Source organism: Acinetobacter sp. 226-1 (assembly GCF_030329325.1).
Lineage (GTDB): Bacteria > Pseudomonadota > Gammaproteobacteria > Pseudomonadales > Moraxellaceae > Acinetobacter > Acinetobacter sichuanensis.
This window is the reverse complement of the sequence record NZ_JACANU010000007.1, coordinates 1-115,343: the sequence shown is the minus strand read 5'-3', so window position 1 is coordinate 115,343 and position 115,343 is coordinate 1. Positions and strand designations below refer to the sequence as shown.

Below are 115,343 nucleotides of genomic sequence, written 5' to 3'. Positions count from 1 at the left end.
CCACCAACGATTGTGATTCATGGTAATAAAGTGGATAAAACCCCTGCGGATTATCGTCGTTATTTAGAAAATGTTTTCCGTAAAGTTTACAAATTAGAAGGTACGCCTGTGCGTATTGATTTTAAAACTTCAGAAAACCCATTTGAAGGACGTAAATCACAAATAGATGAACGTACTGCTGCACGTAAGCGTCGTTATATTCAGAAGTTTAAGAAAGCGGAAAAGAAATTTAAACGTTAATATTTTAATTGATCATTGAACCATAAAACCCAAAGTATACTTTGGGTTTTGATCATTAGAATGATAGAAAATACAAATAATCGTCCTCGATTTTCTATGCGTTTTTTTTTATAGCAGTGATATAATCTGCAAAGTAATTTTAGATTTTTCAAAAAAAATATAATATTGATTGATAGACAGGGTATATGATTTTCACATGATTCAATTTAATGTCTCACAACTTAAACTCAGTTGTGCAGGAGAGACATATCCTGCACTTGAGCATATCCCTGCTATGCAACGTCGACGCTTATCAGCGATTGCCAAGTTGGCACTGAATAGTGCAATTGAGTGCTTAGCAGAGCAGCAAGTTGATTATATTGTGTGGGCATCTCAATATGGTGATGAACATAAAACCTATAAAATTTTAGAAGATGTTTTACAAGATATAACGCCATCACCAACACAATTTTCAACCTCTGTTCATAATGCAGTTGCAGGCTTATATTCAATTTTATGTCAGGACGCGACACCTTCAACAAGCTTATGTGCAGATTGGTCTGAAGCATTGATTGAGGCTTATGTATATTTAAAAACAATGGCACCTACTGGGCGTGCTTTAGTGATTTATTATGATGAACCATTGCCGCAAGTTTATGTAGAACATCAAAATTTTAATGGCTTTGCATTGGCTACTTTAGTGGATTTAACTTCACCCAATATGGCATTAGATGAAACTCAATTGCTACAAGTGGAACCTAAATATTTAGATGCACTGAGTTTTTATAATTTTTGTGGACAATCTACGCAACAAAGTTGCGGTATATGGTCAAAGATCTAAAAGATGAAAACATTTCGTAAAAAATTAAATTATGCTTGGCGTGTTGGCGCGACAGGTTTTAGCTTTGCAAGTTTTGGTTTAGGTGGTGTGGCAATCGGTAGCATCATTGCACCTTTGGTAAATTTATCCAGTTCAGATGCCAAAATCAGGCAAGATCGTGCGCAGCAAGTGATTCGACACAGCTTTAAGGGTTTTGTTGAAATGATGGTCAAATTGGGCATCATGACCTATGAAATTGAGGGGCTAGAAAAATTACAACAAAGCCGTCAGGAATTGGTGATTGCCAATCATCCGACATTGGTTGATGTTGTGGTCTTAATTGGTTTAATGGAAAAAGCCAACTGCGTGGTGAAAGAGGCTTTATGGTCAAATCCCTTCACTCAAGGACCTGTACGCTCAGCAGGTTATATTTTAAATGCTGGGTCTGAACAGTTTATCCATGATTGTGTAGAACGCTTACAAGAAGATCAGGCAGCTTCATTGTTGATTTTCCCTGAAGGCACACGGACTGCCAAAGGGCAGACTTTAAATGACTTTCAACGGGGCGCTGCTAATATTGCTTTACGTGCAAATGTGCCGATTCGCCCAATCATCATTCGCTGCACACCATCAACGCTGACCAAAAATGAAAAATGGTATCACATTCCATCCGAACCATTTCATATTGAAATTAAAGTCCTCGATGCGATTTATATTGATGAAATCTTAGCAGAAACCCAAGTTTCACCTAAGCATGTTCGTCAATTAAATCAAAAACTTCAACAATTTTTTAATCAAGAGTTATCGAATCATGAGTAATCTTGCTGATGAGCTAAAAAAAATGATCATTGATGTACTTGCCCTAGAGGACATCAGCATAGAAGATATCGACACCGAAGCCCCTTTATTCGGTGATGGCTTAGGACTGGATTCCATTGATGCATTGGAATTGGGTTTGGCTTTGAAAAAGCGCTATAACATTCATCTCAATGCCGAATCTGCTGAAACCAAACAGCACTTTAAATCGATTCAAAGTCTGGTGGCTTTGGTTGAAAACCAACAAAAAGCATAAGAGGTTCAAATGTTAACGCAACAACAAATTTTAGAAAAACTCCGTGAGTGGATGGAAGAATTATTTGAAATTGAAGCAGGCGATATTCAGCTTGATTCAAATTTATATTCTGATCTGGATGTAGACAGCATTGATGCCATTGATCTGGTGGTTAAAATTAAGGAATTGACAGGCAAACAAGTACAGCCTGAAGATTTTAAAAATGTAAAAACCGTACAGGACGTGGTCACTGTCATTCATAACATGTTGGCTGAATGAAACAAGTCATTAAAGGGATTATTCTCCTTTGCATGATTTTGTACCCCTTTCTGGTTGGATGGGGACTGTCACAGGGACATTTTCTCTGGGTGAGTGTTTTGCTGATCACTTTGGGGGTGGTCAGATTATTCAGTCAGGGCAATGCATTGCTGTTGCCACTGACATGGTTTGCGATACTTTGCGGTACATTGAGTGTGTTGTTAAAAGATCACGCATGGCTGAAAATGTACCCTGTGTTTATGAGTGTGGGTGCGGGGATCATTTTTGCCTCGACCCTGATTCGACCACCCTCCATGATTGAACGTTTTGCCCGTTTGGTGGAACCTGATTTACCTGAGTCAGGCATCCTTTGGACGCGTAAGGTGACCATGGTGTGGTGTGGTTTTTTTGTGGTAAATGCCGCCATTGCGCTGTATACCGTTGTGTTTGCACCCATGAAAATATGGGTGATTTATAATGGTTTTATTTCCTATGTGTTGATGGGCATTTTATTTTTAGGTGAATTTGTGTTGCGTAAACGTCATCAACGTTTAAATCAGTCATGAATACAGCCCCATTTACCTGACGATTAGTAAGAGTGATCTCCATCATGTCCTGTCATTTTCAGACACATATTTTTTCTTCACATGTTTTGTCCATTCGAGATGACCTGAGTGGCATTGCTTTTCGTGAGTTTTGGCAGGATGTCGGACAGCAAAGCCTTGCCATTGCACAGTTACAGGCTGAACAGTACGCCTTGTGGGAAAATGATAGCCATGAATTTCTGGTTTTATTTTTCGCAGCACTACTGGCAAATAAGCAAGTGCTGATTGCACCGCATCGAGTGAAAGCGTTGGAAGAGGAACTGGCACAGCAGGGCATTCATTTCTTGAGTCGTCAGTCTGAGTCGTTATTGGAAAATGGAACATTTGAGTTACAACATCTTGATCTGAGTGAGCAGTTTCTACAACAGGCACAGGTTTATTTTTATACCTCAGGCTCTACAGGACAACCTAAAAAAATTCCGAGAACATTGCGTCAACTGCTGAATGAAGTACAAGGTCTGGACCAAAGTTTTGATTTGTTGCAAGATAGCATTGCCATTGCAACGGTCAGCCATCAACATATTTATGGCTTATTGTTTAAATTATTATTGCCTTTGGCAAGTGGACGCAGTTTTTATATTCCACAGTTGGCATTTCCCGAAGATGTTGTGGCAGTACAACAAAAATTAAACGCATTGCAGCGCAAAAACTATGTCATTTCAAGCCCTGCATTGCTTAAACGTTGGACTATAGATGTGCTGTTGCAAGATTGCCAATACATTTATTCTTCAGGGGGGAAATTGGAATCAGGCATCCGTCCCCATCTGAATCGTCCTGTTGTTGAGGTTTTAGGCAGCTCTGAAACAGGTGGCATTGCCAATCGTCAGCAGGATGATGCCTTGTGGACACCCTTTGCCAATGTCAACATTCGTATGGCTGAACATGAAGAACTGGCAGTGCAAACAAATCACGCATTTACCGAAGACTGGATTTTAACGGGCGACCGTGTCAGTGTGCGTGATGCGACGTGTTTAAAAACCCCATTTCAATTGTCAGGGCGTTTGGATCGTTTAATTAAACTGGAAGAAAAACGCCTAAGTCTGGATGCGATTGAACATAAAATTTTGACTTTGGATGAGATCGCAGAATGTCATGTCCTTGTCACCCAAAAGGATCATCGGCAAATTTTAGCTTGTGTGGCTGTGTTGACGGCATCTGCTCAGCACGTTCTTATGCAGCAAAATAAAGCCCAATTTGTGGCAAAGCTTAAACAACAATTGACTGAACAACTGGAAACGATTGCCATTCCAAGGCAGTGGCGTTTTTTATCACAGTTGCCACGTAACAGCCAATCCAAACTGAATAAACAGATGATGCAATCTTTGTTTCAGCCTTTATTGACCCCCGTTGTACTGAGTCAGACTTACACCGCAGAATCTGCACAATATGTATTGGAATTTCCACCTGAGTTGGCGTGTTTTAAAGGGCATTTTCCAAACTTGCCAATTTATGCAGGCGTGGGGCAAATTGGCTTTATTCAGCATTTTGCCAAACAACTTTGGACAGCGCTGGATTGGTGTAATGGCTATGAACAATTGAAGTTTCAGGACTTAATCAAGCCCTATGCTGTTGTGCAATTAAAATTGCAACGTCAGTTGCATAAAGTACATTTTGAACTCTATGCACAGGATAAAACGCTGGCTTCAGGGCGATTATTATTTATGCTTCAACAGCAAACAGATACGGTCTAGGGGATGGATATGGCGCAGTATGGATTTGTCATTCCTGTATATAATCATCCGCATTATATTCAGGCATTGCTTGAGCATCTGAAGGTTTTTGCTTTGCCCATCATTGTGGTCAATGATGGCAGTGATGAAAAGTGTACGCAGTTGCTTCAAGATTTAAAACATCAGTTTGCACAGATGATTTTGCTTGAACATGAAGTAAATCAAGGCAAGGGACAGGCAGTGATCACAGGGCTGAATCATGCATTTGAGCTGGGTTTAAGTCATGCTTTACAAATTGATTCAGATGGTCAGCATGACTGGCAGGATATCGCTAAGTTTTTACAGATCTCACAGCAGCACCCAAAAGCGATGGTGATCGGTCAGCCCATTTTTGATGAATCTGTACCCAAAGGTCGTCTGTATGGGCGTTATGCGACGCATATCTGGGTGTGGATCAATAGTCTGTCTTTTGAAATTAAAGACAGTATGTGTGGCTTTCGGGTTTATCCATTGGCAGCGACCATTCAAATATTAAATACTGCAAAATTTCAACCGCGTATGGGTTTTGACAGTGAAATTTTAGTCCGTTTAAAATGGGAAAATGTACCTTTTATCAATGTTCCAACCCATGTGATTTATCCTGAGCAGGGCATTTCACATTTTAATGTCTGGCGTGACAATGTCGGTATGAGTACAGCCCATTCGAGACTGTTTGCAGGAATGTTGCTGCGATTGCCTAAGCTGTTAAAACAGAAATATACAGGTTCAACGGATGTCTGAGTCAACCCGTCCACAATGGAGTGAACTCAGAGAAAAAGGGGGAATGTTCCCCCTGATGCTGATGCTTTGGTTCTACCGTTTGGGTGGGCGTTTTTTATGCCGTATCGTCTTGTACTTTGTGATTATGTGGTATTGGTTATTTTCCAAAACAGCCAAACAGGCTTCTTTGCAATATCTCAGGAAATTGCATCAGTTTGCAGGCGAACAGTCACCTTTTACCCATGCACCCACGCTTGCAAATAGTTATAGCCATCTCATGCAATTTGGGGAATGTCTGCTCGATAAAATTGAAGGATGGCTTGGGCATATTCCTGAACAAAAGTTGAACTTGCATGGACATGAACACTTTCGGGCACATTATCAAAAAGGTGCAATTATCATGGTATCGCACTTTGGTAATATTGAATTGTTACGTGCCATTAAGTCGGAACATGCCCAAAAAATTAATGTCTTGGTCTATCAGAAGCATGCCACCAAATTTAATGATTTTTTAAAAAAAATGAACGACAAGGCAGATGTTCATTTGATTTCTGTCGATGAACTGGGCATTGAAACAGCGATGTTATTACAAGACAAACTTGATCAAGGTGAGTGGGTGATTTTAGCCGCAGACCGAGTGCCTGTGCAGTCAGAACGAATACAGCAAGTTTGCTTTTTGGGAGAAGATGCGCCATGGCCACAAGGTGCATGGATTTTGGCAAGTTTACTGAAAGTCCCTTTATTGGCAGTGTTTTGTTACCGACAACACGATCATTTTGATGTGCACATCCATTTGCTGGCAGAAAAGTTACATCTGCCACGTGCCGATCGTTTGGCAGCCATGCAGGTCGTGACCCGAAAATATGTCGCCATTTTGGAGCAACATTGTCTGCGTGCCCCTTATCAATGGTTTAATTTTTATCAATTTTGGAACAAATAATTGGAAAATAATAAGATGCAAGTTTTAGTGATTGGGGAGCAGGCATTAACAATCGAACAGATTGTGGCTGTGGCGCAGTATCGTTGCCATGTGGCATTGCCTGCAACGGCAGAATGGCGGCAGTTGATTCAACGTGGTGCTGATTTTCTGGATCAGTTGCTTGAAGATGAAGGCGTGATTTATGGCGTGACCACAGGTTATGGCGACTCGTGTCTGGTAGAAATTCCAAAGTATCAGGTACACGAACTCCCCCTGCATTTGTCACGCTTTCATGGCTGTGGTTTGGGGCAAAATCTTGATTTAATCACTGCACGTGCTGTGGTGGTGACACGTTTATGTTCTTTGGCACGCGGTTATTCAGGTGTGTCTTTGGCATTGTTGGAACGTCTGGTTTGGATGTTAAATGAAAATATTATTCCTGTGATTCCATCTGAAGGTTCTGTCGGGGCAAGTGGTGATTTGACGCCATTGTCTTATATTGCAGGTGCTTTGGTTGGTGAGCGTGATGTGTATTTGCAGTCACAGCAAAAAATCGTTCCCATTGCAGAAGTCTATGCTGAACAGAAAATTGAGGCTTTGGTACTGCGTCCAAAAGAAGGTTTGGCATTGATGAATGGCACTGCGGTCATGACTGCCATCGCATGCCTGAACTATAAAAAAGCGGAACAGATTTCACTCAGCAGCACCTTGGTTACAGCCATGAATGTCTTGGCTTTAGAGGGCAATCCAAGCCATTTTGATGAAGTTTTATTTGCACAAAAACCGCATCAGGGGCAACAACAGATTGCGGCGCAATTACGTCATTGGTTAAATAGCGAAGTACAGACAGCGCACCAAAGCCCACGTTTACAAGACCGTTATTCACTACGTTGTGCACCGCATGTGATTGGGGTGTTTGAAGACTCTAAAGTATGGCTGCGTCAGTTTATTGAAAATGAATTAAATTCAAGCAATGACAATCCTTTGATTGATCCTGTCAATTTACGGGTATTACATGGTGGGCATTTTTATGGTGGACACATTGCCCAAGCCATGGACAGTTTAAAAATCATGATCGCCAATATTGCCGATTTAATGGATCGACAGCTTGCACAATTGGTCGATCACAAAATGAATCATGGTTTACCACGTAATTTAACAGGTTCAAGTCTTGAGCGTTTGCCACTCAATCATGGCTTTAAAGCTGTGCAAATTGGGGTATCTGCATGGACGGCAGAAGCCTTAAAGCAAACCGTTGCCGCTTCAATTTTTTCACGTTCGACCGAATGTCACAATCAAGACAAAGTCAGTATGGGCACTATTGCTGCACGTGATGCAAGCCGAGTGATTCTATTGACCGAGCAAGTGATGGCAGCACTCAGTTGTGCCGCAGTGCAAGCGATTCAACTTAAAGGGCTGAATACACAATTGGGGCAGGTGTTAACGCAGTTCCAACAGTGGGTGCTTGAAAGCTTCACCTTTGTAGAGGAAGATCGCCCTTTACAACAGGATTTACAGCGTTTGGTTGACCGTTTTGAGCAGTTTGATTTGCTCAATGATCATGATCAACAGTTGAAATGGAGCTAAGTTATGCATGCTGATGTAATCATTGAAATTCCATTTCATGATGTCGACACCATGAACATTGTGTGGCATGGGCATTACATTAAATATTTTGAAATTGCACGTTGTAAATTACTCGATGCATTTGAATATAACTATGTGCAAATGAAACAATCGGGTTATGCATGGCCGGTCATTGAAAGCTATGTCCGTTATGTGCAAGGCATCGAATTTCAACAAAAAATACGTGTGCGTGCCATTTTAAAAGAATGGGAAAACCGTTTGAAAATTGAATATCAGATTTTTGATGCAGACTCAGGCAAACGTTTGACCAAAGGCTTTACCTCGCAGGTTGCCGTTCATATTGAAACGCGTGAAATGTGTTTTCAATCGCCACCTGTCCTGTTTGAACGTTTAAATGCATGGTCGGCTTTTCAGCCTGCTTAGTGTGAATTTAGAGGAAATTGTCATGCAAAATATGAAAGTCATATCGCAAGCATTGGCGCTACAGCAGAATAAATTTACATCTGCGATGCTATTGAAGTTGTCGTGGATGTGCTTGTGTGCGGTGGTGTTGAGTATGACATTTTCCACGACAAGTTTTGCGCAAAATACTCAGGTCACACAGATTTTTAAACAATTGTCAGCCACACCAACAGTACGTGCGAATTTTCAACAGCAAAAGAAATTGGCATCTTTGAATAAAACCTTTGTGTCCAATGGTGAGGTGCTATTTTCCAAACAAAATGGTGTGTTGTGGCAAATTCAACGTCCTGTACAAGCCAACTTGATTGTGACCCCCAAAAAACTGGTACAAAAAACTCAGCGAACCTATAGTCAGATTGAAATTGATAAATCACCCTATGGTTCTGTAGCCACCATGTTTTTGCAGTTGATGTCAGGCAATGAAACAGCACTCAGTAAAAACTTTAATATTGTGTCTGCAAACTATTCGGCAACGCAGTGGAATATCAGCCTGACACCAAAAAGTGGCTTATTTAAAAAGCTGTTTGATCGTGTCGATGCACAGGGTCAACGCTATGTCGATCGGATTGTGATTACCGAAAAGGGCAATAACACGACGACTATTCAGTTCAGCCAACACACCACTCAACCCGTCCAATTAACGGCAACTGAAGATGCACTTTTCAAACTGGCAAAATAAACTGACCGCACTGTGGTTAACCGTTTTACTGATGGTTGCAGCAAGTCTTGTCACGGCATGGCTGAAACAGGATATTCATGTTCAGACCAATATTTTTGCGCTGCTACCCAAAGAACATCAGGATCCACGACTGGAAAAGACACAGGACTATGTCAGTCAGCAACTGAACAATCAAGTCTTTTTGGTGGTGGATGCAGACAGCAATCAGCGTTTGACACAAGCCACTCAATTGCTTCGGCAGCACATGGCTGCATCGACCTTGTGGCAACCGTTAAAACCGCAGTTGGATACAGAAAAATTTGCTCAGGTGCTCTATCAGCATCATGCTGGGCTATTAAGTCAGGATGATATTCAATTACTGAAAAATCAGGATTATATGGGATTGACAGAGCAGTCACTGTTACAGGTGATGAGTCCAGGCATGCCCTTAAATGCTGAATTATTCCAAAAAGATCCCTTATTGTTATTTCCACGTTTTGCTGTCGGTTTATCCAGTCAAAATAATCATCAAAATATTGAAATGGAACAGGGCTTTGCCACCATTCATGATGAAAAAGGCAGTTCACGATTTTTTAGCCTGAATTTGACAGAAAGTCCTTATAATATTGACTATCAACAGCGTACAGCCGAATGGATGCAACAGCTGGATGCTGACCTGAAAAAAATAGGTGTGCAAAGCCATTGGACAGGTACCTTATTATTCACCGCTTTTGGAACTCAGTCTGCGGAAAAGGAAATCTCAACCATTGGGCTTGGCTCAAGTCTAGGCGTTTTGTTATTGGTGTGGTTTGGTTTTCGCTCATTGCGTCCTATGCTGACTGAATTTATTGCGGTCAGCAGTGGGAGTTTGGTGGCATTTGCAGTCACACATTGGTTATTTGGTGAAATCCATCTGATGACCTTGGTATTTGGTGCCAGTCTGGTTGGTGTATGTGTCGATTTTTCGTTTTATTTTATGGCATTGCAATCACAGCATCGACAGGTGGATGGTTTTAAGGTTCTAAAACCTGTGCTACCAAGCTTATTTATGGGTTTAATGACCACCTTGGTGGCTTATGTTTTTTTGACCTTTACACCCTTTCCGGGCTTTAAGCAGATTGCGGTTTTCTCCATTGTGGGGTTAAGTGCTGCATGGATCACCAGTATTTTGCTATTGCCCCGTTTAAAGGCACTCAATGCACAGCCTGCAATTGATACCTTGCGCTTTATTGGGCGTGCACGAGACTTTATGCTTAGTCACAATACCTTGCGTTTTGGCATGGTTGCGGTGATTGCGCTTGTATCGGTGAGTAGTCTTTATTTTCTAAAAAGTAATGATGATATTCGTAATCTGCAAAGTATGGATCAACGGCTGAAACAAGAAGATCAATATGTACGGCAACGCTTTGGACAGCAGCAAAGCAGTGATTATTTTGTGGTGCATGGACAAAATCAGCAGCAATTGGAGCAACAGGAACAGCAACTCCTTGCCCAGCTACAGACATTACAAGTACAGGGAAAATTGCAAAGTATTCAAGCCATTGGACAGTCGATTCCTTCCATGCAGACACAGCAGGAAAATATTCAGTTGCTACAGCAGATTCCTGTCAGTGCGCTTACAGATTATGCAGCAGCCATGCAGTTAAATCTTCAGGATGTATTGAAATGGCAACAACAACTTGCCATGCAAAAACCATTAACACTAGCCGATTTTCAGCAACACCCATTGGCATTTTTACAGCCAAATGCCCATGAACGTTTGATAATGGTTCAAGGCACAATTCCAGCGCAACAACTGAAATTATTGGAAAATAGTCAGATTCAGTTTGTGCAGCCTGTTCAGCGTTTATCACAACTGTTTCAGCAACATCGGATTCAGGCGCAGTATTTATTGCTGTATGCCTTGATTGCGCTGAGTATTGGTTTAGCCTTGGTTTATGGTCTGAAGTCAGTTTTTGCCTTGGTTTTACCTGTCAGTCTGGCATTGCTCAGTACCTTTGCAGTACAAGCATGGCTTGGTGTAGAAATCAATTTGTTCAGTATTATGGGCACATTCTTGATTATTGGGATCGGGGTGGATTATGCGATTTTTTATCGACATGGGCATGATCATCCGCATGTAGTAGGTATGGCATTATTTCTATGTATGATGTCGACTTTATTGGGGTTTGGATTATTGTCCTTTAGTCAAACCTATGCCATTCACTGTTTTGGTCTCACGGTTTTATTGGGTGTTATTTTTTCATTCATTTATGCAACGCTTTTAACTAAAGCAGATCATCAATATAATATTATTTTAAAAAATCAGCAAGATAGCTGAAAAATTAGGGGAAATTCAATGCAATATACAGATATATTAATTATTGGTGCTGGACCATCAGGAAGCTCAGCCGCTGCATTATTACGTCAAAAAGGCTATGCTGTTACGATTATTGAAAAACAATATTTTCCTCGTTTTACGATAGGAGAATCTTTACTCCCCCAATCTATGGTTTTTTTAGAGGAAGCAGGATTACTCGATTGTATTAAAAATCATGTAGATGAATATGCATTTCAATTTAAAAATGGCGCAGCTTTTTTAAAAGGTCAACAGCGTAGTTTTTATGATTTTACTGAAAAATTTAGTGATGGACCGGGCACAACTTGGCAAGTAAGACGTGCGCATTTTGACCACTTGTTGGCGAAACAAGCTGAGCAATATGGTGCAGAAGTCCGTTTTGGGCATGAGGTGATTGCAGTTGATGTCGAGTCAAAACATCCGATTTTAACAGTTAAAAATGAACACGCTGAACAGTATCAGATTCAAGCCAAATTTTTACTCGATGCCAGTGGTTTTGGTCGTATTTTACCTAAATTTTTAGATCTTGAAAGTCCATCAAATTTTCCAGTACGCCGTGCCGTGTTCACTCATATTGAAGATGGTATTTTGGATGATCCAGATTTTGATCGTGAAAAGATTTTAATCACCGTACATGAAAAAGACCCACGTGCTTGGTATTGGTTGATACCATTTGCTGATGGTCGCAGTTCCTTTGGTGTTGTAGCGGAACAGGATTTCTTTGATCATTATCAAATTGATGATACAAGCCCTGAAACTTTACAAGCAACTTTTGCACGTATTTTAGCGGATGATCCTGCTTTGTCACATGTATTAAGAAATAAAAAGTTTGATACACCTGTACGAACTTTGGTTGGCTATTCTGCTAACGTAAAGCATTTGGCGGGTCAAAATTATGCGTTATTGGGCAATGCTGGTGAGTTTTTAGATCCTGTATTTTCTTCAGGAGTGACGATTGCTTTAAAATCATCGAGTTTGGCTGTACCTTTGGTTGAGCGTGTCATTCAAGGAGCATCAGTAGATTGGATGAAAGAGTATGAACAGCCTTTACGTAAAGGGATTAAAGTCTTTCGTGCTTATGTTGAGTCTTGGTATGAAGGTGAATTTCAGGATGTGGTATTTTCTAAAAACCAAAATGATAAAATTCGTCGTATGATCGCATCGCTTTTAGCAGGCTATGCATGGGATGATCAGAATCCGATTCATAAAAATGCGAAGCAACGTTTAAGCACTTTAGCCGAATACTGTCGTGAAGGTCAGTCACAAACGGTTGTAGTTGGAATTGAATAATGCTAAATCAATGGACAAAATATGCTTTTATGCTCTTGTTAATGTTGAATTTAAGTGCATGTCAGCAGATGTTACCTAAAGCACAGGGCTTAGTCAGTTCACAATGGTCTGCACAGCAGTATCAACGTCAAGATCAGGTTGAAGTGCAATGGAAAGAGCATAGCTTTAGCTTCTTGTTATATCAACAACAGCAAGACCAAAACTTAGATGTGCTAGCATTAAGCCTTACAGGACAGCAATTATTTAAGTTGCATTTTGATGGGCAAAAAGTGATTGTAGAGCAACGTATTGAGCAAATGAAATTATTGCCTTTTGATTTTTTAATGCGAGATATTTTATTTGCGACTTATCCTGATTTTATTCAGCATCCTCCTGAAAAAGTAAGTATCAAGTCAGTACAACAAGATGAAATTCAGACACAAGACGTTGAAATTAATCAACAAAAAGTATTAACCATACAGCGAAGTACTGCTTGTATTGAACTGAATAATTTGCAAGTTCCTTACCAAATGGTATTTAGCACTGTACCCAATACGCTGGAAAATAATGAGTAAAAATCAAAATGCCTGAAATGATTGATTTAAAAAATCCTGCGGTTGGTATTCAGTTCAGTGCGGCTTTATCTGCTTTAGGTGAAAATGCAGAACAACTACAGCATGCATTGACTCACACAGAAAATACGCTCAGTTTAAGTTCAGATTTTATTGCTGAAAAAAAAGTGTGGGTTGGGGCTTGTTCAGTACCTTTACTGGCGCATGTACCTGAAATTTTAAAAACAGTTGAAACTCGAAATTTACGTTTTGCTTTAACTGCTCTGCAACAGATTGAAGCTGAACTTAAAGCTTATGTTGCACAGATCCCCGTAAAACGTTTAGCAATAATTATCGGTACATCAACTTCAGGAATTGCAGATAATGAAGACCAGCTTCAGGGCTATATGCAAGGGCATACAACTGCTCAAGTGATACAGAAAAAACAAGAAATGGACTGTTTAGCCAAAGCATTGCAAATTTATTTAGGTTGGGAAGGTATTGCTTATACGATTTCTACAGCTTGTTCATCCAGTGCAAAAGCTTTAGCGGCAGGACAACGTTTACTCAATGCTGGATTAGCAGATGTGGTTTTAGTTGGTGGTGTCGATACATTATGTAAGCTTACATTAAATGGTTTTAATAGCCTTGAAAGTTTATCTCAAGGTATTTGTCAGCCTTGTGGGCAACAACGAGATGGTATCAATATTGGTGAGGCAGCCGCTTTATTTTTATTATCAAAACAAACAGCGCCAACCTTGTTAATATCAGCTGGAGAGTCTATGGATGCATGGCATATTTCAGCACCACATCCTGAAGGGCAAGGTGCAGCCAAAGCCATGCAAACCGCTTTAGATCTGGCGCAGTTAAATGCAACAGAGATTGGTTATTTAAATTTACATGGAACAGCAACCCCACAGAATGATGCTATGGAAATTAAAGCTGTACAGCAGGTATTTCAAAACTATCTTGTGCCTTTGAGTAGCACCAAACATAAAACAGGACATTGTTTAGGTGCAGCAGGTGCCATTGAAGCATTTATTTGTCAGCAAATATTAAAAGCACAAACATGGTTGCCTTTACATCAAGCGAGTCTTTTAGATGCAGAATTAGACACACAAAACTATGTAGAGCATGCTGAATTATCTCATAAAATTCGCTATGTAATGTCCAATTCATTTGCCTTTGGCGGCAGTAATATCAGTCTGATTTTTGGAACATCATCAACATGACCGTTATGCAAGCAATACCTGCCATTCATGTCATTCCACATGAAAAACCTATGGTTTTTATTGATCATGTCGTAACGATCGGTGAGCAATTTGTTGTTGCAGAACTTAAAATATCGCCTGAACTGATGTTTTGCGAAGCTCAAGGGCTACCCACATGGACCAGTATTGAGTTGATGGCACAAACCATCAGTGCTTATGCAGGTATGCAAGGCAAGCACTTAGGACTTGCGCCTAAAATTGGCTTTTTATTGGGAACACGCAAATTACAGTTGCCGATTGCTTATTTTGAAATGGGTCAAATCGTCACAATTCGTGCAGAACGACAGTATCTACATGAAGGATTGGGACAATTTGCCTGTGAAATTCTTTATCAGCAGCATACAATTTCAGCTATGCTGAGTGTCTATGAGCCTGAATAACAACAGCAAATTTAAAAATTAGGATGTAAATGTGACAAAAAGAATTTTGGTAACGGGGTCAAGTCGAGGCATTGGAAAAGCTATTGCTTTACAATTGGCGGCAGCGGGTTTTGATGTGACTGTACATGCACGTTCCAAGCGGGCAGAAGCAGAACAGGTGGCAGCACAAATTCAGGCATTGGGTCAACGCAGTCATATATTGCTCTTTGATGTGACCGAACGTGAAAATGTACAACAACAACTCGAACAGGATGTTGCTGAACATGGTGCATTTTATGGTGTAGTCCTCAATGCAGGTTTAACCCATGACGCTGCATTTCCAGCCTTGACGGACAATGATTGGGATGAAGTGATCTCCACCTCACTTGATGGTTTTTATAATGTTTTAAAACCGTTAATTATGCCTATGATTCGCCTGAAAAAAGGCGGGCGCATTGTGACAATGTCTTCTGTTTCTGGCGTGATGGGCAACCGTGGGCAGGTAAACTACAGTGCTGCCAAAGCGGGACTCATTGGTGCAACCAAAGCATTGGCATTGGAATTGGCAAAACGTAAAATTACCGTCAACTGTGTTGCACCCGGCTTGATTGAAACAGAAATGGTCAGCGAAGAGGTGCAGGAACATGCACTGAAAATGATTCCTATGCAGCGCATGGGTCAAGTCGATGAGGTGGCAAAAGTGGTGAAGTTTCTGTGCAGTGATGATGCCAGTTATATCACCCGACAAGTCATTTCAGTCAATGGAGGCTTGATCTGATGAAACGTGTCGTAGTGACAGGAATGGCAGGTATTACCTCATTAGGTGAGACAGCAGACTCTATTTTTGAACAATTTGCGGCAGCAAAAAGTGGCATTCGCTACATGCCTGAATGGGAAATATTTACCGATTTACGCTGCAAGATTGCAGGACCTGTGGAGTCTTTTGAAACTCCCAAACACTTTAACCGCAAAGTGACACGTGGCATGGGGCGTGTCGCTCTAATGTCCGTGATCTGTGCAGAAAAAGCCTTAATGGATGCCAATTTGCTACACGATCCGATTTTACAAAGCGGTGATACAGGTGTGGCATTTGGCTCATCTGCGGGCAGTGTAGATGCGGTCGCTGAGTTTGGTTCTATGTTATTGGAAAATAACATGAACAAAATGAATGCAACCACCTATATACGCATGATGTCACATACCAGCGCAGTCAATATGACTGTGTATTTCGGTTTAAAAGGGCTGACATTGCCAACATCAAGTGCTTGTACTTCAGGCTCTATGGCCATAGGGCAAGCCTATGAAGCCATTAAATATGGCAAGCAAAAGGTCATGCTGGCAGGCGGAGCAGAAGAGTTGAGTGCAGCAGGCTGTGCAGTTTTTGATGTATTGCTTGCCACCAGTGGTATGAATGATCAAGCTGAAAAATCACCACGTCCCTTTGACCAAAACCGAGATGGTTTAGTCGTGGGTGAGGGTGCGAGCTGTTTAATTTTAGAAGAATATGAACATGCCAAAGCACGTGGCGCCACCATATATGCGGAAATTATCGGTTATGGCAGCAATACCGATGGTCAGCATGTGACCCGTCCTGACTCAGAGATGATGGGGCGTTGTATGCAATTGGCATTGAAGGATGCCAATATTGATGCTGATCAGATTGATTATGTTAACGCGCATGGAACTTCAACAGATCAGGGGGATATTGCTGAAACACAGGCAACTGCACGTGTGTTGGGGCGTAAACCAATCAGTTCGCTGAAAAGTTATTTTGGGCATACATTAGGGGCTTGTGGTGCAATTGAAGCATGGCTAAGCTTAGAAATGATGCAAAGAAAGCAATTTATTCCAACATTAAATTTAGAAAATATTGATCCACTTTGTGGAGATTTAGATTATATTGTGGGGAAAGCTCGAACAATAAATGCCGAAATATTGATGAGTAATAATTTCGCTTTTGGAGGTATTAATACTTCCATTATTTTCAAAAAAATAGATCACAAATAAGGGTAACCACATGTCTATTAAAAATATCTGTATCGCTTTAGCATTAGGTGTGAGTGGCATTGCTTCTGTACAAGCAGCTGATGCAATACATCAATTTAATTTTAAAGAGGCTGTTGATCGTGCAGTTGCTGATGGTGTCTTAGATGGCACTGTAAAATTTTATTTGGCAGGCACTCAAGCAGGAGGGCAGGTCTTACAAAAAGGTTTAGTGACCAATAAAAAGACCAATGGATTTGGTAAAACAGCAGAAAATGCCTGCGATCATGTTTTGCGTTCAGCATTGATTCAATTTGAAAAAACTGCAAAATCTCGTGGTGCAAATGCGGTGACAAATATTACAAGTTTCTATAAATCGAATGAAACACGTAGCACAACAACGTATGATTGTGCGAAAGGAACTGCAGTAGCAGGTGTTGCGCTGAAAGGTGACATCACTAAATTCTAATTTTTATTTGATATGAGTATGATTGAGCCAGTGAAAAACAGAACAATTCAAATCCACGTTCAGCCATTGGCTCAATTTATTGAAGGTACTCAAACAGACTTTACTTCTTTGCCAGAGTTTAATTACTATAAAAAAAATAAGATTTATCAACAACGTAATCAATATCTTTCCGATTTTATAAAACAGCCGATTCAAGATACAGATATTGTAAAAACAGAATTTGGTAAACCCCATTTAGTGCACTTTAAGCATGTCGCTTTTAATCATTCCCATAGTCAAAATCATTATGCTCTAGCAATTTCTCAGCAAATACAAGATATTGGTGTAGATATTGAAGATTTAAAGCGGAAAGTACGTTTTGATGCATTGGCAAAGCATGCTTTTCATCAAGATGAATATCAGAAATGGCAAGATTTAGACGGTGATATCGAATATTGGTTTAAGGTATGGACAACCAAAGAGGCGGTATTAAAAGCATCAGGTTTAGGCATTCGTTTAAGTTTAAATGAGTTAAATACTCATGCTCATCCTTTAGAAAATGGTGGAATGTGTTCACATCCATTGATTGGTGTTTTTGCCTATCAAAACTTTCAGTTAGCACAGAGTATGTTAAGTATCGCTTGGCGTTCAGAATACTCTTGTAAAGGTTTTGCATTTCCAATGATTGATATTATTCAGCATTAATTTTTTTCTTTTTTTTCAATTGAGCAATAAAAAAGCCCATCCGAAGATGAGCCATTTTCAAAACTTTGTATTAGTGGGGAATTTGTTCTTCATCTTCAAATTCAGGTTTAACTTGAACAACAAAGTCCTGACGGCTCAGACCGCGCCATAAAGCGAAGGCTGTACCAATATAGATAGAAGAATATGTACCTACAAATACACCAATGAACATTGCAACAGAGAACCAATGTAAACCATCACCGCCTAAGAACATCATTGCCATAACAACAAGCAAAAGTGTCATAGAGGTATGGATGGTACGACGTAGTGTTTCAGTTAATGCAGAGTTCACAACTTCAAGTGGTGTTGCACCACGAATCTTACGGAAGTTTTCACGAATACGGTCTGAAACAACAATGTTATCGTTGAGTGAGAAACCAATTAACGCAAGAATTGCCGCGAGAACTGTTAAGTCAAACGGCCACTGCATCATGGCAAAAATACCCACAGTCACAATAACGTCATGGAGTAAAGATAAAACTGCACCCAGTGCGAGTTTAAACTCAAAACGAATAGTGACATAAACGAGCATGAGCAGCATTGCGAGCGCAACAGCACCCGCAGAGCGGATATAAAGCTCATTACCGACTTGACCACCAACAGAGTCAACTTTATGTACTTTAGCTGGGTTATCTGGTAACTGTACTGCTTTAGTTAATGCATTATTAAGATCTTCAACATTAATGTCTTGTACTGGCATACGTACAATTAAATCTTTGTTAGAACCTAAAGTTTGCACAACTGCATCTTTAAAGCCTGCTTTATCTAATGTGTTGATTACATCAGTAGTTTTTGCCTCATGTTGATAGTTAAGTTCAGCAGAAACCCCACCCGTAAAGTCCAAACCTAAATTTAGACCTTTGGTGGCAATAAAGAAAATACTGGCAATGGTGAGAATGATCGAAAGGATTGCTGCAGGTTTTGCAATCTTCATAAAGTTGATGATTTTTTCATCATCAGGGCGACCATACTTTTTGGCTTTTTGCTCTTGAGGTTGAGTCACATCAGTCATCATAGATCTCCTATATGCTCAACTTTTTCAAGTTGCGTTTTTTACCATAAATGATCTGTACGATAGCGCGAGTCACTGTAATCGCAGTAAACATTGAGCAAACAATACCAATCATCAATGTCACAGCGAAGCCTTTAATCGGACCTGTACCAATCGCAAATAAGATAAATGCAACCAAAAAGGTGGTTAAGTTGGAGTCAAAGATCGTGTTATAAGCACGATCATAACCTGCCACAATCGCCTGTTTAGGGGAGGCGCCCCATCGCATTTCTTCTCGTATTCGTTCACAAATCAGAACGTTCGCATCGACTGCCATCCCGATGGTGATGACGATACCCGCAATACCAGGTAAAGTGAGCGAAGCACCAATCCAAGACATCACTGTTAAGAGCATTGCAAGGTTAATCACCAGTGCTAAATCTGCAATAACACCAAAGACACGGAAGAATACAACCATCCAAATTGCGACAAGAATGAAACCAACTTGAGTTGAAAGTACACCTTTATCAATGTTTTCTTGACCAAGGCTTGGACCCACAACACGTTCTTCAACAAAGTACATTGGAGCAGCTAAAGCACCTGCACGTAACATCAATGCAAGTTCAGCCGCTTCTTGTGGTGAATCTAGACCTGTAATACGGAACTGAGCACCTAGCACAGCTTGAATCGTTGCTGCGTTGATGACGACAGATTCGGTAAATGGCGTACGAACTTCTGTTTGAACACCTGTAGTTGGGTCGGTTATATATTCAATTTTTTGTTTATTTTCAATAAACAATACCGCCATACGTTTACCAACAGCATTACGTGTCGCATCTGCCATGAGCTTACCACCAGCGTTGTCTAAAGTAATATTTACTTCAGCTCCGCCAGTATCTTGGCTAAAACCACTCGATGCATTTTGAACACGTTCACCTGTTAAAATACGGTTACGGTTTAATAATAACTGTTTGCCACTGTCTAAAGTTTCATAAGCAAATAGCTCTGTTCCTGGTGGAACAGGTTGACCATTAGACTGACCATAAGGTGTTACATATTGATCATTCAAATCAGAAACTAAGCGGAATTCTAAGTTAGCAGTACGCCCCAAAACACGTTTTGCTTCGGCTGTATCTTGTACACCAGGCAATTCCACAACAATACGATTACTACCTTGGCTTTGTACTAAAGCTTCAGCTACACCTAACTCATTGATACGGTTGCGTAAAGTAGTTAAGTTTTGATTTAAAGCATAAGACTGAATCTCTTGCTTTGTTGTATCATTATAGGTGAGTTTTAAAGTAGAACCTGTATCGGTTGCAAGTGCTTGCTGAGTATATTTATTGCCATCACGACGTAGAAAATCCATAGCAGCAGCACGATCATCATTATTTGCAAATAACAAAGTAATCGTGTTGTTGTTTAGCGTTAAGCTATTGAATTTAATTTTTTGCTCACGTAAATCACGACGTAAATCTGTTGCTGATGTTTCCATACGTTGTGCAATTGCTTTGTCCATATCTACTTCAAGTAGAAAATGAACACCACCACGTAAGTCCAGACCAAGTTTCATTGGCTTAGCACCAATTTTTTGTAACCATTCTGGTGTGGTTGGCGCAAGGTTTAATGCAACAACATAATTATCACCTAAACCTTTGCGTAAAGCTTCTTGTGCTTTAAGTTGGGCATCAGATGAACTTACACGCAACAATGCAGCATTGTTGGTAAAAGTATTATCATGAGTGGCAATATTGTCACTTTTTAATATTTGCTCTGCTTTTTGTATGACAGACTGATCAATCTGAGTACCAGCCTTGGCACCAGAAATTTGAACAGCAGGCTCATCAGGATACAAACTTGGCAGTGCGTATAATGTACTGACCACGAGAACAACGAGGATCAGTAGATATTTCCATGCAGGGTAACGCATTCGCTTTCTTCTTAAAATGAAAAAGTCGTGCGAGGAGCACGACTGCTTTATGATTAAAGGTTATTTAATGTGCCTTCAGGAAGTACTGAAATGACACTAGCACGTTGTATTTTTACTTCATTACCGCGATTTAGCTCAATAACAGCAAAGTCACCTTCAAGTTTGATGACACGTCCCATTAGACCGCCAGCAAAAACAACTTCACTACCAACGCCTAAACTGTCAATCAGTGTACGGTGTTCTTTGGCACGTTTAGCTTGAGGACGCCAGATGAGAAAATAGAAGATTGCAACAAAAACAGCAATCATCAATAAGTTAGCCATCATGCTTGGACCTTGTGCAGGTGCCTCAGCTGCATGAGCAGCAGAAATAAATAAACTCATTTTAGTTTCCTAAAGTTAAATAACTGGTGTCAAAAACATGACATTTAAATTGACTTGTTCTGCAATTTACCTTGTCTTGTGGTTCAGCGCAAATCCTGTTGAATGAAAAAACATTCCTATTTTAGTGATTAATCTTCTGGACAAGGTGGAACGTCTAAACCACGGCGTTGATAGAAATCTGTTACGAATTCATCAAAAGTGCCATTGTCTAAAGCATTACGAATATCTTGAGTAAAACGTTGGTAATAACGTAAATTGTGAATCGTACCTAACATTGAACCGAGCATTTCACCACATTTTTCTAAATGGAATAAATAAGCACGAGTAAAATTGCTACATGTGTAACAATCACAATGTGGGTCGAGTGGACTTTGGTCATGGCGATATTTTGCATTACGAATACGCACCAAACCATCAGTCACAAAATAATGCCCATTACGTGCATTACGGGTTGGCATAACGCAGTCAAACATATCAACACCACGACGAATGGCTTCAACGATATCTTCAGGTTTACCAACGCCCATCAAGTAACGTGGTTTGTCTTCTGGCATTTTTGCAGGTAAATAATCCAAGACTTTAATCATTTCTTCTTTTGGTTCACCAACAGATAAACCGCCAATGGCAAAACCATCAAAATCAATTTCTTTCAAACCATTGAGTGATTCTTCACGCAGGTCTTCGTACATTCCGCCTTGAATAATGCCAAATAATGCATTTTTATTTTTTAATACGTCATGGTGCTGAGTTTTACAACGTTTCGCCCAACGTAATGAAAGCTGTAATGATTTTTGTGCTTCTTCATGTGTTGCAGGGTAGGGTGTACATTCGTCAAAAATCATCACGATATCTGAGTTCAATGTATGTTGAATATCCATTGAAATTTCAGGTGATAAAAAGACTTTTGAACCATCAATAGGCGAGCGGAAAGTAACACCTTCTTCTTTAATTTTACGCATTGCGCCTAAACTAAAGACTTGGAAACCGCCTGAGTCAGTGAGAATAGGTTTTCCCCATTTCATAAACTCATGCAAGCCACCATGCTCACGAATGACATCTAAGCCCGGACGTAAGTAAAGATGAAAAGTATTGCCCAAAATAATCTGAGCTTGAATATCTTCAATATCACGCGGTAACATGCCTTTCACTGTACCGTATGTACCTACAGGCATAAATACAGGCGTTTCAACCACACCGTGTTCTAAAGTTAAACGACCACGACGAGCACGTCCCGACTGACCTAATCTTTCAAATTTCATAAATGACCTAAATCTGGCGAAAAAACAGTTCGCTGATTGATTGTTGCAAAAGGTGACTATTTTCCCATGTTTTTATGGTGAATTGCTAGTCATCATAAAGACTAAATATGAATTGAAAATGAAGGCAAGCAACTGCCTTGATCAAAGCTGAATGACAGCAAGCGCACTTGCTGTATTTTAGAGGATGAGCTTAGCAAGTTGATGAGTTTAAAAAATTATGGATTAAATTCAAATGTCTCTGGGTTTATATGCTGAATAGAATCATGATTTAAGTTGTATTCTTTGAGTACATTGCTGATATTGCTGCTGATATAGACCAAATCATCGGTGTCAGCCGAATAATAACGAAGACCATTTTCATCAGGTTCAATGTCTTGATAGGGAAATTTTACAACTAAAGCTTGTAATTTTTTCAAAATAGCACGTGTTTTTAAACCTTGCATGGCTTGTAAAACTTGAATGAGTAGAGGCGGTTCATTACTGTTTAAACCATGTAAAAACTCAGTCTCATAGGGTTTTTTATCATTTAAAAAAGAAAAGGTGTAAAAAGTACTTTTTCTTATTTTAAGATCAGGATGCTGTACAAATGGTTTTAGTTGCTGAAATTGCTGTTGTTCATCTTTTTGTAAAATGTAGCATGCAAAGCGAAAAGTTTCCTCATCCTGAATATGAGGCAGATATTCATAAATGCGTGAAATCCAATGTGGTAAGTCTTCTTCGATATACCAATGAATCAGTTTAACCGCAGTATTGAGTTGGGTTTTGAATAACTCTTCCAAATAAGGCACAGCACGTTGAGCATCATGCTTTGAAACTAAAGACAAAATCATGATTTGATTTTCATTATTTTCATCAGGACAATACGCTAAAAGCTGTTGCAATGTATCTTGAGTTAAACTTTTTTTGAAATTTAAACCTTCTAAAATTTGATACTTCAACTGATGGTCTTGTGTATTTTTATATCTTTGCATTAAATCGGATTCTGTTCCTCCCATTTGATAGCCAAACCACGCATGCGTATTTTGTAAATTGCCATCAATGACTTCATCTAACCAACGCTCATACCAGTCTAAAAAATGAGCTTCATAGCTAAATTTTGGTTTGTCATGATCAATGCTTATATTGACCACTTTGCCTGTATATATCCCATTGAGAATAAGCGCATGAGAATAACCACAGCCTTGAGAACCAATCACAAATAAACCACCAAAAATTTTGGCTTCTTGCTGCTCATACTCATGATCACTTAAATTTTCTGCATATAATTCTTGGATTTGAGCTTGCCATATTTCATGGGGGGTATCGGGTGTGAGCAAGGTTGGATTGGTCAGTAACGCTTGGTCAAAATCATTAGAAAATAATTGATATTGTTCCCCAAAAGGGTAGATCCCATAAAAAGGACCTGCCGCAGAATTTGAAAAAGATTCACCTGCATGACCAATTTCAGTTAAAAAAAGTTTATATTCAAGTGGAAGTTGAATGCCATGTTGTTGTTCAAAATCAACAATTTTTTGCATGGGAATGGGTGCATTCAATTGATAGTGATGTGCATCAGCACCAAAGACTTCTAAATCTGGGTCGGCATGTTGAGCAGCGATTAATTTTGTTTTTATACGTTGAATTTGTGTTTGATAAGGCATCATTGTTATAAATAGGTGTGATTGAAAAAATCACACCCATTCTAAAGTTAAAATTTAAAAGTACACAAGCATGAGCTGCAAAATTTAACCAATTAAACGGCAGCTTTTTCAATCAACATCGCATCACCATAACTAAAGAAACGATATCTACTTGCAACAGCATGCTGATAAGCATTGAGAATATTTTCTTTATTTGAAAGTGCAGAAACTAACATCAGCAAAGTCGATTCTGGTAAATGGAAATTTGTAATTAAACGATCAACTGCACAAAACTGATAACCTGGATAAATGAAAATTTGTGTATCACCTGTCCAAGCGCCAATTTTTCCGCCACACGCTTGTGCAGCACTTTCAATTGCCCGTGTTGCAGTTGTACCAATCGCAATCACTTTATTGCCACGCGCTCGTGTTTCTTGAATCATTTGAGCGGCATGTTCTGATACTTCACACCATTCACTGTGCATAATGTGATTTTCAATATCTGTGGTACGCACAGGTAAAAACGTTCCTGCGCCGACATGTAAAGTCACAAAGGTTTTTTGAATGCCTTTTTGTGCTAACTTTTGTAATAAATTTTGATCAAAATGCAAACTTGCTGTTGGCGCAGCGACACTTGCCAGTTTTGTTGGATCATTAAATACAGTTTGATAACGCTCAGTATCAATTGCTTCAGCCTCACGATTAAAATAAGGTGGAATAGGTAACTGACCATATAAATCTAAAACTTGTAAAATTGGTTGAGAAAATTCAACAACAAATAAGTTTTCATGTCGACCTGTGACAGTCACTTTGACTTCATCTTTTCCAATAAATAGTTCTGCACCTGCTTTTGGTGAATTACTGGCTTTGATATGACAATGCGCTGTCGTTTGATCAAAGATACGTTCAACCAAAATTTCAACAGCACCTCCAGTTGCACGTTTACCTTTTAATCGTGCTTTCATCACTTTGGTGTCATTTAACACCATTAAGTCACCTTCTTCAAAGAGATCAAGAATGTCTGTGAAATGGTGATCTTGATATGTGCCATCAGCATTTAAATGAAGTAAGCGAGATGCGCTACGAGTTTCTAATGGATAGCGTGCAATAAGTTCATCAGGGAGATCAAATTTAAAGTCAGAGAGTTGCATAAGTACAATAAAATATAGGCAGTAAAACTGGATGTAGTATAGTCTTTTTTAAAATAAATCGTTCGGATTGAGTTTTTTTTAATCTAAAAAAATAAAAATGAATTAAAAATATACAAATAAAAAGCTTGTCGATTGACAACATTCAGAAAAACGCTATTATAGCCACACAACCTTTCCCGAGGTGGTGAAATTGGTAGACGCGGTGGATTCAAAATCCACTATCAGAGATGATGTGTCGGTTCGAGTCCGACCCTCGGGACCAAAATTCAAAAAACCCCAAGCATATTAAGTCTTGGGGTTTTTTATTGTCTAAAAAATTAAATTATATAATTTTTAATCCATATGCTTGAACTACTTTAGTTACATCATCCTCAGATGAAACGTATCTTTTATGGCTAAATAAAGTTCCATATTGATGAAGATAGACATTATTTTAAGGCTAAAAAAGATTTTAATCATAAGGAAAATAGAATGAAAAATATCACAATATTGGGTGTATGGACGCTAGCGTTGATATTTGCTGTGATTCGTCCCGCACAGGCTTAAAACATCAGCAAAATTTGATCATTCAGATATTTATTCAAAAATTTGGTTATAAGGTGCAAGAAGATTGAAAAAGCGTATAGCGTAAATAAAAAACCGATGCCTTAGCATCGGTTTTTATATCTCTGTATATTGAGATAAGTTTTTTACTTAAGCAGAAGCAAGTGCTGCATTAAGCGTTGCGCTTGGGCGCATTACCGCATCAACTTTTGCTGTATCTACTGCGTAGTAACCACCGATATCAGCAGCTTTACCTTGCACTGCAGCAAGTTCAGCAACGATTTTATCTTCGTTGTCAGTAAGTGTTTTAGCAAGTGGTGCAAACTTCGCTTTAAGCTCAGCATCTTCATCTTGTGCAGCCAAAGCTTCAGCCCAGAATTTAGCAAGATAGAAATGGCTACCACGGTTATCAAGTTCACCCGTACGACGTGATGGAGATTTATCGTTGTCGAGAAGTTTACCTGTTGCTTGGTCTAATGTTTTAGCAAGAAGTTTCGCTTTCGCGTTGTCTTCTTTAATGCCCATTTCTTCAAGAGAAACAGCAAGTGCTAAGAACTCACCTAAAGAATCCCAACGTAAGTGGTTTTCTTCTACCAATTGTTGTACGTGTTTAGGCGCAGAACCACCAGCACCAGTTTCGTACATACCACCGCCCGCCATTAACGGAACGATAGACAACATTTTCGCAGAAGTACCCAACTCCATGATTGGGAACAAATCTGTTAAGTAGTCACGTAAAATGTTACCCGTTACAGAGATTGTATCTAGACCACGCGCGACACGTTCAAGTGTATAACGCATTGCACGTACTTGAGACATGATTTGAATGTCTAAACCAGCAGTGTCGTGATCTTTCAAGTAAGTTTGAACTTTCTTGATCAATTCATTTTCGTGTGGACGGTACGGGTCTAACCAGAAGATTGCAGGCATGCCAGAGTTACGCGCACGCGTTACAGCAAGTTTTACCCAGTCACGGATCGGTGCATCTTTCACCTGACACATACGCCAGATATCGCCTTCCTCAACGTTTTGAGACATCAATACTTCACCAGTTTCGATGTCAGTGATGTTTGCAACACCAGCAGCAGAAACTTCGAAAGTTTTGTCGTGTGAACCGTATTCTTCAGCTTTTTGTGCCATCAAACCAACGTTAGGTACAGTACCCATGGTGCGTGGATCGAAGTTACCATTCCATTTACAGAAGTTGATCATTTCTTGGTAAATACGTGCAAATGTAGACTCAGGCATGACTGCTTTACAGTCGTAAGGTTTGCCATCAGCACCCCACATTTTACCACCACCACGGATCATTGCAGGCATAGAAGCATCAACAATCACGTCATTTGGTGAATGGAAGTTTGTGATGCCTTTTGCAGAATCTACCATTGCCAAAGCAGGGCGGTGTTCTTGACAAGCATGTAAATCTTCGATGATTTCTTCACGTAAAGATGTTGGTAAAGTTGCGATCTTTTCATAAAGACCCGCCATACCGTTGTTTACGTTAATGCCTAATTCAGCGAATAATTTAGCGTGTTTTTCAAACGCTTCTTTATAATAAATTTTCACACAGTGACCGAATACGATCGGGTGTGAAACTTTCATCATGGTTGCTTTAACGTGTAAAGAGAACAAAATGCCTGCTTCTTTACAATCATCTAATTCTTTTTCATAGAAGTCGCAAAGTGCTTTTTTGCTCATGAACATTGAGTCGATGATTTCGCCGTCTTGAAGCGCAACTTTTGGCTTAAGAACGATAGTTTCACCCGACTTAGTGATCAATTCCATTTTGACATTACGCGCACGATCCAAAGTCATGGACTTTTCGCCGTGATAGAAGTCACCTTCATCCATGTGTGAAACGTGGGTTTGTGACCATTGTTTCCATTCACTCATAGAATGTGGATGTTTTTTCGCGTAATTTTTTACAGCAGTTGGCGCACGGCGGTCAGAGTTACCTTCACGTAAAACTGGGTTTACAGCAGAGCCTAAGCATTTGCCATAACGTGCTTTGATTTCTTTCTCTTCATCAGTGGTTGGATTTTCTGGATAATCAGGAATCGCAAAACCTTTAGATTGAAGCTCTTTGATACATGCTGTTAATTGGGCAACAGATGCACTAATATTTGGAAGTTTGATGATATTTGTATCAGGATCTTGAGTAAGACGACCTAATTCTGCAAGGTTGTTCGGTAACTTTTGCTCATCTGTTAGGTAATCTGTAAATTCTGCAAGCACACGAGCAGCGACAGAGATATCTGTTTTTACAATCTCTACGCCAGCGGGCTTAGTAAAGGTCTCAATGATCGGTAGCAGCGAATAGGTCGCTAACAGTGGCGCCTCGTCGGTCAATGTGTAAATGATTGTTGACTTTCCACCAGCCATATATAGCCCCTTGCTTTAGATTATGTTTTTGAGGACCAAACTTTTGGTTCAGTCCCTACGAACCGATTTGCTTAAATAAAAACACTGAAAGTATCAAGGTTCATTGCATTGCAGTCAATGTACGATCGAGTGATAACGACATTTCGCTAGGAAATGATGCTAAAGCGATGTGATGAACCTTTTATTAAAGATAATTTCTATCTTGGGTTTCACATATTCATTTCTTTCAGTGACTGTCATCACGTTTTATTTCAGTGTTCTAGAGGGTTCAAATGAACAATCACTGTACTGTTTCGAAGCATGCGATGATCTACTAAAGTTACTGTATGGGCTTTTAAAAACTTAAAAGAGAATTTCGCAGACTTGCACATGCGTTATAACATTACAAGCATTGGTTGTTTCAAACCTAGAACTCAAATCAAAACCTGTTAAACAACAAATTGTTAAGTTGTTTGTTAAGGTCGTGGTGATGTGGGTAGCGTTCTCATTTTATTTAAACAAAACGATGCACGGGGTATTTTAATGAAAAATGTGTTTTTAATCTACTGGTGAGCGGTGGTTATGAGCTTAAATAAGAATTATTGCTTTTTAAAAAAGATATGCGTTTAGTAAATTGAAAATAAATCATGATCGAAATAATAAGATAAATATAGAATATGAATAGATAATATGAATGGAAGTTTTTAAAATATACCGCTGTTTAACTTTAAAAAAAGTTCAGAGGAAAATAAATTTGAATAAATGAAAAATTAAAATGTAATAAAATATATTTTATCTTCATTGAGTTATTTTTATTTTATCTTTTGGTTTTATTTAGGTGATTCAAAATTGTTGTTTTAATTAGTATTTATAGGAATTTTATTCTATTATTTTTTATTTAAAACTTACAAAATACCTAAGGTCATATAAGTAAATATTATTGACCAGTGACTATATAATTCGCTAAATATTGTTGTTATATTATAAAAGCGTAAAATCATGTAAAACATTGTAGGTCGTTATCTTTTTGTCATCTAAAAACGAGGCAGCCATGAGATTAAAGCTCTTAGAGATGGGTCAGGCTGACAAGCTGAGCGCATGTAAATTATCATTACTACTCGGCGTATTAAGTCAAGAAAACTCTGTTGAGCGGTTTTTAAAAATAGCAAGAAAATTACTAAATGTAGAAAATGCCATTATCTCATTTGCCAATGAACCTTATGTTTGGTATTCAAATCAATCTGAATTTAAAGCTTTTTTAGCAAGTCCAGATGCCAATTTGCATTTTTATTTTGCGGGTCATCAGAAAATAGACCCTACACATCCAAATTATGCATCATTTTCACAGCATCTTATTGATATTGGTGTAGATCATCGTCGTGTTATTTGTTTTGATATTCAAAAAAATGAGCAAGAATCACTGGGTAAAGTGACTTTTTTTGATGATAAAACGGAAAATTTTGATCAAGAAAATGATGTATTTGTGCAGGATTTTATTCAAGGGCTGATTAAAGTCATTGAAATGAACAGAGAGCACGAAGAATTAAAAGACTTATATGAACAACAACTTGCATTAAATTTTAGTAAAACTAAATTTTTTCAGATTATTGCTCATGATTTAAGAGCACCATTTCACGGTTTGTTGGGTTTTTCAGAAGTATTAGCACAAGAGCGCGCAAGTTTAGATGAAGAAAGTGTACATAATATTTCAGAATATTTATATGACACAGCTCAGTCTACATATAATTTATTAGAAAACTTATTAAATTGGGCAATGGCAGAAGGTGGACGTTTTGTTTATCATCCTATTAATTTTAAATTAAAACAAAGTTCTAAAATTGTTTTTGATGTTTTAAATAGTTTGGCTGTAAATAAAAATATTTTGTTAATTGATGATATTCCTGAAGAATTAAAAGTATGTGGCGATATTAATATGATTACGTCATTATTACAAAACTTGGTTTCTAATGCGCTTAAGTTTACTCATGTAGATGGTTCAGGAAAGGTGCGTATGTCTGCAAGAGAAATTTCAAACGGTATCGAAATTCTGATCCAAGATACAGGATTAGGTATGACAGATGCGCAAATAAAAAAGATTTTTGAGCCAGAAATTAATGCAAGTTTTAAAGGGACAGCAGGAGAAAAAGGGACAGGTTTGGGGTTGGTCTTATGTAAAAGATTTGTAGACTTAAACCATGGCGAAATTTCTGCGACCTCCCAACAAGGTAAAGGCACAACATTTAAAGTTGTATTACCTATCGCTAAAAACTCACATCAATCATTGATGAATGAACACGATAGTCCTAAAGAACGAGTGAAAGTTTAAAGCTCAATTTTACTTTGATTTCAAGCGAAAAATATTGACCACAAGAAGGCTGTAACTGATATAAAGATAAAAATAGATTAAGAAATATAGGCTTTTTCGATGAACGCTGAGCAATTGCAAAAAACTTTAGGTGCAAGTCAGTATGCAGAACAGGTTTTAAGTTTACATCAAGCAATTTTACAACAAGATTATGCCTTTGATGAATTTAAACAATCGTTATCAACGGCGCAATTACAGCATCTCGTTCAAGACACGTTAAAAAATTTACAAGAAGAAGCCGAGTGGATGAAAGCCATTCGTATTTTACGTGCTCGCTTGATGTTTCGTTGGATTTGGCAAGATGCTAATCAACTCACAGATGTGGTTACATTGACACGTGAACTTTCCGATTTTGCTGATGCAAGTATTAATGCAGCCAAAGATTTTGCAAGAATTCCATTAATTGCCAAGTATGGAGAGCCGATTGGTTACAATGGCAAAGAGCAAGATCTGATTGTGATTGCGATGGGTAAACTGGGTGCGCAAGAGCTGAATTTATCCAGTGATATTGACCTGATTTTTGCTTTTGATGAACAGGGAGAAACCAACGGTCGCAAATGCGTTGAAGTTCAGCAGTTTTGTATTCATTGGGGACAAAAGCTGATTTATTTGTTGGAGCATATTACCGCAGATGGTTTTGTATTTCGTGTCGATATGCGTTTACGCCCTTGGGGTGATGGTTCAGCACTGGCGATTAGTCACGTCGCATTAGAGAAATATCTCAGTCAGCATGGGCGTGAATGGGAGCGTTATGCATGGATTAAGGCGCGTATCGTGTCTGGCGGAAAAGAAGGCGATGAGCTGTTAGAAATGACACGACCTTTTGTTTTTCGCAAATATGTAGATTACACCGCTTTTGAAGCCATGCGTGAAATGAAAGCCATGATCGAGCGTGAAGTTGCGCGTCGTAATATTGCAGATGATATTAAGCTAGGTGCAGGTGGAATCCGTGAAGTTGAATTTATTGTCCAAGTATTTCAACTCATTTATGGTGGTTCAAAATTAGAGTTGCAAGATCGTCAATGTTTAGTCAGCCTAAAACATTTGGGTGAAGTTGGTTTATTAGATGAGCAGTCTGTTTTAGACCTTGAGGATGCTTATCTTTTCCTTCGTCGTGTTGAACATGCGATCCAAGCTTTAAATGATCAACAAACCCAATCTTTACCTACAGAACCTGAACTACGCAAACGAATTTATCAGACTTTAGGTTTTGCAACATGGGAAGCATTTTTAGATTTTCTCAATCAAAAACGTAATAAAGTAATTTATCAATTTGAGCATTTGATTAAAGAAAAAGGTTATGACTCACCTGCTGAAAGTTTTAGTCAGCTCGAAAAAAAATTGGATGAAGTATTAGATGCTGATGCTAAAAATCTGGTACATGAGTTTTGGTTTGGGCATGCGATTAAAAAATTACCAGCAAAAGCAGTACAACGTTTAAAAGAGTTTTGGCCACATTTGATTGAAGCGATTTTACAGTCAAATAAACCACAAGTGGCTTTGATGCGTCTCATGCCCTTGGTCGAATCGGTTATGCGCCGTACCGTGTATTTGGTGATGTTGATTGAAAGTAAAGGTGCATTGCAACGTCTTGTGAAAATGGCAACAGTAAGCCCTTGGATCTGTGAGGAATTGACGCATTATCCAGTGCTGTTAGATGAATTTTTGTCTATGGATTTTGAATTACCAAAACGCAAAGATCTGGAAGATTCATTACGTCAACAGTTACTCCGCATTGAAATTGATCAAGTTGAAGATCAAATGCGTGTCTTGCGTTTATTTAAAAAATCTAATGTTCTTACCGTTGCAGCAAGTGATGTTTTAGCTGAAAGCCCTTTGATGAAAGTATCGGATGCCTTGACTGATATTGCCGAAGTATCGGTGATCGCGACCTTGAATCTTGCTTATCAAACTGTGGCGAAACGGCATGGTTATCCATTAGACGCAGAAGGGCAGCGTTGTTCACTTGATCACATGGCTTTTGTTGTTGCAGGCTACGGTAAATTGGGTGGAATTGAGTTGGGCTATGGTTCGGACTTGGATTTGGTCTTTATTCATTATATGGATGAACAAGCCGATACCGATGGCATGAAAGTCATTAGTGGTTTTGAATTTGCTATGCGCGTTGCGCAGAAATTTATGTCTTTAATGACCACGCAAACCCTTGATGGTCGAGTGTATGAGGTGGATACGCGTTTACGTCCATCAGGTGAAGCAGGGCTTTTGGTGACCAGTCTAAAAGCATTTGAACAATATCAATTAAAAAATGCATGGTTATGGGAGCATCAGGCGATTGTACGAGCGCGTTCTATCGCAGGTGAAGTCATCTTAAGAACCAAGTTTGAACAACTACGTTGTCGGATTTTGACTTTGCCCCGAGAAGAGGAAACTGTCCGCAGAGAAGTCTTGAACATGCGGCAAAAAATGAAAGATCATCTGGGTTCATCTAAAGAACAGAAAAAAGATGGAATTTTTCATTTAAAACAGGATGCAGGTGGTATCGTTGACATTGAATTTATGGCACAGTATGTTGTATTAGCCTGGAGTGGGACGAATCCTGATCTCGCCCATTATTCCGACAATGTTAGAATTCTTGAGGATGCCGCAAAGGCAGGTTGCTTATCCAGCGACGATGTATCCGCACTGATTCAAGCTTATCTTAGTGAACGCGCCGAGAGCCATCGCTTAGCACTTGCAAATCATAATATGCAAGTTAGCGCAGCTGATTGGCACGATACCCGAGAGGTCGTTTGTAAGTTATGGCAAAGATTAATTGATCCAACAGCGACTTTCGCTTTGGAAAGTGAATAATAGTGTAAAAATTTGGAGTGTGTGCCATGAATTTGGCTGATCGTGATGGTTTTATTTGGCAAGATGGACAAATGGTTGATTGGCGTGAAGCGAAAGTTCACGTTTTAACCCATACTTTACATTATAGTATGGGTGTGTTTGAAGGCGTCCGAGCTTATGAAACACCAAATGGTACCGCGATTTTCCGTCTCCAAGACCATACAAAACGTTTGTTAAATTCTGCAAAAATTTATCAAATGAAAGTTCCATTTGATCAAGCAACTTTAGAACAAGCTCAAATTGATGTTGTACGTGAAAATAAATTAGCTTCTTGCTATTTACGTCCAATCATTTTCATTGGTTCGGAAAAACTCGGGATTGCTGCAACAGACAATACGATTCATGCAACTGTAGCAGCGTGGAGCTGGGGTGCTTACCTTGGTGATGACGCAATGGCGAAAGGCATTCGTGTTAAAACTTCATCATTTACGCATCATCACCCGAACGTGACGATGTGTAAGGCAAAAGCTGCGGGTAACTACACGCTTTCTATTCTTGCGCACCAAGAAGTTGCTCAAGCAGGTTATGACGAAGCAATGTTGATGGACCCGCAAGGTTATGTATGTCAAGGTTCAGGCGAAAACGTATTCTTAGTTAAAGATGGCGCATTGCATACACCTGATATCGCAGGCGGTGCATTGGATGGTATTACTCGTCAAACCATCATTACCATTGCGAAAGACCTTGGTATTGAAGTATTTGAACGTCGTATTACGCGTGATGAATTCTACATTGGTGATGAAGCATTCTTCACAGGTACTGCTGCTGAAGTAACGCCAATCCGTGAATATGATGATCGTGAAATTGGCTCTGGTGCGCGTGGTCCGATCACTGAGAAAATTCAAAAAGCATTCTTTGATGCAGTTCAGGGTAAAGATCCTAAATATGCACATTGGTTGACTTACGTAAAATAAGTTGATCGGTTAAGATAAAAAGGCGGAACTTGGTTTCGCCTTTTTTTATGATTTTTAGAGCGGTTAAATAAGGGTTTTCATGCATATTGTCTACGTCAGTGATGGAAAAGCAGGACATCGTTCACAGGCAATGGGCTTGTTTAAAGCGATGCAAAGACAATCTCAGCAAGCTGTCACTTTTGAAGAAATCTCAATTGCGGAGCTTTCGATTTTTCCTTTAATGATGGGAATGATGCAACATAAAATTCCTCAGCTTCAACAAACACCTGATTATATCTTTGGGGTGGGAAGCCATACTCAATTCAGGGTTTTGTTGTTGGGGAAAATCTATAAACAGGCAAAAACTGTCATTTTGATGAAGCCAAATTTTCCATGCTCATGGTTTGATTATGCTGTGATTCCTGAACATGATGGTGTGGCAGAACAGGGCAATGTGATTGTGAGTAAAGGTGCGCTGAATCCCATTGTCGATGAGCAACGGCATATTTCAGGTCGCATTTTGATTGCACTGGGTGGTTCATCAAAACGTCATACATGGAATGATCAAAAAGTTTTAACTGCAATTGAAAATATTGTTCAGCAAAATCCGCATGGCGATATCATTTTAACCACATCAAGACGTACACCCGCAGATTTTTTGAGTCAATTAAAGCAAAAAAAATATGCAGAAAAATTACAAATTTTTCCTGTAGAGCAAACACCACAAGGCTGGATTTTTGAACAAATGCAATTAGCAGAAGCAGTTTGGGTGACAGAGGACAGTGTTTCAATGATTTTTGAGGCATTGACGGCAGGATGTAAAGTTGGGACGATTTTAATTGATCGCAGCAAGCAAGATCGAATCACGCAATCTATCGATCAGATTTTGACAGCACATTTGATTTCCACTGCTGAAAACATTGCTGATTTACCACAAGCACAGACTTTTAAAGAAGCAGATCGTGTGGCAACATATCTTTTAGCAAAATAACTGGTCATGACCGTGATTTATATTCTCATTTTACTGTTGGTTTTAATGATTGCATTTAGCATGAAATATGCATGGTGGAAACCTGCTGTAGATTGGAAACGTCCGCGTGTTCTGATGTATCACATGGTGCGCGAGCATATAGAGGGTGCGAAGTTCAATAAATTACGAGTCAAACCTGCTGAGTTTGAAAAGCAAATCGCATGGATGAAAGCACAAGGTTTTCACTTTGTGACCATGCAGGAATTACAGCAGAATTGGGGCAAACACCCTGAAAAAACGGTTGCCATTACTTTTGATGATGGCTATCTGGACAATCTGGAAAATGCTTATCCTATTTTAGAAAAATATCAAGCCAAAGCCACGATTTATGTGGTGGTTGATCGTCATGATCGTGATTGGTCTACTTATAAAAAAGCCCATCATAATAGTGGTGAATTGGCACGTGAGCTTAAACTTAATGATGAACAAGTCCGTTTTTTGGCACAAGGTGCTGTGGTTGAAATTGGTTCACATACCCTGACTCATGCCAATCTGGATAAACTGACGGATGAGCAGTGTTTACATGAGTTACAGGACTCTAAAATACAACTGGAGCAACTGACTCAGCAAGCGGTGACAAGTTTTGCTTATCCCTTTGGAATCTATTCACAACGTGATGTCGATTTGGCAAAACAGGCAGGTTATCACAATGCAGTTACCACCAAAGAAGGCATTGATGGTCTAAGCCCTGACTTTATGCAGCTACAACGGATTAAAATCAGCGGTAAGGATTCAATGTTTGCAGTAAAACTACGTTTGAAGTTGGGTAAACGAGCTTAATCTTACAAAGCAATTATTTATGCTGTTTAAAGGCTTTTCTTGGGTGCAGTAAGTAAAGCCATAATTTATAAAGTATTTGGTTAAATGCGTTGAGCTTAACCACAGGGTTAATTTGTAGGCGGTAGTGATTTTTATTCACCACGGTTGTATCTGCATTGATATAAATCAGCCCAAACTGACCAGCAAAACGCTCATAACGATATTTATATTGTTGTGTTTGAATTATTTTTTCAATGGCAATGGAGTAGGGCACAGGTCCTGTAGTGTTCAGTACACCTTTACGCCCCACATGATATTTCATTGGGGTATAGTCATGGATCCGAAAACTGACTTCATCTATGACTGCTTTTAAAAATGGTGAATGTGGCTTTGTAATAATATTCCACTGTTGGTATTCGCCATATTTTAAAAATTTTAGATGTTTGTTAATTCCATAACCTTGATATTGTTGTCCTTCTTCATTTTCCCAACCGCAAATAATAAACTCATCGTCTGCACGTAAAATGTCATTAAAAGGCACAGCACATGAGCTTTTTAAATCGAGATAAACCCCGCCTTCTTGATACATGAGTAAATAACGAAAAAAATCAGAACGAGCAGCAGCATAATTCTCTTGGATCAATAAATAAGTATCTAATGTTTTTTGATCATAATATTTTTGAATATAGTCTAAAATTTGTGTTTCATCATAAAGGCGATATTCCCAATCAGGATTACGTTCACGCAATTCAATCACTGATTTTTTGATATTATCAGGAATATTATCTTCACCTTGTAAATAAATCTGGTGAATCACTTTAGGAATGGACATGGAATATATTCTCGAACAGCTCTTCAAATAAAAGCAGAAAAATGTATTAATCAGTTATGCACGTGGTTTGCGAACATGATCCAATTGAGAGAAGTAAGATTTAAGCTGCTCAGCACGAGAACTCCACCATTTTTGTGGATTTCTTTTGGCTAAAGCATAATAAAAAAACTCTTTTAAACTTTTTTGATCACGAGATTTTAGGCTTTTCCAATAGGTGGAAAGCGCTTTTTTCTTCAGTAAGTTTTGCTGTGTTTGATTTAAATCATGCGTATTTAAAAAATCATAAATAGTAAAAAACATATCATAATGTTGTTGATTTAAATTTTGAGATAAACGGTTATCACCTCGTTTGGTTTTGGTTTCTTCAGCATCTAAAATTACAAAAACGGTGGCAGTTTCGGTAAATAATAATTTCTGCGCAACTACACCTAATTCTAAAGCCAGAGATTCATCTTGAATAAATAAGCCTGAGTTACAACCTTGAGATTTTTGCCAGACCTCTTTTGAACACATAACACACATTTCCATGATGTTGTGCTGAATCATGTAGGTCAGTGGTTGTTCAATGCTAGAAGTATCCATAGTTGGATACTGTTGAATTTCTGCTAAATCACGAATTTTAACTTTATTACCATAAAATAAATCGCAGTTTTGAGCTTGCATCAATTCGACAATTTGTTTCAGGCGGTTAGGTGCGAGTACATCATCTGCATCCATAAAAAACAGATAATCACCTTGTGCTGCATTGGCTCCTTGATTGAGACGGTTGGCAGGACCTTTATTATCAATATTGTGAATAATTTTAACTTTAGGGTATTGTTGTTCTAATTGTTGGGAAAAATTTCTCCAATTTGGATCAGTCGAAGCATCATCTGCCACAATAATTTCTAAAAGTTCAGGCAAGTCTGGTTGCAAGGACTCTATTGTTCGTTGTAAGAGTGGACCTTTATTAAAATGGGTTAAAACAACCGAGATAGAAACTGTTGCCATATCTAGTTCACTTGCTTGTATTTAAGGGTTTTATTTAACCATAAAAAGAAGGTTTTTAAATGCCCTGAAAAACTATTGGTTGCTAAAAATTGTACTTGTACATAAGGAATATTGTATTTTCGGCAAAAAAACATCCGATGATGTCCCTGATGTAATTTATCTTTTACACCTAAACCACGGCATAACATAATTGCCATGGGATGATTTTTATCATAACCATGTTCTTTAAATGAAATATCAATATCGTGGAAGCGGCTTTGGCGTTGATCTTTTGGCACACCCCATTTATTTCGATCGCTATAATTATAAGCGGTTTCTTCAGTTTTTAAATTACGTTCAAGGTGATTATCAATAATATCGCTAAGTGCAATTTCATAGCTTTGTGTTGAAAAGTCTAGATATTTTTTACGAATGGGTTTAAGTAGCCCTAGCACGCCTAAATGTGGTGCTCGTTGTTCAAACATGATCCATGTAGGGAAATGGGTTAAACCTTGTTGTTGGGCTTTTATTAAGGTTTCACGCCCTTGAAATAGACTGTCGGCAATATTTTTAGATTCTTGACCGATAAATAAGATCACAGCATCTGCTTGGAAATGTGGAAATTGATTTTTTAGTTGCAGATCAAGCTTTGAATCACTGAGTTGAAGCAGTTCTTCAATCTTTATATGGTAATACTCAGAAGAAAAACCAAGTGCAGTCATATCAAGCGATCATATCAATAAAAACGACCATCATAATCGTGTTGTTGTAAAAAATCTATTGATCGATGACATGGGAAATACTATTTAAATGGCGAATGAAATATAATGGCTCTTTTCCAAATCAATGTTTCAGGTTCGTGCAGTGAAAAAATATTTAATTAGTATTGAAAAGGAAGGCAGCGCAAGATTGGCAAGCTTCTTCGCACAACCAACGTTTGGAAAATACCAAAATGAATTTAAAAAAATAGGTGTGATTGGTGCGCAATTGCCGACTGCTGAATATTTTAAACTTGCAGTGGCGGGACGTAAAAAAGCACTTAGTCCTGCTGAACTGGGTTGTACTTTGTCGCACGTGAATGCATTTAAAGATTTCTTAGCATCTGATGAACAATATGCATGTATTTTTGAAGATGATGCGATTTGTTTACATGATTTAGATTTAAATGATTTAGAAACTCAGGTTAAAAGTTTGAATTTAAATCCATGCTTTTTTTTAAGTATGGGGGGAATACAATTAAAAAGTAGTGCTAAAGTTCGTGGAAATTTTTTAATAGAAAAAGTAAATCATACGCCTGTATTAAAGTTACATCCTATTTATTTCGGACGTTTATTTTACACTTATGCTTATATTATTGATCGAAAAATGGCAGAGTTATTAATACGTTATCACGAAGTTCCAAAAGGATGTGATCATTGGTCACAAATCCGTGATTATGATCCAACATGTCAATTTTATGCGACTTTTTTATTTGATCATCCAGAGCTAGATGAAATTTCAACAGGGCAAAGCTATATTGAGCAAGAAAGAAAATTATTAAATAAAGAGGAAAAAGTACAAAAAACGATACTTTATAAATGGAAGGTTTCGATTTTAAAAAGAATTTTTAAAATAATGTTAAGTAAGTACCCAAAATAGGTCAACTCAATGTCAATTACAATTATCACTGCTTTTTTTGATATTGGACGAGGAAGCTGGAGCGTAGAAAATGGGCATCCTTGTTATTTAGAGCGTTCTACAGAAAAATATTTTAAGTATTTTTCTAATTTAGCTCATCTTGAAAACCATATGGTTATTTTTACCAGTACAGATTATGTTGCTAAAATCAAAGCGATTCGAAAAGACAAGCCTACAACGATTATTGATATCTGTTTAGATAAAAAGTTTTATGCATGTAAACAAGCTATTGAAGATATTCAAAAAAGTGAAGATTTTAAAAAAAATATTGGTGCTGAACAATTAAAAAATCCTGAATATTGGTCGGCTGAATATGTTTTAGTGACGAATTTAAAATCATATTTTGTCAAAAAAGCCATTAAGGAAGGGTTTGTGAATTCATCTTTAGCTGCATGGGTGGATTTTGGGTATTGTCGAAATTTAAAAACTTTAAATAAAATTAAAGCATGGAATTTTTCTTTTTCCTTAGAAAAAGTTCACTTTTTTTCGATTAAAAAAGTTTTTGATATTAATCAAGAAAATGTAAATTATGCAATTTTTAATAACCAAGCATTTATTATTGGTGGTGTAATTGTTGCAGCTCCTGAAAAGTGGCTAGCATTTTCAAATTTAGTATATCAATGTCAAATCGATATGCTAAATCAACATATTGTTGATGATGATCAAGGCGTTTATTTAACAACACTATTAAAAGAGCCAGAACTTTTTGAAATACATTATTTAGGTGAGGATCAATGGTTTGATGTATTTAAACTTTTTGCAGATCAGCAACTAGATATAATAGATCGTATAAAAAAATGGATGGGTTTTTAATGTCACAGAATAAAATAAATAATCTAGCCAATCAAAGCCTTGATCTAAATATGATTAATTTATTTTCTCAAGATGAAGTTCAGACTGTGCGTTTAAAACGTCTCAAAAAACAGCCTTGGCGAACATTTTATTCAATATTTGTACCTAAAAAAAAGCGAAAATTGCAACAAAAACAAGCAAATATTTTACAGAAGCAACATGTAGCAAAACTTTGGAATATTTTTTTAGACCAATATTTCGATGGAAAGTTAGATCATTTCCAATTAAAAGCTAAAAAGCAATTTACTGATCAAAAAATCATTTGGCAATACTGGGGGCAAGGCTTGGCTGCCGCACAGCAAAATGATACGGTAAAACTATGTTTTGCTTCTGTTGATCGTTTCAAAGGTGATTATCATGTCATTCGACTGGATGAAAAAAGTGTTCAGGAATATTTAGATTTACCTGACTTTATTTGGGAAAAGAAAAAAAATGCCCAATTTAAACCTGCCTTTTTTGCAGATTTAATTCGTCTGGCATTATTAGATCTTTACGGAGGAATTTGGATTGATGCAACAATTTTATTAACAGCACCAATTGATCCTGTGATTTTAAAACAAGATTTTTTTATGTTTCAGCGTGTTAGTTCTGCAGAAAATCAAGATTTTTGGACAGCTTTTAACACTGATTATTTTGGTTGGGGTGAAGAACATGTTGTAAATGTTCTAAATAGTTTTATTGTTGCTAAAAAAGAGAATAAAGGAGTACATATTTGTTTTGAGATAATGATGAATTTTTGGAAAACTCAACAAGATATTCCACATTATTTTATCTTTCAAATTATGTTTAATGAATTATTAAAGCGTCCTTCGTTTGAACAATCATTTTTACTGATTGATGACACTTTTCCTCATTTATTACAAATTCAACTTAAAGAAGAATATAATGAAAATAATTTTGAGCGTATTTTATTAAAAACTAACATTCATAAAATAAACTATATGAATGGATTAAATGACTCTAGTTATTTTGAGCAATTGAAAAAGAAATATTTAAAATGACTCAATCATTAAAGTAACGTATGAGTAAATAAAACTATTTATTCATACGTTTAAAAATTTTATTTTTGATCTGCATTACCTTTGATCACTAAATAAATCAGCGATCCCATAATAAGGAAACCACCGCCAAAACAGCTTAAGCAGAATAATAAAATACGTTCATATTTATCTAAATCAAATAATTGATGATTTAAAATATATAAGACAAAGCCCCACTGAATTAGTGCAAATGCAATAAGAACAATCGTATGACGACGAACATCGGGACGCATAGCCATTGGAGAATTACCTGTAAAATGAACAGTTGTAGTATGCCATTTTTGAGAACTTATCTCAATTGAATATCAGGTAAAGCATCTTCAATCATTTTTTTAATGTTTATGTTCTAAAATGCAAACTTAATGTGATTTTTGATAAATATTGCATTGGTTAGATAAGCGACGGAAACGTTTATATGACCAAATATATTGTTCAGGTGCTTGGTTAATCATCCTTTCCATTTCTGTATTAAGTGTATCTACAGAAAGTTGAAGATCTTTTGATAGAATTTCATTTGCAATTGGTTGACAATGAACAGAATATTTTTGTGGTTGCTGCTCGTTACGAATGCAGCTTAAGCCTAAAACATTACACTGAGTTTTACTTGCTAATTTAGATACTAAGGTGCTACTGAGTGCATGTTGCCCATAAAAATCTGAGAAAATTCCTCCAGATGGTTTTGGTACATGATCAGGTAATATAACGGTTAATCCACCTTGTTTGAGGTGTTTAAAAATGGCACGAATTCCACTTTCATCAGTAGGAGCTAAAGTGGCGTTGGCTTTTTGACGGGCTTCGATCAAATAACGATTAATACCTTTGTTTTTATTAGGCTTATACATAATCACTGGGGCTGTGTATAAATTGAGCCAAGCATTGAGTAATTCCCAACAACCAAAATGTGGAACAACAATAATGATCCCTTTTTTATTGTTCAATGCATCGAGATAATGCTGTTCACCATAAATTTCACTTAATAAATTTAGGCTATAGGTTGGTGTAGACCCCCAACATTTAATAAATTCTAAGTAAGTCATACACTGACTTTTTAAACTTCTTTTGACTAAGTCATTGTGCTGTTTTTGTGTTAAATCTGGATATGCAATTTTTAGATTGATTGCAGTGATTCGTTTCATGGAACTATTGATGAGGTTGAGCCACCAAGCCACCCAGCTTGCAAGAAGTTGTAGGAAAGACAACGGAAGTAGGGCGATAATTTTTAAAATAAAATACATAAGTGACTCATCAAGCCTGCTAAAAGTTTATGCAGGAAAAAGGGAAAAAAGAGTCATAAATGAAACTTTGTTCAATATTTTGCATCATATCTGAAAAAGTATATAAAGTGACTGTTTAAAAGTTTCAAATCGAAAATAAAAATTAAAGAGAGTTAGTTATTTATTAAATTTAAGATTTATATCAGACAGTTGAGATCAGGTCATTTATCATTAAAAAAAAACCCTGCACCAAGGCAGGGTTTTATTACGCAAATAAAGAATTAAGCTTCTTTATTTTCAGCTTTTGGTTTTTCACGTAAGCGAATACCTAAATCACGCAATTGATTTGGTTCAACTGGTGCAGGTGCTTGAGTCAATGGACATTCAGCAGTTTTGGTTTTCGGGAATGCAATCACGTCACGGATCGAAGATGAACCAGTCATCAACATCACCAAACGGTCAAGACCAAATGCCAAACCACCATGCGGAGGTGCACCGAATTTCAATGCATTTAACAAGAAGCTGAATTTTTCTTCTGCTTCTTCTTCACCAATGCCAAGCGCTTCAAAGATTGCTTTTTGCATTTCAAGGTTGAAGATACGCAGAGAACCACCGCCAACTTCAGTACCGTTTAGAACCATGTCATATGCTACTGAAAGAGCAGCACCAGGGTTGTTCTTCACTTCTTCAACACTTGATTTTGGTAGTGTGAATGGGTGATGTACAGATGTCCATTTACCATCATCAGTTTCTTCAAACATTGGGAAATCAACAACCCAAAGTGGTGCCCACTCACAAGTTGCAAGTTTCATATCGTGACCGACTTTGATACGTAAAGCACCCATTGCATCATTTACAATTTTCGCTTTATCTGCACCAAAGAACACGATGTCGCCATTTTCAGCACCAACACGTTTCAACAAATCAAGCACAATTGGCTCAATGAATTTAACGATTGGAGATTGAAGACCTTCGATACCTTTCTCAAGTTCGTTGACTTTGATATAAGCCAAGCCTTTCGCACCGTAAATACCCACGAATTTAGTATATTCGTCGATTTGGCTACGTGGTAATGCACCAGCACCTGGTACACGAAGTGCAACAATACGACCTTTAGGATCTTTTGCAGGACCAGCGAATACTTTGAATTCAACGTCTTGCATCATGTCTGCAACGTCAACCAGTTTCAAAGGAATACGCATATCTGGTTTGTCAGATGCATAGTCACGCATTGCGTCTGCATAAGTCATACGTGGGAATTTGTCGAATTCAACATTTAAAAGTTCTTTGAACATTTTAACAGTTAATTTTTCCATCAAATCCATGATGTCATCGTCACTCATGAACGATGTTTCAACGTCGATCTGGGTGAATTCTGGCTGACGGTCTGCACGTAAATCTTCGTCACGGAAACATTTAGCAATTTGGTAATAACGGTCAATACCACCCACCATCAACAATTGTTTGAATAATTGTGGTGATTGTGGAAGCGCATAGAAGCTACCGTTAGAAACACGACTTGGCACTAAATAGTCACGTGCACCTTCAGGGGTTGCACGTGTTAAAACAGGAGTTTCAACGTCTAAGAAACCATTTTCTTCGAAATAGTTACGAATCAGGTTGGTCAGTTTCGAACGGAAACGTAAACGATCAATCATTTCTGGACGACGAATGTCAAGGAAACGATATTTCAAACGAATTTCTTCAGAAATATTTGAGTTTTCATCATTTAATGGGAATGGCGGTGTTTCAGATGCAGCAAGAACTTCAATTTCTTTACCTAAAACTTCGATTTGACCGCTGACCATATTGGCATTTTCTGTGCCTTCATAGCGACGACGTACACGACCTACAATCTTTAATACGAATTCAGAGCGTGCTTTGTCTGCTGTTGCAAATGCTTCAGGTGTATCTGGATCGATTACAACCTGAACAAGACCGTCACGGTCACGCATATCTAGGAAAATGACACCACCGTGGTCACGACGACGATGTACCCAACCGCATAGTGTAACGGTTTGGTCAATTTGAGCTTCGGTTAAAGAACCGCAGTAATGAGTTCGCATCATAGCGTTAGAAATCCAACTATATGGGTTAAGTTCAGCGAATACGTAAACAGCGCACCGCTTTTATTCGAATGTAGGATTATGCCTCTTTGGGCATTGAGTCACAAGGACTTACAGTAAAAACTACCACATTGCCTGATCAATTTAAGCGGATACAAGTGAATTTTTAATGACTAAATAGATTATTCATGCACTGAATCAAAAGATTTTCGATATTTAAAATAGTGAAATAAAATACAACCTAAGGTAAAACAAACCATTGCACCTTGAGTAAATGCTTTCATAAAAAAGCCAATAAATATATAAAGATCTGTTTGTTGTGGTACAAAACCCATCTTTTTTGCAAAATAAATGTAATAGGCACAGCCACTAAAGAACGAAATAAAAGCCAAAAGAAAGCAAAATGTTTGGAGCTTAGCATTTGGTTCTTTATTTATACGGTATTTTGAAAAGTAATGCAGACCCATCCACAATAAAAATGGTAAAGCGACAATTGAACAGCCGATTTGTAAGACGCGATGCATTGGATAAGTCTGATGGAAAATATGAATGGGTTGAGCAAGAAAATTTTGAAAAGCAAAGGTTCTAAAATCTAAATGTGTCAGTCCATCCCAAATAATATGGGTTGAAGTACCGATTAAAATCGCGATGACCATCCAAATGAAAAATTTTGTAAATGATGAAAATGAATGAATGTTAAGCGGTTTATCAATCGCTAAATATTGAAAAATCATTGAGCGATAAAGGCAATACCATAAGAAACAAAATAATAAACCAACAAACAAATCTGGATAGATTAAGCCTTTAAATTGATGATTAAGATGAATTTCAGTTTTGACTAAAACACGATACAGGTCAGGCGTCATCGTTCCGATTGCGAGAGCAGCAATGGGTAAACGATTGCCCGATAATTTTGCCAGTGGAGGTGCTAAAACTGCATGAGAAAGTGTAAAAGGCATATCAAAACAATGAAATATACAATCCTGTGAGTCTAACGATTTTTTATAAAAGTAATGTTTTTTATTGCAAATTAAATGAAATGTTATAATATAACAATTATTTTGAAAGTATAATGCTTTGCGAGCAATCACATGTCTTTTTCTAAACATATTTTAGCACTTTCTATTTTAACTACATTTTCATCTATGAGTTGGGCTGAAGATCAACAGGTAGATTCAAAGCCAACGGATAAGATCAATGAAGACGGAGTTCAACTATTAGATGCCGTAACTTGGACAGCACATCCTTTAGAACAAAGTACACAAGATTTTGGTGTTGCCGATCAAACGATTTCACGTGAAAAATTACAGCAGGGAGGAACAACTTTAGGAGAAGCACTCAAATCTGAGTTAGGTGTATATTCTAGTAGTTTTGGTGCAGGTTCGAGTCGACCTGTGATTCGTGGACAAGAGGGCGCACGAGTAAAAGTCACACAAAATGCAACTGAAAACATGGATGTATCCAGTTTATCACCAGACCATACAGTCACTGTAGACCCACAACTGGCTGAAAAAATAGAAGTGATTCGTGGACCATCAACTTTACTTTATGGTGCAGGCTCTGTCGGTGGTTTAGTCAATGTTGTTGACTCTAAAATTGCGACAAAAATGCCCAAAGAGGGTTATGCAGGGGATGTTGGAGTACGTTATAACTCAGGTAATGATGAAAAATTAGCACATGCAGGGGTGACAGTTGGCTTAGGCTCAAATGTCGCTTTACGTGTTGAAGGTTTAAAGCGTGAAGCCAATGATTATATTACACCCAATTATATCGTCACCGAAGATCATGATGATCATACACACAGCACGAAAGAGCGTCGTGTTGGCAATACATTCTCTGAATCAGAGAATATCAATGTAGGTTTATCTTGGATTGGTGAGCGAGGTTTTGCAGGCGTGTCTTATAGCAATCGCCAAGATCAATATGGTTTACCAGGTCATAGTCACGAGTATGAATCATGCCATCCACATGGTGATCATTTACATTGTGGTGGACATGATGATCATGACCATGAAGATGAATCTGCACATGAACATGAAGGACATGATCATGATCACTCAGGTGCGGGTCCATGGATTGATTTAAAAACAGAACGTTATGATTTTCGTTCAGAGTTAAAAGACCCATTTGCAGGCTTTAAAAAATTACGTGCTCAAGCGAGTTATACAGATTATCAACATGATGAAATTGAAGGTGATGAAGCAATGACCACTTTCAAAAGTAAAGGTTACGAAGGGCGTGTTGAGTTAGTCCATAACCCAATTGCACAGTGGGAAGGTGTATGGGGAGTACAAGCCAGTCAGCAAAAACTGGATATTTCAGGTGAAGAAGCGATTTTTGCACCCAATAAAACTCAAAAATATAGTCTATTTGGTTTAGAACATCGTCAGTTTGGTGATGTGCATTTAGAGTTGGGTACACGTTTGGATCATCAAAAAATAGAGATTGATTCAACTCAAAAAGACTTTGATGGCAATGCTTTTTCTGTTTCAGGTGCAGCAAATTGGGAATTTAAGCCAGATTACACATTATCTTTATCGGCATCACATCAACAGCGTTTGCCTTCTGCGCAAGAGTTATATTCAAATGGTGGGCATTTTGCGACCAATACGTATGAATTGGGCAATGAAAATTTAGATAAAGAAAAGTCAAATAATGTCGAACTTGGGCTGCATTATGAGGGTGATCAGCTGAGTTATCATGTTCATCTGTATCATAACTGGTTCGATAATTACATTTATGCACGTACACTTGATCGTTATGAAAATTTCCGTCTTATTCAATATAGCCAAGATGAAGCGAAGTTTTATGGCACTGAAGCAGAAGTGGCTTATCAGTGGAATGATGTCTATAAAACAACGATTTTTGGCGATTATGTACGTGGCAAAATTGACAATGAAAATGCGCCTCGTGTGCCTGCAGGTCGTTTAGGAACACGTGTAAATGCAACTTTTGACGAAAACTGGTCAGGCTCTGCTGAATATTCACATGTGTTTAATCAAGATAAGTTTGCCGCTTATGAGCAAGAAAGCAGTGGATACAATATGGTTAATGTTGGTATTGCTTATCAGCATCCATTTGCCAATAAACAAGTTGCCAAAGTGTACTTCAATGCCAATAATTTGCTAGATGAAGAAATTTATGAACATAGTTCATTCTTGGCGAATATTCCACAAATTGGGCGTAATTTTGTGATTGGTGTAGATTATAAGTTTTAGTTGAATTGCTTTTATTCACCAAACCCTTATTGAAAAATAAAGAGATTAGACCTAGGCTGAATACATTAGTCTAGGTTTTTTCTTATGCGTATTTTCAATAAAATTCACAGTAAGCTGAATTGGTCAAAGCGTCGTTATTTCAGCATTATTTTAGGTGTATTGGCTTTAGGATATTTATCTTCAGCGATTTATCATACCTATAAACCTGTCATAAAAGGTTTAGATTTTACTGGAACACTGCGTCATGCCAATGTGAAATTTATTGCAGATGAAACCTATATTGATGCACAGGGTAAACAACAGCTTGATCAACATATTTTTGATCAAGTTTTGGCTTTGATTAAGCAAGCAAAAACGACCATTGTGGTTGATATGTTTTTGTTTAATCAAGAATTAGGTGATTCAAAAGCTCAACATCGTCAATTAACTGAACAATTAACTCAAGCATTAATTAACCAGAAAGTCGTTAATCCAACCTTAGAGATTAAATTTATCACAGATCCGATTAATTCTGTTTACGGCGGTATAGTACCTGAGCAGTATCGAAAATTACGTCAGGGCGGAATTGAGGTGATTGAAACGAATCTTACGCCACTACGGGCTTCAAATCCGACATGGTCTGGTTTTTGGTATTTATGCTGTCAAGATATAGGCAATAACCCAGAAAAAGGTTGGCTCAATAATCCATTTGGTCAAGAAAAAATTACGCTTCGTAGCTATCTAAACTTATTTAACTTTAAAGCAAATCATCGTAAAACCATCGTAGTTGATACTGATGAGGGCTGGAAAACCATTGTCACTTCAGCAAATCCGCATGATGGTAGCTCGCGTCATTCAAATGTTGCACTTATGGTTGATGGTGCGACAGCAACCGATATTTTAAAAACTGAACAAGTTGTTGCACATTTATCAGGTGGTGATGCTCCTTTTGTGATTGTAGGTAAACTGCCTGAAAGCCCAGTCAATCCACAAGTACAAGTGCTGACTGAAAAAGCAATTTATGATGCAGTTTTAAAGATGCTAGAAACAGCAAAAGCCAATGACCAGATTGATTTGGCGATGTTTTACTTATCTGAACGTCAAATTATTACAGAACTTATTGCAGCAAAAGATCGTGGCGTAAAGTTACGCATTTTACTTGATCCGAACAAAGACGCGTTTGGTCGTCAGAAAAATGGTATTCCAAATCGTCAAGTGGCTTCTGAGCTCAATGATGCTGGCGTAGAAGTACGTTGGTGTAATACGCAAGGCGAGCAGTGTCATAGCAAAATGATCATCAAACGTAATGCGCAATCTGCTGAATTGATATTAGGTTCTGCCAATTTTACTGCACGGAATCTGAAAAACTATAATCTGGAAACCGATCTACGTGTTGTTGGTCATCCGCAACAGCAAGTTTTTCTTGATGCAACACAGTATTTTAATACAGCTTGGTCGAACTTGAATGGTCGCAATATGAGTGTGGATTATTCTAAATATGCTGATGAATCTAAACTGAAATATGGCGTATATCGTTTTATGGAATGGAGTGGTTTATCGACGTTTTAATCATTTTTTCTTTGCAAATTCAAAAGATTTGCTCAGGATTTTGATTTTCTATAAGCAGTGAAAACAATCGTCACCTTAACCTTCTCCTTTTGGGAGAAGGTTGCAGTTTAGATCATTAAGGTTGCGGATTTGGCGGTACGATTTTATCCAAATCTTTATCCGTCATTTTGTCTAATTCTTTAATATCTGTTTTGATTTTCCACTGACTTTCATCTTCGATAGGTTGTGGCAAACGCGCTTCTAACCAGTCACAGATGACATCAGGTGGAAAGTCAGCATGATTACACTGAATCACCCAAGCTAGAAATTGTTTTGCTTCACCATTCATATAAGGTGGAGGAGAGACAGGTAAAAACTGAGTTGGGAGACGCTCATTTTTAGAAATATAATTTAAAACGTGCCCAAGTTCTTGTACAGTTTGCCAAGCAAGTGGGTGATCAATATTAATCTGAAACTTAAACCACCATGCAGATTTTCCATCTGTACCATAACTGTCTATAAATGCTTCTTGTACACTTGGTACTTTACAAAAAAATTGATGTAAACGGTCAAAACTCAGTTCAGCCACAACATAGCATCCATCAGATTTAAAAATAATATCTTAGCAGATTGTGTGATCAATAGACCTTATGATGTATTGAAAAGCCATCAATAGCGTTTAAAATTGATTATAAAATATCCATTATTTATCTTTAATTTGGCTTTAAAATATAAAAAACTTTTGAACGTATCCATGAGGTCATGATGAATAGATTAGGTTTAGTACTCTCTCTGATGGTGACCACATTATCAACAGTGACGTGGGCAGGAGCACAAGATTGGTCAAACTATCGTATGAAAGAGCGTCATCAACATCAGATTCCAACGCAAACGTATCAATACACTGACCAAAATGGTTTAACTCAAAGCAAACAGATTCCCATTCGACCACCACAAAATTATGGGCAATGGGGAAATTCTTATCCAAATTATCCGCATTACCCACATCAAAGCTATCCAAATCAGCCTTATCCTGTTTACCCACAACAAAATGGTGTAACGATTATTTATCAACAGCAATTTCCAACCCAGACGCAGTATTCAGGCAGTAGTTATGGTTATGTCAATGGTGAGGGTGGGCGAATAGAAAGTTCACAATATATGCTGATCAGTGATTGGCGACGTTATGGTTTGCCTGATCCTCAGGTTGGTATGCATTGGATCTATGAAAATGGGCGTTATATTCAAATCCCAAATGATCGCTAGATGAATGGATAGCGATCATCAATATAATTTCCTCTCCTTGATTTAAGGAGAGGGTGAGGTGGTTTTAGGTAACATGATGGATTTCTAAAGCGGTTTTTTAAGCCAATTCATCATCCTCTGGGCGTGGCGTTTTGCCATGCGGTACAGGATGATCGTGCTGTTTTTCCCGAATCACCGAAGGAAATTTCCATGAAGCAAAACGCACAATTAAAATGGAAATCGCTAAAATTAAAATAGAACCTGTGATAATAATTTGATCTATATCCGCTTTATGATCATGTTGAATGTCTGAGATCAGTAGCCGAGTCAGTGCTGTAATGGCAATATAAATCAGAAAGCGTACAGGCATATGATTGGTTTTAAAGTAAATTCCAACCATTGCACCGAGTTCTAGATAAATGAATAATAATAAAATATCATCAATACTGGCATATTGTTTGACAGTTAAAATTTCTGCAATGGTATGTACCGCAGACCATGCAATCATACAGCCAATAATAAAAAGTGCTAAATAATGAAAGGCTTCAACAGCAAGATTGCCAAATTTGTCGAGGATTTTTTCAATTTTCTCTATACGCGGGTCTTTGTTCATGTCGTCCTCCAATTTTCAATTTAAAGTATTGTTTCTCTAGATCATTTTCAAAAGTTAAAAAAGTGATCTCTAATTGATAGAACATGATATTGAAAGTTCCTTCTCCCTCAGGGATGAGCGTAGCGCAAGAGGATGAGGGGCATTTTCATATAAATCCTCTCCCTCTTGCGCTACGCTCATCCTTTAAAAGGAGAGGGGAATTTCTTTGTGAATTAAGTTTTGATGACAAATCGACTTATATAAGAAGACTATTAAAAACCATGCAAATTTCATGCACATGAAAGCCAGTTGAGAAGCAAATAAAATTTTGAAAATATTAATCTGTCATTTAAGATCAATACAAAGATCAATTTTGATAAAAATAAGGACAAATATGTATTTATATCGCCCAGTTGGATTATTTGAATATCGTTTAATTGAAAGTACAAATTTTCGAGCATTTCCACCACGTTTGTATTGGCAACCCATTTTTTATCCTGTACTCAATCAAAAGTATGCTGAAAAGATTGCATTAGATTGGAATACCAAAGATCAAGCGAGTGGTTATATTGGTTATGTCACACGTTTTGAGTTGGCAGATGAGTATTTAGCTCAATTTGAAGTACATACTGTAGGTGATGATTTTTGTCAGGAAATGTGGATACCTGCGGAACGTTTGGATGAGTTTAATCAGCAAATCATGGGTAAAATTGAAGTTGTAAATATTTTTAAAGGTGAGGCTTTTACTGAAAATGCCGAATTACCTGAGATATTTAAAACCAGTCCAGATGGCTCTAAAGAGTATTAATCAAAAATGTATTTACCAACGTACTTTAAATAAAAACACCCCCAACTTTTACAAGTTGAGGGTATTTTCAAAGTCTTAAACCTTTTAAAAGGTCTTGAACTTAAGCCTGATTGGTAAAGTAATCTTCGCTAAAGCCCATAATCACTTCTGCACCCGATTTGATTTTAGCAATACGTGAGCTTAGGTCAGGCAGCACGCGTTGAATGAAGTAATGTGTCAATGCCAATTTGTCTTGGTAGAATTGACCTTCTTTCGCTGATGCCGCTTTGGCAATACGTGCAAACATATAAGTAAAGCTGAGCAAACCAACTGCATGTAAATAATCAACTGCTACAGCATTGGAAAAATCAGCATGTTCCTTGGCACGTTCAAGAATACGCTGAGTCACTACTTCAATTTCGGTTGCAACATCTAAAGTTGCATCTTTAATGAAGTTTAAGTCCGAATCCAAGTCATTGGCAAAATCACGAATTTCAGCAATGTATTCTGTAATAAATGCACCATTGCATTTAATGGTTTTACGACCAATTAAATCCTGAGATTGAACGCCGTTGGTTCCTTCGTAAATTTGTGCAATACGCAAGTCACGAACACATTGTTCCATACCCCATTCACGGATAAAGCCATGACCACCAAAGACCATTTGTGCATCAATGGCAGCATCAAAAGCAGTATCAGTTAAATAGGCTTTAGCAATTGGAGTTAGTAATGCAACACGGTTATTTGCAGCTGCTACAGCTTCTGCATCTGTAGAGAATTTCGTGATGTCTAATTGCTGACCTACATATACTGCAAATGCACGAGATGCTTCGTTGTTCGCACGCGCATTGAGCAACATACGACGTACATCACCATGAACAAGGATGCTGTCCGCAGGTTTATTTGGAGACTGAACACCTTGTGCGCTACGACCTTGTAAACGGTCAGTCGCATATTGCGCAGCATTTTGGTAAGCGTATTCAGAAGCACCTAGACCTTGGATCCCCATTGATAAACGCTCGTAGTTCATCATCACGAACATTGCCGCTAAACCTTCGTTTTCTTTACCTACGAGATAGCCTTTAGCACCATCAAAGTTCATTACGCAAGTAGCAGATGCTTTGATCCCCATTTTGTGTTCAATTGAGCCTGCACCTACAGCATTGCGTTCGCCAAGTGAGCCATCTGCATTGACAATAAATTTCGGTACGATGAATAGCGAAATACCACGTGAGCCTGCAGGCGCATTTGGTGTTTTTGCCAAAACAAGGTGAATAATATTTTCAGACAGGTCGTGATCACCACCTGTAATGAAGATTTTTGTACCTGTAATGTTGTATGTACCATCTGTATTTGGTTCAGCTTTGGTTTTGATAATCCCTAAGTCTGTACCTGCATGCGGTTCAGTCAAACACATAGTACCTGACCATTCACCTGAGTACATTTTCGGTAAATAGGTTTCTTTTTGCTCTTGTGATGCATAGCTGTTTAATGCCATACCTGCACCAATAGACAGAAGCGGGTAGAGCATGAATGATGGGTTTGTTGCAAAGAGCATCTCATCAGAAAGTACAGTCAGCATTTTAGGCATCGCCTGACCGCCCCATTCTTCGTCAGCACCTAAACCAATCCAACCGCCTTCAGCATATTGTTGGAATGCTTCTTTAAAACCAGCAGGTGTAGACACAGTGCCATTACTATAGCTTGCACCTTCTTCATCACCTGTACGGTTTAAGGGAAGGGTGACATTTTGTGCAAACTTCGCCATTTCTTCTAAAATTGCTTCAGCTGTTGCAGCATCAACATGAGCAAGTTTTTCATTGGCTTGCCAGAATTGCTCTGCATTAAATACGTCATTTAAAATGAATTTCATATCCGCAAGTGGCGCATTATAAATTGGCATGTTCGTTCACCTGTTTTTTGTTTGAATCTGTTGACCTAAATCAGTATAAGCAACGATTTTCAATGTTGTTAGACGACTTAAGTAAGTTAAATTACGGTCTATTTATAAAGAAAAAGGACGGTTAAAGCTATGACCGTCCTTTCTGTATTTCTGCACTCAAGAGTACAGTTTTTTAATATCTGTTAGATATTTAGCATCAGAATGCGAAGTGTTCAGCATCTAAAGCCATTAATGGATCTAAGCCACCTGCGATAACGTCAACATGTGAGCGTACACGTGGTAAAATTTTCTTAAAGTAGAACTGTGCAGTGGTAATTTTTGCTTTATAGAAATCAGCATCATTTGTACCTGCTGCCAAAGTTTCTTGTGCAACTAGTGCCATACGCGCCCATAAGAATGCCAGTGTGATATAACCTGAGAAATAGAGGTAATCAACAGCAGCAGCGCCCACTTCATCTGGGTTTTGCATCGCTTTCATACCAATTTGCATGGTTAAATCACCCCACTCTTTGTTCAGAGCAGCAAGTGGTTCTAAGAACTCTTTTAACTCAGCATTGTCTTTATTTGCTTCGATAAATTTATGGATGATCTTAGTGAAGTCTTTCAACATTGCACCTTGAGTACCTAAAACTTTACGACCAAGTAAATCAAGTGCTTGAATTTCAGTTGTACCTTCATATAAGCAAGAGATACGTGTATCACGTACAATTTGCTCCATACCGTGTTCAGAAATAAAGCCGTGACCACCAAATACTTGTACACCATGTTTTGCAGATTCTGAACCTGTTTCAGTTAAGAATGCTTTTGCAATAGGTGTTAATAAAGACAAGATATTGTCAGCAAATTTACGTTCTTCTTCAGTTACACCTTGCTCAACAACATCAGCGTATTGAGATAAGAAATAAACTAAAGCACGACCACCTTCAGCAAATGCTTTTTGCGTCATGAGCATATTACGTACAGCGGGATGCACAATGATTGGATCTGCTTCTTTTTCAGGTGCTTTAGGACCAGAAAGTGAACGCATTGCTAAACGATCTTTTGCATAAGCAAGCGCACCTTGGAAAGAAGATTCAGATGCAGTCAAACCTTGAACAGCAGTACCAATACGTGCAGTGTTCATGAATGTGAACATGCAATGTAAGCCTTTGTTTTCAGGTCCAATTAGGAAGCCTTTAGCATTATCAAAGTTGATCACACACGTTGAGTTACCATGAATCCCCATTTTGTGTTCAATTGAACCACAACGTACACCATTACGATCTGCAATAGAGCCATCTGCATTCACATTGAATTTAGGCACGATAAACAACGAAATACCTTTGGTACCTTTTGGCGCGCCTGGCAGACGTGCAAGAACAATATGAATAATGTTCTCAGCCATGTCATGCTCACCCGCTGAGATAAAGATCTTCTCACCCGAGATTGCGAAGCTGCCATCGGCTTGTGGTTCAGCTTTAGAGCGGATAATACCTAAGTCAGAACCTGCATGAGATTCTGTTAAACACATGGTACCTGTCCATTCACCTGAAACAAGTTTTGGTAAATAAATTTCTTTTTGCTCAGCAGAACCGTGATGCTCGATGGTACGCACTGCACCATGAGAAAGACCAGGATACATACCCCATGCCCAGTTTGCAGAACCCACCATTTCAGAGATAACCGTACCTAATGAGCCAGGTAAACCTTGACCACCATGTTCTTCTGGTACAGAAAGCGATGGGAAACCGAGTTCAATATATTTTTGATACGCTTCTTTGAAACCTGTTGGTGTTGTTACAACGCCATCATTCCATGTACAACCTTCACGGTCACCCACTTGATTGAGTGGAGAAAGTTCATTTTCACAAAAGTCAGCCGCAGCCTCTAAATATTGATCAACCAACTCACGGCTTACGGTTTCAGAAAATGCAGGGAGTTTAGCGTAGTGTTCTTCGACATTTAATAATTCATGTAAAACGAATTGCATATCACGTAAGGGCGCTTTGTATTGTGGCATATCGGTTTCCTCAATACTGGTTAAACCAGATTTATAATCCTAATAAATACGATGCGTGTCTTCATCGACACATAGTTGTTATGTACATCGTGCAACAACTTATAATAACGTACAAGTATTTCTGTGTGATTTCTCTGTGACTGTAAAGTCAAAGAAAAATAGTGTCAATATTGTAAGTGCTTTGAGTGTAAACAGTTTTATAGTGAAAATAAGGTAACAAATAGTCAAAATCGTAAAAAGATATTTCTAGTCATGATTTTGTCAGGATGACAAATCACACAATATAAAAGTAACGCTATTTGCGCAAAGAAATTTTTAAAATAGAAAAAAGCGAGCCTGTTTTAGTGAAATAAAACCAACTCGCTCACAATCTTTCAATCAAGCAAAATTATTTTTTAATATTTTTCATAATTTGTTGAAGCGCGGAAATATCTTCAAAAATAATGGTGGCTTGAGTGTCTGTCTTTTTAATTGTGGTTGCTGTTTTTAATGGGATCACCGTATAAGTTGAACCACCTTGATTATTTTTTACATAATTTCCTAAAGATGCATAAATTTGTGTAAATGGATAAGTGGTTGTTTGCTGTGTGTACCAATTATATTTTTCTTTCATTATCGTTTTTGGTGCATCGAACACAATATCTTGTTGTGGCAGATTAGATAAAGTCATTTGCCCTTGTGAGTTTAATGTTTGGAAATAAATTTTTCCAAATTGATCCAAGCCTCTGAAATCTCCATTCACTTTGACTTTTAGACTTAATACTGTTTGGATCAAACCAATTTCTTTAACTCCAACACCTAAATCCATGAATTTTTTTAAGGTATTTTGATTAATTGTAAATTTAGCATCGGCATTTGAAGGATGAGTGAGTTTTAAAATCGCAGTTTTTTCAGCACTTGAGAGTGAGCTAATGTTATCTAAAAGTATAGAAAGTTCGGCTTTGGTAAAGCTTTTTGGCGCAGCAATATAGACTTGTGTAGGTACGTTTCGAGTGGCTGGAAGTTTTTCCAACATTTCAATATGAACTTTACCGCAAGTATTTGGGATTTTATAACCACGCCCAACCAATCTATTCTGATATTTAACTTGAAAATTGATCGCTCTATCTTGTGGCATATTTAATAGATATGTGAATTCACCTGAATTTTGTATATATAGAGTTTGATATTTTCCAAACCCCTCAACATCTATATCCATAGTCAAATAAGGATCAACGTGAAAATCTTGGCTATATTGGAGGGGAAGCTCAGCACACATTTTGTTATAGTACCAATCTAAATTCCAATACGATAAATGTGAAACTTGGTAGCTCACATCAAAATTACCTTGCGCATTTTGTTTAAACTTGCCCACAAGTTCTTGTTGCCATAGACCTGTTGTTTCACTATGACTCCACACAGGAATCGTATCACCATCTTTGACAGGTAAGTTGGTTTCAGGGTTGAGTAGCCCTGCAGGTGTTTGAATCGTCATGGTACCTTGACCATTACTGAGTAAATGAGCTTTACGTCCTTGCGCGTCTGTAATATCGACTGCCATTAAACCTGCTGTGACAAAATACCCTTGTTGTAATCGCCATTGATTATTTTCAAATACTTTGACCTGATCTGGATTTAGACCACCAGGGAAGACGGCTCCAATATTCTCAGTTTTTGGACTAAAGTAACCAATACTGACTTTTAAATCACCTATCAGTGCTTGTCCTTTTTCATCTTTTAAAATGGTGTTAGCAGCTAAGCTAAAACTCGCAGCCGCACCTTTTGAAGCGACATCAGTTGTTTTTGCAGTAAGTTGAATATCTTTGAGTAATTTACCTGAAGTATCTGTTTTAACATCTTTTTGTAATGCAACAGCAATACCCGCAGGTGGGGCAGCCTTGCTGACTAAACTGATTTTTTGTAGGCTGATTGGATGACCTGTATAAATGATATCTGTGCTTGTTGTGAAGTAGCCATCCGCAGAAATGATCACTCTAAGTTTGACAGGTTTATTGCTTGATGCACTTTTTGCCGCATCGGCTGTGAGGTAGATATAAGCATAACCATTTTGAATGTTCTGCTGTGTAGGATCTTCATAGACATTGCTTTGGGCGATATCATCTTCTGCATGAAGTGAGATTTTTTCTTGAACGATTTGACCTGTTTTCGCATCTCTAAATTCTAATGGGATAGCAACACGTCCTTGATTTAAATCTGCTGTGACGATGGTTTCCTCTGGCATTGGAGGTAAAACTTTATCAATAATGGCGTCAATAATATCGTCTGTACCTCCACAGGCAACCAAAGTTGTTGCACATAAAATAGAGCAGGTGACAGTACTGAGTTTAAATTTCATATCTTTTCCCCTAAATTGATATCCATATTTTTAATATGATGAAAAATTAAAAATCATCTTTATTTTTAATGAATTAGAAATGAAACCGATCAAGTAAAATAGATGATGCTCTAAATTGACTTGAGGTGAATGATTTCATTATTCACTTTGAATATTAAGGAAAATATTGATGAATACTATTCCTCAAATGAGGACTAAACTTGTTGAATTTTAAAATATAAGACAGCAATGGCTGAAAATGTAGATGTAAAAAAATCGCTCCGAAAAGCGATTTTGATGTAGCAGAAAATACTTAAAAAAATTATGAAACTTTTAGATCATTGGTAGGAACCAAAGGTTGCATCGGTTGAGTTTGTTTTTGTGCTTGGAATTTAACAACACATGTGCCATTTACGGTCTTATCGCCTAATTTCACTTGAATGGCTTGACCATTGTTTTGACCTACACATGCTTTTTGCATGGTTTCCCATTGCGCTTGTCGTTCAGCACGTTTTTGTTCACGTTGCTGTTGAAGCTGAGCACGTTGCTCTTCAGTCATTTGTTGCATATGGCGTTCACCTCGATGATGCCCATGCATCATACGACCTTGATCATGTCGAGCATCACGCATTTCGTTCATGGCTTTACGATCAATTTTAAAAACCATATTGCATGAGCCATCCAGTGTTTTTTCACCAGCTTTAATCTGTACTGCTTGTCCTAAAGCTTTACCATCACATGCTTTTTGAATTTGTGCATGCATAGCTTTGCGCTCTTCGCGCATTTGTTTCATTTGTGCGCGTTGTTCAGGTGTCATTTGGCGACCATGCTGATGATGTCCCATCATACGAGCATCATGATCATGTTTAGGAGTATTTGTAGATTGACAAGCAGTCAATGCTGTCATACTCAAAATACTTGCGGTTACAAGTACAATTTTAGAGGTTGCTTTCATTGAGGCTGCTCCAATAAAAATAAACAAGTTTCAAATATTATCAATGCTTAAAGATTAAATAATAATGATGTAGAAACAATGGAGAGTATTTTGAGTCCCTGTTGGTTACAATACAAAACAGAGAAGAAAATGTGTGAGCCTCATTTTGAATATACGCCGAGTTCCTATTGCGTTACGTCTATTTTTGACCGTTTTGCTCACGACTTTATTGATTACGACGGTCAGTTTAGGTGTACTTCATTGGACGATGCAAAAAAACTTTGCTAAATATGTTGCCGATGTCGAAATGCAAAAACTCGATTATTTAATCGATAACTTAGCTGATGTCTATGGTTTATATCATGATTGGGGCAATGCAGTTCAGGCTCAAATTTTGCAAATTGAGGGCGATGCCGCGCCTGATGATTATGATAAATTGTCACGTTGGTGGTTAAGACGTCAATATGATATTGCGTTGCAACAACGTTATTTTAAAGAGCATACGCTAGTCAATCAGATTGCACACGATACAGCAACCAACCAAAATAAGATTGATCCTGTTGAATTGCAAATCTTACAAGAAAATTTACCTTCGCAGTTTCAACCTTTTGAGGGTTTAAAATTTCCATTAAGTGCAAATCAAAACTTTTTTAAACCGCCTGAAAAAAATAATAAAAGCCAGACTTCAGTGTCTACATTGAAGCAAGATGGCAAAAAACGTTTTATTTCTATGCCAGATCGTTTGGGTTTAAGTTCACGTTTATCTTTGTATGATGCAAAACATCAATTTATTTTAGGTGAGCCTTCAGAAGATCCAGTGTCATATCGCCCAGTGATTGTAAAGAACAAGGTGGTGGGTTATTTGGGTTTAAAACCTGTTTTAGATCAAGATGATGCATTAAGTATTAATTTTTTTAGTAATCAAAAACGTTATTTGGTACTGATTTATATTTTGACTTTGATCAGTAGTTTGGTTGCAGCATTATTATTGGCAACGTATTTTAAAAAGCCAATTCAACGCTTGCTAAATGCAACTCGTGAGTTAACAAAAGGTAATTATCAGCATCAAGTGATTGTAAATCGCAATGATGAATTGGGAGATTTGTCTAATGAAATTAATCAATTAGCGATTATTCTTGATCAGCATGAAACCTCACGTCGCCAATGGGTCGCAGATACTTCACATGAGCTCAAAACGCCATTGGCTGTGTTACAAGCTCAAATTGAGGCAATGCAGGATGGGATTCGTAAACCAACACCTGAACATTTTGCATCTATGCTACGTCAAGTCACAAGTTTGAAAAAACTGACGCAAGACTTGGCAGATTTGGCACAAGCCGAAGCACAGCAATTGAAATGTTATTTTGCTGAAGTTGATCCTTGGTCAATGGTCGTGCAGGAAGTAGAAAATTTTAAACCTAAATTTGAACAGGCAGATCTATCCGTTGAAGTTCAAGGTGATGGTGCGAAATTACAATTAGACATAGACCGCTTTAAACAAATTATGGTCAACTTATTAGGGAATAGTATTCGTTATACTGAAGCAGGTGGTAAAGTCCACATACATACTGTACAAGATGCACAATTTTGGACAATTTATGTTGATGATAGTCCATTTGGTTTAACAGATGAGCAGCTAGAAAAATTAGGTGAGCGTTTCTATCGAGTGGATGATTCACGTACACGTAGTACAGGTGGCACAGGTTTAGGTTTAGCATTGTCCGGTAAAATTGCACAAGCTTTAGGTGGTGAGCTTACATTTGACCACTCTCCTTTAGGCGGTTTACGTTGTAAATTGACTTTCCCGAAACAAACAAAGCATTAAGAAGGAAAAAGACAGCATGAAACATATTATGCTTGTAGAAGATGAAGTGGAACTTGCACAGTTAGTGCGAGATTATCTTGAAGCAGCAGGCTTAGAAGTCAGTATGTTTCATGATGGGCAAGAAGCATATGATAGCTTTTTGCAACGTAAGCCAAGTTTGATGATTTTGGACTTGATGGTGCCGCGTATGGACGGCTTAACGATTTGCCGTAAAGTACGTGAACAATCTGACTTGCCCATTATTATGGTCACTGCTCGTACTGAAGAAATTGACCGTGTGTTGGGTCTAAATATGGGTGCAGATGATTATGTATGCAAGCCATTTAGCCCTAAAGAATTGGTGGCACGTGTACAAGCTGTTTTACGTCGTTTAGAGCGTAAAGCTGAGCCTGAGGAAAATAACTTATTCCGTATGGATAAAGCACAACAACGCATTTGGTATCAACAAAAATCGTTGAATTTAACACCAACTGAATTTCGTTTATTAGAGTTATTCTTAGAACATGTCGGACAGGTTTATTCTCGTGCACAACTTTTAGACCATATTAATCCTGATAGTTTTGATGTTGCTGACCGTGTTATTGATAGCCATATCAAAAACTTACGTCGTAAAATATCGGATGCTGCGGAAACAGGAAACCGTCATGAATGGGTGCAAGCAGTTTATGGTGTAGGCTACCGTTTTGAATATCCAGAAGATTAAAAAATTTACAAACTGAAACATATATTGTGGATAGACACAGGTTTATCCACAGTTTTTGGGTATAAAAGTGTATAACTCTTCTTAAAAAATGATCATTTAAAACGGGAGAGAAGATAAAAATATCAGCTAAAAACTTTGTTTATTTTGCGATTATAAAAATTAATTTAACCATTTTTACATTATAAATAAGAGTATTGAATGTCAAATTCATCAGATTATTATCATCTTCGTCGATTTCTTGCAGTACTGTGTTTTCTGTCAGCATTTGGCTGTTTGATTGCATTTTTTAGTACAGGTTCGCAGTATTATATTTTGCTTGTTATTATGGTCATCCTGTTTGTTTTAACCTATTTTATTGCGCCATATTCACAAGGAAGACGAAGTTGGAAATCTGATGTAGCACAAGAAGTTCTACTTGATCAGTGGTTTATTGAAGGCTTTTTTCATATTTTTGTTTTTTTAATTCGTATAGTGATTTCTTTCGTTCGACACATTGTAAATTAAAAAAATTATTGAATGGTTGAATGTATCGCGAGAGCTTGTTTTTGCTTTTTAGTCAGTTGCTCTGTCACCAACTGATACGATGTTTTGACTAAATCTTCGATCAACTGTGCATCAATTTTTTCACCTGCATAGATTGAAATCCAATGACGTTTATTCATGTGATAGCCCATTTTGATAGAAGGATAGAGTTCACGTAAAATTTCAGATTGTTCAGGTTGTACTTTTAAATTGACAAAAATTTGTCCCTGTGCGGTAGATGTGAGTAAGAAAATTTTATTCATGACTTTAAAAACATGGATATCTTCACCAAAGGGATAACTTAATTCAGCAAGTACTTGCTGAGTGGCAATTTGCATTGCATATTGTTGAATTTCAGATTCATTCATGCGAAGTTCCTATATTGAGTACATATCATTTATGGATAAATCGTGATGATGGTTCCATCATCCACCAATTTCCAGATTTCATCCATATCTACATTGCGTACCGCCATACAGCCCCATGTCCAGTCATTACGAGGTAAATAATCCATTAATTTGGGTAATTTTTCTACTTGAGCTGTTGTCGCTGAACCATGAATCATAATATCACCGCCTGCGGAAACGCCCAGTTGTTTGGCTTTAGCTTGATCCTGCGCATTGGGATAAGAAACATGTAGAGATTTATAAAAAGCACTTTTCGGATTACGCCAATCTAAAACGTATTGTCCCTCAGGGGTTTTTCCATCACCTTCTTGGACTTTATGCCCAATCGGTTCAAAACCTAAGCGCATAGGATAGTCACGGATGACTTGCTTGTGATGTAATAATTGAATGTGACGTGCTGATTTATAGGCTTTAACTTCAGTGATGGGCGTTTCTTGGCGAATTTTATTGATTTCAGTTGGCGTTAAATTTTGTACATGAATCGCAGATGTTTCAGTAGGTAGATAGCGGGCATATTTTTGATAAACCAATATTCCGATGATAATGAAAAACAAAAAGAAAATGAAAAATATAATTTTTTTATTCATTGTTAAAATAACTTATCGATCTAATCAATATTTTACAAAAAATAAAAGCTTATGTTGTGGTGATATTGTTTAAATTTTCTTTTGAATGACAAAGGGTAGAACAAGCTACCCAGTGGCAAGTGAACATTTATTTATGATGAACAACTGACCATCACTTCAGGCACATCACTTGGTAATGGTGCTAAATCTTCAGCTTTTTCCAAATCGACTTGTTTGCTGAACGGTTGACTGAGTAATTTAAACAGACGATCGACTTCTGAAAAATCACCACGTTCCGCAAGTTCGATTGCTGTTTGTGCCATATGGTTGCGTAAAATATACACAGGATTGGCTTTAAACATTTCTGCATCAAGTTCGTTAGTCTCTTGGTTTGTTCGAATACTTTCATATTGTGCCAAAAAGTCTTCAAACTGACGACGATCCAGACAATCATCTTTAATGGCTTCATATTCTTTGCGTTGCATACGAAGAAAACTGTTGGTGTAATCGAGTTGCTCTGTTTGTAAAATTCTTAAAAATGCCATACCACAATCAAAACTATCTTTATGAAAACTTGGCAGTCCGAGTTTTTGACATAAACCATGCGTGTAATATTCTAAAAATGTTGGCTCAAAATGTTCTAAGCAATCAGCAAGGTCTTGTTTAAATTGTTCTTTATTTTCAGGTGTCGCCAAAGGAATTAAATTATTGAGCCAATTCCATAAATTCCAATGGGCAATACTTGGCTGATTTTGATAGGTATAACGACCATTATAATCGCTATGATTGTTGATCCAATTCGGGCGGAAACGCTCCATAAAACCATAAGGTCCAAAGTCTAAAGTTGAACCTGTAATGTTTAAGTTATCGGTATTCATCACACCGTGAGCAAACCCCACCAATTGCCATTTTGCAATCATGATGGCTGTGTTTTGAATAACTTTAGTGGCAAATGCCAAAATAGGATTTTCAGCTTTTAAGCATTCAGGATAATGCCATTCGATGCATTTTTCGGTAAATTCTTTGAGTAGTTCAGGTTGGTATTGATTGATCCATTCAAAATGACCCAAACGAATATGACAGTCAGACGTGCGGAGCATCATTGCGCCAAGTTCCAGTTTTTCACGCTGTACGCCTTGTTCAGATGTCGTGAATCCGACGGAATTACTCGAAGGTACACCAAGCGCATTCAGTGCATGACCTGCCAGATATTCACGGATCACAGAGCGCAGTACTGCACGTCCATCACCCATACGAGAGTAGGGCGTTGAGCCTGCACCTTTTAAATGCAGATCAATTGTTTGATTGTTTTTATTTAGAATCTGAGCAATCAGTAAGCCTCGTCCATCACCGAGTTGTCCTGCCCATTGTCCAAATTGATGTCCTGCATAGACCATTGCCAGAGGATGAAACTCAGGAAAGGTTTTTTGTCCGCTACAGATTTCAACCCACTCAGCTTTTTCATCTTCTGACCACTGTAACTCATCTGCCAAAGCTGCATTAAAATGTCCTGCTTTTGCACCTTTGAGGGGAGAGGGCATCTGCTCATGATAGAGTTTTGGGTTGAGGGATGGATAGCGAGAGTTGAATTGCATAGTCAGTCATCAAAATGGTTTTATCTGACTATAACAAAGTTATAGGATAAGCTGTGCAAAATAGAAAAGAATGACAACATGATTGAACAAGTAGAAGTAGAGCAATTGCCAACTTTTGCTAAATATAATAAAGAAAAGCCCCATTTCGGAGCTTTTCAATCATTTAAAAACCATTAAGATACAGTGGTTTTTTTAATATTACGCATTAAGGTTTCTAAGCGTGAACGGTGAAAACTTAATTTTTGTTCAACCAGTTGGAAATCAACTTTTAATTTTCCATCCATTTGATGAAGCTTTTCAGCCATTGACGCTTTTTTCGCTTGAAGCTCTTGCTCTTTTAAAGCCGCCCAGTCATTTAAAGTATGGGTAAATGCTTCATATTCCTGTGCAACTTTTTGTTTCATCGCTAAAATATCAGCATTTACATCATGCCCGTAAACAGCTAAATCTTGCTGTGCATATTTAAAACGCATTGCCAATTCAGCTTTTTTAATATTAAAGCTTGGGATACGACGTAAATTTTTTGCTAAGCCGACTTTAGAGCAAGACCAGATGAGCCATTTTGTTGGATCATATTGCCACCATTTCACACCATTACGATAATCGTACTGGAAAATGTGATGATAGTTATGATAACCCTCACCCCATGTTGCAATTGCAAGAATGAAGTTATCACGTGCTGTATTTTCATCTGTATAAGGGCGTTTACCCCACATATGACACAATGAGTTGATGAAGAATGTCACATGATGACTGAAAATCAGACGCAGTAAGCCACCAAGCAGTAAGACACCCCACATATCACCAACAGCCCAACCAATAGGCAATAAGATTGCAGCATGAACTGCAATGACAAGAGGAATATAGTATTTATGTTGGAACATTACTAATTTGTCATTGAGTAAATCGGGTGCATTTTTATAGTTGGGTTCTGCTGCTGGATAATTACGAAGCATCCAGCCAATATGTGCATACCAAAAACCATTGTTAATAGAATATGGGTCTTGATCAACGTCATCGACATGACGGTGATGGGTACGATGTCCTGAAGCCCAGAACAAAATACTATTTTGAATGGCAAATGTTCCCATAATCATTAAAATGATTTTAAGTGGGAGAGTCGCTTCATAAGCACGATGTGCCCACAAACGATGATAACCTGCAGTAATGCCTAAACTGCTTAAACCGAGTAAAACAAATAAACTGATCCAAGCCGCTATACTAAAATCATGGTGCCAAGCATAGAAAGGAATCGCGATCAGTGCAACGATAGGCAAAAAAACTAACGCAAAAACACCGATCCAGTTAATTGGGGCTTTGGGTAGGGGAGCATTCATCTCCAACAGCACTCCTAAAAACCTTAAAATAGTAGGTAGAAAATAAATACAGCCGACTATTTTTTTTGAGGCTGTAGTGTGTGAATAGTAACATGCTAAAATAGTTATTCACCAGCATTATTGTACAACTGTATTGTACAAAACAGTAACAGAATAAATCGTATTTTTGGTGGGTTTGATCGAAAAAAATGAATTAAGAATCTTTTGAAAAATTAAGTAATTTTATGTCGGTAAAAGGTGAGTAAATACGACCTTTATCATTGACTTAAACAATAATATCGCATTTATATTTTTTAAAAAGTTGAAGAAATAAACAAATCTTCAACAAATTTTGAAGCTTTTATTTGATTTGTTGTAATGCGGTTTGCATGAGTTTTGGAAAATCGGTAATTAAACCATGAACGCCAAGTTCACGTAAGTGTTGTGCTCGCTCAATTTCATTCACCGTCCAAATACTGATATTTAAATTTGCTTCTTGGGTTTTTTTGATGATCTGATCGGTTGCGAGCTGATTCATCCAACCCATTTGACAACACTTTAATGAGATTGCCTGTTCAATCGCCTGTTCACCAATATCGTCTTCTATCAGCAAGCCATGTCTAAAACGACTTTTTTGCAGCAGCAGTGCTTGATGAATTTTTAGATCAAAACTGGTAATAATGGCTGTTTGCTCAAAACCCTGTAATTGTTTTTCCAGTTCAATGACCAGCATTTCAGCGTGTTGTTGGGTAGCGACAGCTTTAACTTCGACTTCTAAGTGTTCAAAGTCGTGCATAATCTTTAAGCTTTGTTTGAGTGTAGGCGTAATTTGTTTTTCCCAATCCATCCAAATATGCGCTTGGTTATAGCTTTCAAGCTCTGTACTGTTTAATGCATATAAATGTTGATCTGTGCCTGTAGTACGCAGAAAATTGTCATCATGCATAACAATCAATTCATGGTCTTTGAGTTGTCGAACATCAAACTCAACAGCACGAATCCCTAAGTCATGAATGTACTGGAAACCTGCTAATGTATTTTCAGGTGCTTCGCCACGTGCGCCACGATGTCCGATGATTTTCATAATGAGCTCTGTTTGGTTAATCTAACGAGAAAGATAATTGTTGTTCTGCCGAGAATATTCAATAGAGATGATTAAATTTCTTGTATGTCGAGTTGTCATTAATATTTAATTTATAATGGAAGTTCCCTCTCCTTTTAAACGGAGAGGGCTAGGGAGAGGATGACTATAAAGCATCCCACCTAATTTATATCAATTTTCGATCAAATCGTCTCGTTAATATTTTTTTGCCACAGCACCTCACTGCCACCTTCAGCACGTTGCAGGGTACGTGATGCCACAAAGAACCAGTCAGACAAACGGTTGAGCAGTTGTAAAGCTGTTGCCTGAATATTTTGGTCGCTTGTATGTACTGTCATTAAACTACGTTCTGCACGACGACAAACAGATCGCGCTTGGTGTGTATAACTACATACGATTGTGCCTGATGGCAGAATGAAATCTTTGAGCATTGGCAAATCTTCATTCATACGGTCGATTTCTTTTTCTAAAAACTCAACGCAAATCGGTTGAAGCATGGTGTAGTTTGGAATACAGACTTCACCACCTAAATCAAACAACCAGTGTTGAATCAGGCTTAATGATTTGTCCCAATGTGCTTTATTTTCAATCGTACTGAGTGCGATTTGCGAGCGTAATACACCAACAATGGAGTTCAGTTCGTCGACATCACCCAGTGCAGCAATACGTAAGTCATCTTTAGCGACACGAGAGCCATCACCCAGGCCTGTAGTGCCTGAATCACCTGTACGAGTATAAATTTTACTTAAACGATGTCCCATGTGAGTTCCTTGAAAGTTTAAAATTTAAGGCTGAAATTAAAAAAGGATAATGCCATAGTCATGACATTATCCTCAAAGTTTTGTTGCTTTAAATGCTTTTAGTATTTAAATGTAACACCGACTGAAGCTTGACGCCCTGTATTGATATACCAATCATTTGCAGGGTATGTGTTTAATACTTCGCGATATTCAACATCACCAATATTTTGGATGTTAGTGAAAAGTTTCACATTTTTTGTCGCATTCCAGTAAGCATTTAGGTCTACAGTGGCATAGCCTGGAACACGTAAAGTATTTTGAGTGTCTGCATAAGCTTTCGCACGCGCGATGAGAGATGCACTGATCCCATATGTTGCATTTTCCAAACCTGTACTTAGGGTTAGCGTTTGGCGAGGACGATAGACAATCTCTTTACCGTTCTCTTTATTTTCAGAGTCTACAAAAGCATAGGCAGTTGATAAAAATAAATCATCTTGATGCCATTTAACTTCTACTTCACCGCCAGTAAATTTAGCTTTGTTAATATTTTCATTACCAGTTTTGCCATAATTAACTAAGTTTTTAACTTCAGTGTGATAAGCAGAAAGACTCGTGCTGATATTTGCATTGATGTCATAATCAAAACCAAGTTCATAAGAAATACTTTCTTCAGGTTTTAATTGATCATTGCCACCCCATTGTGAATACATTTCATTCAATGTTGGCGCACGGAAAGCACTACCAATGTTGGCATATACACTAGCATTAGGTAAGAAGTGATAGCGAATAGCACCTTGACCTACAGTATGAGTACCAAAGCGTTCATTATCTTCTACACGCGCACCAATTTGAGTATCAAAACGATCATTTTTAAACTGATGCTGTACATAATAACCTGTGCTTTCAACACTTTGGTCATTGTTGACAATCGTATTGCTTTGGTAGTTCGCATCATTATAAGTCGCACCAACCAAGATATTTTGGTTTGGCGTAAATTTCCACTTAAGGTTTAAATCACCTTCATTATTTTCAGTATTATAATGTGAGGCATACGCAGGGACATTTTGCTTGTCTTGAACATTGGCATAATGTGCATTTAAGATCAAATTGGGCAGAATGTTATAAGCAACTTTGGCATTAATCACGCGGTTCTCAAACTCACGCGCTGCTGTGTTGACAATATAGTCATTACTAAAAATATTTGTGCCTTTATTTTCACTGATCGAAGCTGAAGCATCTACAACATTATCTTGGCTATAACCAAATTTTGCATTATAACCTTTTTGGTCATAACTGGCTTTTTCGCCTTTAGGTTGGCTTTCAAAAATACGAGTACCATCACTTTCAAGACGTTGTCCACCGACTTGCGCATAGAAACCTTGATCGCTGACCAAGCTTGCTTTTGCAATGGTTTTGTAAGTCTGGTTTTCGCCATAAATTCCTGTAAGTTCCGCACCTGATTGTGTTGGTTTCTTAGAAATTAATTGAACGACACCACCAATGGCATCACTGCCATATTGTACAGAAGCAGGACCTTTTAATATTTCAATTTGTTGTACGTCAGAAGTATCTAAAAATGCAGGATATAAAGGACCTAACTCATTTTGACTATTGAGACGCGCACCATCTTTTAAAACTAAAGTATGGACGGATTTCATTCCACGTAAACCAATTTCAGAAATTTGCCCCATGCCACCACTTTGCTTGATGTAAACAGCAGGGTCACGTTGAATAACATCTGAAACATTCAGAATAGGGTTTTTCTGAATGGTTTTTTCATCAATCACAGTAATACGTGCAGGAACATCTTTAATATTTTCTGCTGAACGTGTTGCTGTAAAAACAATTGTATCTAAAGTTGAAACTGGAGTTGACTCAGATGAAAGAGAATCGGTTGCGAAAACGGTAGAAGAAATCCCCATCGCAACAGCGACAGCACCTACAAGCGTCGTAGGTTTAAAAGTTGTAAGTTTAGCAACAACAGACATGATATGCTCCATACATTCACTCCCCGTGAATGATTGAGTTAAAGGGCACAACAAGCAGGTATCCGGACTTAAATATAGGGTGATAGACCCGTATTATTCCACCTTCCCACAATGAATCATTGCAGTGGCGTAAACCTAAGGATTTATAAAGAATAATATTTCATTTTACCGTTGCGGGGGCAGTGTTGGATTTGCACCAACTTCCCTGAGCCTAAGCTATAGACTTGTTGCATTTGCGCGCAGTATAGTTGTGGTGAAAATAACTTACAAGATCAACATAAATACACTACAGCATTACATTTGAAAATTATGAATATATTCAGACTGAGTGAGATTGTCAGTATTCACGTGATGGCAGGAAAACGATGAAAGCAGCAATCGTGCATCTTGTTTGGTTGGTGCTGATTTATGCTGTGGCACATTCACAAAGAACAGTTGTGTCTGAACGCCCTCAAACTCCTTCTCTACACAGCGCAGCGCCAAAAACTCATACAGAACCATCAAAGCCACATATTGAGCTTCCGAAACATCCACATTCTACAGAAACTTTATCCTCTGATGTTAATACAAATGAACATCCGCAAGCTACGGTGACTGCGGTAAATCATTTGCCTACCATAGAGCCAGAATTTCCTCCAGAGCCTGAACAGAAAGTTGAGATTTTACATCTTGAAAATAATATGAGGACTTATGATTGTCAGGGGCAAGCGGTGCGATTATTTGCACCAGATGCTCAACTTCAATTTACAGGATATTGCCCATACTTAGTGATCAGTGGTCCAAATTCAAAAATTCAAGCAGATCGTGTACAGGTGCTCAAAGTCTATGGACCTGATACCGTTGTTTCGGTGAATGCTGTTGATTTTATTGATGTGGTCGCACCGAATTCAACAGTGTATTATGGACGTGAATTGAATAACAGTGCGCGAGTTAAAAGCAAAGTTTCTGGTCCAAACTCAGTTGTACAAAGGCGCTAGTATCAATGTTAAACATAGATTGTTTTTTGTATGGTCATAGTTTTCAGCAAACAGTTGAAAATTGCATTACAATGATTGCGCTAAAATAGAGATAACATCTATTTTATAAAATCGAATTAGAGTCAAAATCTATGCGTACCCGTGCCAAAATCTGCGGAATTACCCGCATTCAGGATATTCAGTCTGCTGTACAGGCAGGCGCAGATGCGATTGGTTTTGTGTTTTTTGAACCCAGTCCTCGTTATGTATCTGCTCTGCAAGCGCAGCCATTGGCACAGGCGATCCCACCTTATGTCAATATTGTCGGACTTTTTGTCAATGCAAGCGCAGAAGAAATTGCACAAGTACTGGAACAAGTACCACTCGATATTATTCAATTTCATGGCGATGAAACGCCTGAACAATGCCAGCAGATTGCCCAATTCAATCAACGCCGTTGGTATAAAGCGATTCAAATCAAACCTGACATGGAAAATTCTGAGATTATTGCGACAATTTGGCAATATCAACAGGCAGGCGCAAGTGCTATGCTCCTCGATGCATGGCATCCAGAATTAAAAGGGGGAACCGGACACAGTTTTGACTGGTCACAGTTCCCTAAACTCGATATTCCTTTGATTTTGGCAGGTGGCTTAAACCCTGACAATGTTGAAGATGCAATACACACGACACAGGCGTATGCTGTAGATGTCAGTGGCGGCGTCGAAGCCGCAAAAGGTATTAAAGACCAGCAACTCATTGAAAAATTTATGCAAGGAGTCCAACGTGGATCAGCAAAATGATAAGCAAAATAGCCAAGTGATCGACTATACCCAGTTCCCTGATGAACGTGGGCATTTCGGTATTCATGGCGGACGTTTTGTGTCAGAAACGCTGATGGCAGCATTAGAAGATTTAGAAAAACTTTATTTTCGGATGAAAGATGATGCCCAGTTTTTGGCAGAGTTTGATCGTGACTTGGCTTATTATGTCGGTCGCCCAAGCCCTTTATATTATGCTGAACGATGGTCAAAAGAGTTGGGTGGTGCACAAATTTATTTAAAACGTGAAGACTTAAATCATACAGGTTCTCATAAAGTAAATAACACCATTGGTCAGGCACTGCTTGCTAAACTTTCAGGCAAAAAACGTATTATTGCCGAAACAGGCGCAGGTCAGCATGGTGTTGCAACTGCAACCATCGCAGCACGTTTGGGACTTGAATGTGTCGTGTTTATGGGCGCAGAAGATGTTAAACGTCAAGCGATGAATGTCTATCGTATGCGTTTACTTGGAGCAACCGTTGTTCCTGTAGAAAGTGGTTCAAAAACATTAAAAGATGCCATGAACGAGGCGATGCGTGACTGGGTTACCAATGTTGATTCAACCTATTATGTGATTGGTACAGTGGCAGGTCCACATCCATATCCGCAATTGGTACGTGATTTCCAATCGATCATTGGTCGTGAAGCACGTAAACAAATTCAAGAGCAAGCAGGTCGCTTACCTGATGCGCTTGTGGCTTGTGTGGGTGGTGGTTCAAATGCGATGGGCTTGTTCTATCCATTCTTAAATGACCAAGATGTGAAAATGTACGGTGTTGAAGCCGCAGGTTACGGCATTGAAACAGGCAAGCATTCTGCACCATTAAATGCAGGTCATGTCGGTGTGTTACATGGTAACCGTACTTACCTCATGTCAGATGAGCAAGGTCAAATCATTGAAACACATTCAATCTCTGCGGGTCTGGATTATCCGGGTGTAGGTCCTGAGCATAGTTTCCTCAAAGATATGCACCGTGTTGAATATGTGCCAATCAATGATACCGAAGCATTACAAGGTTTTCGTGATTTAACCCATATCGAAGGCATCATTCCTGCGCTTGAAAGCTCACATGCGATGGCATATGTGACCAAACTTGCACCGACTATGGATAAAAATCAAATCATCATTGCGACTGTTTCTGGTCGTGGCGATAAAGATTTGATGACTGTTGCTCGTATTGATGGCGTGGAAATGGTTGAGATGTAAAACTCCTTCTAAGCCCTCTCTTTGGAGAGAGGGTTGGGAGAGGGGGAGTTTTAAAGTTTCTCATTTTAATCCTCCCTTGCGGAGCATGCTCCTCACCTTTTTCAAAGGGGGACTTTTTTTGCAGAAGCTTTCATAGAGATTGAAAATGTCAAATTTATTTATCGTCATGCTTGGTGGTCGCCATGCACGTGCCAATACCGAAGTGCATGATGTAGTACTTGCGGTAGGTCATACGTTGGAAGAAGTATATCCGCAACTGAAAAGTGCATGGTTTGGTGAGCAAAAAGGCTTACATATCGACGCTTGGATGAAAGTTTCAGGTCTTGAGTTTGAAAATAAAAAATATCAAATTCAGTGGAGTAATGCGCAGCCCAATACATCTGAGCAAAAGCTGTGGCTGATTAATTTGGGTGGTTATGATGCCCGTGAATTTGGTGAGTTACATCGTTATGTTTTAGTTGTTGCTCAAGATTCTGCAACTGCAAAAGAAAAGGGAAAGGCATATTTTGCAAGCCATTGGCAAAAACAACATACAGACCGTGTTTTGGATGTCGATGATTGTATTGCGATTGACCATGTCCATGGACGTTATGTGCAATTGCGTGAAGGCGATTTCGCACAAGGACAGTGGGAAAATACCTATTTAACACTTTGAATTGTCATATAACAGCCGTAATAACAGTGAAATTATTCTTATCACAAATATAGATAAGCAATGAAGAAAAATATCAATACTGTAAATAAATTAGTGAAATGTTTTCAAAGCATTGCTGCTTATGTCTTTGCAATATGCTTATCAATAAAACCGCTATGAAATATGTAAAAAAAGCATTTCGCTGATAGATCAAATCTCGCTATATTGTGCATCGTTATAATGAAACTACTAGCTGTACGCCATGTATTTATATACTGATTTCGATCAACAATTGATCAATGAACGTGTTGCACAATTCCGTGATCAAACGGAACGTTATTTAGCGGGTAAACTCACTGAAGATGAGTATCGTCCATTACGTCTACAAAATGGTTTATACGTACAACGCTATGCGCCGATGTTACGTATCGCTGTGCCATACGGTTTGATGAACTCCAACCAATTACGCAAAGTTGCTGAATTGGCTCAGGAATTTGACCGTGGTTATGCACACGTTTCAACTCGTCAGAATATTCAGTTTAACTGGCCTGCATTGGAAAATGTACCTGATATGCTTGCTGAACTTGCGACAGTTCAAATGCATGCGATTCAGACTTCAGGGAACTGTATCCGTAACACCACCACTGACCAATATGCAGGTGTGGTTGCAGGTGAAGTTGCAGACCCACGTCCAACGTGTGAATTGATCCGTCAATGGTCAACATTCCATCCTGAGTTTGCATTCTTGCCACGTAAGTTCAAAATTGCGGTATCGGCTTTGGCTGAGATTGACCGTGCAGCAGTATCTTTTCATGATATTGGCGTGTACTTAACGCGCAACGAAGTTGGCGAATTAGGCTACAAAATTAAAGTAGGCGGTGGTTTAGGACGTACGCCAATCATCGGTTCAATGATCCGTGAATGGTTACCACGTGAAGATTTAATCGCTTATCTTGAAGCGGTACTTCGTGTATATAACTTACATGGTCGCCGTGACAATAAATATAAAGCACGTATTAAGATTTTGGTTAAAGCATTAACGCCTGCGGTATTTGCTGAAAAAGTCGAAGCAGAGTTTGCTGAAACCATTAAAACCTTGAAAATTGATGCTGAAACTTTGAAGAAAATGGATGAAGAATTCACACCATTTAACTATCAAAACTATGCAGATGAAGATTTCACAGCACAATTTGCAGAACATCCAAAATTTAAACAATGGTTCAATATCAATACCAATGCCCATAAAGTGACAGGTTATCGTATCGTGACGATTTCCCTGAAACGTGCTGGCGTTGCACCGGGTGATATGACCACTGAAGAAATGAATTTGATTGCTGATCTTGCAGACAAATATACCTTCGGTGAGTTACGTACCACACACGAACAAAACATTTCATTGGTGGATGTACCACAGAAAGATTTGTTTGAATTGTGGCAAGTGCTTGAAAACAATAACCTTGCTCGTGCGCATATTGGCTTCATTACCGATATTATCTGCTGTCCGGGTGGTGATTTCTGTTCATTGGCAAATGCCAAATCGATTCCAATTTCAGAAGCGATTTCACGTCGTTTTGATGACTTGGATACAGTATACAATTTGGGTCATATTGACTTAAATATTTCAGGTTGTATGAATGCCTGTGGTCATCACCATGTCGGTAATATCGGGATTTTGGGTGTAGACAAAAAAGGTGCTGAATTTTACCAAATCACTTTAGGTGGCAATGCAGACCATGATGCTTCAATTGGTGACATCTTAGGTCCATCATTCGCAGCTGAAGTTGTACCTGATATTGTTGATGAAATTTTAAATACTTATCTTGACCTGCGTAACGAAGGTGAAGAGTTTATTGAAACTTATCGCCGTGTTGGCATCCAACCATTTAAGGAGCGTGCATATGCTTAATACAGCACTTCAAGTCCTCTCTAAAGATGGCACGATTGCGGACAACACTTACCAAGTGATTGGTGAAGAGGGTGTATTACCACAGGGTGACGTACTTTTAACTGTAGAACAGTTAGATCAGATTGCCAATGTAACTGGTAAAAAAGCCTTGTTCATTACGGTGGATGCATCGCCTGAAGTGAATCAATTTCCACTTGAGCAACTTGATGCAATTTTTATTGATTTTGCAGGCTTTAATGATGGTCGTGGTTATTCATTTGCTGCACTGTTACGCCGTCAAGGTTACCAAGGTGAGCTTCGTGCCACAGGTGATGTGTTTAAAGATGTTTTAAACTACATGAAGCGTTCAGGTTTTGATACTTTCGTGATTAAAGAAGGCAAAGATATTGCTGAAGCGGCTGCGGGTTTAAATGACTTTAAAAATCCGTACCAAGCGTCAACTGCTGTACCAAAAGCACATTATCAAACTGGTGCTTAATAAAATAACTTAATATTTAAAGCTGGACTTCGGTTCAGCTTTTTTGTATTTATGCGCTGCATATTTTTCATTGATACATTTAAAATAAAAAAGGATTTCACCTCATGATGACTTTATTTTCAAAAATTAACTCTGGAGTATTTTGGCTTTTAATTGCCATTGCAACAGACGTTTTATCGACTTTTTATTCGGCAAAGGGCAATGGTTTAGTCAATAAGCTTGATCAAGGCATTGCTTTGGTTTTGTATATTATTTCTTTTGCATGTGCTGCTTATGCATTGAAATTTATGCAAGCAGGCATTCTATATGTGTTGTGGTCAGGGATTGGTGTGATTGCGACAGCACTTTTGGCAAAAGCTTTTTTAGGACAAAATATTGATTTGGCAGGTTGGCTGGGCATTGCTTTTATTACGATTGGTTTAACGATCATTGCTCAGTTTTCAAATATTAATGTGTAATATCGCTTTTCATTTATAACTATGCTAAGAATAGGAAAAGCCAATATAAAATTAGAATATGTTGAAATTTTTTAAAAACCTTTTACAGATAAATAAAGCAGATCCTATTGTGATACCTCAGACTAGCGTAAAAAATGATGCCAAATCTGAGATAAAACATGAGCTTCAGGAAGCAATGCCAGAGAATAATGAAGATCATTATTTATATGGTTTTGCTCAGAATAAACTTTCAGATTTTGAAATTAAGCTATATAAGTTAAGATCTTATGATGGTTTTACCAGACAAAGAATGCTTGAACATCTAAAGCATTGTTTTGATGCGGAACTTTTTCCACACTTACTTGAGCGTTTAAGTGATTATGTTGAAATTAATCGACAATTAGCGGCTCAACATGTGTTGAAATGGAGTGAGCATGTAGAGTTTTCTCAATTATGTGTACATCATTTTCTCCTCATTGCGACTTTGCAAAATCGGGATCGTACAGAGCCAGAAGCATTTAAGCTTTTATTATCAGAAGTTTCTAAGCAAACACATTTTTTTTCAGAGATATTTAGTAAACAACAAGGCGTGTTGCCACGAACTTTATTAAAATTTATTTTACAATATCAATGGGTTGATAAGGAAAAGCTATTTGAGTTATGTCGTTTGGCAAAAGATCAACAGGTACGTAAATACTGGCTTGATGAGATTATTCAGAATCAAACAGAGGCGGAGCTTTTACAAGAACTAAAACAGAGTAAATTGAAGGATGTGCAATATCAATTGTTTGATCATTTATATCAAAATAATGCTTTAGCTTTAGAGGATTTAATCCTATTTTGGAAGAGTAAATTTCCTAGCATGATGGATTATGCGTATTTTGCACTTCGACAAAAAGCTTTTAATTTTGATCAATATTTTATTGAAAATCCTATTAAAAGCTTAACTCGTTCTGATGCAATTATTCAGGCAAAACAATGGATATTACTCAAAGGAGATGATCAGACTTTCTTTGAAATTTTGAAGAAAATAGATTCAAAAGATATTATAAACGCTTATATTTTTAAAGCGCTGAAACAACAATATTTGAATATTGAACAGTGTTTAAAATATTATCAAAACACACAACAAAAAATTGAGTTTTGGTACTTGATAAAACTTAAAAAAATCACACAACAGCAAATGAATATTGATGAAATTCAGCAATTTATATGTTTAATCGAGCCTGAAATTTTGTTTACACAAAGATTAAGTCTTATTGAACATCATGATATTTGGGATCAATTGTATTGGCTTGTATTACAAAAACAACATATAAAAAATTCACAGGATCAGGCGTTTTTTGATCAGTTTGTTGAGTGCCATTTACATGATCTTCATTATGCAATTTATGGTGCGCAATGGACAGCTTCACAAAAACAGGAAATGGCATTGCTTTTGCCAACTTTTGTGCAGTCTTATCCTCAAATTTTTGCTAAACCTGAAGTGAAAAAAATTTCAAAACCTTATCTATGCAATGAAAATTAAAAATATTCAGATAAGATTTCACGAAAAGAAAGCAAGATAAAAAATCCCTGATAAACAGGGATTTTTTATTAAAAGCAGACTGATTTATTCAGAAATTATAAAATCTCGATCGCAACAGCAGTTGCTTCACCACCACCGATACATAGCGCAGCAATACCTTTTTTACCGCCAGTGCGTTTTAATGCATGAATCAATGTCAAAATAATACGTGAACCTGTAGAGCCGACGGGATGTCCTAGCGCACAAGCACCACCATTGATATTGACTTTTTCAGCATCTAATTTGAAGTCATCAATTGGACACATAGTGACCATAGCAAATGCTTCATTGATTTCCCATAAATCAACATCTTGAGCAGTCCAGCCTGCTTTGTCTAAAACTTTTTGAATCGCACCTACAGGCGCAATGGTAAATTCAGATGGATGCTGTGAATTTGAAGCATAAGCAACAATTTTAGCAAGAGGCTGTAAGCCTTTTTCTGCTGCAAGTTCAGCAGAAGCTAAAACTAAAGCCGAAGCACCATCTGAAATGGAGCTGGCATTTGCAGCAGTGATCGTACCATCTTTGGCAAAAGCAGGGCGCAGACTTGGAATTTTTTCAATATTGGCATTGAAAGGTTGTTCATCTTTATCAATCACCACATCGCCTTTACGACCAGAAACAGTGACAGGAACGATTTCATCTGCAAAATAACCTTCAGTAATGGCTTTTTGCGCGCGTTGTAAAGAACGGATTGCAAACTCATCCATTTGCTCACGGGTATAACCACGTGTATTTGCCATGTCTTGTGCAAAAGAACCCATTAGGCGACCTGTTTCAGCATCTTCTAGACCATCAAAGAACATATGATCTTTGACTTCACCATGACCCATACGAAAACCACCACGTGCTTTTGGTAGTAAGTACGGTGCATTGGTCATAGATTCCATACCGCCCGCAACGATAACATCAGCAGAGCCAGCTTTGATCGCATCAGCAGCTTGCATGACGGCTTTCATGCCAGAACCACAAAGTTTATTAATGGTTACAGCGCCAGTTGAATCAGGAAGACCTGCTTTACGCATCGCTTGACGTGCAGGACCTTGTTTTAAACCTGCTGGAAGTACACAGCCCATAATGACTTCTTGTACATCGCTTGCTTCTAAGCCTGCACGAGCAATAGCTTCTTTAATGGTTACAGCACCTAAATCTGGCGCTGTAACACTTGCTAGACTTCCTTGAAATCCGCCCATTGCGGTACGTGCACCATTGACAATTACGATGTCAGTCATTGTTGTATTCTCCAATTCACTTGTTGTTGATTATTTCCAAAGCCTAAGCAGTATATAAAAAAAAGATATAGAATAAAGAAGAATGTCTATAGAACTCTAGACGCTAGAGACTAGTTTTTAGCATGTTATGGTTGGAATCTGATTTAAAATTGCCATTTTTCCTAGTTTAAAACGTAAATGTTGATTGGGATTATCTAAACTACAATAATAAAAACTTCCCAAAGCACCTCGATTTAAGCCAGTATCACCCTGAAAAGAAATAATTTTTTGATGGGTAATGTTGCCATTCCATTTTAAGCGACCAAATTTTAGATTTGTGGTGGTCTGTTGAAGTAAAAGCTCATTTGTGTCACGTATTTTATTATTATTTCGATCAATAAAAACTAAAATAGCATTATTCCATTGATCATCTTGACAAAATTGTAAGTCTTTAGATGAGCAAATCGCAACATGACTATGATGTAAAATTGCATTATTTCTTGCAAATTTAATATGTTGCTCAAGTAAAGGAAATATATTACGTCTTTCTTGGTCACGACGATTTTGAAGGAAGTGTGGAGCGGCTAAAGAGGTGATTATTGCTAAGATACAGATGCAAATAATCAGTTCGAACAAAGTCAAACCTTGTTGTTTACAATATAAATACATGATTAAATCTACTTTTTAATTATTTATGTTTATGAATTTAAATATTTTTCTATTTTTTTACACAGTTAAGAGCAACTTTGTAAAATATGTATTACTATCGTATTGTTTTGCTGTTAAAATATAGAAAGTGAAAAGAGTAAGGTATTCACAAATATAATCGAGTAAAAAATTACCGAATTACAACGGAAATTGTAAGTAATTTTGTCAATAATAAGCTTGATTAAAGTTATCAAGCACTTGGAAAAACTCTCAAGTGTTTGTATGATTCAACGTGAGTAGCTTAAAAATAATACTGGGGTATATAGAAGCTTATCTCAGGAAGCCAAAAAATTTTAGGCTGAGTTTGAACAACAATTGTTATCTCTGGAGGATATCCATGAAATTGAGTCGTATCGCACTTGCTATGCTTGTTGCTGCGCCATTAGCTGCTGCTAACGCTGGTGTAACTGTAACTCCTTTATTAGTCGGTTATACATTCCAAGACACAGAGCACAACAACCGTAACTTAACAAATAGCCATGAATTACAAGATGACTTATTTGTTGGTGCTGCTCTTGGTGTTGAATTGACTCCATGGTTAAGTGCTGAAGTTGAATATAACCAAGTTAAAGGTGATGTAGAGCCAAACGCTGGTGAATACAAACAACAACAAATCAATGGTAACTTATTAGTTACTTCTGATTTAATCACTAAAGACTATGACAGCAAAATCAAACCTTACGTATTAGTAGGTGCTGGTCACTATAAATACGATTTTGATGCGCCTGCATTGAAATATCGTGATGGTGAAGAAGGTACTTTAGGTAATGCTGGTGCGGGTGTATTCTGGCGCTTAAACGATGCTTTGTCTCTTCGTACAGAAGCTCGTGCTACTTATAACATCGATGAAGATTTCTGGAACTATACAGCTCTAGCTGGTCTTAACGTTGTTCTTGGTGGTCACTTGAAACCTGCTGCTCCTGTAGTAGAAATTGCTCCTGTTGAGCCAGTTGCTCCAACTCCAGTTCCACCTGCTCCACAAGAAATCACTGAGCCGCTTAACCTAGAGCTTCGTGTATTCTTTGATACAAACAAATCTAACATCAAGCCGCAATACAAAGGTGAAATCGCTAAAGTAGCAACTGCTTTAAATGAATTCCCGAATGCGACTGCACGTATCGAAGGTCACACAGATAACACTGGTCCACGTAAGTTGAACGAACGTTTATCTTTAGCTCGTGCTAACTCTGTTAAATCTGCTCTTGTAAGCGAATTCAACATTGATGCATCTCGTTTGTCTACTCAAGGTTTCGCTTGGGATCAACCGATTGCTGACAACAAAACTAAAGAAGGTCGTGCTATGAACCGTCGCGTATTCGCTGCGATCACTGGTAGCCGTACTGTTCTTGCTCAACCAGCTCAATAATATTGAGTAACTGAGTGATAAAAACGACTCTTCGGAGTCGTTTTTTTTATTGTGTAGATTAAAGTAAAATTTAAAACCCCAATAAATCAGCATTTATTGGGGTTTTTTTAGAGCTAAAAATACCTGTTTTAACTTAGCCTTTGATACACATCACTTGTTTTAAGGTATGTACAACTTCAATTAAATCTGTTTGGTTTGCCATTACTTCATCAATATCTTTATAAGCACTTGGAATTTCATCAACCACGCCTTTATCTTTACGGCATTCGATTCCTTCAGTTTGTGCAATTAAATCTTGTTGATTAAACAAATTCTTGGCTTTGCTTCGGCTCATTTTTCGTCCCGCACCATGCGAGCAAGAGCAGAAAGAATCAGGATTACCTTTACCTTTAACAATAAAAGATTTTGCTCCCATTGAGCCAGGAATAATGCCATATTCATCTATACCTGCACGAATTGCACCTTTACGTGTTACAAAAACCTCTTCACCAAAATGCACTTCTTTCTGTACATAATTATGATGGCAGTTAATCGCTTCTTTAGTCATTTGAAAGCTTGGTAAAAGAGGGCGAATTGCTTCTAAAATGAGTCGCATCATTTCACGTCGGTTTTCATAAGCATATTCTTGTGCCCATTCTACAGCTTCAAAATAGTCATCAAAACTATTTGAACCTTCAGCAAAATAAGATAAGTCTTTATCAGGTACATGCCCAAAACGATTTTGTGCTTCTTTCTTAGCACGTTCAATAAAGTATGTACCAATGACATTACCCAGTCCTCGACTACCTGAATGTAACATCACCCAAACATCATCATTTTCGTCTAAACAGAGTTCAATAAAATGATTACCACCACCTAAAGTACCAATCTGTTTTTGCCATGTTGAATCAAAATGACGCAACATACGTTTTAAAGCAGGATGCTTGTCTGTAATCAGTTTTAAGCGTTTTTCTAAAGGTGTTAATGTGGATGCTTTGGCTTTGATTTGCTTATGCATTTCAAAACCAACAGGAACTTTACGTTCAATTGCATTGCGTAACGCACTTAAATTATCAGGCAATTGAACTGCTTTTAAGCTTAAGCGCATCGCATTCATACCACAGCCTATATCGACACCTACTGCTGCAGGGATAATTGCATTTTTAGTTGGAATAACACTGCCAACAGTTGCACCTTTGCCTACATGAACATCTGGCATGACAGCAATGTGAGAGTGAATAAATTGCAATTGTGCCATTTTGCGCAATTGAGTCATGCTTTCTTCATCAATATCTGTGGTATAAATTTTTACAGGAACGCCATAATCTGCTCTAGCGTTCAAAATTTTTTGTATGCCCATTTTAATTTCTCTAAGCAATTTTATCATTTGTCCGAATATTCTAAGTACTTGATTTTTCAAGCATAAAAAAACCTAGCGAATGCTAGGTTTAGAATCTTGGCATTCGGACACTTTTTGGCAACAAGTGTCCGTGAGCGACATCTTGCTGTATTAGTTTGTTGTATTTTCCAATGTCAGCATGATGATGTCCTCCTATAAAATCTTTTGGAAAAAGATGAATCGAATTTTGCGCCATTTTAGAACTTAAATTAAATCTGTCAAGAATATTTTATTTAATATTTTTTTGTTGATGATAACTTAATGTTTTTATTTGATTTAAAAATAATAATGAATACAACATTTTATATTGTAAATAAATATAATGACAAAAAAACCTCATTAAAAAATGAGGTTCTTATGTTTAATTTAAATTATTCTTTATCTAAATCAAATGGTTTTACGTCCATTTCTTGATAAGAAATCAACTTAGTTTTGTGTTTCCATTTATAACCTAACCAAATAACCAAAAATAATGGAATACTGATATAAGTCGATAAAACTGATCCCCATTCTCCTGCTAAAAAGGCTTGATAGTTTTGTCCTAAAACCACAATAGTACAAAGAATGAAGGCAAACCACGGTGCAAATGGGAAAAATTTTGCTGTATAGGCTAACTCTTTTAATTGATAGCCTTGTGCTAAATAACCTTTACGAAAGCGATAATGCGAAATTGCGATACCTAACCAGACAATGAAACCACACATTCCAGACATGTTAAGTAGCCAAGTAAAAACTTGATTTTCACCAATAAATGTAGTTAAAAAACAAAAAGCTGCAATGAAAGTCGTCGCATAAAGAGCATTCATTGGTACGCCACGCATATCTAATTGAGCAAACCATTTTGGTGCACGACCTTGGCGAGCCATATCAAATAACATTCGTGTTGATGAATACATCCCTGAATTACCGGCGGACATAATTGCTGTTAAAATCACAGCGTTCATCAAACCTGCGGCAAACGCTAAACCTGCTTTTTCATATAAAAGTGTGAATGGTGAAAGGGTAATATTACCATCACCTTCAGCAGCAAGTGCTAAGTTTGGATCCGTATAAGCAACTAATGTTCCAATAATGAAAATACATAAAATATAGAACAATAAGATACGCCAAAAGATTTGTTTAATGGCAACAGGAATTGTTTTTTTCGGATCTTTGGACTCTCCAGCCGCAACACCGACCATTTCAGTCCCTTGGAATGAAAACCCTGCAATCATGGCAACACCAACCAGTGCTTGGAATCCTCCAACAAATGGTGCTTCACCTATTGTCCAGTTTTTAGTAATAGACTGTGTTGGGTCTAACATGATTTTACCAATCATAAATAAACCAATCACAATGAAAAATACAATCGCAATGACTTTAACTAGAGAGAATAAAAACTCGCTTTCACCAAAACCTTTTACTGTTAAGGCATTGATAAAAAAGATAATGGCAAGAAAGAGAGCACTCCACCAAAACCCGGGGATTTCAGGAAACCAAAATTTCATAATGAATTGGACAGCAACCAATTCAAATGCAACCGTAATCGCCCAGTTGTACCAATAGTTCCAGCCTAGTGCAAAGCCGAAACCTTCTTCGACATATTTACTGCCATAAGTAAAAAAAGCACCTGATGTTGGATTATGGGTTGCAAGCTCGCCTAAGCTGGTCATGAGGAAATAGATCATCACTCCGATCAACGCGTAGGCAAGTAATGCTCCTCCGGGACCAGCAGTTGCAATCGTTTGACCTGATGCAAGAAATAAACCTGTACCAATAGAACCGCCAATAGCGATCATATTTAAGTGTCGAGCGCCGAGCTTACGCTGAAGTTGAGGATGATCTTTTCCGCTCATTATTCTTCCTTAAGATTTTTTTTAGTGTTGGCAAATAACACTTTAAAACCTTGTTGATCTGCTTTGGTTGTACATTGACCAAAACTTTGTTCAATAAGTAATGGGTAATTTAGAAAGCGATTTGCCACAATCCATAATTCACCACCTGATTTTAAATGTCGTTTTGAACTTTTGCACAGGTTTTCGCTGGCATTGTAATCAGTCTGAATACCTTGGTGAAATGGTGGATTACTCACGATAGCATGTAAAAAGAGTGGAGCATCATCAATGCCAGTCACTGCTTTAATTTCAAGCTGTTCTAAAGGTAATTGGTTTTTTTCAAAAGTCATTTGCGTAGAGGCTAAAGCAAAAGCATCAGCATCTAGTGCAAAAATACGATTTTTAGGGTTGATTTTAGACAGATATGCACTGATTACGCCAGAACCACAACCGAAGTCTGCAATTTTCCCAGAAGTCACTTTTGACAAATGCGGCAATAAAACAGCAGTCCCAACATCTAAGCGATTTTGGCTGAAAACACCTGGAAGTGCACAAATGGTGAGCTCTCCAGCAGGTGTGGCAACTTGATAGGTTTGCGCCCATGCTTCAAGTGTTTTTGCAACAACAGTTTTATCTGTAGTGAGTTGCCACATTTGACAATGCCGAGCACTGTCTAATTTAATCGCTTGACCATAAGGCTGTAACTGTTTGGCTGCACGTTCAACGCCTCCTTTTTTTTCACCAACTAAAAAAATTGATGAAGTAATTGGAAGGCGGCTGACAACGTAGTGTAAAACGTAATTCAGTAATTCTTTAGATTTTGGAACAAAAATCACTGCCTGATCAAAACCAGATTCGGGCAGATCTGTACCAAAATGTACTTCTGTATTTTGCTTTAGAAAATATTGAAACTCATTAAAGTTCCATGTCCAAAACGTTGCTTGGATATCAGCAGCTAAATGCGAATGTAAGTCATCCGTTGGTGCATTGATGAACAATACACGTCCAGAGAGATAGTCATGTTGTCGAATAACAACTTCACTTCTAGGCTCCATATTCACCACCCATTTTAAAAATTAGAACAATAATGCCCAGACAAAACTGGGCATTATAATGAATTACGGCATTACTTTTTAGTTTCAGGAAGAACAATATTTAAAATTAATGCTGCAATACCACCTGTTGCAACGCCTGAACTAAAAATATTACGTGGTAATTCAGGAAGATGTTCCAAAATTTGAGGAACTTGTGCTACTCCTAAACCAAGTGCTAAAGAAATTGCAATGATCAGTAATGCACGACGATCAAGGATTACACCTGACAAAATATTGATACCTGAAGCTGCAACTGCACCAAACATCACCATGACAGCACCACCAAGAACCGCTTGTGGTACAGCTTGGATTACACCAGCAACAGCAGGGAATAGCCCTAGAATGACCAACATGATGGCAATCCAAATCCCGACATAACGACTTGCAACACCAGTTAATTGGATAACACCATTATTTTGTGCAAAAACAGAACTTGGGAATGTATTGAAAATACCAGCAAGGAATGAATTTGCTCCATTTACCAATACACCACCTTTAATGCGTTGCATCCAAACAGGACCATCAACAGGTTGATTTGATATTTTAGATGTCGCAGTCACATCACCAATTGCTTCTAATGAAGTGACCAGATAAATAAATGCCATTGGAATAAATAAACTCCAAGAGAAGCTAATACCAAAATGCATTGGGGTTGGCACTTGAATTAAAGGCGCATCTTTTAAACCTGAAAAGTTTAAATAACCCATATAACCTGCTAAAGCATAACCAATGACTAAAGCAATTAAGATGGCTGAACTTTTGATCCAAACAATTTTAAAGCGATTTAATAAAATAATAATCGCTAAAACGGTACATGACATGATGAGATTATCTGTACTAGCAAAGGTTTTACTTTCCATCGCTTGATAACCACCACCCATACTAATTAAGCCTTCTTTGATTAAAGTCAGACCAATCAGTAGTACAACAATACCTGTGACCAAAGGCGTAATGAGTTTTTTGACCCAAGGTAAAATACGTGAAACACCCATTTCAATAAATGAGCCAGCAATGACTACACCGAAAATAGATGCCATCACTGCTTCCACAGGTGTGCCAGCAGCAACCATAGCAGAACCAATCCCAATAATAGGACCGATAAAGTTAAAGCTAGTTCCTTGAACGATCAGTAAACCTGCGCCAAAAGGACCTACTTTTTTGCATTGTAAGAAGGTTGCAATTCCTGAAATTACCAAAGACATAGATAAAATCATATTGGTGTCATGTGCAGAAACACCTAAAGCTAAGCAAATTAGTAGACCTGGCGTTACGATAGGAACAATAATCGCAAGTAAATGTTGCAGAGCTGCAAAAAATGCAATGAGTGGTTTTGGACGATCATTGAGTCCATAAACAAGGTCAATTTGCCCTTGTTGTTGTTCGTTGGGAGTATTTAAATCAGACATGGTCACAGCAGGAGAGACAGCAAGATGGCGCTATTCTAATCGGTTTACACACTATTACAAAATAAAAAGCGATTGTTGTAAAAAAAACTTGTAACTGTCAATGAACTGTCACTACTAAAATTTATATTTTTTCTGTATAATTTGCCCTCAAACTTTAGGCGTATCGAATTTACATGTCAGATATTAAAACTCTCCGCAACATTGCGATCATTGCGCACGTTGACCATGGTAAAACAACTCTAGTAGATAAACTTTTACAACAATCAGGTGCCCTCGGTGACCGAGCGGGCGAGATTGAGCGTGTCATGGATTCAGGCGCTATCGAAAGTGAACGTGGTATTACTATTCTTGCAAAAAACACTGCAATCAAATGGTTAGATAAACGTACAGATACTGAATATCGTATTAACATCGTCGACACACCGGGACACGCGGACTTCGGTGGTGAAGTTGAACGTGTAATGTCGATGGTTGACTGTGTATTACTTCTTGTTGACTCACAAGAAGGTCCAATGCCACAAACTCGTTTCGTAACGCAAAAAGCGTTCGCAAGTGGTTTAAAACCAATTGTCATTATTAACAAAGTAGATAAGCCAAGTGCACGTCCAGATTGGGTAATCGATCAAGTATTCGACTTGTTTGATAATCTTGGTGGTACTGATGAACAATTAGATTTCCCAGTTGTTTATGCATCAGGTCTTCGTGGTGTGGCTGGTCCATCTCCAGAAGAACTTGCTGAAGATATGACACCATTGTTCCAAACCATCGTTGATATCGTTGAACCACCAGCAGTTGATGTTGATGGTCCATTCCAAATGCAAATTTCATCACTTGATTACAACAGCTTCATGGGTGTAATTGGTGTAGGTCGTATTCAACGTGGTTCAGTGAAAACCAATACCCCTGTAACTGTAGTCGATAAAGACGGCAAAACACGTAACGGTCGTATCTTAAAAATCATGGGTTACCACGGTTTAGATCGTGTTGATGTTGATTCAGCACAAGCGGGTGATATTGTATGTATTACTGGTTTAGATGCTTTAAACATTTCTGACACGATTTGTGATCCAAAAAATGTTGAAGCTTTACCACCGTTATCTGTAGATGAACCTACAGTTTCGATGACTTTCCAAGTGAACAACTCTCCGTTTGCTGGTAAAGAAGGTAAATTTGTTACTTCACGTAACATTCGTGAACGTTTAGACCGTGAGTTAATTCACAACGTTGCATTACGTGTTGAAGATACTGACAGTCCAGATAAATTCAAAGTTTCTGGTCGTGGTGAATTACATCTTTCAGTATTGATTGAAAACATGCGCCGTGAAGGCTTCGAGATGGGTGTTTCTCGTCCGCAAGTGATCATGAAAGAAATTGATGGCGAAACTCAAGAACCATATGAGAACGTAACTTTTGATGTTGATGAACAACATCAGGGTTCAGTTATGGAACAAATGGGTAACCGTAAAGGTGAGTTGACCAATATGGAAGTAGACGGCAAAGGTCGTATCCGTATTGAAGCAACTGTTCCATCACGTGGTTTGATTGGTTTCCGTTCTGAATTCTTAACCATTACTTCTGGTACTGGTATCATGACTTCAAGCTTCTCGCATTATGGTCCTGCTAAAGCTGGTCAAGTTGCGAAACGTCAAAACGGTGTGTTGATCTCTATGGTTAACGGTACTTGTTTGGCATTTGCTTTATTCACATTACAAGACCGTGGTCGTCTATTTGCTGAGCCACAGTTAGAAGTGTATGAGGGCATGATCGTGGGTATGAACTCACGTTCAGACGACATGACTGTAAACCCAACTAAAGCAAAACAGTTAACGAATATGCGTGCTTCTGGTACAGATGAAGCATTAACGTTAACACCAGCAATCAAATTCACGCTTGAACAAGCTTTAGAATTTATTGAAGATGACGAATTAGTTGAAGTTACACCTAAATCAGTTCGTATTCGTAAGAAATGGTTAACTGAAAATGATCGTAAACGTAATCGTGCAAAATAATTTGTAATCGAATTATGTAAGTTCAGAGACCGCGATGTTGTTTACAACATCGCGGTTTTTTATACAAAAAATAATTTGGTTTTTTAAGAAAACCAAGTAAATTAATCGGAAATGTACATAGAAAAATAATGTATACTTTGTCACAAAAATAGGGTATTCCTGAGCAGGAGTTGTAATATGAGTATTGTCCAAGAATTTAAAGAGTTTGCTGTTAAAGGCAATATGATGGATATGGCGATCGGTGTGATCATCGGTGGTGCATTTGGTAAAATTATTGATTCATTAGTTAAAGATATTATTATGCCTTTAATTACTGTAATCACTGGTGGTGGAGTTGATTTTACACAGAAGTTTTTTGTGTTAGGTGATAATCCAAATAATTTACAATCTTTAGATGAGTTAACTAAAGCGGGTATTAACGTTTTAACTTATGGTAATTTTATTACAATATTTTTAAACTTCCTGATCTTGGCTTGGGTTGTTTTTTTATTGGTTAAATTTTTAAATCGTATTCGTAAACCTGTTGAAGAAGCGCCTGCTGCAACACCAGAAGATATTGAATTATTACGTGAAATTCGTGATGAATTGAAAAGACGTCAATAAGAGAAATTGAGTGGGAAACGACTTTATTAAAAAGCCGTTTCCTGTTATACAATTTTATGACACATATGTTGAATATCTAAAACATTATTTTATTTCTAAAAATATATTATTTTCTTGTGAGAATATTTCATAATGACCATCTGGGCTGATGATGGGTTGATGGATATTTTTCTTACATCTCATTTTAGAATGTTCACCTGAGTGCATTATAATTTCTATAGAGATTTTATATTGACCCAATGGAATATTTGCTAAGGAAAGCCCCGCATAACCTTTTGTACAAAAGTAAGACTTATCATAATTTACAAAGGCATCAGCATAATAATCTTTTGTTATAGATGGGCAATTACCTTTCGCTAAGTGTATTTTGATGTTTTGATGTGTGGATTCTAAATATAAAATATAATCTAAGTCAGAATAATGCGCACATGCAATTCCTCTTAAAAAGAATATTCCTTCAATATGAAATTTTGATGCATGATCAAATTCAAGTTTTTTAATCTCAAAAATAGGTTCTTTGGTGATTTTAGCTTTCTTATTTAAATCATCCCCAAGCGTTATACTATTGAGAAAAGCGGGTGTCATATTAAATGCTAAACAATTAATAATACTTAAAATAAGAGGGGCATTAAAAAAAGTCACATCTGGGTGGGTACGAACTAAGGGTGATTTAGCTTCAATATAATTGAAATTACTATATTTATTAAAAATGCCAATGAATGGTTTAATCTGATCTGCATGTAAATAATCTGATTCTGATGAAATCAGAAAAATATTTTTATCATAATTTTGGTCACTTAATAATTCATTTAAAATTTTATGATCAAATGTCTTTAAATTGGCATCATTGATGACACCATTACACATAAACTTAGCACATGGTTTAACAAGATCTTGGGGAGCAAGTCCCCCCACAAAAGAGCCTGCTAAAAGTGTGGGCGCTGACATCACAATATTTTTAATATTATTTTTTATTCCATAATATAAAGCACTGGCTCCACCTTTAGAGCATCCCAGAAAAGTACAATGGTTTTTATCTATACCTAAAAAAGCTTGAACTTCTTGGATAAATAGGTTGACTGCATTTTCTAAACTATTATTTCCTAAAGGGTTTAGGTAGTAAGTAGCACAGTTGTTATGAAAAAAATCATCTTTAATCCATAAAATTGCGGCTCGACAAGATTTTTTTAAAGCATTTTGGAAATCATAGTTAAAATCAGTGGTAGATCCAAAACCACTTAATACAATGATCAAGTGATTTGTATCATAAGATCGTGGTTTTAAAATATACTTAAATTCATAACCTGAAAAATAAATTTTTTCTTCTTTGCCTGAACTGATGAACATAGAGTGAGACATTCTATAAATTTTTTGATCATAGCAAAATTTATATCAAAGATGTATTGTTAACTAAGGTATTAAAACCAAAGAATAAATTGACTATTTTTATCTTTTCTCAATAGTTTTATTGAGTTGTGGATTACAATAATTGCCATGAAAAGTCCCAATATTACTTAAATTCTGTGTACCATAAAATTTGCAGTTATTTTTAGGGAAAAAAGATGCAAAGAAAACTGATTTTAAGTGTAATGATCTTAAGTTTATTTGCATGTAGCAAACCTGAAAAAAATACAGTTGATCCTGAACTTGAGAAAATTCAACTACCTGAGCAAATTGAAAATACTAAAACGATGAGTCAAGGACTCACTTTTGATGATATTCCCAATGAGAAAACGGTATATGAAACGATAGAAGCAAATAATATTGATGAAAATGAAGTTTTAATGAATATGTTGCAAACACAATTATTAAAAGACCAATTTGAATTATTTGAAAAGGAAAGTGGCAACGCATGGTCAGAAAATGATTGTCATCTGAATAAAATTATTCAAGTAAAAGGTCAAGGATTACGAACATATACCGCTAAAAGTAAGATTGGAATAGGAGATAAGAACAATATCTTCCCTGATTTTACTTTATTAGTCTTTGATTTTGATCATGAGCAACAGGCAATTCAGCATTTTGCAACCTTAGCATCAGCCGTGAGTTCAAATGGTTTTTGTAATGGCAAGGCACCTGAAAAAATTGTTAGACATCAAAATGAAATTTTTTATTTTACGACACGTGCTGAAATGTTTAGAACCTATATTCATCGTTATGCAGACTTTATTGAGCAGCAAAAATAAAAGAGTGCATCGTTGTATGAGGAATGGATTTTAAAAATCCATTCGAAATTTGATTTCTAATAAATGAAAACCAAATTGGCTTTTGATTGGACCATGAAGTTCACGTTCAGCCAAACTAAAAACAGCTTTGTCGATAGGTGCAACTAAATCACCTTTTTTAACTTCACCTAATTCACCGCCTTTTTTGGCTGATGGGCAGGTTGAATGCTGTTTAGCAATTTTTGCAAAGTCAGCACCATCTTGAATTTTTTGTTTTAATTGTTGGGCTAAATCTTTATCTTTGACCAAAATATGTCGAGTAATTGCAGTTTTCATTGAGATTTACCTTTTAAGGATGGCTTGGTCACTGAAGTTTTCTTTAATGGCTGGCATTGTGGACAGAATACACTGGCACGTTGTCCAAGTTTTAAATTTTCTAAAGTTGTTTCACAGTTTACGCACATTTCGCCTGCACGACCATATGCTAATAGGGTTTGTTGAAAATAGCCATTTTCTCCCATCGCATTACTATAATCACGTAAGGTCGAACCACCTAACTCAATCGCTTGCTTTAAAATACGTTTAATTTCAATGACTAAATTTTCAATTTGTACTGCTGAAAGATCTTTGGCTGCTTGTGCTGGATGAATGCCTAAGTTAAATAAACTTTCAGTTGCATAAATATTACCGACACCAACAACAACATGATTATCCATGATTGCGACTTTGATTGCTGTTTGTTTGTTTGTTAATTTTTTTATCAAATAATCTGCATTAAATTCGTTACTTAATGGTTCAGGTCCTAAAGGATCAATTAATTTATTTTGAGAATGTTCATCTAACCAAAGAATACAACCAAAACGACGTGGGTCATGATAACGCAATTGAATATCTTCAAATTGGATAATTAAATGGTCATGTTTACGTAATTCTTCATGTGATTCACATAAGCGAAAACTACCTGACATTCCTAAATGCCATAGCATGGTGTCGTGTTCAAACTCAGCAAAAATATATTTAGATCTGCGTGTCAGTTGAACAAGTTTTTGTCCAACTAATTTGTCCATATCATTTGGTATAGCCCAACGTAGGCGAGATTCGCGAACCTGTACTGACATTACTTTTTGATCTAGTAATGGAAAAAGACTGCTTTTAGTGGTCTCGACTTCAGGTAATTCAGGCATTTTTCTCTCAAATGTAGCGTAAGCATCCTGATGAATATGGTAGTGAAATTCGATTTTTCAAGCACTTTGTAAATGCTGTGGCAAAGATAAAATGTTTATTGATAAAAAAAAGTTAGTTGACTAATAAAAATTATCATCTAGTAAAGTTTTAAAAAAATATGTAATTTTCACGTAATTAAATTGTAAATAAATATGTTGAGCTCTTTTGTTGCATAAAGATTAAGTTAAATTTAAATGTGAAATTTCACATATTTAAATTGAGTTAATGATCTTATTTGTATAGAGCACCTTTAACATTTAGGCTCTGCTATGAAAAATTTTGTATTTCCACTTTTGACAATTTCCATAACAACATGGTTCTCAGCCGCTCATGCTGATACTGCATTTGATCTTCATGGGAAAACCTTAACAGGGGATTGGGGTGGTCAACGAACTGAATGGGCAGAACAAGGTATTAAATTTGATGCCAATATTGCATTAGATAGTTCCTACTTGGCTGATGGTGGCTATGATGCACATCAATCTCCTACATTTGCGAGTCAGTATTGGCTAGGTACAACTTTAGATTTGGATAAATTGGCAGGTTGGTCAAACACTACAGTGCGAGCAGTTGTAACTGCACGCCAAGGTCAAGGTACAACAGTCGAAGGTATTCAAGATCCGAGTGCGCCGCAATGGGCAAACTCACAAGCCAATTGGGGGAGAGGAAATTCAGGTAGCCGTTTAAGTGAATTATCCATTGAAAAGAATTTTCCTGAACAAGGCATTAATGTCAAAGTTGGACGTATGGGCTTAGGTTCAGACTTCAATGTTATGGCGTGTGACTTTCAAGGCAATGCGTTTTGTGCAGCACAAATGGGTAAATGGCAAGGTAAGCTTTGGTATAACACACCTGTATCACAATGGGGTGGACGAGTGAAATATCAGGTTCAACCTGACCTGTTTGCTCAAGTTGGGGTGTATGAATATAACCCTGAAAATGCTTTGGAGCGTCAAGGTTGGAATCTGGATACAAAAAATGCAGATGGCGTCAATATCCTTACGGAGGTTGTCTGGTCACCTAAACACGCAATTCATGATTTAGCAGGAAGTTATCGAGCAGGTTTATTATATAACACAGCGGATGATGCAAAAAATCAATATGATGTTGCATATTCGGCAGGCTCAAGAGGGCAAGATCGTAGTTATGGTGCATGGTTGAGCTTCGATCAGCAACTGACTTCAGCAGGTGAAGGACGCCGTGGCTTACATAGTTTTGGTAACTTTACTTTTCACGATAAAACAACGACACAAGTTGATAATTCACAACAATTAGGCTTGAAATATATTGGCTTATTTGAGGGGCAACCTAATGATATTTTAGGTTTGGGAGTGAATCGTGTACATATCAATGATCGTTTTCGTGATACCAAAGCGCTGTTAAATAAAAGTACAGAATATAATATTGAATTGAACTATTCTTACTATCCAACAGCATGGTTTATGTTACGTCCTTTAGTGCAATATGTCGTGTATCCAGGTGCTACGGATCAAGTAGGTAATGCTTTGGTACTCGGATTATCAAGTAAAGTCATTTTTTAAAAATAGATGATGATTTGAAATAGAATATATTTCATTCTATTTCAAATCTTCTTTTTGTAAAAATTAATCGATAAAAACATGATGTTCTTAGGTCATGTATTTATTGTTTTTCTATTTATTTGAGCAGTGCAGTTAGTGAAATTAAAGTGTAAAAAGATAGCTTAAAACTAAAACAGGAGTTTAATGTGTCCTTATTATTTCAACCAATTCAGTTTGGGCAACTACAACTGAGTAATAAAATCGTGATTGCTCCAATGTGTCAATATTCAGCAACAGATCAAGGTGATGTGACTTATTGGCATGAACAACAATGGGCAAATTATGCTTTATCGGGTGCTGGACTCTGTATTGTTGAAGCGACTGCTGTACAGGCGGAAGGGCGTATTAGCTATGCTGATTTAGGGTTATGGAATGATAAACAACGAGATCAAATTCAGACACTTTTACAGAAAGTAAAACAGTTGTCACCGATGCCCTTTGCAGTACAGTTGGCACATGCAGGGCGTAAAGCCTCTACTGATAAGCCTTGGCAGGGTAAAGGGCAGTTAGCCCCAGCAGATCCGCAAGGGTGGCAAACTGTTTCTGCAAGCGAGCTTGCTTTTAATGAGCGAGATGTAAAACCTCATGCTTTAACATCAGATGAAATTCAACGCATTATTATCGATTTTGCTGAAGCGGCAAAACGTGCTGTAGATGCAGGATTTGAATTAATTGAAATTCATGCAGCACATGGTTACTTGTTACATCAATTTATGTCGCCATTATCAAACGTACGTACAGATGAATACGGAGGCAGTTTTGAAAATCGTATTCGCTTAACTTTAGAAGTATTGAGTGCAATAAAAGCTGCTTTACCGCATGATTTTCCTGTGGGAGTCCGTATTTCAGCGACAGATTGGATGGATGAAGAGGATGGTTGGAATCTTGAGTCTAGTATAGGGCTTGCAAAAGCTTTGCAACAATTAGGTGCAGTCTATATACATGTTTCATCAGGTGGCTTACATGTGCAGCAAAAAATTAAAATCGGCGCAAATTACCAAGTGCCTTTTGCAGCCGAAATTAAAAAACATGTCACTATTCCTGTAATTGCTGTCGGTTTGATTACTGAGCCAGAACAAGCAGAAGAGATATTAGTCAAAAATGAAGCAGATGCGATCGGATTGGCACGAGCAATTTTATATGAACCACGTTGGCCATGGCATGCAGCAGCAGCTTTGGGTGAACAAATTGAAATAGCACCGCAGTATTTACGTTGTCAGCCGCATACACTGAAAAATTTATTGATTCAATTTAAGTAAAATATTATGCCATATCGGTATTTAAGTTTTTGAGAGATATATTTTAGGATATATTTCTCTTTTATTTACCATGCGGAAAAAGGACTTGCCATAATGGTATTTAATGTACTCTTGCCTATTTTTATTTTGCTTTTTTTAGGATATTTGAGTGTAAAAATTAGTTTAATTAATAAAGAGCAGATTTCAGCTTTAAGTGCTTTTGTTATCCGTATTTCATTACCAGCATTGCTGTTGGTTGCGTTGGCATCTAAGGATTTGCATGAAATTTGGTATCCTTCATATTTTTTTGTTTATGCTGGGGTATCTTTTGTTTTATATCTACTTGTTTTTTAGTTTTTTATTATGTTTTTAAACATAAATTTAGTCATTCAGCCGTCTTTGCAATGGGTGGCGCAATGTCTAATACAGGTTTTATTGGTACCGCAATCTTAACTTTGTTGATGGGAAATCAGGCAACGATCTATATTTCTTTAACCTTAATTGTGGAAAATGTCATTATTGTTACGATGGTTTTAGCTTTAGCTGAGGCAGGTTTACAACAACAGAAAAATATTGCACTGCTCTTGCGACAAACGTTACTAAAGTTATTGAAAAATCCTGTGATTTTGTCTGTTTTATTAGGTTTAAGTTTGGCATTTTTACAGGTTAAATTACCAACCCAATTACATCAAGCCCTAGATTTACTTGGTAAGACCGCATCACCTATTGCACTTTTTGTGATTGGCGGTGGTTTGGTTGGCTTATCTATTGAAAAAATTGATATGGAAAGTATGTTCTTGGTTTTTGCAAAAATGATTATGATGCCTGTAGCAGTATTTACAGGATTATCCTTGCTGCCAAATGTCAGTAAAGAAATGCTCTATGCAGGAACAATTATTGCTGCTCTACCTATGCCTGCTGCATTTGCTATTTTTTCCCAAGCTTATCATTTAGATGATCGAAAAACGCTAACGCCGTTGATGATCAGTACATTTTTAGGCTTTGCAATCATTAGTATGTTGATTGCATTATGGTGGTGAGAGCGTAGTACGCTACACATTTAGACATGAGATTTGAAAAAATAAAAAACCTCACAGGTGAGGTTTTTTATCATGAACTTAAAAGCTCGGCTTGACGACAACTAAAATAACAACAGCCAATAAAATCACCGTTGGTAATTCATTAAAGAAGCGCCAAAATTTATGTGATTTATAATGTGGATGATCTATCAACTTTTTACGATAATAACCACAAACTAGATGATAAATAACCAAGAGTCCAACTAAGCCAACTTTGAGATAAAACCATAAAGCTTCATGATAATGTCGCGTTGCATCACCCCAATCCACTAAAAAGTGAGCGGTGACAAGCGTTGCAATCATTGCAGGCCACATAATGCCACGATATAACTTGCGCTCCATCACTTGAAAGTGTTGATGGCTCGTTGCATCGTCACTCATCGCATGATAAACATATAAACGTGGTAGATAGAACAATGCTGCAAACCAGCATACGACTGCAATAATATGTAGTGCTTTGACCCAAAGGAAAGCCTCTGAAGGAGCATCCATCAATTTACCCTTTTTAGGGCAGTGTGGAAGTGGTTGACTTGTGTTTAAAACAAATCAACCATTTTCAAATTAGCCTTCCCATTTTTTGAAAATGAGGCAGGCATTTACACCGCCAAAACCGAAACTGTTACTCATTACAGTATTCAATTTTGCGTCACGTTTTTCAAGTACGATATCAAAACCTTTTGCACCTTCGTCTAACTCAGTGACGTTGATATTTGGTGCAATAAAGTCATTTTGCATCATGAGTACTGAATAAATCGCCTCTTGTACACCTGCAGCACCTAAGCTATGACCTGTCATTGACTTCGTTGAGCTAAGAGCAGGTACTTTACCTTCACCAAAAGCACGTTCCATTGCTTTAAGTTCAGTGACATCACCAGCAGGTGTAGAAGTACCATGCGTATTTACATAGTCAATGCTGTCTACGCCATGTTGTTTTGCTTCTTCTAAAGCCATCAAGATACAACGTGTTGCACCTTCACCAGATGGTGCAACCATGTCCGCACCGTCAGAGTTTGCAGCATAACCAACAACTTCAGCTAAGATATTTGCACCACGCGCTTGTGCATGTTCTAGTGACTCAAGTACCACAAAACCACCGCCGCCTGCAATCACGAAGCCGTCACGGTCTGCTGAATAAGGGCGTGAAGCTTTTTCTGGTGTGTCATTATATTTAGAGCACAATGCACCCATTGCATCAAACAACAAGCTTTGTGACCAATGATCTTCTTCACCACCACCTGCAAGCATTAAGTCTTGTTTACCTAATTGAATCAGGTTGTAAGCATAACCAATGGCATCAGCAGAAGTTGCACAAGCACTAGTAATTGAGTGTGCAACACCTTGTAATTTAAATGCCACACCGACGTTTGCTGTAATGGTGTTTGACATATTACGTGGAACGAAAAAAGGACCAATTTTACGTGCGCCTTTAGTGTCCAATAATTCTTTCATTTCAACGACAGATGCTGTAGAACCGCCACCTGAACCGCCAGCGATGCCATAACGAGGATTACCACCAAGTTGTTCAGCTGTTAAGCCTGCATTTTCTACCGCAGCAACCGCAGCGTTATAAGCATACATTGCACAAACGCCCATAAAGCGTTTTAACTTACGGTCAATGCCATCAAAGTCTTGTTCAGCAGCAGCACTGACATGACTTTTAAAATTGAGTTCTTCGTAAGTTGGATTATGACGTGTTCCTGAAATCCCATTTTGCAAAGAATGTGTGACATCTTCTAACGAGTTCCCTATACAAGAGTTAATACCCATGCCCGTAATCACAACACGACGATTCATACAAAGTCCTTTATTTTAAAATAAGAGATACAATGGGCTCATTTAAGCGTTTTTAGTTTTACGCTGCAATGGCGAAAGATATAGATTCTACAAAGATTGACTTTAGTAACACTGTCATCTTATTTTTTGGTCAATTACGGTGTTTACGTTGCTTTGCTTGAGTTTGCAAAGGTATGTGAATCATAAAGTATTTGCAAAATAAAATGTAATTGCCCAGTTCATCACATTAGAAATGGGCAATTGTGTACTGGTTGAGGAGAATGACTTGGTTTAGGCAAATTACCAAGGTGTTTTCTTTTCCCATTCTGGGTCAAAACCTGTACAAGCATCTGCCACTTTTAAATAATCAGCATAGCTTTCTGCTAATAAAATTGGCGGAACATCACTGAGCGGAAGGCTATTTGAACTCCAAGAGCGGCTGCCTAATTTGTCAAATTCCAACTCAAATAAGACTGCTGGAATATTTTCCTCAGGCACATAACTACCGCTAAAGACAATTTGTACATGAATACCCAATTGCTTAAATGGCTTGGTATAACGATCAAAAGAGCCTGCATCTTCAATGCTTGCACGTTGATAACCCAGTTTGTTGACGACACCACGTAAGGTGAATGTGTCTGTGATCCAACCTTTACGATCCGAAATATCTTTGCTGTTAAGGTCAGTAATTTCAGGTAAATGATGGCTCATTTGCTCAAATAAAAATTTAACTTTATAGTCTTTAAAATGGTCAATCCATGCTTGAGCATCTTCTTTCCCGACTAGAACAGCATGCGCAATTTGAATTTTACTATTACTTTGAATCTCAATTTCATCATCCTCTAAATTGAGTAAACAGCCATCATCACTTGGACGGAAAGCGATTTTTTCACCAGATTCGGTGACTTCTAACCACACCAAACGTTGGATCAGGCGGCGTACAATTGGATGAGCGTGTAAGTATTCAAACCATTCACTTTGTAACCATTGACGTTCACTACACATCGCTTCGTATAGGCGTTGTGTTTGTAAATCAATCACTTGTTTTAGTTCTTTCTTGCTGCTGCTGAAAAGAGCTTTTGCTTCTTTGATTAAATCAGCATCATCATTTTGACGTGCCGTAGGTAAAGTTTTGACTTCTTTACCTTCTTCATTTTTAAGCACAAATTTATCTTTATCATCGACAATGGCTGTAAATAAACGTGAACCATATTCTAAATTGAGTACACCTTTTTCATCCAAACCAGCCGTTGGAATCGTTCGATCTGCCAATTCATCACTGCTCCATTGATTACGTTCTGCAATTTCAGTGACCAGTTCTGTCGCTAAATTTTGTACTGAGGTTGTACGGTAACGACGCGATAAAGACAATAAAAGTTGAATAATTAAAGGATCATTACTGATTGAGAGTGCTGAGATCATCGCTTCAATTTGTGAGCGACGTTGATAATGTTGTTTCATATAGTCTTGCAAGGTTTTGACTGCAAAACTACCTTGTGCAGGATAGGTCAGTGCTAAAATGCCTTTGCTTTTAATCGCAGAACCTAAATAAATTGCAAGTTGCTGACGTTTAATTTCTTCAATCACTTCTTCAAGCGTAATGGTTGCATAATGTGCATAATATTCAGGATATTTATGACCATAATTTTGATAACTATCACGATATGATTGTAAGTTTTGAGGTGCTTGTTTGACAGCAACTTCAGTTGCTTGTTCTAAAGTTGGCGATAAAGTATCTTGTTGAATAAAACTATGCAGTAAATGGTTGGCAAGTTTTTGCTGACTTTTTTCATCAAGTAAACCAAGATAACGTTGAAACAAAGCATTGGCTTTAGGGTCTTTGAGTTTTTCAGCCAAAACAACCCACCAATGAATAATATCAGGATTAACTTTTTTGCCAGTTTTCCAAGTAATCTCAGGTAAAGTTTTAGCATCAAACCAAGTGAAACTACTGGAAATTTTAGCTTTTAAGCCTTGTTCAGCTTCTTTTAATAACACTTTCTCAGACAAGTATGGGCTAATATCTTGTCCTAGTTTTTCTAGTGAGGTTAATAGGGCAGCACGTACAACTTCCTTTTTCTCTTTTTTCAGTAAAGCATATAAAGGTTCTACAGCATCTTGATTTTGTAAACGAGCAAGCCATTCAATGGCAGTGACACGAATTTCTTGTTTTCCTGACTCTAAAGCTTCAATGGCACGTAAATGGATTTCAGGTAAACGTTGTAAAGCTTGCTGTGCGTCATAACGCAGACGTTTATTTTCACCTAAAGCAAATTCAAGCAAACGTGGAATGAATTGTTGTGGAATAGTAGGAAATGACTCTAAAATTTTAATCGCTTTGATGGGTTCAAATTGACTATAAGCGCTTTCTTCCAAAGAAGGGCTAAGTCCTAATGCTTCACTGATAAACTCAGGATGTTCGGCAAAGAAAGGCCAAATTTTTTCGCTTTGTACAATATACTGGTGTAAATCATGCCAATAGCTTGAAATGAGCATACCTTGTGCAATTTGACGAATTGAATTTTCATACCCTGTGTCATTAAGTGCTTGTGAAATTTGGCGTAGGTCTAAATTGTCATATTGGGCTGGTGGTAAATCGGCAAAAATACTATTCCAGTGAACAATATGATTTGCATGACGGGTGGCATGAATCCGTAAAGCATGTAATAACGAATACTCAGGATAATTATAAAGTTTAGATTGGTGAGTAATGATATCAACATCGCTTTCAAAAGGACTGCGTTTGGTATGACCATTAATTTGTGCTAAAAGTTGATCAATACTCGTTGCTTTGATATTTCTAAGACGGCGAAATCTTTTTTGTGCCCAGTCTGAACGGTAACTATTGGTTTTATTGTCTTCAATTTCAGCATTTGCTGCGATTTCTGCTTTGCTTACAAGTTGTTGATGATTTTGATGCAAGATTTCAGTGAAATTTGCAGGAATATCTCGAATTGCAAGTGGTGTAAATTCAGGGATTTCAAAGCTTTCATGATGACTGGATTGATTGACTGCTTTTAGGCGTTGAATTGCCATTAAAATAAGTTGTTGAACAGCTTTTTGTTTTTCATTTTCATAGGCTTGTTCTAAAACTACTAAGTTTTGTTCGCCTAAACGGGCAAGTAATTCAGCAGCAAAACCACGTTCTTTACTTGAACCTTGGAGCAAATATTGTTGTAGATAATGCTGACTATCTTCATCATTTAATTGACTTAATAAACTTACAGCAAGGTCACGAATGGTTTTTGAACGCCCAATGGTGAGCTTAACAATCAACTCGGGGAGTTGTTGTAAAATTTCAGGTTTGCGTTTGAGATATTCTAAAAAGACAGTTTGACCATCAACACTTAAGTTTGGGATTTCTTTTTTTAAGGAATCTAAATGGGCAGCAATATAAGCATCGGTATCGGACAGTTCAAAAATTAAATCTAAACGATCTGCATAATAACTACTACAGCCCGCACGTTCAAAAATCAACACCACCAAATGTTGGGCTAATGTCGGTTCATCATCGGCTAAAAGTTGATGTAATTTTTCTAATGTCCAAGACTGTTTAATGAGTTTTTTTGCACCAATTTCACTAAAGTTATGGTGCTGTTGTAAGGTAATGAGAGCATCGACGACAATATAATGAAACCATACAGGAACGGGTGAGTAGAGCTCTTTATAATTTTTTTGTTGGGTGATACTTTCATAGACTTTGCCCAAACGTCTGATTTGTTCATTACTGAGTGTGTCAAACAAATGATCACTGAGTTGTTTACGGGATTTAATGGATTGTTTTTTTAGTTTTTCTTGGGTTTTAGTGAGTTGGATTTGTGTCCAATACCATTCATAAGTCCCCGGATAGCCAAGTAAATCAGCTGCTTTTTCATCAGGAAGTTGGCTGAGTTGAAGTAAAAATTGTGGATTTGTCCCTTCAATAATAAAAGGAATAATATTCTTCATCAGACTATCATCCACTTCATTCAGCACCTTAAAAACCTCATATAAAGGCTTAATGGTGTCTACAAGTTTTTGATTGTATTCTTGTGGTTTTGTTGCTTGTTGTTCGGTGTTTACTTCTTGTGTTGATTGTTGGTTTTGGTTGTTCTGCTTATGATCTGGACTGGAAAATAAGGATTCAATTTTAGACATCAATTGATTGAGCATGGTTAAAATTCCTATTCCATTAAAGGAGTATTTGTTATTTAAAAAAAGTGCAAAAATAAATACGTTGTCGATCTATCATAAAAAATAAAACAAAAAATTGAATAGCATTTTTGCAACTTCACGACATAACTTGTCTTTCTATCGGCAAGTGATAAGACAGGCGTTGTATTTGTAAAAATAAATGTCGCCATTTGAGTAAAGCCGCAGCAAGCGAAGACATTTCTAAACCTGATATAAGACTTCGTTGTACAACTTCTAGTCCTAAATCTGCATAAAGTTGTGCAAGCTGTTTCAGTTTGGTTTTATCTTCAGGATCCAGCACTTCACGCCCTGTATTGGCATAAAACTCAAGTACAGACTGTGTTTGTTGTACCGCAATGTCTAAGGTGGATTGTTGAGGAGGTGTTTGCCATTGTTTTTTCTGTTGCAATAATTTCTCAATACGTCCTGTGATCAGTTCAGTCAAACTACTTTTTTTATAGCGAGGAGAGTGATAATCCAAGCTAAAAATTTCTAGCTGTTGTTTCTTTTCTAAAATTAAGCTACATGGAATCAGTTGAATATTTTGCTGACTGAGATCTAGACGAACTAAAGTTGCAACAATTTTTTCATTTTGATTGAACAATGTCGTGAGGCTTTTAATGCGAGCTTGATATTGAACCTCAATAGGTAAACTGAGTTTTAAAGCAGTGCCATGAAGGTCTTGAATACGACATTCAAAACATTGTTCATGTTCGTTTAACTCAGGCGCAAAAATCTGCTGATGACGGAGTAAAAGATAACGGTAAGGATTTTGCTCTAAACTTGACTTTGGCTGGATCCACTGATGAAGCATTGACCAATCATTTAAGCCGATGTTCATCTGTTCAAAGTCTTCTAGGCTGAGTTTTTTAAAAGGATCAATTTGAATAAAACGTGTATCTGTACTTGGGCTAAGATTGACCTCAAAACTTACTTTTGCTTGAGTAAGTTGAATTTGATGTTGTAATAAATAATCTAAAGAACTTCCCCAAATCCCTGATTGTGCAGCACTCTCTTTAGAAAAAGTGCTATCCAAACGATGACCACGTGCTTGAGTGACTTCACGACTATGCTGCTGTTGTTCATCCCAAAAAGTGACTGTTAAACCTTGCGCACCGCTGTCTGTTTGCCACCATTCACATCCTAAGGGAATTAAACGTTGTGTACTTTGGGCTTGATAATCACGTTGAACAGCACCTTTTAGACGAGTAAATATTTCAGTTTGCTGTTGGCTCTGTTCTAAAGCAAATAGATAGGCATTTAAATATGCCAATTGTGAGAAAATTTGTTGTTCATCAGTTTGTATATCATGTTCGAGTAGTTGTTGCATCATGCCATGCAACTGTCTGAGCAGCGCTGCGAGTCGTGGTAAGTTTTGTGCTCGTGCTTGCATATTTAAAATATGTAAAGACAATACCGACTCTTTGGCTAAATGAGATAAACCTTGTTGGATAAATTGTTGGCACAGATTTTTTATTTCTGAAATAAAATCAATATCTTCTTTGTTTAAGGCATGCTGTGTACTTTGACGATACTGCTGTTGTAAATCTTCAGACCATTGCCATAATTCGGCAGATTGTTGCTGAAATAAATGTGCAATACACGCCAAATGTACCGCATTTTTTTTATTGTCATCAATATCTGACAACATACCTTCAAAGCCTGTTTGAGGGTAAAACAGAATTGGATTTTCACTGAATTCTGTTTTGAAAATAATTTTTTCAGCCAATATTTCAATGTTACAAGCAGTGTTGACTTGTTGCCAGTTTTGCCAAATTTCAAAAGCCAAACGTAAATTCGCTTTGCCCACTTTTTTAAATAGGACGCTATCTTTGAGTTGTAGTGCTTGATCTAAGGCAGAAGCTTGCACTGTCAAGGTTTGAGTAGGTTCTAATAGACTTTCATGAGTTGATGGGGAGGCTGAGGGCTGATCATTGCTCGTTGTTGCTTGATTTTGTTGTAACCAAAAAATACTACTTAAAATATGTTTACAGCAATTTTGAGCAGAGCAGTTACATTGTGCTTCAGTGATCCCTTGTTCAGGTAAATAGACATCAAACTCTTCAACTTTAAAGTGTAACGGTGCTGTATTTTCAATATATTGAACTTCTTCGATTGATTTTTTAGCACGTCGAATTAAACCTGTATTACTATGTAAAGCAAGGCTTTCTTCATCATATTGTAAATAAATTTGCCCAATCATTGCATAACCTCCGCAAACCAATTGGCTAAATGATCAGGTGTCATAGCAGCAATTTGCATCCCTCGTTCTTGTAGTTTTTGTGCGATATTGCTGTCATATACAGGATTTGCTTGACTGTCTAAAGCTGCTAAACCAAGTAATTTACAACCTTGTTCATTTAATTTTGCTGTGGTATTGAGTAAATGTTGTAAAGATGCGCCTTCTTCAAAGTCACTGATGAGAATCAAAATACTACGATTGGGTTGAGTGATTTTTTTGGCACAATACTCCATTGCCATACCAATATTGGTACCGCCACCCAATTGCACAGTTAATAAAACTTCTACAGGGTCATGTGCTAAATGGCTCAAATCAACGACTTGGGTATCGAACAAAACCAAACTAATTTTGACCGCAGGGAGTGCTGCTAAAATACTGGCACAAATGGCTGCATACATCACTGAATCTAACATTGACCCACTTTGATCCACGCATAAAACAATTTCCCACGACAAGTGTTTTTGTACTCGTGCATTGAAAATAGGATTTTGAATAATAATTTTTTTACGATCAGGTTGATAATTTTTTAAGTTATTTTCAATGGTACGTTTCCAGTCAAAATTTTGTGCTTGTTGAATATGTGAGCGACGAAAACGGTTACGACGACCTTGTAAAGATTGTAAAAATTGAGTGCGAATTTTTTGTAAAAGTTCTTCAACAACTTTGCGAATCACTTCACGCACAGCTTCTTTAGCTTCGCTACTCAAACGACCACGCATACTCAATAAGGCTTTGGCAGTTGCAGGGTTTGGTTCAAGTTCTCGAATACTTGCAGGATCGCTCAGTAAGCCTTGTAATTGATATCGTTCCAAAGCATGCTTTTGCATACGTTCAAACGTTGATTTTGGAAAAAGCTTGCGGCTTTGATTGAGCCAATTAATCGCAGTAAGTTGAGAACCTTCTAGACCCCCATGTCGATTATTTGCTTGCTGTACACCACGACGTTTATATTCATTTTGATATAAATAATCGAGATTACGCTCTAATTTTAACTGTTCACCTGAAAATCCCGCAGTAGATAAACTTTGGTCAGAATAACGTCCTAAAATGAGTCGCCAACGACGAGCACGATCTAAATCATCTAGGTCAGTTGCTGTTGTTTCCATAGAAACTGAAAGGTCTGAATCTTGGGTCATATTTCAACTCCTTTCAACCAGTTTTCGAGTTGATCATGTTGTAAAATTTGTTGTAATTGTTGATTTAAATGTGCAGCATTTAACATGTCATATTCACTAATATCACTATACACCTGATCTAAAATGACTTGGCCTGATAAGCCCGCCATTTGGGCAATATGTTGTGAAACAGCCGAATTTTGCTTTGGTGAAAGCTGACTAAAGATATAACGCAAATCAGGCAAAATTTGTAAGAAAGTCTCTTCACGCCAATGTGAAACCAATTCATACAATGACTGAATTGCAATAGAGGATTGCACAAAAATCTCGGGTGCGATCACAAACATACCTTGTACATATTGCACAGCTTCGTCTGCGTCACTGCCTATAGCAAAAGCAGTTTTTAAATAGGTTTTAAGTTGTTCTTGATCAATCTGATGATCTAAAAACATTAAACTATCTAATGCGCCTTTTAACTTATTGAGTCGAAACTCCTCTAATTTTGAACGCTGTATATGCTGATAAAATAACGTTAAAAATGAGTTTTGATCCTGTTCAGGTTTTAGATTTTCGACGGATAAAACCAAGTCATGTAAGGTTTTAAAATGAGTGAGATTGGATTCAATTTTATCTTCATGTGTGTCATATAACTGCTCTAGCAAAAAACAAGCTTGTTTGACTGCATCGAATAAACTACTTTGTAATATATGTTCAGGCAATTGAAGCAGTTTTCGACCACTCCATAAGTAATAGAGTTGTTGTGCAGCACTGACCACAGATTGTAAGTTTTGATCTGTTTGTAAATATTGATGTAACTGTTTTTGCAATAAATTCAGTTGTTCTTTTAAGCCTAAACGACATGCTAGGGTCAGCAATTTTGCTGTTTCAAAAGCCGATTGACCTAAACCATTTTTCTGATTTTCTTGTTGTAAAGCTAAAATTTTACCTAAAGCAATTTGTGATAATTGATCGCCTAATTCAGCAAGCTCAATTAAACGAGCTTCTACCGAAGGTGACCATGTGTAACGCCATTCTTCAAATAACAAGTCAAGTCCAGCACCTTGACTAAAATCTGGTCCTGATAGTTTTTGTGCAAAACCACAATCAATAAATTCAAGCAAATGTAAAAATTGACTGATATCTTGATGTAAAGACTTACGATAAATATCTAATTTTCGATTACGAGGAATCGTATCACTGACATTAAAACGATATTTTTCAATTTGTTTAAACACATTTTGCAATAAAGCAGGGCTATGCTGATGTGCGGCAACTTTGCCCAGTTGTTGACCACTTAAATAAGCGTAAATTTCGGTGAATAGCAGTTGTTGACCATCATCAAGTTCGCCTTTAACCAAAGCACTTTGTAAAGCATCTAATAAATCATAACGGCTAGGACGATAATGCCCACGCAAATTGGCTAACTGTAGAGCGACTTCGGCTGTATTTTTTAAGGCAATATAAGCCGTTACATCTAAAACCTGTTTATTTTCCAGATGATGGCAAATGTCCGTTAAATAGCTTAAAAATTGTTGTTCGATAACGACATCATTTAAATTTTCCTGATTTAAATCTTGCCAAAACTGTTGATAAAATGCAGGTGAAGGCATACCTGACGCATAACCATTTAAAGCATCTAAACGGTCAAAGCTATAACGGATGAGCCAAGCATTTTCTTGCCATTTTTGTTGCTTATTTTGTTGAATGGTATAACGTTTAGCAGATTGATGCTGTGCTAAATTTTCAATTAAAGCAAGCGTATGAAAACCGCCTGTAACCACCAAAACTTTATGTTTAGGTTGCAAAGCTGCATGTATTTTTTGCCACATACAATCTTCACGATGCAAAGAAGCATCTTGTAGCAAGACATCGTGCTCATAATCTAAGCGTGCTAAAGAACACCATGTAAATACATCATTAAAAAAAATCAGCAGGCTGCTTTAGTTGAGAAATATGTTGTAATTCAAATAAATGATCCCAAAGTTCATCATGGTCACGACAACGTAATTGTTGTGCAAGACCTTGAATAAACTGACTGTGTGCTAAATAACGTTCAGAAATTAAATTTTTTTGTGACCAATCCAATGCTGCATGGGCAAGTTTGAACACACTTTGTTCTTGCCATGACAAATCAATAAATTCAATTTGTGCTTGTTGAGCATGCCCTTGTTGAAGTGCGACCCATTCAGGTGAATATTCACAAAATGGATAATAGGCAGAAAAAAGAGAAGGGCTTTCTGTAACTGCTTCTTCATCTTCACGCTCATTTTGATTTTTAGTTTGCGTTTGCGCAAAAATTGCAATAGGTGGTTGGGTATTTTCCTCAAGTAAGGCTTCAAGTAAAAACTGAAAACAATGTGGTGCTTCAATCAAAATATGCGTAGGTTGCAGCGTTTGTATATAGTGTTTTAAAGCAAATGCACAAGCAGGACTATGATGCCTGATGGGTGCAAAAAAAAGCTGTTGCTGTTCAAGTTGTTGTTTATATTGAAATGCCTGTTCAAGTCGTTCAGGCAGTTGGGTCTGCATAAACTGGCTCATACTTAAAACTCACGGCTAGCATCGAAAAAGGCTTTCCAATCTTTGTCTTGACGGGCACGTTCTTTCACAACGCTGTCTAGATAATAACGTAAACGTTTTGCATCCTCAGGATTATCCTTAAACACTACGCCAACCAGTTGTTGCGCAATGTGTTCAGCTTTTAAGACACCATCACCAAGATAAATGGCTTGTAGGCTTGCTGCATGTGCAATATTGACTGCTTCTGCTGTCGACATCACAGCATCAGGGGTCTTTAAGCTTGCACCTTGTAGACTTTGACCTGTACGTAATTCATTAAAAATAGTGACTAATAATTCAATGACTTGTGGCTGTACTTGCAGCTCAGAAAATAAATCACCAATTTGCTGTTTGAGTTGTAATTGTACAAGTTCAATTTCAAACTCACGATTTTTGATGGGTTTTACTGTTTCAAAGTTAAAACGGCGTTTTAATGCTGCGGACATTTCATGCACACCACGATCCCTTAAGTTCGCAGTTGCGATTAAGTTAAAACCTTGTTGTGCTGAAATACTAAAATCTTGTCCCATTTCAGGAATCATCATCTGTTTCTCTGACAAAAGAGAGACTAAAACATCCTGTATTTCAGGTGGGCAACGGGTAATTTCCTCAAAACGTGCTAATTTGCCTTGTTGCATCGCAAAGTATAGAGGGGAGGGAATCAGCGACTTTTCTGAAGGACCTTCAGATAATAGCAGCGCATAATTCCACGAATACTTAATATGATCTTCGGTTGTTCCTGCTGTACCTTGAATGGTTAATTGTGAATTGCCACCGATTGCAGCACTAAATAGTTCAGAGAGCATTGATTTTGCTGTACCTGGTTGACCAACTAACATCAGTCCTTGATTCCCCATAAGCGTGACCAATGCTCGATCCACTAAGGCATCATCACCATAGAATTTTTTTTGAATATTAAGCTGAGTATTGCCTAAAATAAAATCACGAACAGCATAAGCTGAGAGTTGCCATCCTTGAGGTTTACGTTTTTGATCTTGCGCTTTTAAGCGTTGTAATTCATCGCTATATTTTTGTTCAGCACTTAATTTTAGGGTCTGATTTAATTGTTGATTGTTATCCATTTTGCTTAAATAATCTTTTTAAATAGTGAAAATAATCATAGCGCAGAGCTGACATCTATCACAGCGTTGTTAGCATGAATGCGACAAATTGTGACTTAAGTATGTGTTTCATCGTAAAGTGATTGTGGCGTTTTTGTATTTTTAGCCAAACATACGTAATTTGAGTTGAGATAATTGCTCACAATCCTTAGTATTTGATTAAACCGATAAAAATGAGTGGAGTAAGGTTCAAATGACAGATTCTAATAAGAAACAATCAAGTGGTATATTATCGAATACATTTGGTCTTGCTAAAAAACTGGGTACAACAGGTTTAAGTATGTTGAACCATGCCGCACCAAATTCAGTGAATAAATTAGATCAGACCCCACAAAAAAGTACTATTATTGAGGGAAAAGCCCATTCTAAAAATATGTTTGAAAAAAAACAATATGACAATCCACAGCAAATGATACGTGAACATTTACCTCAAGTTTCTAGTCAGTTATTAGGGCGTCACTACAAAAAAATTAATAATGTCGCTTCATTTATTTCACCTCACTTTAACGACAAAATGTCAGACTATTTTTTTGATAAATTAAATGATTTTGTGTCTGAAACAAGTTCGGTAGAAAGACTGTTAAAAGAAGTGGGTGTTAAAAACTTAAATGAACTGAGTCAAGATTCGGCACGTTCACAGCGTATTAGTGGTGCTTTAGCCAATCAAAATAAAATTTTAGCTGCAATTCAAGGTGCTTTAACAGGTGCAACGGGTGTGATTGGTTCAGCAATTGATGTTCCAACTTCAATTGCGCTTGCTTTACGTAGTATTTATCAAACAGGTCGTGCACATGGTTTTGAATTAAAACCTGAAGATCATGAAATAGTCGAGTTTATCTTTAAGAAAATTGACCTAGGGACGGTAGCAGAAAAGCAAGCATTACTAATCACTTTGCGCGCTGTTTCTACAGCTTTACAAAATCATGATATAAGCCAATTTCAACAAGTTTTAGGCTCAAATTACTCTACAGATGTATTGAAAAATTGGTTAACCAATTCAGACGGTACTTTCAAATGGGCATGGTTAGATTACATTCCGCAACTCAATCTTATTTCGAAAATTACTCCTTTTATTAGTATTGGCGTGAGTGCGAGCTATAGCTGGAAGCTAGTCGAAGATGCGACCGACAAAGCCCAACTTGTATTTAAAGGCGCACAACAATATTTATTACAACACCCAAATGAAAATATCAGTGCATTAGCTGCATTTGAAAAGTCTGAAATTTTGATTTCACAAGCAAGCCCATTGCTTCAGCCTCCAAAAGAGGAAAATGCACAGCAACAAGAAGCAGCCCTCGAAGCAAAAGCAAACCAAGCTCAAAGCACTGAAAATGATACTATTCAAGAGGTGCAAGTCTTGAAAAAAGACGAGGCAGAAACTTTACTTGCACAAGAAGAAAACAGTATTGCAGACTTAGCAAAAGCGCATGTTTCTACAGTAAATGAAACAGAAACTCCAGTTGAGGTAGAGCAACCAGTCACAGAACCTGTAAAGAAAACACGTGCAAAAAAACGTACATCTGACTCAGCATCAGAGAAATTGACCGAAAAATCGCAACAAAATGAAAAAAGTGCAACAAAAAAAGTTGAGGATAAACCAGTACAAACTGAGGTGGAAAATTCATCCGATGATAAACAGGACAGTCATGCTATAGCGCAAAACATTGAAGCTACAACAGAAACTGAAAAAGAAGAGCCTAAAGACTAAAAATAATCATAATTTTACTTATTCTAGCGCATAGAAAAAAGTAAATTTAAAACTGAAAAAAATAGAAATGGTGAATATTTGATAAGTCTTGAATGTTGACCATTTTTATATCTTGACTTACAATTGCATGCCCTCAAAAAGTGGTAATTTTTTGGGGCTTTTTATTAACGGGAGAATTGCCAAATGGCAACAACAAATCAGTTGATCCGTAAGGGTCGTACTACTTTGGTTGAAAAATCAAAAGTTCCTGCGTTGAAGGCTTGTCCACAACGTCGTGGTGTTTGTACACGTGTTTACACAACTACACCTAAAAAACCTAACTCAGCAATGCGTAAAGTTTGCCGTGTGCGTTTAACTTCAGGTTTCGAAGTTTCTAGCTACATCGGTGGTGAAGGTCATAACTTACAAGAGCACAGTGTTGTTCTTATTCGTGGTGGTCGTGTTAAAGATTTACCAGGTGTGCGTTACCATACCGTTCGTGGTTCTTTAGACTGCGCTGGTGTTAAAGATCGTAACCAGTCTCGTTCTAAATACGGTACTAAACGTCCTAAGAAATAATTCTTTAAGAATTAAATTTTAAGATCGTAGAACTGCAATCCTTTATCGTCTCGCTTGTCTGATTTCTGCATTAATTTTGTGAAATTCAAGCGACGTGTAGTAAGGCCAGCGAATAGTACATGACACTTTGTACTGATGCTGGATAAACCTGAAGTGTCATATTTATAGGTAGTTTAAAATGCCAAGACGTCGCGTAGTCGCTGCTCGTGAGATCCTTCCGGATCCTAAATTCAGTAGCCAAACAATCGCTAAATTCATGAACCACGTAATGCAAGATGGTAAAAAATCTATTGCTGAAAGTATCGTTTACGGTGCTTTAGACCGCGTTCAAGAAAAAAACAAAGTAGACCCAGTAGAATTTTTCGAGACTACTCTTGAAAAAGTTCGTCCTATGGTTGAAGTAAAAGCACGCCGTGTTGGTGGTGCTACATACCAAGTACCTATGGAAGTACGCCCATCCCGTCGTACTGCCTTGGCTATGCGTTGGTTAGTAGATGCTGCTGCTAAGCGTTCTGAAAAAACAATGGCTTTACGTCTTGCTGGTGAGTTGCTTGATGCAGCTGAAGGTAAAGGTTCAGCGATTAAAAAACGTGAAGATGTGCACCGTATGGCTGAAGCTAACAAAGCCTTCTCTCACTACCGCTTCTAAGCGGCTAAAACAGTCCATCTCAGGAGAATACTCATGCGTATTGCAGCTCGATTTAACATCGCCCTCTATCAAAGTGGAGGATTCGCGGGTATTTAAGTTGCCCACTAGGTATGAGTATTCGTACGCATCAATACAATATTGATGCGTCCTGTTTTAAACAATAAAATTTAGGAATGCAAGAAATCATGGCTCGTCAAACCCCAATTTCTCGTTACCGTAACATTGGTATCTCAGCTCACATCGATGCAGGTAAAACAACTACTTCAGAACGTATTTTGTTTTATACAGGTGAGAGCCATAAATTAGGTGAAACTCACGAAGGTTCTGCAACAACAGACTGGATGGAGCAAGAGCAAGAACGTGGTATTACTATTACTTCAGCAGCAGTAACATGTTTCTGGAAAGGTATGGGCAACCAGTTCGAGCAACACCGTATTAACGTTATTGACACACCGGGACACGTTGACTTCACAATCGAAGTTGAGCGTTCTATGCGTGTTCTTGACGGTGCGTGCATGGTTTACTGTGCTGTAGGTGGTGTACAACCTCAGTCTGAAACTGTATGGCGTCAAGCAAATAAATATAAAGTTCCACGTATTGCGTTCGTTAACAAAATGGACCGTACAGGTGCGAACTTCTTCCGTGCTGTAGAACAAATGAAAACACGTCTTGGTGCTTCTCCAGTGCCAATCGTTGTTCCAATTGGTGCAGAAGAAAACTTCCAAGGTGTTGTTGACCTTATCGAAATGAAAGCGATTATCTGGGATGAAGCATCTCAAGGTATGAAGTTCGAATATGGTGAAATTCCTGCTGAATTAGTTGAGTTAGCGCAAGAATGGCGTACTAACATGGTTGAAGCTGCTGCTGAAGCATCAGAAGAACTCATGGACAAGTACCTAGAAGAAGGCGAGTTAACTAAAGAAGAAATCGTTGCAGGTATCCGTCAACGTACTTTGGCAAACGAAATTCAGCCAATGCTTTGTGGTTCAGCATTTAAAAACAAAGGTGTTCAACGTATGTTGGATGCTGTTATTGAATTCTTACCAGCGCCGACTGACGTTGAAGCGATCAAAGGTATCCTTGACGACAAAGACGAAACTGAAGGTTCTCGTGAAGCATCTGACGACGCTCCATTCGCTGCGTTAGCGTTCAAAATCATGAACGATAAGTTCGTAGGTAACTTAACTTTCGTACGTGTTTACTCTGGTGTTCTTAAAGCGGGTAGCCCGTGTTATAACCCAGTAAAAATGAAGCGTGAGCGTGTTGGTCGTATCGTACAGATGCATGCTAACGATCGTCATGATATCGAAGAAATTCGTGCAGGTGATATCGCAGCGTGTGTAGGTCTTAAAGATACTACAACTGGTGATACACTTTGTGATGAAAACAATGTAATTACACTTGAGCGCATGGAATTCCCTGAGCCAGTAATTGCACTTGCAGTTGAACCTAAAACTAAAGCTGACCAAGAAAAAATGTCAGTTGCTTTAGGTCGTTTGGCAAAAGAAGATCCATCATTCCGTGTACGTACTGATGAAGAATCTGGTCAAACAATTATTGCAGGTATGGGTGAGCTTCACCTTGACATCATTGTTGACCGTATGAAACGTGAATTCGGTGTAGAAGCAAACATTGGTAAACCAATGGTTTCTTACCGTGAAACAATCAAAAAATCGGTTGAACAAGAAGGTAAATTCGTACGTCAAACTGGTGGTAAAGGTAAATTCGGTCACGTATACGTACGTTTAGAGCCGCTTGCTGAAGACGCTGGTAAAGATTACGAGTTCGCTGAAGAAGTTGTAGGTGGTGTAGTACCTAAAGAATTCTTTGGTGCGGTTGACAAAGGTATTCAAGAGCGCATGAAAAATGGTGTTCTTGCAGGTTACCCAGTTGTTGGTATTAAAGCGACATTATTTGACGGTTCTTACCACGACGTCGACTCTGACGAATTATCGTTCAAGATGGCAGGTTCTTACGCATTCCGTGATGGTTTCATGAAAGCAGATCCTATCTTGCTTGAACCGATCATGAAAGTTGAAGTAGAAACTCCAGAAGATTACATGGGTGATATCATGGGTGACTTAAACCGTCGCCGTGGTATGGTTCAAGGTATGGACGATTTACCTGGTGGTACTAAAGCAATTCGTGCTGAAGTTCCACTTGCTGAGATGTTTGGTTACGCGACTCAAATGCGTTCTATGTCTCAAGGTCGTGCGACATACTCTATGGAATTTGCTAAATATGCTGAAACTCCACGTAACGTGGCGGAAGGCATCATTACTAAGTTCCAATCTGGTGGTAAAAAAGGTGACGACGAGTAATCTTTCGATTACTATAAGCCCAAACTAATTCATAGTTAAAAAACCAAATGCTCATGTAGTTAACCCTACATGAGTAGTTTAAAAAGGAAAAACTCATGGCTAAGGCTAAGTTTGAACGTAATAAACCACACGTAAACGTGGGCACAATTGGTCACGTTGACCATGGTAAAACAACTTTAACTGCTGCGATTGCAACTGTATG

99 protein-coding genes, 1 tRNA gene, 1 pseudogene and 1 riboswitch (1 of these 102 running past the window's edge) are annotated in these 115,343 nt (G+C 37.7%); of the genes and pseudogenes, 57 read left to right on the top strand and 44 right to left on the bottom strand.

Annotated elements, in window-relative coordinates:
• From der to HX124_RS12105, 21 genes are all read left to right on the top strand, one after another.
• Nucleotides 1-240 carry the 3' end of a ribosome biogenesis GTPase Der gene (gene der, locus HX124_RS12205; protein WP_286383245.1) on the top strand. The gene continues 1,170 nt to the left of window position 1, outside the view, so 240 of the gene's 1,410 nt are visible here — the last part of the coding sequence; its start codon lies beyond the left edge, outside the window; the stop codon is at nucleotides 238-240.
• A 196-nt stretch (nucleotides 241-436) separates the two neighbouring features.
• Nucleotides 437-1,060 (top strand): beta-ketoacyl synthase chain length factor, encoded by a 624-nt coding sequence (locus HX124_RS12200; RefSeq protein ID WP_107008326.1) that lies wholly within the window; start codon nucleotides 437-439, stop codon nucleotides 1,058-1,060.
• Between the two features lie 3 nt (nucleotides 1,061-1,063).
• A complete protein-coding gene (locus HX124_RS12195; RefSeq protein ID WP_107008327.1) occupies nucleotides 1,064-1,858 on the top strand; it encodes a lysophospholipid acyltransferase family protein in 795 nt (264 codons plus the stop codon).
• Nucleotides 1,851-2,111 carry a phosphopantetheine-binding protein gene (locus HX124_RS12190; RefSeq protein ID WP_107008328.1) on the top strand — a complete coding sequence of 87 codons (261 nt, stop codon included), beginning with the start codon at nucleotides 1,851-1,853 and terminating at the stop codon, nucleotides 2,109-2,111. Before HX124_RS12195 ends, HX124_RS12190 begins: the two co-directional genes overlap by 8 nt.
• Nucleotides 2,112-2,120: 9 nt before the next feature.
• A complete protein-coding gene (locus tag HX124_RS12185) occupies nucleotides 2,121-2,369 on the top strand; it encodes an acyl carrier protein (RefSeq protein WP_286383246.1) in 249 nt (82 codons plus the stop codon).
• Nucleotides 2,366-2,914 carry a COG4648 family protein gene (locus HX124_RS12180; protein WP_286383247.1) on the top strand — a complete coding sequence of 183 codons (549 nt, stop codon included), beginning with the start codon at nucleotides 2,366-2,368 and terminating at the stop codon, nucleotides 2,912-2,914. The genes HX124_RS12185 and HX124_RS12180 overlap by 4 nt, the downstream gene beginning before the upstream one ends.
• A gap of 44 nt (nucleotides 2,915-2,958) precedes the next feature.
• Entirely contained in the window at nucleotides 2,959-4,644 is a 1,686-nt protein-coding gene (locus HX124_RS12175) for an ApeI family dehydratase (RefSeq protein WP_286383248.1), read from the top strand.
• 3 nt (nucleotides 4,645-4,647) lie between these two features.
• The gene (locus HX124_RS12170) at nucleotides 4,648-5,403 is read left to right on the top strand and encodes a glycosyltransferase family 2 protein (RefSeq protein WP_286383249.1); all 756 of its coding nucleotides are present in this window, start codon (nucleotides 4,648-4,650) and stop codon (nucleotides 5,401-5,403) included.
• The gene (locus HX124_RS12165; RefSeq protein ID WP_286377633.1) at nucleotides 5,396-6,322 is read left to right on the top strand and encodes a lysophospholipid acyltransferase family protein; all 927 of its coding nucleotides are present in this window, start codon (nucleotides 5,396-5,398) and stop codon (nucleotides 6,320-6,322) included. The genes HX124_RS12170 and HX124_RS12165 overlap by 8 nt, the downstream gene beginning before the upstream one ends.
• A gap of 15 nt (nucleotides 6,323-6,337) precedes the next feature.
• Nucleotides 6,338-7,888 carry an HAL/PAL/TAL family ammonia-lyase gene (locus HX124_RS12160; protein ID WP_286383310.1) on the top strand — a complete coding sequence of 517 codons (1,551 nt, stop codon included), beginning with the start codon at nucleotides 6,338-6,340 and terminating at the stop codon, nucleotides 7,886-7,888.
• 3 nt (nucleotides 7,889-7,891) lie between these two features.
• Entirely contained in the window at nucleotides 7,892-8,311 is a 420-nt protein-coding gene (locus HX124_RS12155; RefSeq protein WP_107008335.1) for an acyl-CoA thioesterase, read from the top strand.
• Nucleotides 8,312-8,444: 133 nt separating this feature from the next.
• Nucleotides 8,445-9,029, top strand: coding sequence for an outer membrane lipoprotein carrier protein LolA (locus tag HX124_RS12150; RefSeq protein ID WP_286383311.1), 585 nt, complete (start codon nucleotides 8,445-8,447; stop codon nucleotides 9,027-9,029).
• Entirely contained in the window at nucleotides 9,004-11,328 is a 2,325-nt protein-coding gene (locus HX124_RS12145; RefSeq protein ID WP_286383250.1) for an MMPL family transporter, read from the top strand. The genes HX124_RS12150 and HX124_RS12145 overlap by 26 nt, the downstream gene beginning before the upstream one ends.
• Nucleotides 11,329-11,346: 18 nt before the next feature.
• Nucleotides 11,347-12,636, top strand: coding sequence for an NAD(P)/FAD-dependent oxidoreductase (locus HX124_RS12140; protein WP_286383251.1), 1,290 nt, complete (start codon nucleotides 11,347-11,349; stop codon nucleotides 12,634-12,636).
• On the top strand, nucleotides 12,636-13,190 hold the full coding sequence (locus HX124_RS12135; RefSeq protein WP_286383252.1) for a DUF3261 domain-containing protein: 555 nt from the start codon (nucleotides 12,636-12,638) through the stop codon (nucleotides 13,188-13,190). Before HX124_RS12140 ends, HX124_RS12135 begins: the two co-directional genes overlap by 1 nt.
• 8 nt (nucleotides 13,191-13,198) lie before the next feature.
• Nucleotides 13,199-14,398, top strand: a complete 1,200-nt coding sequence (locus HX124_RS12130) for a beta-ketoacyl-ACP synthase (RefSeq protein ID WP_286383253.1) — start codon at nucleotides 13,199-13,201, stop codon at nucleotides 14,396-14,398.
• Nucleotides 14,399-14,403: 5 nt separating this feature from the next.
• The gene (locus tag HX124_RS12125; RefSeq protein ID WP_502872828.1) at nucleotides 14,404-14,817 is read left to right on the top strand and encodes a hotdog family protein; all 414 of its coding nucleotides are present in this window, start codon (nucleotides 14,404-14,406) and stop codon (nucleotides 14,815-14,817) included.
• 31 nt (nucleotides 14,818-14,848) lie between these two features.
• Nucleotides 14,849-15,574, top strand: a complete 726-nt coding sequence (locus tag HX124_RS12120; protein ID WP_286383255.1) for a 3-ketoacyl-ACP reductase FabG2 — start codon at nucleotides 14,849-14,851, stop codon at nucleotides 15,572-15,574.
• Nucleotides 15,574-16,803 carry a beta-ketoacyl-ACP synthase gene (locus tag HX124_RS12115; RefSeq protein WP_286383256.1) on the top strand — a complete coding sequence of 410 codons (1,230 nt, stop codon included), beginning with the start codon at nucleotides 15,574-15,576 and terminating at the stop codon, nucleotides 16,801-16,803. Before HX124_RS12120 ends, HX124_RS12115 begins: the two co-directional genes overlap by 1 nt.
• A gap of 10 nt (nucleotides 16,804-16,813) precedes the next feature.
• Nucleotides 16,814-17,248, top strand: a complete 435-nt coding sequence (locus tag HX124_RS12110; protein WP_286377642.1) for an excinuclease — start codon at nucleotides 16,814-16,816, stop codon at nucleotides 17,246-17,248.
• An 18-nt stretch (nucleotides 17,249-17,266) separates the two neighbouring features.
• Nucleotides 17,267-17,932, top strand: a complete 666-nt coding sequence (locus tag HX124_RS12105) for a 4'-phosphopantetheinyl transferase family protein (protein ID WP_107008344.1) — start codon at nucleotides 17,267-17,269, stop codon at nucleotides 17,930-17,932.
• A 70-nt stretch (nucleotides 17,933-18,002) separates the two neighbouring features.
• Here HX124_RS12105 and secF read toward each other — a convergent pair whose 3' ends face one another.
• The 6 genes from secF to queA form a co-directional block, all read right to left on the bottom strand.
• A complete protein-coding gene (gene secF / locus HX124_RS12100; protein WP_286377644.1) occupies nucleotides 18,003-18,986 on the bottom strand; it encodes a protein translocase subunit SecF in 984 nt (327 codons plus the stop codon).
• A gap of 7 nt (nucleotides 18,987-18,993) precedes the next feature.
• On the bottom strand, nucleotides 18,994-20,892 hold the full coding sequence (gene secD / locus HX124_RS12095; protein WP_107008346.1) for a protein translocase subunit SecD: 1,899 nt from the start codon (nucleotides 20,890-20,892) through the stop codon (nucleotides 18,994-18,996).
• A 53-nt stretch (nucleotides 20,893-20,945) separates the two neighbouring features.
• Nucleotides 20,946-21,275 (bottom strand): preprotein translocase subunit YajC, encoded by a 330-nt coding sequence (gene yajC, locus HX124_RS12090; protein WP_107008347.1) that lies wholly within the window; start codon nucleotides 21,273-21,275, stop codon nucleotides 20,946-20,948.
• Between the two features lie 128 nt (nucleotides 21,276-21,403).
• A complete protein-coding gene (gene tgt / locus HX124_RS12085) occupies nucleotides 21,404-22,534 on the bottom strand; it encodes a tRNA guanosine(34) transglycosylase Tgt (protein ID WP_286383257.1) in 1,131 nt (376 codons plus the stop codon).
• A gap of 215 nt (nucleotides 22,535-22,749) precedes the next feature.
• Complete coding sequence (locus HX124_RS12080; protein WP_286383258.1) at nucleotides 22,750-24,174, bottom strand: SMI1/KNR4 family protein; 1,425 nt, start codon at nucleotides 24,172-24,174, stop codon at nucleotides 22,750-22,752.
• A 92-nt stretch (nucleotides 24,175-24,266) separates the two neighbouring features.
• Nucleotides 24,267-25,304, bottom strand: coding sequence for a tRNA preQ1(34) S-adenosylmethionine ribosyltransferase-isomerase QueA (gene queA / locus HX124_RS12075; protein ID WP_286383259.1), 1,038 nt, complete (start codon nucleotides 25,302-25,304; stop codon nucleotides 24,267-24,269).
• A 175-nt stretch (nucleotides 25,305-25,479) separates the two neighbouring features.
• On the opposite strand from queA, the gene HX124_RS12070 reads away from it, so the two are divergent.
• Nucleotides 25,480-25,566 (top strand) — tRNA-Leu (locus HX124_RS12070).
• A 431-nt stretch (nucleotides 25,567-25,997) separates the two neighbouring features.
• Here HX124_RS12070 and HX124_RS12065 read toward each other — a convergent pair.
• Nucleotides 25,998-28,229 (bottom strand): NADP-dependent isocitrate dehydrogenase, encoded by a 2,232-nt coding sequence (locus HX124_RS12065; protein ID WP_286383260.1) that lies wholly within the window; start codon nucleotides 28,227-28,229, stop codon nucleotides 25,998-26,000.
• Nucleotides 28,230-29,259: 1,030 nt separating this feature from the next.
• On the opposite strand from HX124_RS12065, the gene HX124_RS12060 reads away from it, so the two are divergent.
• From HX124_RS12060 to HX124_RS12040, 5 genes are all read left to right on the top strand, one after another.
• Nucleotides 29,260-30,534, top strand: coding sequence for a sensor histidine kinase (locus HX124_RS12060; RefSeq protein WP_286383261.1), 1,275 nt, complete (start codon nucleotides 29,260-29,262; stop codon nucleotides 30,532-30,534).
• A gap of 99 nt (nucleotides 30,535-30,633) precedes the next feature.
• Nucleotides 30,634-33,384 carry a bifunctional [glutamate--ammonia ligase]-adenylyl-L-tyrosine phosphorylase/[glutamate--ammonia-ligase] adenylyltransferase gene (gene glnE, locus HX124_RS12055; RefSeq protein ID WP_286383262.1) on the top strand — a complete coding sequence of 917 codons (2,751 nt, stop codon included), beginning with the start codon at nucleotides 30,634-30,636 and terminating at the stop codon, nucleotides 33,382-33,384.
• A gap of 26 nt (nucleotides 33,385-33,410) precedes the next feature.
• Nucleotides 33,411-34,337: a branched-chain amino acid transaminase gene (locus HX124_RS12050; protein ID WP_130074175.1), complete on the top strand. Its 927-nt coding sequence runs from the start codon at nucleotides 33,411-33,413 to the stop codon at nucleotides 34,335-34,337.
• 79 nt (nucleotides 34,338-34,416) lie between these two features.
• On the top strand, nucleotides 34,417-35,307 hold the full coding sequence (locus HX124_RS12045) for an ELM1/GtrOC1 family putative glycosyltransferase (RefSeq protein WP_286383263.1): 891 nt from the start codon (nucleotides 34,417-34,419) through the stop codon (nucleotides 35,305-35,307).
• 12 nt (nucleotides 35,308-35,319) lie between these two features.
• Nucleotides 35,320-36,126, top strand: coding sequence for a polysaccharide deacetylase family protein (locus tag HX124_RS12040; protein WP_286383312.1), 807 nt, complete (start codon nucleotides 35,320-35,322; stop codon nucleotides 36,124-36,126).
• A gap of 13 nt (nucleotides 36,127-36,139) precedes the next feature.
• Here the strand turns inward: HX124_RS12040 and HX124_RS12035 are convergent, their stop codons facing one another.
• The 3 genes from HX124_RS12035 to HX124_RS12025 are packed head-to-tail and all read right to left on the bottom strand — an operon-like array spanning nucleotide 36,140 to nucleotide 38,628.
• A complete protein-coding gene (locus tag HX124_RS12035) occupies nucleotides 36,140-36,937 on the bottom strand; it encodes a glycosyltransferase family 32 protein (protein ID WP_286383264.1) in 798 nt (265 codons plus the stop codon).
• A gap of 54 nt (nucleotides 36,938-36,991) precedes the next feature.
• Entirely contained in the window at nucleotides 36,992-37,927 is a 936-nt protein-coding gene (locus tag HX124_RS12030) for a glycosyltransferase family 2 protein (protein ID WP_286383265.1), read from the bottom strand.
• A gap of 2 nt (nucleotides 37,928-37,929) precedes the next feature.
• Entirely contained in the window at nucleotides 37,930-38,628 is a 699-nt protein-coding gene (locus tag HX124_RS12025; protein ID WP_286383266.1) for a hypothetical protein, read from the bottom strand.
• Nucleotides 38,629-38,770: 142 nt separating this feature from the next.
• Here HX124_RS12025 and HX124_RS12020 point away from each other — a divergent pair, with 142 nt between their 5' ends.
• The 3 genes from HX124_RS12020 to HX124_RS12010 are packed head-to-tail and all read left to right on the top strand — an operon-like array spanning nucleotide 38,771 to nucleotide 41,436.
• Nucleotides 38,771-39,544: a glycosyltransferase family 25 protein gene (locus HX124_RS12020; RefSeq protein ID WP_286383267.1), complete on the top strand. Its 774-nt coding sequence runs from the start codon at nucleotides 38,771-38,773 to the stop codon at nucleotides 39,542-39,544.
• A gap of 9 nt (nucleotides 39,545-39,553) precedes the next feature.
• Nucleotides 39,554-40,396: a WlaTC/HtrL family glycosyltransferase gene (locus HX124_RS12015; protein ID WP_107008075.1), complete on the top strand. Its 843-nt coding sequence runs from the start codon at nucleotides 39,554-39,556 to the stop codon at nucleotides 40,394-40,396.
• A complete protein-coding gene (locus HX124_RS12010) occupies nucleotides 40,396-41,436 on the top strand; it encodes a capsular polysaccharide synthesis protein (protein WP_286377658.1) in 1,041 nt (346 codons plus the stop codon). The genes HX124_RS12015 and HX124_RS12010 overlap by 1 nt, the downstream gene beginning before the upstream one ends.
• A gap of 59 nt (nucleotides 41,437-41,495) precedes the next feature.
• Here the strand turns inward: HX124_RS12010 and HX124_RS12005 are convergent, their stop codons facing one another.
• The 4 genes from HX124_RS12005 to HX124_RS11990 all read right to left on the bottom strand — a co-directional run bounded on the left by HX124_RS12005 (nucleotide 41,496) and on the right by HX124_RS11990 (nucleotide 45,714).
• A complete protein-coding gene (locus tag HX124_RS12005) occupies nucleotides 41,496-41,714 on the bottom strand; it encodes a hypothetical protein (RefSeq protein WP_107008073.1) in 219 nt (72 codons plus the stop codon).
• A 120-nt stretch (nucleotides 41,715-41,834) separates the two neighbouring features.
• Nucleotides 41,835-42,710, bottom strand: coding sequence for a lysophospholipid acyltransferase family protein (locus HX124_RS12000; RefSeq protein WP_286383268.1), 876 nt, complete (start codon nucleotides 42,708-42,710; stop codon nucleotides 41,835-41,837).
• A gap of 260 nt (nucleotides 42,711-42,970) precedes the next feature.
• Nucleotides 42,971-44,758 (bottom strand): aspartate--tRNA ligase, encoded by a 1,788-nt coding sequence (aspS, locus tag HX124_RS11995; protein WP_286383269.1) that lies wholly within the window; start codon nucleotides 44,756-44,758, stop codon nucleotides 42,971-42,973.
• A gap of 179 nt (nucleotides 44,759-44,937) precedes the next feature.
• Entirely contained in the window at nucleotides 44,938-45,714 is a 777-nt protein-coding gene (locus HX124_RS11990; RefSeq protein WP_286383270.1) for a DUF4184 family protein, read from the bottom strand.
• 132 nt (nucleotides 45,715-45,846) lie between these two features.
• Between HX124_RS11990 and znuD the strand changes: the two genes are divergently transcribed.
• Together znuD and HX124_RS11980 are read left to right on the top strand one after the other, a co-directional pair.
• The gene (znuD, locus tag HX124_RS11985; protein WP_286383271.1) at nucleotides 45,847-47,973 is read left to right on the top strand and encodes a zinc piracy TonB-dependent receptor ZnuD; all 2,127 of its coding nucleotides are present in this window, start codon (nucleotides 45,847-45,849) and stop codon (nucleotides 47,971-47,973) included.
• Between the two features lie 84 nt (nucleotides 47,974-48,057).
• On the top strand, nucleotides 48,058-49,521 hold the full coding sequence (locus tag HX124_RS11980) for a phospholipase D family protein (protein WP_286383272.1): 1,464 nt from the start codon (nucleotides 48,058-48,060) through the stop codon (nucleotides 49,519-49,521).
• A gap of 115 nt (nucleotides 49,522-49,636) precedes the next feature.
• Here HX124_RS11980 and HX124_RS11975 read toward each other — a convergent pair whose 3' ends face one another.
• Nucleotides 49,637-50,089, bottom strand: a complete 453-nt coding sequence (locus tag HX124_RS11975) for a hypothetical protein (RefSeq protein ID WP_286377664.1) — start codon at nucleotides 50,087-50,089, stop codon at nucleotides 49,637-49,639.
• A gap of 176 nt (nucleotides 50,090-50,265) precedes the next feature.
• Between HX124_RS11975 and HX124_RS11970 the strand changes: the two genes are divergently transcribed.
• Nucleotides 50,266-50,766 carry an RcnB family protein gene (locus tag HX124_RS11970; RefSeq protein ID WP_286383273.1) on the top strand — a complete coding sequence of 167 codons (501 nt, stop codon included), beginning with the start codon at nucleotides 50,266-50,268 and terminating at the stop codon, nucleotides 50,764-50,766.
• 97 nt (nucleotides 50,767-50,863) lie between these two features.
• Here HX124_RS11970 and HX124_RS11965 read toward each other — a convergent pair whose 3' ends face one another.
• Nucleotides 50,864-51,358: a phosphate-starvation-inducible protein PsiE gene (locus HX124_RS11965; RefSeq protein WP_286383274.1), complete on the bottom strand. Its 495-nt coding sequence runs from the start codon at nucleotides 51,356-51,358 to the stop codon at nucleotides 50,864-50,866.
• A gap of 373 nt (nucleotides 51,359-51,731) precedes the next feature.
• On the opposite strand from HX124_RS11965, the gene HX124_RS11960 reads away from it, so the two are divergent.
• Nucleotides 51,732-52,145: an ADP-ribosylation/crystallin J1 gene (locus HX124_RS11960; RefSeq protein WP_107008065.1), complete on the top strand. Its 414-nt coding sequence runs from the start codon at nucleotides 51,732-51,734 to the stop codon at nucleotides 52,143-52,145.
• Nucleotides 52,146-52,245: 100 nt separating this feature from the next.
• On the opposite strand, the gene HX124_RS11955 is transcribed toward HX124_RS11960, so the two are convergent.
• The 4 genes from HX124_RS11955 to HX124_RS11940 all read right to left on the bottom strand — a co-directional run bounded on the left by HX124_RS11955 (nucleotide 52,246) and on the right by HX124_RS11940 (nucleotide 59,295).
• The gene (locus HX124_RS11955; RefSeq protein WP_286383275.1) at nucleotides 52,246-54,027 is read right to left on the bottom strand and encodes an acyl-CoA dehydrogenase C-terminal domain-containing protein; all 1,782 of its coding nucleotides are present in this window, start codon (nucleotides 54,025-54,027) and stop codon (nucleotides 52,246-52,248) included.
• A 196-nt stretch (nucleotides 54,028-54,223) separates the two neighbouring features.
• On the bottom strand, nucleotides 54,224-56,026 hold the full coding sequence (locus HX124_RS11950) for an acyl-CoA dehydrogenase C-terminal domain-containing protein (RefSeq protein ID WP_286377668.1): 1,803 nt from the start codon (nucleotides 56,024-56,026) through the stop codon (nucleotides 54,224-54,226).
• A 388-nt stretch (nucleotides 56,027-56,414) separates the two neighbouring features.
• The gene (locus HX124_RS11945; protein WP_286383276.1) at nucleotides 56,415-58,361 is read right to left on the bottom strand and encodes a hypothetical protein; all 1,947 of its coding nucleotides are present in this window, start codon (nucleotides 58,359-58,361) and stop codon (nucleotides 56,415-56,417) included.
• Nucleotides 58,362-58,662: 301 nt separating this feature from the next.
• A complete protein-coding gene (locus HX124_RS11940; protein WP_286383277.1) occupies nucleotides 58,663-59,295 on the bottom strand; it encodes a hypothetical protein in 633 nt (210 codons plus the stop codon).
• Nucleotides 59,296-59,440: 145 nt separating this feature from the next.
• Between HX124_RS11940 and baeS the strand changes: the two genes are divergently transcribed.
• The 3 genes from baeS (at nucleotide 59,441) to HX124_RS11925 (ending at nucleotide 62,306) form a co-directional block, all read left to right on the top strand.
• Complete coding sequence (baeS, locus tag HX124_RS11935; RefSeq protein ID WP_286383313.1) at nucleotides 59,441-61,099, top strand: sensor histidine kinase efflux regulator BaeS; 1,659 nt, start codon at nucleotides 59,441-59,443, stop codon at nucleotides 61,097-61,099.
• A gap of 16 nt (nucleotides 61,100-61,115) precedes the next feature.
• On the top strand, nucleotides 61,116-61,802 hold the full coding sequence (locus HX124_RS11930; RefSeq protein ID WP_107008060.1) for a response regulator: 687 nt from the start codon (nucleotides 61,116-61,118) through the stop codon (nucleotides 61,800-61,802).
• Between the two features lie 198 nt (nucleotides 61,803-62,000).
• Nucleotides 62,001-62,306 carry a hypothetical protein gene (locus tag HX124_RS11925; protein ID WP_286383278.1) on the top strand — a complete coding sequence of 102 codons (306 nt, stop codon included), beginning with the start codon at nucleotides 62,001-62,003 and terminating at the stop codon, nucleotides 62,304-62,306.
• Nucleotides 62,307-62,311: 5 nt separating this feature from the next.
• On the opposite strand, the gene HX124_RS11920 is transcribed toward HX124_RS11925, so the two are convergent.
• The 7 genes from HX124_RS11920 to HX124_RS11890 all read right to left on the bottom strand — a co-directional run bounded on the left by HX124_RS11920 (nucleotide 62,312) and on the right by HX124_RS11890 (nucleotide 70,050).
• Entirely contained in the window at nucleotides 62,312-62,692 is a 381-nt protein-coding gene (locus HX124_RS11920; RefSeq protein WP_286383279.1) for an MmcQ/YjbR family DNA-binding protein, read from the bottom strand.
• A gap of 29 nt (nucleotides 62,693-62,721) precedes the next feature.
• On the bottom strand, nucleotides 62,722-63,318 hold the full coding sequence (locus HX124_RS11915) for a L,D-transpeptidase family protein (protein ID WP_286383280.1): 597 nt from the start codon (nucleotides 63,316-63,318) through the stop codon (nucleotides 62,722-62,724).
• A gap of 131 nt (nucleotides 63,319-63,449) precedes the next feature.
• On the bottom strand, nucleotides 63,450-64,892 hold the full coding sequence (locus tag HX124_RS11910) for a protein adenylyltransferase SelO (RefSeq protein WP_286383281.1): 1,443 nt from the start codon (nucleotides 64,890-64,892) through the stop codon (nucleotides 63,450-63,452).
• Between the two features lie 173 nt (nucleotides 64,893-65,065).
• Nucleotides 65,066-66,229 carry an acyl-CoA desaturase gene (locus HX124_RS11905; protein WP_286377675.1) on the bottom strand — a complete coding sequence of 388 codons (1,164 nt, stop codon included), beginning with the start codon at nucleotides 66,227-66,229 and terminating at the stop codon, nucleotides 65,066-65,068.
• Between the two features lie 340 nt (nucleotides 66,230-66,569).
• The gene (locus HX124_RS11900) at nucleotides 66,570-67,292 is read right to left on the bottom strand and encodes a glycerophosphodiester phosphodiesterase (protein ID WP_286383282.1); all 723 of its coding nucleotides are present in this window, start codon (nucleotides 67,290-67,292) and stop codon (nucleotides 66,570-66,572) included.
• Nucleotides 67,293-67,492: 200 nt separating this feature from the next.
• On the bottom strand, nucleotides 67,493-68,071 hold the full coding sequence (locus HX124_RS11895) for a cob(I)yrinic acid a,c-diamide adenosyltransferase (RefSeq protein WP_286383283.1): 579 nt from the start codon (nucleotides 68,069-68,071) through the stop codon (nucleotides 67,493-67,495).
• A gap of 98 nt (nucleotides 68,072-68,169) precedes the next feature.
• Nucleotides 68,170-70,050 carry a TonB-dependent receptor plug domain-containing protein gene (locus tag HX124_RS11890; RefSeq protein WP_286383284.1) on the bottom strand — a complete coding sequence of 627 codons (1,881 nt, stop codon included), beginning with the start codon at nucleotides 70,048-70,050 and terminating at the stop codon, nucleotides 68,170-68,172.
• Nucleotides 70,051-70,074: 24 nt separating this feature from the next.
• Nucleotides 70,075-70,281: riboswitch (cobalamin riboswitch) on the bottom strand.
• Nucleotides 70,282-70,403: 122 nt separating this feature from the next.
• On the opposite strand from HX124_RS11890, the gene HX124_RS11885 reads away from it, so the two are divergent.
• From HX124_RS11885 to HX124_RS11850, 8 genes are all read left to right on the top strand, one after another.
• Nucleotides 70,404-71,015, top strand: a complete 612-nt coding sequence (locus HX124_RS11885; protein ID WP_286383285.1) for a hypothetical protein — start codon at nucleotides 70,404-70,406, stop codon at nucleotides 71,013-71,015.
• 131 nt (nucleotides 71,016-71,146) lie between these two features.
• Nucleotides 71,147-71,797, top strand: coding sequence for a phosphoribosylanthranilate isomerase (locus HX124_RS11880; RefSeq protein ID WP_286383286.1), 651 nt, complete (start codon nucleotides 71,147-71,149; stop codon nucleotides 71,795-71,797).
• Nucleotides 71,781-73,025, top strand: coding sequence for a tryptophan synthase subunit beta (gene trpB, locus HX124_RS11875; RefSeq protein WP_286383287.1), 1,245 nt, complete (start codon nucleotides 71,781-71,783; stop codon nucleotides 73,023-73,025). The genes HX124_RS11880 and trpB overlap by 17 nt, the downstream gene beginning before the upstream one ends.
• Before the next feature lie 145 nt (nucleotides 73,026-73,170).
• Entirely contained in the window at nucleotides 73,171-73,680 is a 510-nt protein-coding gene (locus HX124_RS11870) for a DUF1543 domain-containing protein (protein ID WP_286383288.1), read from the top strand.
• A gap of 241 nt (nucleotides 73,681-73,921) precedes the next feature.
• Nucleotides 73,922-75,565: a nitrite/sulfite reductase gene (locus HX124_RS11865; protein WP_286383289.1), complete on the top strand. Its 1,644-nt coding sequence runs from the start codon at nucleotides 73,922-73,924 to the stop codon at nucleotides 75,563-75,565.
• On the top strand, nucleotides 75,558-76,043 hold the full coding sequence (locus HX124_RS11860) for a DUF934 domain-containing protein (protein ID WP_286383290.1): 486 nt from the start codon (nucleotides 75,558-75,560) through the stop codon (nucleotides 76,041-76,043). The genes HX124_RS11865 and HX124_RS11860 overlap by 8 nt, the downstream gene beginning before the upstream one ends.
• A 104-nt stretch (nucleotides 76,044-76,147) precedes the next feature.
• Complete coding sequence (locus tag HX124_RS11855; protein ID WP_286383291.1) at nucleotides 76,148-76,501, top strand: DMT family transporter; 354 nt, start codon at nucleotides 76,148-76,150, stop codon at nucleotides 76,499-76,501.
• Between the two features lie 175 nt (nucleotides 76,502-76,676).
• Nucleotides 76,677-78,008, top strand: coding sequence for a hypothetical protein (locus HX124_RS11850; protein WP_286383292.1), 1,332 nt, complete (start codon nucleotides 76,677-76,679; stop codon nucleotides 78,006-78,008).
• Nucleotides 78,009-78,103: 95 nt separating this feature from the next.
• On the opposite strand, the gene HX124_RS11845 is transcribed toward HX124_RS11850, so the two are convergent.
• Both HX124_RS11845 and HX124_RS11840 read right to left on the bottom strand, forming a co-directional pair.
• Entirely contained in the window at nucleotides 78,104-79,279 is a 1,176-nt protein-coding gene (locus HX124_RS11845) for a thiolase family protein (protein WP_286383293.1), read from the bottom strand.
• A 117-nt stretch (nucleotides 79,280-79,396) separates the two neighbouring features.
• Complete coding sequence (locus HX124_RS11840; RefSeq protein ID WP_286383294.1) at nucleotides 79,397-79,927, bottom strand: GspH/FimT family protein; 531 nt, start codon at nucleotides 79,925-79,927, stop codon at nucleotides 79,397-79,399.
• Between the two features lie 376 nt (nucleotides 79,928-80,303).
• On the opposite strand from HX124_RS11840, the gene omp38 reads away from it, so the two are divergent.
• Nucleotides 80,304-81,332, top strand: a complete 1,029-nt coding sequence (omp38, locus tag HX124_RS11835) for an outer membrane protein Omp38 (protein WP_107008040.1) — start codon at nucleotides 80,304-80,306, stop codon at nucleotides 81,330-81,332.
• Nucleotides 81,333-81,465: 133 nt separating this feature from the next.
• Here omp38 and HX124_RS11830 read toward each other — a convergent pair whose 3' ends face one another.
• The 4 genes from HX124_RS11830 to HX124_RS11815 all read right to left on the bottom strand — a co-directional run bounded on the left by HX124_RS11830 (nucleotide 81,466) and on the right by HX124_RS11815 (nucleotide 87,024).
• Entirely contained in the window at nucleotides 81,466-82,671 is a 1,206-nt protein-coding gene (locus HX124_RS11830; protein ID WP_286383295.1) for an RtcB family protein, read from the bottom strand.
• A gap of 410 nt (nucleotides 82,672-83,081) precedes the next feature.
• Entirely contained in the window at nucleotides 83,082-84,545 is a 1,464-nt protein-coding gene (locus HX124_RS11825; protein ID WP_286377689.1) for an amino acid permease, read from the bottom strand.
• Nucleotides 84,545-85,579, bottom strand: a complete 1,035-nt coding sequence (locus HX124_RS11820; protein ID WP_286383296.1) for a methyltransferase — start codon at nucleotides 85,577-85,579, stop codon at nucleotides 84,545-84,547. Before HX124_RS11820 ends, HX124_RS11825 begins: the two co-directional genes overlap by 1 nt.
• Nucleotides 85,580-85,650: 71 nt before the next feature.
• Nucleotides 85,651-87,024 (bottom strand): uracil-xanthine permease family protein, encoded by a 1,374-nt coding sequence (locus HX124_RS11815; protein WP_286377691.1) that lies wholly within the window; start codon nucleotides 87,022-87,024, stop codon nucleotides 85,651-85,653.
• Between the two features lie 173 nt (nucleotides 87,025-87,197).
• Between HX124_RS11815 and typA the strand changes: the two genes are divergently transcribed.
• The gene (typA, locus tag HX124_RS11810; protein WP_286383297.1) at nucleotides 87,198-89,033 is read left to right on the top strand and encodes a translational GTPase TypA; all 1,836 of its coding nucleotides are present in this window, start codon (nucleotides 87,198-87,200) and stop codon (nucleotides 89,031-89,033) included.
• 177 nt (nucleotides 89,034-89,210) lie between these two features.
• A complete protein-coding gene (gene mscL, locus HX124_RS11805) occupies nucleotides 89,211-89,636 on the top strand; it encodes a large conductance mechanosensitive channel protein MscL (protein WP_286377693.1) in 426 nt (141 codons plus the stop codon).
• Between the two features lie 84 nt (nucleotides 89,637-89,720).
• On the opposite strand, the gene HX124_RS11800 is transcribed toward mscL, so the two are convergent.
• The gene (locus HX124_RS11800) at nucleotides 89,721-90,983 is read right to left on the bottom strand and encodes a hypothetical protein (RefSeq protein WP_286383298.1); all 1,263 of its coding nucleotides are present in this window, start codon (nucleotides 90,981-90,983) and stop codon (nucleotides 89,721-89,723) included.
• 215 nt (nucleotides 90,984-91,198) lie between these two features.
• On the opposite strand from HX124_RS11800, the gene HX124_RS11795 reads away from it, so the two are divergent.
• Nucleotides 91,199-91,822: a hypothetical protein gene (locus HX124_RS11795; RefSeq protein WP_286383299.1), complete on the top strand. Its 624-nt coding sequence runs from the start codon at nucleotides 91,199-91,201 to the stop codon at nucleotides 91,820-91,822.
• Between the two features lie 30 nt (nucleotides 91,823-91,852).
• Here the strand turns inward: HX124_RS11795 and HX124_RS11790 are convergent, their stop codons facing one another.
• A complete protein-coding gene (locus tag HX124_RS11790; RefSeq protein ID WP_286383300.1) occupies nucleotides 91,853-92,137 on the bottom strand; it encodes a peptidylprolyl isomerase in 285 nt (94 codons plus the stop codon).
• Complete coding sequence (mutM, locus tag HX124_RS11785; RefSeq protein ID WP_286383301.1) at nucleotides 92,134-92,985, bottom strand: bifunctional DNA-formamidopyrimidine glycosylase/DNA-(apurinic or apyrimidinic site) lyase; 852 nt, start codon at nucleotides 92,983-92,985, stop codon at nucleotides 92,134-92,136. The genes HX124_RS11790 and mutM overlap by 4 nt, the downstream gene beginning before the upstream one ends.
• A gap of 309 nt (nucleotides 92,986-93,294) precedes the next feature.
• Here mutM and HX124_RS11780 point away from each other — a divergent pair, with 309 nt between their 5' ends.
• From HX124_RS11780 to HX124_RS11770, 3 genes and pseudogenes are all read left to right on the top strand, one after another.
• Nucleotides 93,295-94,566, top strand: coding sequence for a carbohydrate porin (locus tag HX124_RS11780; RefSeq protein ID WP_286383302.1), 1,272 nt, complete (start codon nucleotides 93,295-93,297; stop codon nucleotides 94,564-94,566).
• A 185-nt stretch (nucleotides 94,567-94,751) separates the two neighbouring features.
• Entirely contained in the window at nucleotides 94,752-95,864 is a 1,113-nt protein-coding gene (locus HX124_RS11775; protein ID WP_286383303.1) for an NADH:flavin oxidoreductase/NADH oxidase, read from the top strand.
• Between the two features lie 93 nt (nucleotides 95,865-95,957).
• Nucleotides 95,958-96,883, top strand: a pseudogene (locus tag HX124_RS11770) (AEC family transporter).
• Nucleotides 96,884-96,961: 78 nt separating this feature from the next.
• On the opposite strand, the gene hemJ reads toward HX124_RS11770, so the two are convergent.
• From hemJ to HX124_RS11735, 8 genes are all read right to left on the bottom strand, one after another.
• The gene (gene hemJ / locus HX124_RS11765) at nucleotides 96,962-97,414 is read right to left on the bottom strand and encodes a protoporphyrinogen oxidase HemJ (RefSeq protein ID WP_107008026.1); all 453 of its coding nucleotides are present in this window, start codon (nucleotides 97,412-97,414) and stop codon (nucleotides 96,962-96,964) included.
• 69 nt (nucleotides 97,415-97,483) lie between these two features.
• On the bottom strand, nucleotides 97,484-98,716 hold the full coding sequence (locus HX124_RS11760; RefSeq protein ID WP_107008025.1) for a beta-ketoacyl synthase N-terminal-like domain-containing protein: 1,233 nt from the start codon (nucleotides 98,714-98,716) through the stop codon (nucleotides 97,484-97,486).
• A gap of 279 nt (nucleotides 98,717-98,995) precedes the next feature.
• The gene (locus HX124_RS11755; RefSeq protein ID WP_286383304.1) at nucleotides 98,996-102,847 is read right to left on the bottom strand and encodes a DUF4132 domain-containing protein; all 3,852 of its coding nucleotides are present in this window, start codon (nucleotides 102,845-102,847) and stop codon (nucleotides 98,996-98,998) included.
• 118 nt (nucleotides 102,848-102,965) lie between these two features.
• The gene (locus HX124_RS11750) at nucleotides 102,966-105,071 is read right to left on the bottom strand and encodes a hypothetical protein (RefSeq protein WP_286383305.1); all 2,106 of its coding nucleotides are present in this window, start codon (nucleotides 105,069-105,071) and stop codon (nucleotides 102,966-102,968) included.
• Nucleotides 105,068-106,216, bottom strand: coding sequence for a VWA domain-containing protein (locus tag HX124_RS11745; RefSeq protein WP_286383314.1), 1,149 nt, complete (start codon nucleotides 106,214-106,216; stop codon nucleotides 105,068-105,070). Before HX124_RS11745 ends, HX124_RS11750 begins: the two co-directional genes overlap by 4 nt.
• A 26-nt stretch (nucleotides 106,217-106,242) precedes the next feature.
• Nucleotides 106,243-108,090: a DUF5682 family protein gene (locus HX124_RS11740; RefSeq protein ID WP_353619648.1), complete on the bottom strand. Its 1,848-nt coding sequence runs from the start codon at nucleotides 108,088-108,090 to the stop codon at nucleotides 106,243-106,245.
• 52 nt (nucleotides 108,091-108,142) lie between these two features.
• The gene (locus HX124_RS18155; protein ID WP_353619647.1) at nucleotides 108,143-108,766 is read right to left on the bottom strand and encodes a DUF5682 family protein; all 624 of its coding nucleotides are present in this window, start codon (nucleotides 108,764-108,766) and stop codon (nucleotides 108,143-108,145) included.
• Nucleotides 108,767-108,768: 2 nt separating this feature from the next.
• The gene (locus tag HX124_RS11735; RefSeq protein ID WP_286383306.1) at nucleotides 108,769-109,866 is read right to left on the bottom strand and encodes an ATP-binding protein; all 1,098 of its coding nucleotides are present in this window, start codon (nucleotides 109,864-109,866) and stop codon (nucleotides 108,769-108,771) included.
• A gap of 232 nt (nucleotides 109,867-110,098) precedes the next feature.
• On the opposite strand from HX124_RS11735, the gene HX124_RS11730 reads away from it, so the two are divergent.
• The 5 genes from HX124_RS11730 to HX124_RS11710 all read left to right on the top strand — a co-directional run.
• Nucleotides 110,099-111,613 (top strand): EcsC family protein, encoded by a 1,515-nt coding sequence (locus tag HX124_RS11730; RefSeq protein ID WP_286383307.1) that lies wholly within the window; start codon nucleotides 110,099-110,101, stop codon nucleotides 111,611-111,613.
• Nucleotides 111,614-111,796: 183 nt separating this feature from the next.
• Nucleotides 111,797-112,171: a 30S ribosomal protein S12 gene (rpsL, locus tag HX124_RS11725; RefSeq protein ID WP_002050319.1), complete on the top strand. Its 375-nt coding sequence runs from the start codon at nucleotides 111,797-111,799 to the stop codon at nucleotides 112,169-112,171.
• A 178-nt stretch (nucleotides 112,172-112,349) separates the two neighbouring features.
• Complete coding sequence (gene rpsG / locus HX124_RS11720) at nucleotides 112,350-112,820, top strand: 30S ribosomal protein S7 (protein ID WP_005190966.1); 471 nt, start codon at nucleotides 112,350-112,352, stop codon at nucleotides 112,818-112,820.
• Between the two features lie 185 nt (nucleotides 112,821-113,005).
• Nucleotides 113,006-115,141: an elongation factor G gene (gene fusA / locus HX124_RS11715; RefSeq protein WP_107008018.1), complete on the top strand. Its 2,136-nt coding sequence runs from the start codon at nucleotides 113,006-113,008 to the stop codon at nucleotides 115,139-115,141.
• A gap of 95 nt (nucleotides 115,142-115,236) precedes the next feature.
• On the top strand, nucleotides 115,237-115,343 hold a 107-nt coding region (locus HX124_RS11710), incomplete at its 3' end, for a GTP-binding protein (RefSeq protein ID WP_087553676.1).

Bases quoted from the DNA above. Each gene is read 5' to 3' on its own strand.
- HX124_RS11860 (WP_286383290.1), top strand. From the start codon at position 75,558: ATGCTTAATACAGCACTTCAAGTCCTCTCTAAAGATGGCACGATTGCG.
- HX124_RS11965 (WP_286383274.1), bottom strand. From the start codon at position 51,358: ATGAACAAAGACCCGCGTATAGAGAAAATTGAAAAAATCCTCGACAAA.
- HX124_RS11920 (WP_286383279.1), bottom strand. From the start codon at position 62,692: ATGAATGAATCTGAAATTCAACAATATGCAATGCAAATTGCCACTCAG.
- HX124_RS11795 (WP_286383299.1), top strand. From the start codon at position 91,199: ATGCAAAGAAAACTGATTTTAAGTGTAATGATCTTAAGTTTATTTGCA.
- HX124_RS11845 (WP_286383293.1), bottom strand. From the start codon at position 79,279: ATGACTGACATCGTAATTGTCAATGGTGCACGTACCGCAATGGGCGGA.
- HX124_RS11840 (WP_286383294.1), bottom strand. From the start codon at position 79,927: ATGTATTTATATTGTAAACAACAAGGTTTGACTTTGTTCGAACTGATT.
- HX124_RS12140 (WP_286383251.1), top strand. From the start codon at position 11,347: ATGCAATATACAGATATATTAATTATTGGTGCTGGACCATCAGGAAGC.
- HX124_RS12200 (WP_107008326.1), top strand. From the start codon at position 437: ATGATTCAATTTAATGTCTCACAACTTAAACTCAGTTGTGCAGGAGAG.
- HX124_RS11980 (WP_286383272.1), top strand. From the start codon at position 48,058: ATGCGTATTTTCAATAAAATTCACAGTAAGCTGAATTGGTCAAAGCGT.
- HX124_RS12160 (WP_286383310.1), top strand. From the start codon at position 6,338: ATGCAAGTTTTAGTGATTGGGGAGCAGGCATTAACAATCGAACAGATT.
- HX124_RS12125 (WP_502872828.1), top strand. From the start codon at position 14,404: ATGCAAGCAATACCTGCCATTCATGTCATTCCACATGAAAAACCTATG.
- HX124_RS12025 (WP_286383266.1), bottom strand. From the start codon at position 38,628: ATGACTGCACTTGGTTTTTCTTCTGAGTATTACCATATAAAGATTGAA.
- HX124_RS11970 (WP_286383273.1), top strand. From the start codon at position 50,266: ATGAATAGATTAGGTTTAGTACTCTCTCTGATGGTGACCACATTATCA.
- HX124_RS11960 (WP_107008065.1), top strand. From the start codon at position 51,732: ATGTATTTATATCGCCCAGTTGGATTATTTGAATATCGTTTAATTGAA.
- HX124_RS11910 (WP_286383281.1), bottom strand. From the start codon at position 64,892: ATGCAATTCAACTCTCGCTATCCATCCCTCAACCCAAAACTCTATCAT.
- HX124_RS11750 (WP_286383305.1), bottom strand. From the start codon at position 105,071: ATGATTGGGCAAATTTATTTACAATATGATGAAGAAAGCCTTGCTTTA.
- HX124_RS12060 (WP_286383261.1), top strand. From the start codon at position 29,260: ATGAGATTAAAGCTCTTAGAGATGGGTCAGGCTGACAAGCTGAGCGCA.
- hemJ (WP_107008026.1), bottom strand. From the start codon at position 97,414: ATGGATGCTCCTTCAGAGGCTTTCCTTTGGGTCAAAGCACTACATATT.
- HX124_RS11790 (WP_286383300.1), bottom strand. From the start codon at position 92,137: ATGAAAACTGCAATTACTCGACATATTTTGGTCAAAGATAAAGATTTA.
- HX124_RS12010 (WP_286377658.1), top strand. From the start codon at position 40,396: ATGTCACAGAATAAAATAAATAATCTAGCCAATCAAAGCCTTGATCTA.
- HX124_RS11825 (WP_286377689.1), bottom strand. From the start codon at position 84,545: ATGAGCGGAAAAGATCATCCTCAACTTCAGCGTAAGCTCGGCGCTCGA.
- HX124_RS12030 (WP_286383265.1), bottom strand. From the start codon at position 37,927: ATGGCAACAGTTTCTATCTCGGTTGTTTTAACCCATTTTAATAAAGGT.
- HX124_RS11830 (WP_286383295.1), bottom strand. From the start codon at position 82,671: ATGGGCATACAAAAAATTTTGAACGCTAGAGCAGATTATGGCGTTCCT.
- HX124_RS12145 (WP_286383250.1), top strand. From the start codon at position 9,004: ATGCACTTTTCAAACTGGCAAAATAAACTGACCGCACTGTGGTTAACC.
- HX124_RS12115 (WP_286383256.1), top strand. From the start codon at position 15,574: ATGAAACGTGTCGTAGTGACAGGAATGGCAGGTATTACCTCATTAGGT.
- znuD (WP_286383271.1), top strand. From the start codon at position 45,847: ATGTCTTTTTCTAAACATATTTTAGCACTTTCTATTTTAACTACATTT.
- HX124_RS11850 (WP_286383292.1), top strand. From the start codon at position 76,677: ATGCCAGAGAATAATGAAGATCATTATTTATATGGTTTTGCTCAGAAT.
- HX124_RS12105 (WP_107008344.1), top strand. From the start codon at position 17,267: ATGATTGAGCCAGTGAAAAACAGAACAATTCAAATCCACGTTCAGCCA.
- HX124_RS12185 (WP_286383246.1), top strand. From the start codon at position 2,121: ATGTTAACGCAACAACAAATTTTAGAAAAACTCCGTGAGTGGATGGAA.
- HX124_RS11760 (WP_107008025.1), bottom strand. From the start codon at position 98,716: ATGAATCGTCGTGTTGTGATTACGGGCATGGGTATTAACTCTTGTATA.
- tgt (WP_286383257.1), bottom strand. From the start codon at position 22,534: ATGAAATTTGAAAGATTAGGTCAGTCGGGACGTGCTCGTCGTGGTCGT.
- HX124_RS11735 (WP_286383306.1), bottom strand. From the start codon at position 109,866: ATGGATAACAATCAACAATTAAATCAGACCCTAAAATTAAGTGCTGAA.
- HX124_RS11865 (WP_286383289.1), top strand. From the start codon at position 73,922: ATGTATTTATATACTGATTTCGATCAACAATTGATCAATGAACGTGTT.
- HX124_RS11745 (WP_286383314.1), bottom strand. From the start codon at position 106,216: ATGGAAACAACAGCAACTGACCTAGATGATTTAGATCGTGCTCGTCGT.
- HX124_RS12170 (WP_286383249.1), top strand. From the start codon at position 4,648: ATGGATATGGCGCAGTATGGATTTGTCATTCCTGTATATAATCATCCG.
- HX124_RS11990 (WP_286383270.1), bottom strand. From the start codon at position 45,714: ATGCCTTTTACACTTTCTCATGCAGTTTTAGCACCTCCACTGGCAAAA.
- HX124_RS11730 (WP_286383307.1), top strand. From the start codon at position 110,099: ATGACAGATTCTAATAAGAAACAATCAAGTGGTATATTATCGAATACA.
- HX124_RS12005 (WP_107008073.1), bottom strand. From the start codon at position 41,714: ATGGCTATGCGTCCCGATGTTCGTCGTCATACGATTGTTCTTATTGCA.
- HX124_RS18155 (WP_353619647.1), bottom strand. From the start codon at position 108,766: ATGAGCCAGTTTATGCAGACCCAACTGCCTGAACGACTTGAACAGGCA.
- HX124_RS12110 (WP_286377642.1), top strand. From the start codon at position 16,814: ATGTCTATTAAAAATATCTGTATCGCTTTAGCATTAGGTGTGAGTGGC.
- HX124_RS12155 (WP_107008335.1), top strand. From the start codon at position 7,892: ATGCATGCTGATGTAATCATTGAAATTCCATTTCATGATGTCGACACC.
- yajC (WP_107008347.1), bottom strand. From the start codon at position 21,275: ATGAGTTTATTTATTTCTGCTGCTCATGCAGCTGAGGCACCTGCACAA.
- mutM (WP_286383301.1), bottom strand. From the start codon at position 92,985: ATGCCTGAATTACCTGAAGTCGAGACCACTAAAAGCAGTCTTTTTCCA.
- rpsL (WP_002050319.1), top strand. From the start codon at position 111,797: ATGGCAACAACAAATCAGTTGATCCGTAAGGGTCGTACTACTTTGGTT.
- aspS (WP_286383269.1), bottom strand. From the start codon at position 44,758: ATGATGCGAACTCATTACTGCGGTTCTTTAACCGAAGCTCAAATTGAC.
- HX124_RS12180 (WP_286383247.1), top strand. From the start codon at position 2,366: ATGAAACAAGTCATTAAAGGGATTATTCTCCTTTGCATGATTTTGTAC.
- secD (WP_107008346.1), bottom strand. From the start codon at position 20,892: ATGCGTTACCCTGCATGGAAATATCTACTGATCCTCGTTGTTCTCGTG.
- secF (WP_286377644.1), bottom strand. From the start codon at position 18,986: ATGATGACTGATGTGACTCAACCTCAAGAGCAAAAAGCCAAAAAGTAT.
- HX124_RS11855 (WP_286383291.1), top strand. From the start codon at position 76,148: ATGATGACTTTATTTTCAAAAATTAACTCTGGAGTATTTTGGCTTTTA.
- HX124_RS11900 (WP_286383282.1), bottom strand. From the start codon at position 67,292: ATGAAAATCATCGGACATCGTGGCGCACGTGGCGAAGCACCTGAAAAT.
- queA (WP_286383259.1), bottom strand. From the start codon at position 25,304: ATGCAACTCTCTGACTTTAAATTTGATCTCCCTGATGAACTTATTGCA.
- HX124_RS12165 (WP_286377633.1), top strand. From the start codon at position 5,396: ATGTCTGAGTCAACCCGTCCACAATGGAGTGAACTCAGAGAAAAAGGG.
- HX124_RS12175 (WP_286383248.1), top strand. From the start codon at position 2,959: ATGTCCTGTCATTTTCAGACACATATTTTTTCTTCACATGTTTTGTCC.
- HX124_RS11780 (WP_286383302.1), top strand. From the start codon at position 93,295: ATGAAAAATTTTGTATTTCCACTTTTGACAATTTCCATAACAACATGG.
- HX124_RS11940 (WP_286383277.1), bottom strand. From the start codon at position 59,295: ATGAAAGCAACCTCTAAAATTGTACTTGTAACCGCAAGTATTTTGAGT.
- HX124_RS11955 (WP_286383275.1), bottom strand. From the start codon at position 54,027: ATGCCAATTTATAATGCGCCACTTGCGGATATGAAATTCATTTTAAAT.
- omp38 (WP_107008040.1), top strand. From the start codon at position 80,304: ATGAAATTGAGTCGTATCGCACTTGCTATGCTTGTTGCTGCGCCATTA.
- HX124_RS12050 (WP_130074175.1), top strand. From the start codon at position 33,411: ATGAATTTGGCTGATCGTGATGGTTTTATTTGGCAAGATGGACAAATG.
- HX124_RS11905 (WP_286377675.1), bottom strand. From the start codon at position 66,229: ATGAATGCTCCCCTACCCAAAGCCCCAATTAACTGGATCGGTGTTTTT.
- HX124_RS11800 (WP_286383298.1), bottom strand. From the start codon at position 90,983: ATGTTCATCAGTTCAGGCAAAGAAGAAAAAATTTATTTTTCAGGTTAT.
- fusA (WP_107008018.1), top strand. From the start codon at position 113,006: ATGGCTCGTCAAACCCCAATTTCTCGTTACCGTAACATTGGTATCTCA.
- HX124_RS12080 (WP_286383258.1), bottom strand. From the start codon at position 24,174: ATGCCTTATCAAACACAAATTCAACGTATAAAAACAAAATTAATCGCT.
- mscL (WP_286377693.1), top strand. From the start codon at position 89,211: ATGAGTATTGTCCAAGAATTTAAAGAGTTTGCTGTTAAAGGCAATATG.
- HX124_RS12045 (WP_286383263.1), top strand. From the start codon at position 34,417: ATGCATATTGTCTACGTCAGTGATGGAAAAGCAGGACATCGTTCACAG.
- HX124_RS11925 (WP_286383278.1), top strand. From the start codon at position 62,001: ATGTCAAATTCATCAGATTATTATCATCTTCGTCGATTTCTTGCAGTA.
- HX124_RS11870 (WP_286383288.1), top strand. From the start codon at position 73,171: ATGTCAAATTTATTTATCGTCATGCTTGGTGGTCGCCATGCACGTGCC.
- HX124_RS12000 (WP_286383268.1), bottom strand. From the start codon at position 42,710: ATGTATTTTATTTTAAAAATTATCGCCCTACTTCCGTTGTCTTTCCTA.
- HX124_RS11885 (WP_286383285.1), top strand. From the start codon at position 70,404: ATGAAAGCAGCAATCGTGCATCTTGTTTGGTTGGTGCTGATTTATGCT.
- HX124_RS11895 (WP_286383283.1), bottom strand. From the start codon at position 68,071: ATGGGACATCGTTTAAGTAAAATTTATACTCGTACAGGTGATTCAGGC.
- HX124_RS12065 (WP_286383260.1), bottom strand. From the start codon at position 28,229: ATGGCTGGTGGAAAGTCAACAATCATTTACACATTGACCGACGAGGCG.
- HX124_RS12195 (WP_107008327.1), top strand. From the start codon at position 1,064: ATGAAAACATTTCGTAAAAAATTAAATTATGCTTGGCGTGTTGGCGCG.
- HX124_RS11880 (WP_286383286.1), top strand. From the start codon at position 71,147: ATGCGTACCCGTGCCAAAATCTGCGGAATTACCCGCATTCAGGATATT.
- HX124_RS12190 (WP_107008328.1), top strand. From the start codon at position 1,851: ATGAGTAATCTTGCTGATGAGCTAAAAAAAATGATCATTGATGTACTT.
- HX124_RS11820 (WP_286383296.1), bottom strand. From the start codon at position 85,579: ATGGAGCCTAGAAGTGAAGTTGTTATTCGACAACATGACTATCTCTCT.
- HX124_RS11755 (WP_286383304.1), bottom strand. From the start codon at position 102,847: ATGCTCAATCAATTGATGTCTAAAATTGAATCCTTATTTTCCAGTCCA.
- HX124_RS12130 (WP_286383253.1), top strand. From the start codon at position 13,199: ATGCCTGAAATGATTGATTTAAAAAATCCTGCGGTTGGTATTCAGTTC.
- HX124_RS12035 (WP_286383264.1), bottom strand. From the start codon at position 36,937: ATGTCCATTCCTAAAGTGATTCACCAGATTTATTTACAAGGTGAAGAT.
- HX124_RS12150 (WP_286383311.1), top strand. From the start codon at position 8,445: ATGACATTTTCCACGACAAGTTTTGCGCAAAATACTCAGGTCACACAG.
- HX124_RS11815 (WP_286377691.1), bottom strand. From the start codon at position 87,024: ATGTCTGATTTAAATACTCCCAACGAACAACAACAAGGGCAAATTGAC.
- HX124_RS12015 (WP_107008075.1), top strand. From the start codon at position 39,554: ATGTCAATTACAATTATCACTGCTTTTTTTGATATTGGACGAGGAAGC.
- typA (WP_286383297.1), top strand. From the start codon at position 87,198: ATGTCAGATATTAAAACTCTCCGCAACATTGCGATCATTGCGCACGTT.
- glnE (WP_286383262.1), top strand. From the start codon at position 30,634: ATGAACGCTGAGCAATTGCAAAAAACTTTAGGTGCAAGTCAGTATGCA.
- HX124_RS11915 (WP_286383280.1), bottom strand. From the start codon at position 63,318: ATGAATAAAAAAATTATATTTTTCATTTTCTTTTTGTTTTTCATTATC.
- HX124_RS11950 (WP_286377668.1), bottom strand. From the start codon at position 56,026: ATGCCACAATACAAAGCGCCCTTACGTGATATGCAATTCGTTTTACAT.
- rpsG (WP_005190966.1), top strand. From the start codon at position 112,350: ATGCCAAGACGTCGCGTAGTCGCTGCTCGTGAGATCCTTCCGGATCCT.
- HX124_RS11890 (WP_286383284.1), bottom strand. From the start codon at position 70,050: ATGGAGCATATCATGTCTGTTGTTGCTAAACTTACAACTTTTAAACCT.
- HX124_RS12135 (WP_286383252.1), top strand. From the start codon at position 12,636: ATGCTAAATCAATGGACAAAATATGCTTTTATGCTCTTGTTAATGTTG.
- HX124_RS11930 (WP_107008060.1), top strand. From the start codon at position 61,116: ATGAAACATATTATGCTTGTAGAAGATGAAGTGGAACTTGCACAGTTA.
- HX124_RS11945 (WP_286383276.1), bottom strand. From the start codon at position 58,361: ATGAAATTTAAACTCAGTACTGTCACCTGCTCTATTTTATGTGCAACA.